Annotated in this window: 110 protein-coding genes, 2 tRNA genes, 1 other RNA gene and 1 pseudogene (1 of these 114 running past the window's edge); 46 read left to right on the top strand and 68 right to left on the bottom strand. The window is 52.5% G+C overall.

Going from position 1 to position 115,343, the window contains the following annotated elements; all coding sequences use genetic code 11:
• Together yqjG and OGY71_RS05015 are read left to right on the top strand one after the other, a co-directional pair.
• Positions 1–100, top strand: the final stretch of a protein-coding gene (gene yqjG, locus OGY71_RS05020; RefSeq protein WP_197385482.1) for a glutathionyl-hydroquinone reductase YqjG. The gene continues 887 nt to the left of window position 1, outside the view; 100 of the gene's 987 nt are visible here — the last part of the coding sequence; the start codon falls outside the window, past its left edge; it ends in the stop codon at positions 98–100.
• A 125-nt stretch (positions 101–225) separates the two neighbouring features.
• Positions 226–591 carry a DUF805 domain-containing protein gene (locus tag OGY71_RS05015; protein WP_003828575.1) on the top strand — a complete coding sequence of 122 codons (366 nt, stop codon included), beginning with the start codon at positions 226–228 and terminating at the stop codon, positions 589–591.
• Positions 592–655: 64 nt separating this feature from the next.
• On the opposite strand, the gene yhaJ is transcribed toward OGY71_RS05015, so the two are convergent.
• Positions 656–1,552 (bottom strand): DNA-binding transcriptional regulator YhaJ, encoded by an 897-nt coding sequence (yhaJ, locus tag OGY71_RS05010; RefSeq protein ID WP_003024855.1) that lies wholly within the window; start codon positions 1,550–1,552, stop codon positions 656–658.
• A 104-nt stretch (positions 1,553–1,656) separates the two neighbouring features.
• Between yhaJ and OGY71_RS05005 the strand changes: the two genes are divergently transcribed.
• Both OGY71_RS05005 and OGY71_RS05000 read left to right on the top strand, forming a co-directional pair.
• Entirely contained in the window at positions 1,657–2,358 is a 702-nt protein-coding gene (locus OGY71_RS05005; RefSeq protein ID WP_003024860.1) for a pirin family protein, read from the top strand.
• A 26-nt stretch (positions 2,359–2,384) separates the two neighbouring features.
• Positions 2,385–2,534 carry a protein YhaL gene (locus OGY71_RS05000; protein ID WP_003828578.1) on the top strand — a complete coding sequence of 50 codons (150 nt, stop codon included), beginning with the start codon at positions 2,385–2,387 and terminating at the stop codon, positions 2,532–2,534.
• A gap of 54 nt (positions 2,535–2,588) precedes the next feature.
• Here OGY71_RS05000 and OGY71_RS04995 read toward each other — a convergent pair whose 3' ends face one another.
• From OGY71_RS04995 to garP, 14 genes are all read right to left on the bottom strand, one after another.
• A complete protein-coding gene (locus tag OGY71_RS04995; protein ID WP_286612926.1) occupies positions 2,589–3,899 on the bottom strand; it encodes an L-cysteine desulfidase family protein in 1,311 nt (436 codons plus the stop codon).
• A gap of 24 nt (positions 3,900–3,923) precedes the next feature.
• On the bottom strand, positions 3,924–5,255 hold the full coding sequence (locus tag OGY71_RS04990) for an SLC5/6 family protein (protein ID WP_003828582.1): 1,332 nt from the start codon (positions 5,253–5,255) through the stop codon (positions 3,924–3,926).
• A gap of 989 nt (positions 5,256–6,244) precedes the next feature.
• Positions 6,245–7,609: an L-serine ammonia-lyase gene (gene tdcG / locus OGY71_RS04985; RefSeq protein ID WP_003828583.1), complete on the bottom strand. Its 1,365-nt coding sequence runs from the start codon at positions 7,607–7,609 to the stop codon at positions 6,245–6,247.
• 87 nt (positions 7,610–7,696) lie between these two features.
• Entirely contained in the window at positions 7,697–8,092 is a 396-nt protein-coding gene (locus OGY71_RS04980) for an enamine/imine deaminase (protein WP_003828585.1), read from the bottom strand.
• A gap of 13 nt (positions 8,093–8,105) precedes the next feature.
• Entirely contained in the window at positions 8,106–10,400 is a 2,295-nt protein-coding gene (gene tdcE / locus OGY71_RS04975; RefSeq protein ID WP_003828587.1) for a 2-ketobutyrate formate-lyase/pyruvate formate-lyase, read from the bottom strand.
• 28 nt (positions 10,401–10,428) lie between these two features.
• Positions 10,429–11,637, bottom strand: a complete 1,209-nt coding sequence (gene tdcD / locus OGY71_RS04970) for a propionate kinase (RefSeq protein ID WP_003828589.1) — start codon at positions 11,635–11,637, stop codon at positions 10,429–10,431.
• Positions 11,638–11,668: 31 nt separating this feature from the next.
• Positions 11,669–13,000, bottom strand: coding sequence for a threonine/serine transporter TdcC (tdcC, locus tag OGY71_RS04965; protein WP_003828591.1), 1,332 nt, complete (start codon positions 12,998–13,000; stop codon positions 11,669–11,671).
• 22 nt (positions 13,001–13,022) lie between these two features.
• A complete protein-coding gene (gene tdcB, locus OGY71_RS04960) occupies positions 13,023–14,012 on the bottom strand; it encodes a bifunctional threonine ammonia-lyase/L-serine ammonia-lyase TdcB (RefSeq protein ID WP_003828594.1) in 990 nt (329 codons plus the stop codon).
• Positions 14,013–14,110: 98 nt separating this feature from the next.
• Complete coding sequence (tdcA, locus tag OGY71_RS04955) at positions 14,111–15,049, bottom strand: transcriptional regulator TdcA (RefSeq protein ID WP_003828596.1); 939 nt, start codon at positions 15,047–15,049, stop codon at positions 14,111–14,113.
• 1,072 nt (positions 15,050–16,121) lie between these two features.
• Positions 16,122–16,498, bottom strand: an RNA gene (rnpB, locus tag OGY71_RS04950) — RNase P RNA component class A.
• Positions 16,499–16,530: 32 nt separating this feature from the next.
• Positions 16,531–17,676, bottom strand: coding sequence for a glycerate 2-kinase (garK, locus tag OGY71_RS04945; RefSeq protein ID WP_032934186.1), 1,146 nt, complete (start codon positions 17,674–17,676; stop codon positions 16,531–16,533).
• 65 nt (positions 17,677–17,741) lie between these two features.
• Entirely contained in the window at positions 17,742–18,632 is an 891-nt protein-coding gene (garR, locus tag OGY71_RS04940) for a 2-hydroxy-3-oxopropionate reductase (protein WP_197385476.1), read from the bottom strand.
• 30 nt (positions 18,633–18,662) lie between these two features.
• On the bottom strand, positions 18,663–19,433 hold the full coding sequence (garL, locus tag OGY71_RS04935) for a 2-dehydro-3-deoxyglucarate aldolase (RefSeq protein WP_008785889.1): 771 nt from the start codon (positions 19,431–19,433) through the stop codon (positions 18,663–18,665).
• 15 nt (positions 19,434–19,448) lie between these two features.
• Positions 19,449–20,783 carry a galactarate/glucarate/glycerate transporter GarP gene (garP, locus tag OGY71_RS04930; protein WP_003828604.1) on the bottom strand — a complete coding sequence of 445 codons (1,335 nt, stop codon included), beginning with the start codon at positions 20,781–20,783 and terminating at the stop codon, positions 19,449–19,451.
• A 405-nt stretch (positions 20,784–21,188) separates the two neighbouring features.
• Here garP and garD point away from each other — a divergent pair, with 405 nt between their 5' ends.
• The 8 genes from garD (at position 21,189) to OGY71_RS04890 (ending at position 29,342) form a co-directional block, all read left to right on the top strand.
• Positions 21,189–22,760 carry a galactarate dehydratase gene (gene garD / locus OGY71_RS04925; protein WP_191222108.1) on the top strand — a complete coding sequence of 524 codons (1,572 nt, stop codon included), beginning with the start codon at positions 21,189–21,191 and terminating at the stop codon, positions 22,758–22,760.
• A 178-nt stretch (positions 22,761–22,938) separates the two neighbouring features.
• Positions 22,939–23,793 carry a tagatose bisphosphate family class II aldolase gene (locus OGY71_RS04920; RefSeq protein WP_063941601.1) on the top strand — a complete coding sequence of 285 codons (855 nt, stop codon included), beginning with the start codon at positions 22,939–22,941 and terminating at the stop codon, positions 23,791–23,793.
• Between the two features lie 133 nt (positions 23,794–23,926).
• The gene (gatZ, locus tag OGY71_RS04915) at positions 23,927–25,198 is read left to right on the top strand and encodes a tagatose-bisphosphate aldolase subunit GatZ (protein ID WP_003828612.1); all 1,272 of its coding nucleotides are present in this window, start codon (positions 23,927–23,929) and stop codon (positions 25,196–25,198) included.
• A 14-nt stretch (positions 25,199–25,212) separates the two neighbouring features.
• Positions 25,213–25,677 (top strand): PTS galactitol transporter subunit IIA, encoded by a 465-nt coding sequence (gatA, locus tag OGY71_RS04910; RefSeq protein WP_003828615.1) that lies wholly within the window; start codon positions 25,213–25,215, stop codon positions 25,675–25,677.
• A gap of 29 nt (positions 25,678–25,706) precedes the next feature.
• Positions 25,707–25,991, top strand: a complete 285-nt coding sequence (gene gatB / locus OGY71_RS04905; RefSeq protein WP_003828616.1) for a PTS galactitol transporter subunit IIB — start codon at positions 25,707–25,709, stop codon at positions 25,989–25,991.
• Between the two features lie 4 nt (positions 25,992–25,995).
• Entirely contained in the window at positions 25,996–27,369 is a 1,374-nt protein-coding gene (locus OGY71_RS04900) for a galactitol-specific PTS transporter subunit IIC (RefSeq protein ID WP_003828618.1), read from the top strand.
• A gap of 44 nt (positions 27,370–27,413) precedes the next feature.
• The gene (gene gatD, locus OGY71_RS04895; RefSeq protein WP_286612924.1) at positions 27,414–28,457 is read left to right on the top strand and encodes a galactitol-1-phosphate 5-dehydrogenase; all 1,044 of its coding nucleotides are present in this window, start codon (positions 27,414–27,416) and stop codon (positions 28,455–28,457) included.
• Between the two features lie 111 nt (positions 28,458–28,568).
• The gene (locus OGY71_RS04890) at positions 28,569–29,342 is read left to right on the top strand and encodes a DeoR/GlpR family DNA-binding transcription regulator (RefSeq protein WP_003828620.1); all 774 of its coding nucleotides are present in this window, start codon (positions 28,569–28,571) and stop codon (positions 29,340–29,342) included.
• Here the strand turns inward: OGY71_RS04890 and OGY71_RS04885 are convergent.
• The 3 genes and pseudogenes from OGY71_RS04885 to rsmI all read right to left on the bottom strand — a co-directional run bounded on the left by OGY71_RS04885 (position 29,339) and on the right by rsmI (position 30,568).
• On the bottom strand, positions 29,339–29,566 hold the full coding sequence (locus tag OGY71_RS04885; protein ID WP_223240832.1) for a winged helix-turn-helix transcriptional regulator: 228 nt from the start codon (positions 29,564–29,566) through the stop codon (positions 29,339–29,341). The genes OGY71_RS04890 and OGY71_RS04885 overlap by 4 nt on opposite strands.
• A gap of 22 nt (positions 29,567–29,588) precedes the next feature.
• Positions 29,589–29,702 (bottom strand): annotated as a pseudogene (locus tag OGY71_RS23270) (Fic family protein); the annotation flags it as partial.
• 2 nt (positions 29,703–29,704) lie between these two features.
• Entirely contained in the window at positions 29,705–30,568 is an 864-nt protein-coding gene (rsmI, locus tag OGY71_RS04880) for a 16S rRNA (cytidine(1402)-2'-O)-methyltransferase (protein WP_003024942.1), read from the bottom strand.
• A 63-nt stretch (positions 30,569–30,631) separates the two neighbouring features.
• On the opposite strand from rsmI, the gene OGY71_RS04875 reads away from it, so the two are divergent.
• From OGY71_RS04875 to dolP, 4 genes are read left to right on the top strand one after another with little or no spacing between them, the layout of a single operon-like run.
• On the top strand, positions 30,632–32,683 hold the full coding sequence (locus OGY71_RS04875) for a penicillin-binding protein activator (RefSeq protein ID WP_197385473.1): 2,052 nt from the start codon (positions 30,632–30,634) through the stop codon (positions 32,681–32,683).
• A complete protein-coding gene (locus tag OGY71_RS04870) occupies positions 32,641–33,036 on the top strand; it encodes a YraN family protein (protein WP_003828625.1) in 396 nt (131 codons plus the stop codon). The genes OGY71_RS04875 and OGY71_RS04870 overlap by 43 nt, the downstream gene beginning before the upstream one ends.
• A gap of 34 nt (positions 33,037–33,070) precedes the next feature.
• Positions 33,071–33,661 (top strand): DnaA initiator-associating protein DiaA, encoded by a 591-nt coding sequence (diaA, locus tag OGY71_RS04865; protein WP_003024948.1) that lies wholly within the window; start codon positions 33,071–33,073, stop codon positions 33,659–33,661.
• A 9-nt stretch (positions 33,662–33,670) separates the two neighbouring features.
• Positions 33,671–34,246, top strand: a complete 576-nt coding sequence (gene dolP / locus OGY71_RS04860) for a division/outer membrane stress-associated lipid-binding lipoprotein (RefSeq protein ID WP_003024954.1) — start codon at positions 33,671–33,673, stop codon at positions 34,244–34,246.
• 79 nt (positions 34,247–34,325) lie between these two features.
• On the opposite strand, the gene OGY71_RS04855 is transcribed toward dolP, so the two are convergent.
• Entirely contained in the window at positions 34,326–34,961 is a 636-nt protein-coding gene (locus OGY71_RS04855) for an NAD(P)H-binding protein (protein WP_003828632.1), read from the bottom strand.
• Positions 34,962–34,998: 37 nt separating this feature from the next.
• Complete coding sequence (locus OGY71_RS04850) at positions 34,999–35,427, bottom strand: YhbP family protein (protein ID WP_003828634.1); 429 nt, start codon at positions 35,425–35,427, stop codon at positions 34,999–35,001.
• Positions 35,428–35,479: 52 nt separating this feature from the next.
• Between OGY71_RS04850 and OGY71_RS04845 the strand changes: the two genes are divergently transcribed.
• The gene (locus OGY71_RS04845) at positions 35,480–35,779 is read left to right on the top strand and encodes a GIY-YIG nuclease family protein (RefSeq protein WP_003828636.1); all 300 of its coding nucleotides are present in this window, start codon (positions 35,480–35,482) and stop codon (positions 35,777–35,779) included.
• Here the strand turns inward: OGY71_RS04845 and OGY71_RS04840 are convergent.
• Both OGY71_RS04840 and ubiT read right to left on the bottom strand, forming a co-directional pair.
• Entirely contained in the window at positions 35,766–36,269 is a 504-nt protein-coding gene (locus OGY71_RS04840; RefSeq protein WP_003024966.1) for a GNAT family N-acetyltransferase, read from the bottom strand. The genes OGY71_RS04845 and OGY71_RS04840 overlap by 14 nt on opposite strands.
• A complete protein-coding gene (gene ubiT, locus OGY71_RS04835) occupies positions 36,263–36,787 on the bottom strand; it encodes a ubiquinone anaerobic biosynthesis accessory factor UbiT (protein ID WP_003828637.1) in 525 nt (174 codons plus the stop codon). The genes OGY71_RS04840 and ubiT overlap by 7 nt, the downstream gene beginning before the upstream one ends.
• A gap of 220 nt (positions 36,788–37,007) precedes the next feature.
• Here ubiT and ubiU point away from each other — a divergent pair, with 220 nt between their 5' ends.
• The 3 genes from ubiU to OGY71_RS04820 all read left to right on the top strand — a co-directional run bounded on the left by ubiU (position 37,008) and on the right by OGY71_RS04820 (position 40,076).
• Complete coding sequence (ubiU, locus tag OGY71_RS04830) at positions 37,008–38,003, top strand: ubiquinone anaerobic biosynthesis protein UbiU (protein WP_003024971.1); 996 nt, start codon at positions 37,008–37,010, stop codon at positions 38,001–38,003.
• Positions 38,004–38,011: 8 nt separating this feature from the next.
• Complete coding sequence (locus tag OGY71_RS04825; protein WP_412098584.1) at positions 38,012–38,890, top strand: U32 family peptidase; 879 nt, start codon at positions 38,012–38,014, stop codon at positions 38,888–38,890.
• Between the two features lie 178 nt (positions 38,891–39,068).
• Entirely contained in the window at positions 39,069–40,076 is a 1,008-nt protein-coding gene (locus tag OGY71_RS04820; protein ID WP_063941606.1) for a luciferase-like monooxygenase, read from the top strand.
• Between the two features lie 87 nt (positions 40,077–40,163).
• On the opposite strand, the gene mtr is transcribed toward OGY71_RS04820, so the two are convergent.
• The 12 genes from mtr to OGY71_RS04760 form a co-directional block, all read right to left on the bottom strand.
• Complete coding sequence (gene mtr / locus OGY71_RS04815; protein WP_003828642.1) at positions 40,164–41,408, bottom strand: tryptophan permease; 1,245 nt, start codon at positions 41,406–41,408, stop codon at positions 40,164–40,166.
• A gap of 146 nt (positions 41,409–41,554) precedes the next feature.
• Positions 41,555–43,483: a DEAD/DEAH family ATP-dependent RNA helicase gene (locus OGY71_RS04810; protein ID WP_003828643.1), complete on the bottom strand. Its 1,929-nt coding sequence runs from the start codon at positions 43,481–43,483 to the stop codon at positions 41,555–41,557.
• The gene (gene yrbN / locus OGY71_RS04805; RefSeq protein ID WP_010723222.1) at positions 43,476–43,556 is read right to left on the bottom strand and encodes a protein YrbN; all 81 of its coding nucleotides are present in this window, start codon (positions 43,554–43,556) and stop codon (positions 43,476–43,478) included. Before yrbN ends, OGY71_RS04810 begins: the two co-directional genes overlap by 8 nt.
• A gap of 106 nt (positions 43,557–43,662) precedes the next feature.
• Positions 43,663–44,547: a lipoprotein NlpI gene (nlpI, locus tag OGY71_RS04800; RefSeq protein WP_003024982.1), complete on the bottom strand. Its 885-nt coding sequence runs from the start codon at positions 44,545–44,547 to the stop codon at positions 43,663–43,665.
• Between the two features lie 109 nt (positions 44,548–44,656).
• A complete protein-coding gene (gene pnp / locus OGY71_RS04795; RefSeq protein WP_008785911.1) occupies positions 44,657–46,789 on the bottom strand; it encodes a polyribonucleotide nucleotidyltransferase in 2,133 nt (710 codons plus the stop codon).
• Between the two features lie 246 nt (positions 46,790–47,035).
• Positions 47,036–47,305, bottom strand: a complete 270-nt coding sequence (rpsO, locus tag OGY71_RS04790) for a 30S ribosomal protein S15 (RefSeq protein WP_000059465.1) — start codon at positions 47,303–47,305, stop codon at positions 47,036–47,038.
• Between the two features lie 273 nt (positions 47,306–47,578).
• Entirely contained in the window at positions 47,579–48,523 is a 945-nt protein-coding gene (truB, locus tag OGY71_RS04785; RefSeq protein ID WP_003828704.1) for a tRNA pseudouridine(55) synthase TruB, read from the bottom strand.
• Positions 48,523–48,927, bottom strand: a complete 405-nt coding sequence (rbfA, locus tag OGY71_RS04780) for a 30S ribosome-binding factor RbfA (RefSeq protein WP_003024988.1) — start codon at positions 48,925–48,927, stop codon at positions 48,523–48,525. The genes truB and rbfA overlap by 1 nt, the downstream gene beginning before the upstream one ends.
• Before the next feature lie 149 nt (positions 48,928–49,076).
• Positions 49,077–51,767, bottom strand: coding sequence for a translation initiation factor IF-2 (gene infB, locus OGY71_RS04775; RefSeq protein ID WP_003828710.1), 2,691 nt, complete (start codon positions 51,765–51,767; stop codon positions 49,077–49,079).
• Between the two features lie 24 nt (positions 51,768–51,791).
• On the bottom strand, positions 51,792–53,279 hold the full coding sequence (gene nusA / locus OGY71_RS04770; RefSeq protein WP_003024992.1) for a transcription termination factor NusA: 1,488 nt from the start codon (positions 53,277–53,279) through the stop codon (positions 51,792–51,794).
• Positions 53,280–53,307: 28 nt separating this feature from the next.
• Positions 53,308–53,760, bottom strand: a complete 453-nt coding sequence (gene rimP, locus OGY71_RS04765) for a ribosome maturation factor RimP (protein ID WP_003024996.1) — start codon at positions 53,758–53,760, stop codon at positions 53,308–53,310.
• A gap of 207 nt (positions 53,761–53,967) precedes the next feature.
• Positions 53,968–54,044: transfer RNA gene (locus OGY71_RS04760), tRNA-Met, on the bottom strand.
• A 333-nt stretch (positions 54,045–54,377) separates the two neighbouring features.
• Between OGY71_RS04760 and argG the strand changes: the two genes are divergently transcribed.
• On the top strand, positions 54,378–55,721 hold the full coding sequence (argG, locus tag OGY71_RS04755) for an argininosuccinate synthase (protein WP_005131837.1): 1,344 nt from the start codon (positions 54,378–54,380) through the stop codon (positions 55,719–55,721).
• A gap of 196 nt (positions 55,722–55,917) precedes the next feature.
• Here argG and OGY71_RS04750 read toward each other — a convergent pair.
• The 3 genes from OGY71_RS04750 to OGY71_RS04740 form a co-directional block, all read right to left on the bottom strand.
• Positions 55,918–56,004: transfer RNA gene (locus OGY71_RS04750), tRNA-Leu, on the bottom strand.
• Between the two features lie 9 nt (positions 56,005–56,013).
• Positions 56,014–56,346 carry a preprotein translocase subunit SecG gene (secG, locus tag OGY71_RS04745; RefSeq protein ID WP_003025000.1) on the bottom strand — a complete coding sequence of 111 codons (333 nt, stop codon included), beginning with the start codon at positions 56,344–56,346 and terminating at the stop codon, positions 56,014–56,016.
• Positions 56,347–56,513: 167 nt separating this feature from the next.
• Positions 56,514–57,407 carry a LysR family transcriptional regulator gene (locus OGY71_RS04740; RefSeq protein WP_286612922.1) on the bottom strand — a complete coding sequence of 298 codons (894 nt, stop codon included), beginning with the start codon at positions 57,405–57,407 and terminating at the stop codon, positions 56,514–56,516.
• A 148-nt stretch (positions 57,408–57,555) separates the two neighbouring features.
• Between OGY71_RS04740 and iadA the strand changes: the two genes are divergently transcribed.
• Positions 57,556–58,689, top strand: coding sequence for a beta-aspartyl-peptidase (iadA, locus tag OGY71_RS04735; protein WP_193134755.1), 1,134 nt, complete (start codon positions 57,556–57,558; stop codon positions 58,687–58,689).
• Between the two features lie 10 nt (positions 58,690–58,699).
• Positions 58,700–60,166, top strand: a complete 1,467-nt coding sequence (dcuC, locus tag OGY71_RS04730; protein WP_149335563.1) for a C4-dicarboxylate transporter DcuC — start codon at positions 58,700–58,702, stop codon at positions 60,164–60,166.
• Between the two features lie 45 nt (positions 60,167–60,211).
• On the opposite strand, the gene glmM is transcribed toward dcuC (OGY71_RS04730), so the two are convergent.
• The 4 genes from glmM to rlmE form a co-directional block, all read right to left on the bottom strand.
• Positions 60,212–61,549 carry a phosphoglucosamine mutase gene (glmM, locus tag OGY71_RS04725; RefSeq protein ID WP_008785919.1) on the bottom strand — a complete coding sequence of 446 codons (1,338 nt, stop codon included), beginning with the start codon at positions 61,547–61,549 and terminating at the stop codon, positions 60,212–60,214.
• Positions 61,542–62,390: a dihydropteroate synthase gene (gene folP, locus OGY71_RS04720; RefSeq protein ID WP_048225717.1), complete on the bottom strand. Its 849-nt coding sequence runs from the start codon at positions 62,388–62,390 to the stop codon at positions 61,542–61,544. Before folP ends, glmM begins: the two co-directional genes overlap by 8 nt.
• Positions 62,391–62,488: 98 nt before the next feature.
• The gene (ftsH, locus tag OGY71_RS04715) at positions 62,489–64,423 is read right to left on the bottom strand and encodes an ATP-dependent zinc metalloprotease FtsH (RefSeq protein WP_003025013.1); all 1,935 of its coding nucleotides are present in this window, start codon (positions 64,421–64,423) and stop codon (positions 62,489–62,491) included.
• Between the two features lie 99 nt (positions 64,424–64,522).
• Entirely contained in the window at positions 64,523–65,152 is a 630-nt protein-coding gene (gene rlmE, locus OGY71_RS04710; RefSeq protein WP_003025015.1) for a 23S rRNA (uridine(2552)-2'-O)-methyltransferase RlmE, read from the bottom strand.
• Positions 65,153–65,277: 125 nt separating this feature from the next.
• Here rlmE and yhbY point away from each other — a divergent pair, with 125 nt between their 5' ends.
• Positions 65,278–65,571 (top strand): ribosome assembly RNA-binding protein YhbY, encoded by a 294-nt coding sequence (gene yhbY, locus OGY71_RS04705; RefSeq protein ID WP_003025016.1) that lies wholly within the window; start codon positions 65,278–65,280, stop codon positions 65,569–65,571.
• Positions 65,572–65,724: 153 nt separating this feature from the next.
• Here the strand turns inward: yhbY and greA are convergent, their stop codons facing one another.
• A complete protein-coding gene (gene greA, locus OGY71_RS04700) occupies positions 65,725–66,201 on the bottom strand; it encodes a transcription elongation factor GreA (protein WP_003025019.1) in 477 nt (158 codons plus the stop codon).
• Positions 66,202–66,449: 248 nt separating this feature from the next.
• Between greA and dacB the strand changes: the two genes are divergently transcribed.
• On the top strand, positions 66,450–67,883 hold the full coding sequence (dacB, locus tag OGY71_RS04695) for a serine-type D-Ala-D-Ala carboxypeptidase (RefSeq protein ID WP_032945109.1): 1,434 nt from the start codon (positions 66,450–66,452) through the stop codon (positions 67,881–67,883).
• A 105-nt stretch (positions 67,884–67,988) separates the two neighbouring features.
• Here dacB and cgtA read toward each other — a convergent pair whose 3' ends face one another.
• From cgtA to rplU, 4 genes are all read right to left on the bottom strand, one after another.
• Positions 67,989–69,161: an Obg family GTPase CgtA gene (cgtA, locus tag OGY71_RS04690; protein WP_003828732.1), complete on the bottom strand. Its 1,173-nt coding sequence runs from the start codon at positions 69,159–69,161 to the stop codon at positions 67,989–67,991.
• 15 nt (positions 69,162–69,176) lie between these two features.
• On the bottom strand, positions 69,177–70,142 hold the full coding sequence (locus OGY71_RS04685; RefSeq protein WP_032945110.1) for a DMT family transporter: 966 nt from the start codon (positions 70,140–70,142) through the stop codon (positions 69,177–69,179).
• Positions 70,143–70,267: 125 nt separating this feature from the next.
• On the bottom strand, positions 70,268–70,525 hold the full coding sequence (gene rpmA, locus OGY71_RS04680) for a 50S ribosomal protein L27 (protein WP_003025030.1): 258 nt from the start codon (positions 70,523–70,525) through the stop codon (positions 70,268–70,270).
• A gap of 19 nt (positions 70,526–70,544) precedes the next feature.
• Entirely contained in the window at positions 70,545–70,856 is a 312-nt protein-coding gene (gene rplU / locus OGY71_RS04675; RefSeq protein WP_003025032.1) for a 50S ribosomal protein L21, read from the bottom strand.
• Between the two features lie 258 nt (positions 70,857–71,114).
• Here rplU and ispB point away from each other — a divergent pair, with 258 nt between their 5' ends.
• On the top strand, positions 71,115–72,086 hold the full coding sequence (ispB, locus tag OGY71_RS04670; RefSeq protein ID WP_079938266.1) for an octaprenyl diphosphate synthase: 972 nt from the start codon (positions 71,115–71,117) through the stop codon (positions 72,084–72,086).
• A gap of 221 nt (positions 72,087–72,307) precedes the next feature.
• The gene (gene sfsB / locus OGY71_RS04665) at positions 72,308–72,592 is read left to right on the top strand and encodes a DNA-binding transcriptional regulator SfsB (RefSeq protein WP_003025035.1); all 285 of its coding nucleotides are present in this window, start codon (positions 72,308–72,310) and stop codon (positions 72,590–72,592) included.
• Positions 72,593–72,648: 56 nt separating this feature from the next.
• On the opposite strand, the gene murA is transcribed toward sfsB, so the two are convergent.
• From murA to mlaF, 7 genes are all read right to left on the bottom strand, one after another.
• Entirely contained in the window at positions 72,649–73,908 is a 1,260-nt protein-coding gene (murA, locus tag OGY71_RS04660) for a UDP-N-acetylglucosamine 1-carboxyvinyltransferase (RefSeq protein ID WP_003828741.1), read from the bottom strand.
• A 53-nt stretch (positions 73,909–73,961) separates the two neighbouring features.
• The gene (gene ibaG, locus OGY71_RS04655; protein ID WP_003025040.1) at positions 73,962–74,216 is read right to left on the bottom strand and encodes a BolA family iron metabolism protein IbaG; all 255 of its coding nucleotides are present in this window, start codon (positions 74,214–74,216) and stop codon (positions 73,962–73,964) included.
• Between the two features lie 169 nt (positions 74,217–74,385).
• Positions 74,386–74,679: a lipid asymmetry maintenance protein MlaB gene (gene mlaB, locus OGY71_RS04650; protein ID WP_003828745.1), complete on the bottom strand. Its 294-nt coding sequence runs from the start codon at positions 74,677–74,679 to the stop codon at positions 74,386–74,388.
• Positions 74,679–75,314, bottom strand: coding sequence for a phospholipid-binding protein MlaC (mlaC, locus tag OGY71_RS04645; protein ID WP_003025047.1), 636 nt, complete (start codon positions 75,312–75,314; stop codon positions 74,679–74,681). The genes mlaB and mlaC overlap by 1 nt, the downstream gene beginning before the upstream one ends.
• 18 nt (positions 75,315–75,332) lie before the next feature.
• A complete protein-coding gene (gene mlaD / locus OGY71_RS04640) occupies positions 75,333–75,890 on the bottom strand; it encodes an outer membrane lipid asymmetry maintenance protein MlaD (RefSeq protein ID WP_286612920.1) in 558 nt (185 codons plus the stop codon).
• A 4-nt stretch (positions 75,891–75,894) separates the two neighbouring features.
• A complete protein-coding gene (gene mlaE / locus OGY71_RS04635) occupies positions 75,895–76,677 on the bottom strand; it encodes a lipid asymmetry maintenance ABC transporter permease subunit MlaE (RefSeq protein ID WP_003025053.1) in 783 nt (260 codons plus the stop codon).
• A 7-nt stretch (positions 76,678–76,684) separates the two neighbouring features.
• Positions 76,685–77,497 (bottom strand): phospholipid ABC transporter ATP-binding protein MlaF, encoded by an 813-nt coding sequence (gene mlaF / locus OGY71_RS04630; protein WP_003828749.1) that lies wholly within the window; start codon positions 77,495–77,497, stop codon positions 76,685–76,687.
• A gap of 215 nt (positions 77,498–77,712) precedes the next feature.
• On the opposite strand from mlaF, the gene OGY71_RS04625 reads away from it, so the two are divergent.
• The 11 genes from OGY71_RS04625 (at position 77,713) to npr (ending at position 85,632) form a co-directional block, all read left to right on the top strand.
• Entirely contained in the window at positions 77,713–78,690 is a 978-nt protein-coding gene (locus tag OGY71_RS04625; RefSeq protein WP_003828751.1) for a calcium/sodium antiporter, read from the top strand.
• Positions 78,691–78,703: 13 nt separating this feature from the next.
• Positions 78,704–79,690, top strand: coding sequence for an arabinose-5-phosphate isomerase KdsD (kdsD, locus tag OGY71_RS04620; RefSeq protein WP_003828753.1), 987 nt, complete (start codon positions 78,704–78,706; stop codon positions 79,688–79,690).
• A 20-nt stretch (positions 79,691–79,710) separates the two neighbouring features.
• On the top strand, positions 79,711–80,277 hold the full coding sequence (gene kdsC, locus OGY71_RS04615; protein WP_003828755.1) for a 3-deoxy-manno-octulosonate-8-phosphatase KdsC: 567 nt from the start codon (positions 79,711–79,713) through the stop codon (positions 80,275–80,277).
• On the top strand, positions 80,274–80,849 hold the full coding sequence (lptC, locus tag OGY71_RS04610) for an LPS export ABC transporter periplasmic protein LptC (RefSeq protein WP_003828757.1): 576 nt from the start codon (positions 80,274–80,276) through the stop codon (positions 80,847–80,849). The genes kdsC and lptC overlap by 4 nt, the downstream gene beginning before the upstream one ends.
• Positions 80,818–81,366 (top strand): lipopolysaccharide ABC transporter substrate-binding protein LptA, encoded by a 549-nt coding sequence (lptA, locus tag OGY71_RS04605; RefSeq protein WP_003828759.1) that lies wholly within the window; start codon positions 80,818–80,820, stop codon positions 81,364–81,366. The genes lptC and lptA overlap by 32 nt, the downstream gene beginning before the upstream one ends.
• A gap of 6 nt (positions 81,367–81,372) precedes the next feature.
• Complete coding sequence (gene lptB / locus OGY71_RS04600) at positions 81,373–82,098, top strand: LPS export ABC transporter ATP-binding protein (RefSeq protein ID WP_003828761.1); 726 nt, start codon at positions 81,373–81,375, stop codon at positions 82,096–82,098.
• A gap of 46 nt (positions 82,099–82,144) precedes the next feature.
• Positions 82,145–83,578, top strand: coding sequence for an RNA polymerase factor sigma-54 (gene rpoN, locus OGY71_RS04595; RefSeq protein WP_032934192.1), 1,434 nt, complete (start codon positions 82,145–82,147; stop codon positions 83,576–83,578).
• A gap of 22 nt (positions 83,579–83,600) precedes the next feature.
• Positions 83,601–83,888, top strand: a complete 288-nt coding sequence (hpf, locus tag OGY71_RS04590; protein ID WP_003025078.1) for a ribosome hibernation promoting factor — start codon at positions 83,601–83,603, stop codon at positions 83,886–83,888.
• Between the two features lie 83 nt (positions 83,889–83,971).
• Positions 83,972–84,463 (top strand): PTS IIA-like nitrogen regulatory protein PtsN, encoded by a 492-nt coding sequence (ptsN, locus tag OGY71_RS04585; RefSeq protein ID WP_193134757.1) that lies wholly within the window; start codon positions 83,972–83,974, stop codon positions 84,461–84,463.
• A 45-nt stretch (positions 84,464–84,508) separates the two neighbouring features.
• Positions 84,509–85,363: an RNase adapter RapZ gene (rapZ, locus tag OGY71_RS04580; RefSeq protein WP_003025085.1), complete on the top strand. Its 855-nt coding sequence runs from the start codon at positions 84,509–84,511 to the stop codon at positions 85,361–85,363.
• On the top strand, positions 85,360–85,632 hold the full coding sequence (npr, locus tag OGY71_RS04575; RefSeq protein WP_003828770.1) for a PTS phosphocarrier protein NPr: 273 nt from the start codon (positions 85,360–85,362) through the stop codon (positions 85,630–85,632). Before rapZ ends, npr begins: the two co-directional genes overlap by 4 nt.
• 66 nt (positions 85,633–85,698) lie before the next feature.
• Here the strand turns inward: npr and mtgA are convergent, their stop codons facing one another.
• The 4 genes from mtgA to mnmL form a co-directional block, all read right to left on the bottom strand.
• On the bottom strand, positions 85,699–86,418 hold the full coding sequence (gene mtgA, locus OGY71_RS04570; RefSeq protein ID WP_003828772.1) for a monofunctional biosynthetic peptidoglycan transglycosylase: 720 nt from the start codon (positions 86,416–86,418) through the stop codon (positions 85,699–85,701).
• On the bottom strand, positions 86,415–87,068 hold the full coding sequence (elbB, locus tag OGY71_RS04565) for an isoprenoid biosynthesis glyoxalase ElbB (RefSeq protein ID WP_003828774.1): 654 nt from the start codon (positions 87,066–87,068) through the stop codon (positions 86,415–86,417). Before elbB ends, mtgA begins: the two co-directional genes overlap by 4 nt.
• Before the next feature lie 229 nt (positions 87,069–87,297).
• Positions 87,298–89,634 (bottom strand): aerobic respiration two-component sensor histidine kinase ArcB, encoded by a 2,337-nt coding sequence (gene arcB / locus OGY71_RS04560; protein ID WP_003828775.1) that lies wholly within the window; start codon positions 89,632–89,634, stop codon positions 87,298–87,300.
• A gap of 195 nt (positions 89,635–89,829) precedes the next feature.
• Complete coding sequence (gene mnmL / locus OGY71_RS04555; protein ID WP_008785937.1) at positions 89,830–90,759, bottom strand: tRNA modification radical SAM protein MnmL/YtqA; 930 nt, start codon at positions 90,757–90,759, stop codon at positions 89,830–89,832.
• Positions 90,760–91,443: 684 nt separating this feature from the next.
• Here mnmL and gltB point away from each other — a divergent pair.
• From gltB to OGY71_RS04535, 4 genes are all read left to right on the top strand, one after another.
• A complete protein-coding gene (gltB, locus tag OGY71_RS04550) occupies positions 91,444–95,904 on the top strand; it encodes a glutamate synthase large subunit (protein WP_164562453.1) in 4,461 nt (1,486 codons plus the stop codon).
• A gap of 12 nt (positions 95,905–95,916) precedes the next feature.
• The gene (locus OGY71_RS04545) at positions 95,917–97,335 is read left to right on the top strand and encodes a glutamate synthase small subunit (RefSeq protein WP_286612917.1); all 1,419 of its coding nucleotides are present in this window, start codon (positions 95,917–95,919) and stop codon (positions 97,333–97,335) included.
• A 247-nt stretch (positions 97,336–97,582) separates the two neighbouring features.
• Positions 97,583–98,833 carry a cytosine permease gene (codB, locus tag OGY71_RS04540; RefSeq protein WP_063941617.1) on the top strand — a complete coding sequence of 417 codons (1,251 nt, stop codon included), beginning with the start codon at positions 97,583–97,585 and terminating at the stop codon, positions 98,831–98,833.
• Complete coding sequence (locus tag OGY71_RS04535; RefSeq protein WP_063941618.1) at positions 98,823–100,103, top strand: cytosine deaminase; 1,281 nt, start codon at positions 98,823–98,825, stop codon at positions 100,101–100,103. The genes codB and OGY71_RS04535 overlap by 11 nt, the downstream gene beginning before the upstream one ends.
• A 58-nt stretch (positions 100,104–100,161) precedes the next feature.
• On the opposite strand, the gene nanQ is transcribed toward OGY71_RS04535, so the two are convergent.
• The 5 genes from nanQ to nanR all read right to left on the bottom strand — a co-directional run bounded on the left by nanQ (position 100,162) and on the right by nanR (position 105,143).
• Entirely contained in the window at positions 100,162–100,629 is a 468-nt protein-coding gene (gene nanQ / locus OGY71_RS04530) for an N-acetylneuraminate anomerase (protein WP_063941630.1), read from the bottom strand.
• Between the two features lie 2 nt (positions 100,630–100,631).
• Positions 100,632–101,501, bottom strand: coding sequence for an N-acetylmannosamine kinase (gene nanK, locus OGY71_RS04525; protein WP_164562451.1), 870 nt, complete (start codon positions 101,499–101,501; stop codon positions 100,632–100,634).
• A gap of 97 nt (positions 101,502–101,598) precedes the next feature.
• On the bottom strand, positions 101,599–103,089 hold the full coding sequence (gene nanT / locus OGY71_RS04520) for a sialic acid transporter NanT (protein WP_003828791.1): 1,491 nt from the start codon (positions 103,087–103,089) through the stop codon (positions 101,599–101,601).
• 109 nt (positions 103,090–103,198) lie between these two features.
• Positions 103,199–104,092 (bottom strand): N-acetylneuraminate lyase, encoded by an 894-nt coding sequence (gene nanA, locus OGY71_RS04515; RefSeq protein ID WP_286612914.1) that lies wholly within the window; start codon positions 104,090–104,092, stop codon positions 103,199–103,201.
• A 259-nt stretch (positions 104,093–104,351) separates the two neighbouring features.
• On the bottom strand, positions 104,352–105,143 hold the full coding sequence (gene nanR / locus OGY71_RS04510; protein WP_126317335.1) for a transcriptional regulator NanR: 792 nt from the start codon (positions 105,141–105,143) through the stop codon (positions 104,352–104,354).
• 359 nt (positions 105,144–105,502) lie between these two features.
• Here nanR and dcuC (OGY71_RS04505) point away from each other — a divergent pair, with 359 nt between their 5' ends.
• Positions 105,503–106,870 (top strand): anaerobic C4-dicarboxylate transporter DcuC, encoded by a 1,368-nt coding sequence (gene dcuC / locus OGY71_RS04505; protein WP_003828798.1) that lies wholly within the window; start codon positions 105,503–105,505, stop codon positions 106,868–106,870.
• Positions 106,871–106,925: 55 nt separating this feature from the next.
• On the opposite strand, the gene sspB is transcribed toward dcuC (OGY71_RS04505), so the two are convergent.
• From sspB to zapE, 5 genes are all read right to left on the bottom strand, one after another.
• Positions 106,926–107,429 (bottom strand): ClpXP protease specificity-enhancing factor, encoded by a 504-nt coding sequence (sspB, locus tag OGY71_RS04500; RefSeq protein ID WP_003025130.1) that lies wholly within the window; start codon positions 107,427–107,429, stop codon positions 106,926–106,928.
• A gap of 5 nt (positions 107,430–107,434) precedes the next feature.
• The gene (sspA, locus tag OGY71_RS04495) at positions 107,435–108,073 is read right to left on the bottom strand and encodes a stringent starvation protein SspA (protein WP_003025132.1); all 639 of its coding nucleotides are present in this window, start codon (positions 108,071–108,073) and stop codon (positions 107,435–107,437) included.
• A 316-nt stretch (positions 108,074–108,389) separates the two neighbouring features.
• Entirely contained in the window at positions 108,390–108,782 is a 393-nt protein-coding gene (gene rpsI / locus OGY71_RS04490) for a 30S ribosomal protein S9 (RefSeq protein ID WP_003025138.1), read from the bottom strand.
• Positions 108,783–108,797: 15 nt separating this feature from the next.
• A complete protein-coding gene (gene rplM, locus OGY71_RS04485) occupies positions 108,798–109,226 on the bottom strand; it encodes a 50S ribosomal protein L13 (protein WP_003025141.1) in 429 nt (142 codons plus the stop codon).
• A 218-nt stretch (positions 109,227–109,444) separates the two neighbouring features.
• The gene (gene zapE / locus OGY71_RS04480) at positions 109,445–110,572 is read right to left on the bottom strand and encodes a cell division protein ZapE (protein ID WP_063941620.1); all 1,128 of its coding nucleotides are present in this window, start codon (positions 110,570–110,572) and stop codon (positions 109,445–109,447) included.
• 192 nt (positions 110,573–110,764) lie between these two features.
• Between zapE and zapG the strand changes: the two genes are divergently transcribed.
• From zapG to degS, 3 genes are all read left to right on the top strand, one after another.
• Complete coding sequence (gene zapG / locus OGY71_RS04475; RefSeq protein WP_003025147.1) at positions 110,765–111,163, top strand: Z-ring associated protein ZapG; 399 nt, start codon at positions 110,765–110,767, stop codon at positions 111,161–111,163.
• A 168-nt stretch (positions 111,164–111,331) separates the two neighbouring features.
• The gene (gene degQ, locus OGY71_RS04470) at positions 111,332–112,699 is read left to right on the top strand and encodes a serine endoprotease DegQ (RefSeq protein ID WP_003828805.1); all 1,368 of its coding nucleotides are present in this window, start codon (positions 111,332–111,334) and stop codon (positions 112,697–112,699) included.
• An 89-nt stretch (positions 112,700–112,788) separates the two neighbouring features.
• Entirely contained in the window at positions 112,789–113,856 is a 1,068-nt protein-coding gene (gene degS / locus OGY71_RS04465; RefSeq protein WP_003025154.1) for an outer membrane-stress sensor serine endopeptidase DegS, read from the top strand.
• A 78-nt stretch (positions 113,857–113,934) separates the two neighbouring features.
• Here degS and OGY71_RS04460 read toward each other — a convergent pair.
• A protein-coding gene (locus OGY71_RS04460; RefSeq protein ID WP_286612912.1) for an IS3 family transposase occupies positions 113,935–115,292 on the bottom strand; the annotation gives its coding sequence in 2 pieces (ribosomal slippage) (positions 113,935–114,830 and positions 114,830–115,292; 1,359 coding nt in all).
• Positions 115,293–115,343 lie beyond the last annotated feature (51 nt).

The raw sequence follows: 115,343 nt of genomic DNA, 5'->3' as shown, positions 1-115,343 counted from the left end.
CTTCCGTAGCCACAAAACCATTAACCCAACCGGCATTATTTCTGTTGGGCCGTGGCAGGACCTCAACGAACCCCACGGGCGTGACGAGCGTTTCGCCTGATTTACACTGGCCCCCATCTGGGGGCTAAATAATTAATACCGCAAATATTTACCATCATTTCATTCACAGCTATTCTTAATTTGATTGCTTTAAAAACAAGTAATTGAATGCAGAACGAGGCAAAAATGGATTGGTATTTAAACGTATTAAAGAATTACTTTGGTTTTGGTGGCCGCGCGCGTCGTAAAGAATACTGGATGTTTGTGCTGGTCAACATCATCTTCACGTTCGTGCTGGGTATTCTGGACAGAATGTTTGGCTGGGAGCGCGCCGGTGGAGAAGGCATATTAACGACGATTTACGGGGTTCTGGTCTTTATTCCGTGGTGGGCGGTACAGTTCCGGCGTTTACATGACACCGATCGTTCAGCCTGGTGGCTACTGGTGCTGCTGATCCCGATCGTAGGCTGGCTGGTGATCATCATTTTCAACTGCCAAAACGGGACTCAAGGGAGCAACCGCTTCGGCGCTGACCCTAAACAACCATCCTGACGTCATACACCCTTTTGTAGGCCGGATAAGGTGCAATTGCACCGCATCCGGCGGAACAGTCAGACTATTTACCCGCAAACAGCTTGGGGATTTCCCGCAGACACCAGGATTTCGCCTCGCCCATGCTGTCACGACGCCAGGCCATAATAATATCTATCTCGCTTGTCGATTCCGGACTAACGACCCGCAGCCGACCAGCCGCAATATCCTCTTCCACCAGCGGGTACGGCATCGTCGCCACGCCCAATCCGGCCAACAGCGCCTGACGTTTATCTTCTATCGTACTCACCGTCAGACGCGGCTGCTTATCCAGCAGTTGAACCGTCAGCACCGGACGTTCACGGGCGGTATCCGCCACCGCGATCCCACGGTATTTAACGCGGGTGACTTCCGATAACGGTTCCGGCTCCTGATGGATGGGATGATCCGGGGCCGCTACATAGACGTTCATCAGCGAGTACAGCTTGCGCGAGTTGATTTCTGAGGATGAGCGAAAATGCATATCCGGCGCAATCACGATATCCGCCCGCCCCTGCTCAAGACGCTCCCACGCCCCGGCCAGAACTTCGGTAATAACGGAAAGCTGGGTATTGGCCTTCCCGGCAAGCCTGTCGATCAGCGGGAAAAACGCCGCCGTCGGCACCAGCGCTTCGGTTACGATGGTCAGATGCGTTTCCCAACCGCGAGCCAATGCTTCGGCATCGGTGGTCAGTTTATCCGCAGCTTCCAGCAGTACGCGCCCACGCTCCAGCAGCATACGCCCAACGTTAGTGAATTTTGTGCGGTGGCCTGAACGGTCAAACAGCACCACGTCCAGCTCTTCCTCCAGCTTCTGCATGGTATAGCTAAGTGCGGAAGGAACGCGTCCCAGTTCATCTGCCGCAGCAGCAAAACTACCGCGCCTGTCTATTGCGTCCATGACGCGTAACGCTTCAAGCGTTAAAGCCCTTTCTTTGGCCATCTCGTTCTCATTCAGGAAATTTGAACATACCGGGCAGAATATCTGGCTAACAATGCAGCGTCTAGCCATTTAACATAAAAGGAAGTAAAGAGAGGTCAAGAACTATGATTACTACCCGTACAGCCAAACAATGCGGGCAAGCAGACTACGGCTGGCTGCAGGCCCGTTATACCTTCTCCTTTGGACACTATTTTGATCCTAAACTGCTGGGTTATGCCTCGCTGCGTGTTCTGAACCAGGAAGTTCTGGCACCGGGGGCCTCTTTCCAGCCACGGACCTATCCGAAGGTGGATATCGTCAATCTGATCCTCGAAGGGGAAGCGGAGTACCGAGACAGCGAAGGCAACCATATCAAGGCCAAAGCAGGTGAAGTTTTGCTGCTCGCGACACAGCCCGGGATTAGCTATAGCGAACACAATATCAGCAAAGACAAACCGTTAACCCGGATGCAGCTCTGGCTGGACGCCTGCCCGCAGCGTGAAAACGCCTGTGTACAGAAAGCCACGCTGGGCACCGGTAAGCATCAGTTGCTGGCCTCGCCGGACGGTGAACAAGGCAGCCTGCATCTGCGCCAACAGGTATGGGTGCACCACGTTGAGCTGCAGCAAGGTGAATCGTTGAGTTTTCAGTTACATGGGCCACGTGCTTATTTACAGTCGATTCACGGCAGATTCCATGCGGTGACGTCTGGCGCCGAAAAAGAAGCACTCACCTGTGGCGATGGGGCATTTATTCGTGACGAAACTAACATAACGTTAGTCGCCGATACCCCGCTGCGCGCTTTGCTGATAGATTTGCCCGTATAGTCAGGGAAAACAATGGAGTACGACTATTGAGCAAGAAATCATCAAAAAAACGCCAGCCTCAGGTTGAGCCGAAAAAACAGGAAACAGTTACCTTCGGCTATGAAGAAATGCTGACAGAGCTGGAAGCGATTGTGGCCGATGCCGAACTACGGCTGGAAGACGAAGAAGCCGCCTGAACAGGCGGCTTAGACTTATGCCGGGTGGCGGCAACGCCTTACCCGGCCTATAGATTAATGTGCCTTACTGGCCATGATCTCAATAATCTGCTTGTCGGTTTCCTGCATTGAACGACACGCCAGCGCACACAGGTTAGCGATAGATTGTTCCACGTTATGCGCCACAATCCCTTCGTTGCCGGTTACAGCAGTATCATCCAGCGCCATCAGCACCGCTTTCCACGCCGCGGAAGCACTGGTTGAGACTTTCATCGCGCAGCTGTTTGAAGCGCCATCGCATATCATTCCGCTCACGTCGCCAATCATGCTGCTGATCGCCATCGCGATGGTGTTGTAGCGACCATCTACGATCCATGCCATCCCCGCTGCTGCCCCCATCGCCGCCGTGGTTGCTGCACACAGTGCAGACAAACGCGGAAGTTGATGATGGATGTAGATAGCGCTCAGATGAGACAACATTAGCGCACGCGCCAGTTTCTCCTCATCCGCGCCAAAGTGCTCGGCCACCACCATCACTGGAACAGTCGCGGTAATGCCCTGATTACCGGAGCCGGAGTTGCTCATGGCCGGCAGAGTCGCCCCGCCCATTCGCGCATCCGATGCCGCACTGGTGCGGATTAGAATAGAGGTGGAGAGATCGTTCGCCAGCAGGCCACGCGCACACTGCTTCTCAAGCGTGGTTCCGATGTGCAATCCCCAGTTACCGCGCAGTCCTTCCTGAGACAGCGCACCGTTCAGTTTTGCCGCATCGAGGATAAAGCGGATCGACTCAAACGGTACCGCGTTCACGAACGCCAGAATATCTTCCAGCGAGCTGTGAGACAACACCGCCAGCGGCGACTCCTGTTCCTCTTCCTGAGCATTCTGTTCTGTGGTGAACACCACGCCTTTGTTGCTCTCAATGTGAACTATGTTGGTATGACCGCCCACAATCGTCACGCACGCCCATCCTTCAGCGCTGTAAACCTTCGCGCGGGAAAAGAGGATATCCTCGCAAGGCTCCTGCAGCATCACCGCAACCTTGCCAGCGCTCAGCATCGCTTTCGCATCGGCGATCGCTTGTGGCGACGCATCTTTCAGTACCTCTAAACCGGCACGGGCATTTCCCCCCAGCGCACCCAGCGCCGCCGCGACAGGTAACCCGACCATTCCGGTACCCGGCACGGTAACGCCCATGCCGTTTTTCATCAGGTTCGGTGAGACCCACGCGTCAATGCGTTCAACCGCGCCGTCCAGCTCAGAGGATGCAACCGCCGCCGCCAGAGCCAGAGAGATAGGTTCTGTGCAGCCCAACGCAGGCTTAACTTCTTCCTGCACTGCGCGGATAAAACTATCCCATAATGGATTCAATGTAGTCTCAAACATAACAACAACCTTTGCTCAAATATCTCAGGAAAATGCCAGGAACGGAGAAACGCACAACAGCAGGCCCGTGAAAATAATCAGATACAGGGAAGCGCCTTTGTATTTGTGCAGTGCAGGAACTTTGTAGACCAGCCAGGCCGGGATCAGACAACCCACCATGCCGAAGATAGGGCTACAAATAGAGGTGAAGCTCAGTACCGGCGCGTTGAGCACAATTGCGCTCCAGGCCAGCAGGATGGCAAAAATCATAATGCCGCGCTGAACAAAGGTTTCGTTGATTTTCTCAGCCGGCATATAGCGGCGCAGAATGTTCATCACGATCCCTTGAGTCGCTTCACGGAAACCTAAGTAGACGCCGAAGAAAGCGGTCATAACGGCGAAAATGTTCAGAATAACGCTGACGATTTTCACCCAGCCAGCACCCGCACCATTGATAAATTGCGCGGCAATCGCCAGAGCGGAAATGTTCTGCTCATAAGCTTTAACCGCTTCGTCGTGGCCCATCGCCAATGTGAAGGAAACGGCGTAGAAAAAGACGGTAACAAACAGAATACCGAACGCGATGTTCATGGCACGCAGAGCTTTATGGCGCGCCACTTCGATGGATTTGTTGCGTGAACGGTATGAGATAACCATCGGGCTTAAGGTCTGAATAAACAGAATCGAGGTCAGCGTAAACGGCAGAGTGATGATCGCATTTTTGATCAGCAGCGCCATCGGCGGCAGTGAACCTGCGTTATGCAGATGCCACATCCCTACCATCGACACGCCAAGCGCTGCCACAACCAGCAGCTTGGTCAGTACCATACCGGTGGAGATTTTAAACAGCATTTGTTCCCCGCGTGACGAGATAGCCACCAGGATGCAAATCAGTACCAGGCCATAGAACGGGCTGTCGGACAGTAAACCTTCCGTCACGCCAAACGTGTGCAGATAAGAGGCGCTGTCATTGGTGATGGCGGTGGAATAAACGAACATCCAGATAACCAGCATCACAAAATACAACGCACCTAACAGGATGCCCCAGTTCTTACCCAGATAGCCGCTGATCACGCTAGGGTAGTCTTTACACTCTGGGGACTCAGCCAGCGTGTTGATAAACAGGCGCTGGAACAGGTACATGGCTGGGTAACCGATGATAGAGGAGAGCAAGAACACCCACAGCCCCATCAATCCTACCTGGACAGGAAGAAAAACAATCCCCGCGCCAATTGCCATACCGATACTCATAATGACCCAGCCGGTATCCGTGCTGTCGAATTTAATAGCTTCGCGCCATTCGCTTTCGGTCATTCCCGCCCGACGTGCCGGAGCAGATGCGTCGAGTATTACGCTACTATTCGTTGCCGTTTCCATAATTTTCCGCTCAATTTGTAGGTAGAGGTTTTTATATTTTTTTCGTACTGCATCAATGCGATACGCAGTACTTAGGTGCAGGTGAGCTATTGGAGTAATGAAGAAATCATACGCGCAGGATCAGAGAAAAACTTCACAAACAAACCCCTGTAATTTCTAAAAGTTAAGAAATATTTTCTCTTTAAATACCGATAAATGTATTAAATTTCTGTTTTTGAAGCGGATCACAACAAAAAAAGGTGCGCTAAAGTGCTAATGTTTGTCAGTTAAGCATTATCGAGAACATGCGATTCTAGTTCAGGATTCCGTTCACCTCAGCGGTGTCATTTCTCTGAAACGCCGTTACCCGTGAACGTGCAAGGGAGGCTCATCGCCGCCTCCCTTGCAACCTAGGCTCCCGGCGGGAAAATCGTCGCTGCGCGATTCATTCGTCTTATGCCGTCTGCCTGTCGGGTCGGGGCCGAGCCTGCATCCCTGCAGGCCATCCCCTCTGCCCGCATCCCTGCGGGCAGCCCCGGTCAGCCGTCAACGCCTCATCGATTTTCAGCCGGACCGGGGTCATCGCTTCAATGCTCTGACTTCCAGTGAAACCCGTTTTGCTGTTTAAACAAAAAAACGCAGATGGTCAGGTGTGGGCTGGTCCGGCTGAAAATTGCCGACGTGTTTCCGTAAGGCAGGGAGAGCCAGCATGGATGCTGGCTCAGGGCGCGCTTTGCATGGATGCTACCTCGCGCCCGGCCCGGTAGCCTGAAGGAATAAGCGGAGAGTATTGCGCAGCAACAATTTTCCTGCCGGGAGCCGGGATTGTAAAGGGTGCGGCGATAGCACCCTTTACACGTTCACAGGAACCGGTACATAAGAGAAGCAATGAACATAAGGTGAACGGAACAATGCCTCAGATTCATCATCCTGGTCAGTGGATGTTGATTGATTCATTGCCGGATGGCGGCGCTTACGCCTTATCCGGCCTACAAACGCACCCTTTCATCTCAGGTACAAACCACTTTAATCGCCAGGCCACCGCGTGACGTTTCGCGGTATTTGTCGTTCATATCTTTGCCCGTTTCATACATGGTCTCGATCACTTTATCGAGCGAAACGCGTGGCTCAGATGTGCGACGTAGCGCCATACGTGCGGCGTTGACGGCTTTTACCGCGTTGATCGCATTGCGTTCAATACACGGTATTTGCACCTGTCCAGCAACCGGATCGCAGGTCAGCCCCAGGTTATGCTCCATGGCGATTTCCGCCGCAATACAAACCTGCGACGGGCTACCGCCGAGCAACTCGGTCAGCCCGGCAGCCGCCATTGAACAGGCTACGCCAATTTCACCCTGGCAGCCGACTTCAGCACCAGAAATAGAGGCGTTCATCTTATACAGCGCCCCTATCGCCCCCGCGGCCAGCAAGTAGCGGGCAATGGAGTTTGCATTCACCGGACGGCGGAACTTGTCGTAATAGGCCAGGACCGCAGGGATAATTCCACATGCGCCGTTGGTCGGTGCCGTCACAACCCGGCATCCGGCGGCGTTTTCTTCGCTCACGGCCAGCGCGAACATGTTGATCCAGTCGATAACGTTCATCGGGTCGCTGGACAGATTATCGCTGGAAACCAGCAACCGGCGTAATGCCACGGCGCGGCGCGGAACGTTCAATGGACCCGGCAGGACGCCTTCGGTGTTCATGCCGCGCTCGATTCCGGCGTGCATGACGTCCCAGATGGCGGCAAAACCAGCATCGATTTCTTCTTTGCTACGCATCGCCAGTTCGTTCTGCATCATCAGGCCGGAAACGGATAGCCCGTTGCGCTCGCACAATTTCAGCAGTTCGCTGGCGGAATGAAAATTGTAGGGCACGTGTGCTTCAACATCATGCGCCTGACCAAATTGCTCCTCTTCAACGATAAAACCACCGCCGACGGAGTAATAGGTTTTGCTTAATAGCGTCTCGGTGTCGTTCCATGCGGTGATACGCATGCCATTTTCATGGCGCGGCAGCGTTTCGGCGTGAAAGAGGATATTTTTGTCTGGGGAGAAATCGACAATATGCGTGCCCTCTGCAACCGGTAAACGTCCGGTACGGGCCACTTCCTGAGTAAAACCAGCGATAGAATCTATATTAACGTTTTGCGGACTGTTACCGGCCAGTCCCATCATGATGGCGACATCTGTCGCATGACCTTTTCCGGTCAGGGAAAGCGATCCATAAAGATCGACCACAATATGCGTAGCTTTGGGAAGTTCCCCGCTGCTGACCAACAGATCGATAAAGCTTTTACCTGCGTTCATTGGCCCCACGGTATGGGAGCTGGAAGGTCCAATGCCAATCTTAAAAATATCGAATGCGCTAATCATATCCACACCCTCGGATTGCCGTTCAGTGAAGACCAGGTTTCACACTCATTAAGGATCGGGGCGATCCTGAGATCGCCCCGCAAGGGATTACAGCGTGTCGCCACGTACGGCGATGGCTTCAATCTCCAGCTTCACATCCTTGGGTAAGCGGGCGACCTGCACGCAACTGCGCGTGGGGTAGATTGCCTTATGCTCATCAAAGAACTGCTGGTACACCTGATTAATGGTGGCGAAGTCGTTCAGGTCAGAAACGAAAACGGTCGTCTTCACGATATCGCTCACTTTCAAACCTGCAGACTCGACGATCGCTTTCACGTTCTCCAGGCTTTGACGTGCCTGATCCGCCACGTTTTCAGCCACTTCACCGGTCTGTGGACACACCGGGATTTGACCTGACGTCAACACCATGCTGCCCAGATCCACACCCTGTACGTAAGGCCCAATCGCCCCTGGCGCACATTCGGTTGCAATTACTTTTCTCATAGCCCCTCCGGCGTCAAAGCGCCTGGGTGAAAGTACGTGAAATAACATCCTGCTGCTGTTCGCGGGTCAGCGCGTTGAAGCGCACCGCATAGCCAGACACGCGGATCGTCAGGTTCGGATAGTTTTCCGGGTGCTCAATGGCATCCATCAACATTTCACGGTTCATAACGTTAACGTTCAGATGCTGGCCACCTTCCACATGTGCTTCATGGTGGAAGTAACCGTCCAGCAGACCGACCAGGTTGGTTTTACGCACTCCATCCTCTTTGCCCAGCGCTGCCGGCACAATGGAGAAGGTGTACGAGATACCGTCTTTGGCATAGGTGAACGGCAGTTTGGCAACCGAGGTTAACGACGCTACCGCACCTTTGCGATCGCGGCCGTGCATCGGGTTCGCCCCTGGCGCAAACGGCGTACCTGCGCGACGTCCATCCGGCGTGTTACCGGTTTTCTGTCCGTACACCACGTTGGAGGTAATGGTCAGAATGGACTGCGTCGGCACCGCGTTACGGTAGGTTGGCAACACCTTAATTTTCTTCATAAAGCGTTCGACCAGGTCGCAGGCAATGCTGTCTACGCGCTCGTCGTTGTTACCGTATTGCGGATAGTCGCCTTCGATTTCGAAATCAACCGCCAGACCATTTTCATCGCGAATCGGTTTCACGCGAGCGTATTTGATAGCCGACAGAGAATCCGCCGCCACGGACAGACCCGCCATACCACAGGCCATCGTGCGATAGACATCACGATCGTGCAGCGCCATCAGCGAAGCTTCGTAGCTGTACTTGTCGTGCATATAGTGGATGATGTTCAGCGCGCTGATGTACTGCACCGCCAGCCAGTCCATAAAGTGGTCCAGGCTCTCCATCACCGTGTCGTAGTCCAACACGTCATCCATCAGCGGTGCCGTTTTCGGCCCGACCTGGATTTTCAGCTTCTCATCCACGCCGCCGTTGATTGCATACAGCAACGTTTTGGCGAGGTTGGCACGCGCCCCGAAGAACTGCATTTGCTTGCCGATAACCATCGGGCTGACGCAGCAGGCAATGGCATAGTCATCGCTGTCAAAGTCGGCACGCATCAGATCGTCGTTTTCATACTGCAAAGACGAAGTGATGATAGACACCTGGGCGGCGTACTTTTTGAAGGCAATCGGTAGCTGCTCAGACCAAAGCACCGTCAGGTTCGGCTCAGGTGCCGGGCCCATGGTGTGCAGCGTATGCAGATAGCGGAACGAGTTTTTCGTCACCAGCGTGCGGCCATCCAGCCCCATACCGCCGATAACTTCAGTCGCCCAGATTGGGTCGCCTGAGAACAGGGTGTCGAATTCCGGCGTACGCAGGAAGCGCACCATACGGATCTTCATAATGAAGTGGTCGATCAGCTCCTGCGCCTGCTGCTCATTTAACACGCCCGCTTTGAAATCGCGCTCAATATAAATATCGAGGAACGATGCGGTACGGCCCAGCGACATAGCGCCACCGTTCTGAGATTTCACCGCAGCCAGGTAAGCAAAGTACACCCACTGCACCGCTTCCTGCGCATTACGCGCCGGACGGGAGATATCGCAGCCGTATTTCGCCGCCATTTCCTGCATTTGCAGCAGGGCGCGACGGTGTTCAGACAGCTCTTCGCGCAGACGAATCGTGGCTTCAAGATTCTGGCCCCACTCCAGGTTCGACTGGAGATCGGCAAACTGCAGTTCACGCTCACGCACCAGATAGCGGATACCGTACAGCGCGACGCGGCGATAGTCACCGATGATACGACCACGACCGTAACCATCCGGCAGGCCGGTCAGCACCCCGGATTTACGGCAGCGCAGCATATCCGGAGAGTAGGCGTCGAATACGCCCTGGTTATGGGTTTTACGCAGTTCAGTAAACTGGTATTCAAAATCAGCATCCATCTCACGACCATAAGCATCAAAAGAGCTTTTGATCATGTTGATGCCGCCAAAAGGATGCAGAGCGCGCTTGAGCGGCTTATCCGTTTGCAGACCGACGATTTTTTCCAGTTCTTGTTCAATATAACCCGCATCATGCGCGGTTATCGTGGTAGCAATATTGGTATCGAAATCAACCGGCGCGTGCGTCGAGTTTTCAATACGGATGCCCGCCATAACTTTTTCCCACAATGCAGTGGTCGCAGGCGTTGCTTCGGCGAGGAAAGATTCATCCCCTTCATAAGGCGTATAGTTGTGCTGAATAAAATCACGGACATTAATTTCTTCTTTCCAGTCCGTACCTTTAAAGCCATTCCAGGCCTCGGCATACAGCATATCGCTGGTATCGATATTTACCTTCATGAAAAATAATCTCTCTGCTGAAAATTAATTATGCAAATTCTACTGGTGTATTAATTTTGCCTAAGGCAATGGCATCACGTGCAATCATTTTCTCTTCATTTGTGGGAATTACCGCACAAATAACACGAGCATCTTTATTAGAGATAATTCTTTCGCCATGGGAATTTGGCAGGCTATTCATCTCGCTGTCGATATTCACACCTAAAACGGCAAGGTGTTCAATAACCAGACGACGAATTAATACCGAGTTCTCACCTATTCCACCGGTGAAAATAATCCCATCAAGACGATGCAGCGATGCGGCATGTCCGGCGATATGGCGTGAAATACGATGCACAAACGTTTTAATCGCCAGCTGCGCACGCTCATGTCCCTCGTGCCAGGCTTTTTCTAACGTACGTAAGTCAGAGGACAAACCGGAAATACCCAGTAAACCGGACTCTTTATTCACTACGCGCTCAAGGTCGCTCAGCGTCTGGTTGGTTTCGCTGGCAATCCACGCCATGGCGCCGAAATCGACGTCGCCGCTGCGTGTGCCCATCATCAGCCCTTCCAGCGGCGTCATGCCCATTGAGGTATCAACGCTCTGTCCATTACGTACCGCACAGATTGACGCGCCGTTGCCCAGGTGCGCCACAACCAGACCGGAGTCATCACTCTGCAGGTCGAGAAGCTCATGCGCTCGCTGAGAAACATAGCGATGCGACGTGCCGTGGAAGCCATAACGACGAACGCCCAACTCCTCAAAATATTTCCACGGTAAACCGTACAGATAGGCCTCAGGAGCCATCGTCTGGTGGAAGCTGGTATCAAATACCGCAACCTGCTGCACACCCGGGAAAAGGTGCTGAGCGGATTCGATCCCACTCAGGTTCGCATAATTATGTAGCGGTGCTAATGGTGATACCCGGCGAATATTATCGATAACTTCGTCAGTAATAATTGCTGATTCGGTAAAGATATTTCCGCCGTGGGCAATGCGGTGGCCAATTAAGGCCACGCTGTCCATTAAATTACGTTTCTCCAGTTCAACGGCAATTGCTTTTAATGCGTCTTCGTAGCTGTGGTGAGCCAGCTTAGCTGGCTCTCCTCCATTAATTGCTATGAACGCATTTTCAGAGTTAATACCGTCTGCAATTCCCGCCATTAAAACTTCACAGTTTGCTGCATCCAGCACTGAGAATTTAATGGAAGACGAACCACAGTTAATAACCAGTACTACCGGAAACTCATTCATTTCACTACTCCGCTCATCCTGAGCTTAAGGATTAAAACAGTTTGTAGACGATGTTCAGGATGGTCAGCAGACCAATCACGGTAACAAACACGTTATCCAGACGGCCACGGTATTTCGCCAGTGATGGCGCTTTACGGATGGCATACATCGGCAGCAGGCAGAGCAGAGAGGCAATAATCGGCGCGCCCATTGCTTCAATCAGGTCCAGGATGTTCGGGTTGGCGTAAGCCACAACCCAGGTGGAGCCCATGATGAAGATCATGCTGATGGTATTAAGTTTGCCGGCAGAAACTTTCGTTTTATCGCCTTTATAACCAAACTTCAGCACCAGACCGTTCAGACCTTCCAGCGTGCCCAGATAGTGGCCGAAGAAAGATTTGAAGATAGCAACCAGGGCGATGATTGAAGCACCGTACTCCAGAACGGTCGCGAAGGTGGACTTCGTACCGGACAGTGAAGCGAAGTGGTTTGCCAGGTAAGACAGTACTGGAATGTTCTGTGCTTTCGCATCCGCCATGTTTGCCGGAGACAGCGTGAACAGGCAGCTAAAGGCGAAGAACATAACCACGGCAACCATCAGCATACTGGCGCGAGAGATGATTTTAGAACACTTCTGCTCGGTGAACTCGCGACCAAAATCTTTCTCATACTCTTCACGTTTGGAGACCACGAAGGAAGAAACAATCGGTGAGAAGTTGAAAGAGAACACCATGATGGAAATACCCAGCCACACGGTTACCAGGATGCCGTCATGGCCGGTCAGTGCGATATTGCTGAGATCAACCTGATCGATAACCGCAGAGTTCCAGTATGGGATCAGGGACAGAGAAATAAGCACCAGGCTGGCAATGAACGGCCATACCAGGTAGCTCATCACTTTAACCATCAGATCTTTACCAAACCAGATGACGAATGCCATCAACAGCAGCAGGAAGAGTGCCACGAAGCCACGGTTTAACGCTGGCATCTGCAGCTGGTTTTCCCAGAAGGTCATAAAGGTGTTGGTAATGGTGACGCCATAAATCCACAGCAGCGGACAAATCGCAAAGAAGTAGAGGAACGTGATAACCACGCCACCCGTTTTACCAAAATGCTCTTCAACCGTTTCTGTGATGTTGCCGGAAGGGTTAGAACCGGAAAGACACAGGCGTGCCAGCGCACGGTGGCAATAGAAGGCGATGGGGTATGCTAGCACCAGCATGATCAGAATGGGGATCAGTCCGCCAAAACCTGCGCGGATAGGGAAGAACAGCACCCCAGCGCCGATGGCTGTACCAAATAAACCCAGTGTCCAGGTGGTGTCCGATTTGCGCCAGGACGACTGTTTTGTCTGGCTGGATACAATGCTATCAGTAGTACTCATATCCTATCCTCAACGAAGTATATTAAGCGTCAACTAAACCAGTAATTTGAGATACACGAGAAAGGTCGATATTACCGCCAGAAATAATGCTGACTGTTTTTCTGTTCTGGATATAGCTATCTAATTTCCCGCTTAATAATGCTGCGCATGCCAGCGCGCCGGCACCTTCAGTCACAACTTTATTTCGCTGAATTAATGCCACCATGCTGTTGCGAATTTCGTCTTCGCTGACCAGGACAATGTCATCCACCAACTCACGAACAATTTCATACGTTAAAGTACCCGGGCGGGAAACGTCACAACCATCCGCCAGGGTGCCGGTCGTTCGGTGCGTGGTTATTTCTCCAGCGTGGAAAGAAGCCGCCATGCCGTGAACGTTTTCAGACTGCACGCCAATAATTTTAATGGTCGGGTTAATAGATTTAATTGCCACCGCAATACCAGCAATCAGTCCGCCACCGCCAATTGGCACAATCACGTTATCGACATCGTACAGATCTTCCAGAATTTCCAGACCAATAGTGCCCTGACCAGCAATAACTTTCGGGTCATCATAGGGTGGAATAAAGATACGGCCTTCAGTTTCCACAATCTCGCTAACCTTAGCGATGGTGTCGTTGAAGTTGTCGCCGTGCAGTACAACTTCTGCAGAATAATCGCAGGTTGCCGCTACTTTAGACTTCGGTGCGCCTTTCGGCATCACCACTTTGCCGTCGATTCCGAGCATAGCGCAGGAGAGAGAAACGCCTTGCGCATGGTTACCTGCAGAGCAAGCCACCACGCCCTTACATCTTTCAGCTTCGGTTAATGAACTGAGCTTGTTAAAAGCACCACGGATTTTAAATGAACCGGTACGCTGCATGTTTTCAAATTTGAGGAAAATTTCCCCTTTGCAACGTTCACTAAAATAGTTAGAGCGAGGCATTCCCGTTTTATAAATTTTCCCCGCAAGTCTTTTTTTCGCTTCGAGGATATCTTCAATTGCAACTGGGAGATCGTATGTAATGTGCATTAGAACCTCTTACCTGGGTATTAAAGTAAATAGATAGCCGTGACCATTGTCAGATATAGACAGATGGCGTTTATTTCGTGTTAAAACAAATTCAATTTTTAATCAATTTCAATTAATTGCCTTCGTCTCCGACAATTATATGATGAATACTCTTTGGCTAATTCCACCAAAATAGATGCTGCTTTTTTAATTCGATAATTTTTCGACCACACGGCGGCATAACGCGCGACGGGTAAAGTTTCTTCTACCGGGATAGTAATAAACTGGTTTGAGCCAAACGGTGTGGTCATATCGCAGGGAATTACTGTTAAGAAATCAGCATTGAGAACAAGATTATAAATCGTAACGACAGAGTCTGTTTTAACGATGTTTTCACTGCTGATGCCATTATTCTGTAACGTGGTAAGAAGTTCGCTGTAGTACCCCATATTCGTTTGTGGCAACACCCACTGTTCGTTTTTCAACGCGCTCAGCGAGGTGATGCCGGTGCATGTTCGGGACTTGCTGGCAACCAGGATAAAGTCTGACTCAAAGAGCGGCTCAACGTGCAGATCATGCAGTTTCATCTCATCACTCAGCGTACCGATGGCGAAATCCAGACGTCCGTCACGAATCGCCGGTAAGAAGGAGGAGAGCTGAGCTTCATACATAGAAACCTGCGCCTTCGGGAACACTTCTTTGAATTTTTTAATCATGCCGGACATGATGGTGAAGGCAATCAGTGAAGGAAAGCCAAACGACACATCAACGACCGCGTTGCTCGTCATGCTGTTCATCTCATCAACCATGTTTTTCATTTCACGGGTAATAGATTCAGACCATGAGAGCATCACCTGACCTGCCTGAGTCAATGTCACACCAGTATTTTTACGTACTACCAACTCAATACCAAAATAAGCCTCAACATCATTGATGATTTTACTGACAGCGGGTTGAGTTAAACCTAATTCTTTTGCAGCTGAGCCGATAGAACCGCTTCTAATGACTTCCTGAAAGACCACTAAGTGCTGTGTTTTAGGGAGTGTAATAGTATTCATATCGACCTGCGTTAATTACTTTGTTGACGGCAGGAAGTGTACCAAATTAAGCGAACAAGGATATGTGCTACCCCTCACAAATCCCCTTGACTTACATTTTGTAAGACTATCGTTAAAATTTAAATCACTTAATAATCATATAGATATGAATTATCGATCTCGCTTTATCCTGACTTTAATCAAAAAAAGATGGGGGGATAACGATTTTTTATGGCTATAACACCTCCATTTTTTCCACTATTTTTTAAAACCATGAAAGGCTATATTTCAATCAATTACAGAACAATTATCAGGCAAGATGGCGCTTAAATTTAATAAACAACTTATCAAATTTAATTATATTTTAATGATTATGGCGATTAAATAACGTTATGCATCACATTTTTTCGCCATATTTGTTTGTAAAGAAACATTACATTTATTAAAATTCAATCTAAAAAATACAAATAATTATCATATGCAACATTATATTAACACTGATTTTGTGCAATTTATTAGCAAGTAATTTTGTGATGGAGATCGATTGCGTTCGATTATTCTCGATAAAAACGTATCGCGCAGCGTTTTGTGTTGGTCGTCACAAAATTAGAAATATCCACCGACACATTCCCCTCAGATAAAAGAAATTCGGTGCATAAATAATAGGGATATAAAAATTAGATAAGAAGGAAATAAGCGCCTGCATCCTCGAAAACCAATCTCAATGCTCGCTGTAAAACCTCTGCCGGATGGCGGTGTAAACACCTTATCCGGCCTACAAAACCAGTCTCTCCCCCAGTAGGCCTGATAAGCACAGCGCCATCAGGCATGGCACCCGCCCAGAAAGCAAAAACCTCACCGAAGTGAGGTTTTATAACGAGTGAAGCTGAACGATAAGCCGCGTTCTTTTGAGCATAGCGTCGTGGACAGTCATTCATCTGGCTTACCCTGAAAGCAAACCCCCACCGAAGTGAGATTTTATAACGAGTGAAGCTGACCGATAAGCCGCGTTCTTTTGAGCATAGCGTCGTGGACAGTCATTCATCTGGCTTACCCTGAAAGCAAAAACCCCGCCGAAGCGGGGTTTTATAAAGAGTGAAGCTGACCGATAAGCCGGGTTCTGTCGTGGACAGTCATTCATCTAGGCCAGCAATCGCTCACTGGCTCAAGCAGCCTACCCGGGTTCAGTACGGGCCGTACCTTGTGAACCCCTATTTGGCCTTGCTCCGGGTGGAGTTTACCGTGCCACGGACTGTTACCAGCCGCGCGGTGCGCTCTTACCGCACCCTTTCACCCTTACCTGATCCCACTTGCGTGGGCCATCGGCGGTTTGCTCTCTGTTGCACTGGTCGTGGGTTTCCCCCCCAGGCGTTACCTGGCACCCTGCCCTATGGAGCCCGGACTTTCCTCCCCTCCGCCCGTCTCCCCCGAAGAGGACGACGACGAAGCGGCGACTGTCTGGTCAGCTTCGGCGCGCAGTATAGAGGGTTTGCGGGGCAATGTCACCCCGCACTGCGCATTCCTATCGCTAACGTGGCAGCGATGTTTCTTGAGGCGCGATAAATATTATCAAATGCCCCACGGAAGGCCTCTTCCAGCGTGCTGATGCTGGTCAATACGCTAAACACCGCATCGATACCATATTGATGCACTACCTCCACATCGCGCGTCAGGCTGCCGCCAATACCAATGACCGGCTTGTGGTACTTCTTCGCGACATTCGCCACGCCGACCGGCACTTTGCCGTGAATGCTCTGGCTGTCGATCCGCCCTTCTCCGGTCACCACCAACGTACAGTCATGAATATGCTCTTCCAGATTGAGCGCCTGGGTCACAATCTCGATACCGCTGCGCAGCTCGGCGCCTAAAAAAGCCATTAACGCCGCGCCCATTCCGCCTGCCGCACCGGAGCCTGGCACATCTTTCACATCGACCCGCAGCGATTTTTTAATGATGTCGGCATAATGAGACAGATTACGGTCCAGTTCGAGAATGCGTTCTTCCGTCGCCCCTTTCTGCGGGCCAAAAATGCGCGAAGCGCCAGAATCGCCGATGAGAGGATTAGTCACATCGCAGGCCACGCGAATGGAACAGGTTTTTAAGCGCGGATCCAGACCCGAGATATCGATGGAGTTCAGACTCATCAGGCTTCCACCACCGTAGCCAATCTCTGTCCCGTTGGCGTCGCAAAGTTTTGCCCCCAGTGCCTGCACCATACCCGCGCCACCGTCGTTGGTCGCACTGCCGCCGATGCCAATAATGATGCTCTGCGCACCGCTATCCAGCGCCTGCAAAATCAGCTCTCCGGTACCGCGTGACGTAGTGACTAAAGGGTTGCGCTTTTCAGGAGGCACCAACGCCAGACCGCTGGCTGCCGCCATTTCGATAAACGCGGTTTTACCATCTCCAGACATGCCCCAGCAGGCATTCACTTTTTCGCCCAGCGGCCCCGTTACTTGCGCTGAATGTTCACTCCCTTGCGTCGCGGCAATCATGGCTTCGACCGTTCCTTCGCCGCCATCGGCAACCGGAACAGAAACATATTGCGCATCGGGGAAAATTTCCCGAAATCCTTTTTCTATTGCCTGAGCTACCTCGGTGGCAGAAAGGCTTTCTTTATAAGAGTCTGGGGCAATTACGATTTTCATAGTTATGTAGCCTGACAGTGCCGCGCAAGGCAAGAAATACAGGGCGCGCATCCGCGCCCTTCTTGTTAGCGAGTGACTTCCACTTTCGCCAGTTTTTCGTAGTAGCATGCGAGCGCACTGTGATCGGCTGTACCCAATCCATCTGCACGTAGCGCCTGCATCATCTCCATGACTGCAGCAGTCAGCGGCAACTGAGCGCCAACGCCATGAGAGGTATCCAGCGCGTTCGCCAGGTCTTTGATATGCAGGTCAATACGGAAACCTGGTTTAAAGTTGCGATCCATCACCATCGGCGCTTTCGCATCCAGCACGGTGCTGCCTGCCAGCCCGCCACGGATCGCCTGATACACCAGGTCCGGATTCACACCCGCTTTGGTCGCCAGCGTCAGCGCTTCAGACATCGCGGCAATGTTCAGCGCCACAATCACCTGATTCGCCAGCTTGGTGACATTACCCGCGCCAATTTCACCGGTATGCACCACGGAGCCTGCCATCGCTTTCAGCAGATCGTAGTACTTGTCGAAAATCGCTTTATCACCGCCGACCATCACCGACAACGTGCCGTCAATCGCTTTTGGCTCGCCGCCGCTGACCGGCGCATCCAGCATATCCACGCCTTTCGCTTTCAGCGCATCGCTAATTTCACGGCTGGCTAACGGCGCGATGGAGCTCATGTCGATAAGCACTGTGCCCGGTTTCGCCCCTTCAATAATGCCGCCTTCACCCAGTGCCACTTCCTTAACATGCGGAGAGTTCGGCAGCATGGTGATGATCACATCACACTGCTCAGCGATATCTTTCGCCGTGGAGGCGGTTTCAGCGCCTGCGGCAATTACTTCCGCAATGGATTCCGGGTTACGGTCAGCAACCACCAGCGAGTAACCTGCCTTGAGGAGGTTTTTACTCATTGGTTTACCCATAATACCGAGTCCAATAAAACCAACTTTCATTGTCATGTCTTTATCTCTCTCTACTGTCGATGGTGGTTATTTCTTAAAAGAATCAGCCAGTTTCTGCGTGGCTGAACGGAACACGCCAAGGTCGCTGCCAACGGCAACAAACGTCGCGCCCCACTCCAGATAACGACGCGCATCCGCCTCTACCGGGGCCAGAATGCCGCTTGGTTTGCCGTGTGCTTTCGCGCGGGCAAAAATGTGCTGGATAGCTTTCTGCACATCAGGATGTGACGCATTGCCGAGGTGGCCTAGCGCCGCGGCCAGATCGCTTGGTCCGACGAAGACACCGTCAACGCCTTCTGTCGCCGCGATTGCGTCAACGTTATCAACGCCCTGCTGACTTTCGATCTGCACGATGATGGTGATGTTCTTATTCGACTGCGCAAAGTAGTCCGGTACGGTGCCAAACATATTGGCGCGATGGGATACGGACACGCCACGAATACCTTCCGGCGGATAGCGGGTCGACGCCACAGCGTTAACCGCTTCTTCTTCCGTCTCAACGAACGGGATCAGGAAGTTGTAAAACCCGATATCCAGCAGGCGCTTGATAATCACTGGCTCGTTGGTTGGTACACGCACTACCGCCGCGCTGTCGCTGCCTTTCAGCGCCATTAATTGCGGAATAAACGTCGAGATATCATTCGGCGCATGTTCGCCATCCAGTACCAGCCAGTCAAAACCTGCCAGACCTAAAACTTCGGTACTGATTGGGCTGGCCAATGCAGACCAGCAGCCAATCTGAATTTGTTGCGCCGCGAGGGCCGCTTTAAACTTATTCGGGAAAATCGTGTTATTCATCGCCTATACCTTTGTTTATTTCTGCAATTCCATACGTTTAATGTCACCGACAATAAACAGGTAGCAAACCATTGCCATCAGCGCCGAGCACCCTACAAACATCAGCGCAGCATTAAATGAGTGCAGCTCGCTCACCAGATACCCAATCACCAGCGGGGTGACGATGGAAGCCACGTTGCCAAATACGTTAAATACCCCACCGCACAGACCGACAATCTCTTTCGGCGCGGTATCGGAAATCACCGGCCAACCCAGCGCGCCGAAACCTTTACCGAAGAAAGCCAGCGCCATCAGCGCCACCACAAGAGCGGTATTATCGGTGTAGTTACACAGAATAATGGTCGATGCGAGCAACATGCCGAGCACTATCGGCAGCTTACGCGCCAGGGTAATGCTGAAACCACGTTTAATCAGATAATCAGAGAACACGCCGCCGAGCACGCCACCGAAAAACCCGCACAGTGCCGGAATCGAAGCCACCATGCCCACTTTCAGGATCGACATACCTTTTTCCTGAACCAGGTAAATCGGGAACCAGGTGAGAAAAAACCAGGTAATTGTGTTGATAAAATACTGGCCAAAGAACACACCAAGCATCATACGGTTCGTGAGCAACTGCTTGATATAATGCAGTTTAGGACCACCTGACTTCACATCGCCCGGCTTTTTATGGTCCATATCCACGACCGCGCCGTTTTCAGAGATAAACTTCAACTCTTCTTGCGACATGCGCGGGTGATCGGTTGGGTTATGAATAAACTTTACCCACAGTCCGGTAAGCACAAAACCAATCACGCCCATTACGGTAAAGACGTGCTCCCAGCCCCAGGCGAAGGTCAGCCAGCCCAGCAGCGGGGAAAACAGCGCCAGGGAGAAATACTGTGCAGAGTTAAAAATCGCAGATGCCGTACCGCGCTCTTTCGTTGGGAACCAGGCCGCCACGATACGGGCATTAGCCGGGAAGGATGGCGCTTCCGAGAAGCCCAGCATAAAGCGCATGATGAACATTGAAATACCCGCCCAGGCCAGCGGGAACATGTCCACAAAGCCCTGCAGGAAGGTAAACAGTGACCAGAAGAACAAACTGTAGGTGTAGACTTTCTTAGAGCCGAATTTATCCAGCAGCCAGCCGCCGGGGATTTGCATCAACAGGTAAGCCCAGCCGAAGGCGGAGAAAATGTAACCCATTGAGATGGCGCTGAGATGTAACTCTTTCGCCACTTCAGTTCCGGCAATAGACAGCGTCGCACGGTCCGCATAGTTAACGGCTGTAACAATAAATATTATCAGCAATATTAAATAACGGGTGTGCGTACCTTTCTTTTTCTCGACAACTGTATCCAATATCATTCTATTTACCTCGGGCACATAAAAGGTTTTTATTATTATTTTGTGGGTATTTCTCGTGATAAATTACCGATAATAGAAATAGATAATAATTTATCAGGCGTTATGAAACCGTGATTTAGTATAATCATCAACACAACGTTAATCATTATTCAAACGCTCATTAAACTAGCGTTATTTAATTAATGTTTTGGGCATATGCACACATGCCTGGGCGCTAATGCACACATTTACGTATTGCTACCCTCGGCGACGCGGCCTTGCTGAGTTTAAGTGATCATCATCACATTCTTCACGTTAAACTCCTGACATTCTTATTTCACGATACCGAATCTTTATTACTTACAATTAGATTCAAAATATAAATATCCACACTATTATCACCACCTTGTTGGAGAATACTGGACAATGGCCGACATCGAAATCAGACAAGAATCGCCAACGGCGTTTTATATTAAAGTTCACGAAACAGATAATGTGGCGATAATTGTCAATGACAATGGTCTGAAAGCCGGAACGCGTTTTCCGGACGGACTGGAACTCATTGAACATATTCCCCAGGGTCATAAAGTGGCGCTATTGGATATTCCTGTTCATGGCGAAATCGTGCGCTATGGCGAAGTGATAGGCTATGCCGTTCGCCATATCCCACGTGGCAGCTGGATTGATGAATCAATGGTTGAGCTGCCCAAAGCCCCGCCGCTGGAGACGCTGCCGCTGGCAACTAAAGTGCCAGAGCCGCTGCCGCCTCTTGAGGGTTATACCTTTGAAGGTTACCGCAATGCTGACGGTAGCGTAGGTACCAAAAATCTACTCGGCATTTCCACCAGTGTGCACTGCGTGGCGGGTGTGGTGGATTATGTGGTGAAAATCATTGAGCGCGATCTGCTGCCTAAATACCCGAACGTTGACGGCGTGGTGGGGCTCAATCATCTGTACGGCTGCGGCGTGGCGATCAATGCTCCAGCCGCCATCGTGCCGATTCGCACCATTCACAATATTGCGCTTAACCCGAATTTTGGCGGTGAAGTGATGGTCATCGGCCTCGGTTGCGAAAAACTGCAGCCTGAGCGGCTGCTGGAAGGCACGCACGATGTGAAAAGTATTCCAGTCGACAGCGCCAGTATCGTCAGCCTGCAGGATGAAAAGCACGTCGGCTTTCAATCGATGGTCACCGATATTCTGCAAGTGGCCGAACATCATCTGGCAAAGCTCAATCAGCGCCAACGTGAAACTTGCCCGGCTTCAGAACTGGTGGTCGGCATGCAGTGCGGCGGTAGCGATGCGTTTTCCGGCGTGACGGCCAACCCGGCGGTGGGCTATGCCTCCGACCTGTTAGTACGCTGCGGCGCGACCGTAATGTTCTCTGAAGTAACAGAAGTGCGCGATGCCATCCACCTTCTGACCCCACGTGCGATTAACGAAGAAGTCGGTAAACGCCTGCTCGAAGAGATGGCCTGGTACGATAACTACCTTGATATGGGCAAAACGGATCGCAGTGCCAACCCTTCTCCGGGCAACAAGAAAGGCGGTCTGGCAAACGTGGTGGAAAAGGCGCTAGGTTCGATTGCCAAGTCTGGCAAGAGCGCGATTGTCGAAGTATTGTCGCCGGGTCAGCGTCCAACCAAACGTGGCCTGATTTACGCTGCAACCCCCGCCAGTGATTTTGTTTGCGGTACACAGCAGGTCGCTTCCGGGATCACCGTGCAGGTGTTCACCACTGGTCGCGGTACGCCGTATGGCCTGATGGCCGTGCCGGTGATTAAAATGGCGACACGCACCGAGCTGGCCAACCGTTGGTTTGACCTGATGGACATTAACGCAGGTACCATCGCCACCGGAGAAGAAACCATTGAAGATGTGGGTCTGAAACTGTTCGAATTTATTCTCGACGTCGCCAGCGGGCGTAAGAAAACCTTCTCGGACCAGTGGGGACTGCATAACCAGCTGGCGGTGTTTAACCCGGCGCCAGTGACCTGATTATCTACCGTATTTTCTTAATGAGCATGCCTTCGGGCATGCTTTTTTTTCGCCGCAACCTTTCGTAAACCTCCCATTTCTTTCGAAACTTTCATTTATCAGATCGAAATCACAAAAAAACGTTACGAAACCCTATACTTTATTTCGAAGAAAGAAATCGAAAGACTTCGGAGGAAGTATGTTTATCATCTCAAGCAAAATGATGCTGAAGAAGGCGCAGCAAGAAGGCTATGCCGTACCGGCGTTTAACATTCACAACCTGGAGACCTTACAGGTTGTCGTGGAAACAGCAGCCGAACTACGCTCTCCGTTGATCGTCGCCGGCACACCTGGCACTTTTAGTTATGCCGGGGTCGGTAACATCGTTGCAATCGCCAGTGAACTGGCAAGAAGCTGGAACCATCCTCTCGCCGTCCATCTCGATCACCATGAAAGCGCCACCGATATTGAAGCGAAAGTCACTACAGGCATTCGCTCCGTGATGATCGATGGTTCCCATCTGCCGTTTGCCGACAACATTGCATTAGTTAAACATGTAACAGACTACTGCCACCGCTATGACGTTAGCGTTGAAGCTGAGCTGGGACGGCTGGGTGGGCAAGAAGATGACCTAATCGTGGACGGAAAAGACGCGCTATATACCCACCCAGAACAGGCTCGGGAGTTCGTGGAAAAAACGGGTATCGACTCACTGGCTGTCGCGATTGGCACAGCTCATGGTCTGTATAACGCTGAACCTAAACTGGATTTCGATCGACTAGCCGAGATTCGTCAGCACGTTGATATCCCACTGGTTTTACATGGCGCATCTGGCCTGCCTACACATGATATTAAGCGCGCAATCTCCTTAGGGGTCTGCAAAGTTAACGTCGCTACCGAACTTAAAATCGCCTTTGCTGGCGCACTCAAAACCTACCTGAGCGCACATACCGATGCGAACGACCCACGGCATTACATGATGCCAGCAAAAGCGGCCATGAAAGAGGTAGTACGTAAGGTGATTGCCGACTGCGGCTGCGAAGGAAAGTTGTAATTGATTAATTAATTCGAATTGTACGGGTTCTGACAAAGGTCTGTTTTTAAAGCTGGATCACGAAAGATGCTTTTACCCTTTGCCTTCAATCCAAAAATATTATGAAGATAAACAAAAGATATCGGAGATAGAAGTGAAAGAAATAATCTCTCGTCATAAAGCAGGTGAGCATTTAGGTATTTGTTCTGTTTGTTCAGCCCATCCGCTGGTTATTGAATCTGCATTACGTTTTGATCTCAATACGAACACGAAAGTTCTAATCGAAGCGACCTCTAATCAGGTTAATCAGTTTGGTGGTTATACCGGGATGAAACCCGCTGATTTCCGTGACTTTGTCTATAGCATCGCACAAGCGGTTGGTTTTCCTCGCGAAAGGCTGATTCTGGGTGGCGATCATCTCGGCCCTAACTGCTGGCAAAACGAACCTGCGGCAGAAGCGATGGAAAAATCCGTAGCCTTAATCAAAGCTTACGTTGCCGCAGGGTTCAGCAAAATCCATCTTGATGCTTCGATGTCCTGTGCTGACGACCCAACGCCGTTAGATCCAATGGTTGTTGCCCAGCGAGCAGCCGTACTTTGCCAGGCCGCAGAAACAACGGCAACCGAAGAACAGAAACACCATCTGACTTACGTTATTGGAACAGAAGTTCCCGTACCAGGCGGAGAAGCCAGCACCATTGGCACCGTTCATGTCACACGCGAAGAAGATGCCGCCCGGACACTGGAAACCCATCAGGTTGCCTTCCGCGCATTAGGGCTTGAAGAGGCGTTAACTCGTGTAATCGCCATTGTGGTTCAACCCGGCGTCGAGTTCGATCACACCCAAATCATTCACTACCAACCACAAGCAGCAGAAGCGCTATCCGCCTGGATAAAAGAGACACCAATGGTCTACGAAGCGCATTCTACCGATTATCAAACCCGCCAGGCATACCGTGCTCTGGTACGCGATCACTATGCAATATTGAAAGTGGGTCCGGCACTCACCTTTGCCCTGCGCGAAGCTATTTTTGCTCTTGCGCAAATGGAAAATGAACTGATCTCCCCAGAACAACGGAGCCGGGTTCTGGAAGTAATTGACGAAGTAATGTTGAATGAACCGGACTACTGGAAAAAATATTATCGCCCAACCTGGAGCCAGGCGATGGTCGATATTCACTTCAGCCTCTCCGACCGTATTCGTTACTACTGGCCGCATCCCCGCATTCGTCAAAGTGTAGAGAAATTAATCACCAACCTTAATGACATCGCTTTACCACTGGGACTCATTAGCCAGTTTATGCCCGTGCAATTTGAACGCCTGACTGAAGGGACGTTAACCGCCACACCACACAATCTGATTATCGACAAAATCCAGGACGTTCTGCGCGCCTATCGCTTTGGTTGCGCACCAGTAATTGCCTGAAATCTGGAGAATATATGAGCCAACTTTTTGTTCGAACAGGAATTAACTTTAGCTCGTGTCAGCATGCGCTGACACATATTGGGGAGGAGATGCTGGCCAAAGGGGTCGTGTATGAAAGCTATCCGCAGGCCCTGATTGAGCGTGAAGCAACTTTTCCAACCGGAATAGCGCTGGAACGTCATGCCGTTGCGATTCCACATTGTGAAGCTGTGCATGCGATATCCCCTGCTATCTATCTGATTCGCCCGGATACACCGGTCAACTTTCAACAAGCAGATGATGACGAAGAGATAGCCGTCTCTTTAATTATCGCCTTAATCGTTGAGAACCCGACTGCGCAGCTGAAGCTCCTGCGTCGTCTGTTTAGTGAGCTACAAAACCCGAACACCATTGAAGCATTGCTGAATGCGCCTGATGCAGAACTGGCCATGCTCTTTCGGGAAAAAATCCTTGAGTCTGAGCCCTGCGCACAGGCTTGATAAAAAACTGATAATAAAAGGAATACCCTATGAAACGTAAAGTAATTGTGGCCTGTGGCGGTGCTGTAGCAACTTCAACAATGGCGGCAGAAGAAATTAAAGAACTCTGTGAAGCCAACAATATCCAACTCGACCTGGTTCAATGTCGGGTAACAGAAATCGAAACCTATATGGATGGAGCGGATCTTATCTGTACCACCGCCCGCGTTGACCGTACGTTTGGCGATATCCCAGTGGTCCACGGCATGCCTTTTGTTTCAGGTGTGGGTATCGAAGCATTACAGCAAAAAATACTGACTATCCTCGTGGGGTAACGCCATGTTTAGCGAAATAATGCGTTATATCCTCGACTTAGGTCCAACGGTTATGCTGCCGTTAGTGATCATCATCTTCTCAAAATTGCTGGGAATGAAGCTCGGGGATTGTTTTAAATCAGGTTTGCATATCGGGATTGGCTTCGTCGGTATCGGTCTGGTGATCGGCCTGATGCTGGACTCTATTGGCCCTGCCGCAAAAGCAATGGCAGAACAATTTCAAATCAACCTGCATGTCATCGATGTCGGTTGGCCAGGCTCATCACCAATGACCTGGGCTTCGCAAATTGCGTTAATTGCGATTCCAGTCGCCATTGGGGTGAATATCCTGATGCTGGTTACCCGCATGACCCGTGTGGTGAACGTCGACATCTGGAATATCTGGCATATGACGTTTACCGGTGCCATGTTGCATCTGGCGACCGGCTCATACTGGCTGGGCATTCTCGGCGTGGTTGTTCATGCCGCCTTCGTCTATAAACTGGGTGACTGGTTTGCCAAAGACACGCGCGACTTTTTTGGCCTGGAAGGCATTGCCATTCCACACGGTTCCTCGGCATACCTGGGCCCGATAGCTGTCCTGGTTGATACGATCATTGAAAAAATCCCCGGACTGAACCGCATTCATTTCAGCGCGGATGATGTCCAAAAACGCTTCGGACCCTTCGGCGAACCTGTAACCGTCGGTTTTGTGATGGGATTAGTGATCGGCATGCTGGCTGGATATGACGTTAAAGCTGTGCTGCAACTGGCGGTGAAAACGGCTGCCGTTATGTTGCTCATGCCGCGTGTCATTAAACCGATTATGGATGGCCTGACTCCGATTGCTAAACATGCCCGTAAACGCCTGCAGGCAAAATTTGGCGGACAGGAGTTCTTAATCGGTCTGGATCCTGCACTACTGCTCGGCCATACGTCGGTGGTTTCCGCCAGTCTAATCTTTATCCCGCTGACCATTCTGATTGCTGTTCTGGTACCCGGAAACCAGGTTCTGCCATTCGGCGATCTCGCGACCATTGGTTTCTTTGTCGCCATGGCGGTAGCCGTTCATCAGGGGAACCTATTCCGCACGCTGATCTCTGGCGTCATCATTATGGGTATCACCCTGTGGATAGCCACACAAACTATTGGTTTACATACCCAGCTTGCCGCTAATGCAGGCGCATTGAAAGCCGGTGGCATGGTGGCCTCAATGGATCAGGGCGGCTCCCCAATCACCTGGCTGCTAATCCAGCTCTTCACCTGGCAGAACGTGGTGGGCTTCATCATCATCGCTGCTATATACCTGTTGGGTGTATTACTGACCTGGCGTCGGGCACGTAATTTCGTGGCGGCTGAAAAAGCGGCAGCCATAACGGAAAGCCAGACCGCATCTTAATTTCTGGGGAGCATTTGCTCCCCTTCACATTTCTGGAGACACTTATGAAATCAGTGGTTATTCACGCTGAGGGCGACGTACGCGTTGAAGAACGTCCCATACCACAACTGCAAACTGATGAAGATGTATTGGTCAAAGTGGTCAGTTCAGGGCTTTGCGGCTCAGACATTCCCCGTATCTTCAATCATGGTGCGCACTATTATCCAATCACGCTCGGGCATGAGTTCAGTGGTTATGTTGAGTCCTACGGCGCAAGCGTAACCGACTTACAACCCGGTGATGCCGTGGCCTGCGTACCGCTGCTTCCCTGCTTTCATTGCCCTCAGTGCGAGCGGGGATACTTCTCGTTATGTAAACAATATCAGTTTGTCGGTTCACGAAGCGAAGGCGGGAACGCAGAATATGTGGTTGTAAAACGCGCCAACCTGTTCCGCCTGCCTTCAGATATGCCGATTGATGATGGCGCATTCATTGAACCGATTACCGTCGGTCTGCATGCTTTTCATCTGGCTCAGGGATGCGAAGGGAAAAATGTGATTATCGTTGGTGCTGGCACTATCGGTTTGCTGGCAATGCAATGTGCCCGTGAACTCGGTGCAAAAAGTATCACGGCGATTGATATCAACCCGCAAAAGCTGGCATTAGCAAAAGAACTGGGGGCAACCCATGTGTTTAATAGTCGGGAGATGAGTGCGGCTGAGATCCACGCGGGCCTGGAAAATATTCAGTTTGACCAACTCGTGCTGGAAACAGCGGGAACCCCGCAAACTGTGACGCTGTCGATTGAGATTGCAGGCCCTCGTGCTCAACTAGCGTTAGTCGGCACATTGCATCACGATCTGACGCTTGCTTCAGGTGTCTTTGGGCAAATATTACGTAAAGAATTAACCATTCTTGGCAGTTGGATGAACTATTCCAGCCCATGGCCTGGAGAAGAGTGGGAAACCGCTGCCCGTTTATTGACGGAAAAACGCTTACAGCTTGAGCCGTTAATTGCTCACACTGGCGATGCCGAAAGCTTTGCCAGCGCCGTCAAGTCACTCCACCGCGCGCCGATGCAAGGAAAAATTCTACTCAAACTATCCTGAACCCATGAGCCAGCAACCTGCGCTGGCTCACATTTACTTTCGAAATTTAGCGTTCACCTTTCGCAATCCTTCGATTAAACTAGTGATAATTAAATTATCAGGCAAATCAATATGAACTCATTTGAGAGAAGGAATAAAATTGTCGACCTGATTAACACGCAAGGCAGCGTACTGGTAATGGACCTTTCGAATACCTTTGGTATTTCTGAAGTAACCATTCGCGCCGACCTACGGTTATTAGAAGAGAAGGGTCTGGTCACCCGTTTTCACGGCGGTGCGGCAAAACCAGGAAGCCATCTGGCTGAAGGTGACAATCAGGAAGTGTTATTAGAAGATCGGTATCAGCTTGCCAGTGATCCCAAAAAACGGATTGCCCAGGCCGCAACGGCAATGGTTGAGGAAGGAATGACCGTAATTCTGGATAGCGGAAGCACCACTTTATTGATTGCTGAAGCGCTAAACCGAAAAAGTAATATCACCGTTATTACCAATAGCCTGCCTGCCGCGTTCACGTTATCGGAAAACAAAGACATTACGCTGGTCGTCTGCGGCGGCACTGTGCGCCACAAAACGCATTCAATGCATGGCACTATCGCTGAACGTTCCCTACAAGGAATAAGCGCTGACCTGATGTTCGTGGGCGCTGACGGGATTGATGCTACTAACGGTATTACGACCTTCAACGAAGGTTATTCGATTAGTAGCGTGATGGCGGCGGCAGCACATAAGGTCATTGCCGTACTGGACGCGACAAAATTTAATCGACGTGGTTTTAATCAGGTGCTGCCAATGGAAAAGATTAACTGCGTAATAACCGACGACAGTATCAGCAAACAGGATAAATCAGCGCTGGCCAAAACAGGCGTTGAACTGCTGGTCGTTTAAATTACCCGCCACATCTCTCCTTTTGTCGCGCCAACGCGTTGCAGTTTACCTTTTAGCTGCAACGCTTTCAGATAGCGTTCTACGGTCCGGACTGAGATTTCACACTCATTAGCGATACCTTTGGCGGATCTGCTCGGCTGATTCGACAATATTTGTAGAATGCGTTTGTCTATATCCAGTAAATCAGCCGACATTTCTTCCGACAAGGCTGATGGTTTTCCCAATCCCTCCTGCAAAGCAGAGATAAAGAGGAGATGCCCTACCAGCCATCGCAGCCCAATGCCCCATCAACTCACCAATTTCAATAACCTGGTTGAGGATCAATGGGGTAACCACGAAAGGTGGTTGGTAGATGCTCACTTTTACTCTCCCTGTTGTTCCAGCGCGTGCTTATACAACGCATTTTTTTTCACGCCATGGATTTCAGCAGCCAGCGCGGCGGCCTTTTTCAGCGGCAGTTCTGCCTGCAATAAGGCCAACGTACGCAGCGCATCGGCAGGAAGGTCGTCTTCCTGCGCTTTATGCCCTTCGACAATCAGCACCATTTCACCTTTACGACGGTTTTCATCTTCCTTGACCCACGCCAGCAATTCACCGACCGGTGCACCGTGAATAGTTTCCCAGGTTTTGGTCAGCTCGCGCGCCAGCACCACGTAACGGGATTCGCCCCACACGGCAACCATGTCTTCCAGGCTATCCAGCAAGCGGTGGGTAGATTCATAAAAAATAAGCGTACGCGGCTCGGCCTCAATGGCTTTCATCGCATCACGACGCCCTTTCGATTTGGCAGGCAGAAATCCTTCATAGCAAAAACGGTCTGAAGGCAGGCCTGCAGCGCTCAGGGCAGCAATCGCCGCACAAGGACCTGGCAGAGGAACAACGCGGATCCCCGCTTCGCGACAGGTACGCACCAGATGGTAGCCAGGATCGTTAATCAGCGGCGTTCCGGCATCGGAAACCAGCGCAATGTTTTGTCCTTCCTTGAGCTTCGCGACCAGCGTTTCGGCCTTTTGCTGCTCGTTGTGGTCATGTAGCGCGAACAGACGCGCGTTAATCGCGAAGTGTTGTAACAATAATCCTGTATGACGAGTGTCTTCAGCGGCAATCAAATCAACGGCTTGTAAAACTTCGAGCGCTCGTTGGGTAATATCAGCCAAATTTCCTATAGGAGTAGGTACAATAAAGAGTTGGCCTTGAGAATTATCCGCCGATTCGTGTTGTTTCATTGTGTCGTCCGTATTGCCGATTTAATATTGAGCATTGAGTAAAAAAATATCACTGGATACAGTATGGTACCCTCAACATTTTCTCGTTTGAAAGCCGCACGCGCGCTACCAGTCATTCTGGCAGCACTGATTTTCGCAGGCTGTGGCACCCAGGCGCCAGACCAGAGTGCAGCCCATATGCAGGGCACTGCGCAGGCTGATTCCGGCTTTTATCTGCAACAAATGCAGCAAAGCTCAGATGATAGCAAGACCAACTGGCAATTACTCGCCATTCGTGCACTGCTGAAAGAAGGCAAGAGCCAGCAGGCAATCGAACTGTTTAACCAGCTACCGCAGAAGCTAAGCGATACCCAGCAGCGTGAGCAGTCACTGCTGGCCGTCGAGATTAAGCTCGCGCAGAAAGATGTCGCTGGCGCACAGGCCCTGCTGGATAAGTTAACTCCCGCCGATTTCGATCAAAACCAACAGGCACGCTACTGGCAGGCGCAAATCGACGTCAACCAGGGTCGCCCATCTCTGACGCTGCTGCGCGCCCTGATCGCCCAGGAACCGCTGCTGGCCGCGAATGCTAAGCAGAAAAATATGGACGCCACCTGGCAGGCGCTGTCGTCCATGACCCAGGAGCAAGCGCAGGCGCTGGTCATCAATGCTGATGAAAATGTGCTGCAAGGCTGGCTGGATCTTCAGCGCGTCTGGTTCGATAACCGTAACGATCCGGACATGATGAAAGCCGGTATTGCGGACTGGCAGAAACGTTATCCGCAAAACCCAGGGGCAAAACTGTTACCAACACAGTTGGTTAACGTGCAGAGCTTTAAGCCCGCCTCCACCAGCAAAATCGCCCTGCTGTTACCACTGAACGGTCAGGCCGCTGTATTTGGCCGTACTATTCAGCAAGGCTTTGAAGCTGCGAAAAACATGGGCACTCAACCTGTCGCAGCCCCTGTTGCTGTCGCACCTGCCGCAGTTCCAGCTGCTACGACTACTACGGAACAGCCGCAAACGACTGACGGCGTTGCCAGCCCGTCTCAGGCGTCAGTAAGCGATCTGACCAACGAGACGCCGGCTCAGCCAGAAACACCTGCTGTGCAGCCCGCAGCACCCGCTCAGCCAACAACCGCCAGCGCACCGGCGAATCCGTCCGCTGAGCTGAAAATCTACGACACTTCATCACAGCCGCTGAACCAGATCCTGACTCAGGTTCAGCAGGATGGCGCCAGCATCGTGGTTGGCCCACTGTTGAAGAACAATGTTGAAGAGCTGATGAAAAGCAACACGCCATTGAACGTCCTGGCGCTTAACCAGCCGGAGTCGGTGAAAAATCTGCCGAACGTCTGCTACTTCGCCCTGTCGCCAGAAGATGAAGCGCGCGACGCCGCACGCCACATCCGCGATCAGGGAAAACAGACGCCGCTGTTGTTGATTCCACGGAGTTCATTAGGCGATCGCGTTGCCAACGCCTTTGCACAGGAATGGCAAAAACTGGGTGGCGGCGTGGTATTGCAGCAGAAGTTCGGCTCCACCGCTGAACTTAAAATGGGCGTCAACGGCGGCTCAGGGATTTCCCTGACAGGCAGCCCGGTGGCCTCCTCTGTGCCAGCCCAACCCGGCGTGACGATTGGCGGTCTGACCATCCCGGCAGCACCTACCGATGCGCAAATCACCGGCGGTAGCGGTCGTGTTGATGCCGTGTATATTCTGGCGACGCCGGAAGAAATTGCATTTATTAAGCCGATGATCGCCATGCGCAACGGCAGCCAGAGCGGAGCAACACTGTACGCCAGCTCTCGTAGTGCGCAGGGCACTGCCGGCCCGGATTTCCGTCTGGAGATGGAAGGCTTGCAGTACAGCGAAATTCCGATGCTGGCAGGCGCTAACGCGCCTCTCATGCAGCAGGCGCTTGGCGCGGTTCGTAACGACTACTCGCTGGCGCGTATGTATGCCATGGGTGTCGATGCCTGGTCGCTTGCCAACCACTTCTCGCAAATGCGTCAGGTGCAGGGTTTCGAAATTAACGGTAATACCGGGGCCTTAACCGCAACGCAGGATTGTGTGATTAACAGGAAGTTATCATGGCTCAAATACCAGCAAGGACAAGTCGTCCCCGCCAGTTAACGAGTAAACAGACCGGTGACGCGTGGGAATCCACCGCGCGTGACTGGCTGCTGAGCAAGGGACTGCATTTTATCGCCGCCAACGTGCGTGAACGTGGCGGCGAAATCGACTTGATAATGCGTGAAGGCAACACCACCGTATTTGTTGAGGTTCGCTACCGACGCTCAGCACAGTTCGGCGGTGCGGCGGCGAGTGTGACCCGGAGCAAACAACACAAATTATTACAGACCGCCCGCTTGTGGCTTGCGCGCCACAATGGGAGTTTTGATACTGTGGATTGCCGGTTCGATGTGTTAGCCTTCACCGGAAATGATGTTGAGTGGTTTAAGGACGCGTTCAACGACCGCTCATAGTTGAAGATTCAGAGCCTGGTTCTTAAGGATTAGCGTGTTAGATAGAATTAAAGTCTGCTTTACAGAAAGCATTCAAACTCAGATAGCTGCGGCTGAAGCACTTCCGGATGCAATCTCCCGTGCCGCCATGACGCTGGTTCAGTCCCTGCTCAATGGCAACAAAATTCTCTGTTGTGGTAATGGGACGTCCGCTGCCAACGCACAGCATTTTGCTGCCAGCATGATCAATCGTTTTGAAACAGAACGCCCAAGTTTACCTGCGATTGCACTAAATACTGATAATGTGGTCTTAACTGCGATTGCCAACGATCGCCTGCACGACGAAGTTTATGCAAAACAAGTCCGTGCGCTGGGACATGCAGGTGATGTTCTGCTGGCAATCTCTACGCGTGGTAATAGCCGCGATATCGTAAAAGCCGTTGAAGCCGCCGTGACACGCGACATGACAATCGTCGCGCTGACCGGGTATGACGGAGGGGAACTGGCCGGATTACTGGGGCCACAGGATGTTGAAATCCGTATTCCCTCACACCACAGCGCCCGCGTTCAGGAAATGCACATGCTGACGGTCAACTGCCTTTGCGATCTTATCGATAACACGCTTTTCCCTCACCAGGATGATTAAGGAGTACACATGAAGGCATTTTCGCCGCTTGCTGTGATTATCGCTGCACTGCTGCTGCAAGGCTGTGTCGCTGCTGCCGTTGTCGGAACTGCTGCTGTCGGCACCAAAGCCGCGACGGATCCTCGCAGCGTCGGCACTCAGGTAGATGACGGAACCCTGGAATTACGCGTCAATACGGCGTTGTCGAAAGATGCCCAAATCAAGAAAGAAGCGCGAATCAACGTGAGCGCTTATCAGGGTAAAGTGCTGCTGGTCGGCCAGTCGCCGAATAGCGAACTGTCTGCACGTGCAAAACAGATTGCGATGGGCGTAGAAGGTACGACTGAGGTCTTTAATGAGATCCGTCAGGGCCAGCCAATTGGTCTGGGCGATGCGTCCAACGATACCTGGATAACCACCAAAGTACGTTCCCAGTTACTGACCAGCGATCAGGTGAAATCCTCTAACGTGAAAGTAACGACTGAGAACGGGGAAGTGTTCCTGTTAGGTCTGGTGACCGAGCGTGAAGCGAAGGCGGCGGCGGATATCGCCAGCCGGGTAAGCGGCGTGAAACGCGTCACGACAGCCTTTACGTTTATTAAGTAACACGCCTGTAGATGGCATCTTATCCGGCCTATAGAACGTAATCGTTTGTAGGCCGGATAAGATGCCATCCGGCATTTTTTTATTTAGCCCTTTCGCGTAGCTCAGAAGAGGTCAGGATCGAAACCCCTTCATGCCCAGGCGCCAGCGCTTCTGCCAGCATTGCCCGAGCAACATCGCGCGCTTCAATCGACTTCCAGTTACCCGGCAGCAGCCTGAACAACGGCGCTAAAAACATCTCATTCGTCCGCTGCTTGTCCCTATCACCCAGGAGCATTGAAGGCCGGACAATCGTCAGCCGTGGCCAATTCTGCGCGATCAGCGCCTGCTCCATTTCACCTTTCACCCGATTATAAAAAAACGGTGAATTCGCATTGGCACCCATCGAACTCACTACCAGCATATGCTGGGCGCCTAACCTACGTCCCGTCAGGGCCGTATCTACCACCAGCGTATAGTCAGCATGGATAAACGCCTCTTTGCTGCCCGCTTCACGCCGGGTAGTCCCCAAACAACAAAAGACAATATCGACCGGATCGGTGACCTGCGCCAGAGCATCGGTTAGCTGCGGATCATGGGGGTTATAGATACCAACCGTATCAGCCAGCGGTCGACGCGTTGGTGCCGTGATGGCATTGACCCGGGGTTCATTGAGCAGCATACGCAGCAAATGTCCGCCCACCAGCCCCGTGGCTCCCGTTATTAACACCTGACTCATCGCTTATCTTCCCCAGGGTCTTCAATCACTCTTCTAACTATAGATCACGCAGCCAGTGCATCTTTTTACCGAAGCCCAGCGTGTTGTCCGTAAATTTGACTTCATCCAGTCGAATCTCCCATACGGGCGCTGGCAGCATTCTGGCAACGGGGAAACGGCGGTTGTAGGCTTTACGCGCGTCTTCGCTCTCCTGCCCCTCAAGACGCCGGATTTCCCCTTTAAACTGTACGCCACGAATCAGAGCGACGGTTTTAGGCTGACCGTTTACTGTACCGGCAATCGGCGCGCGGGGTCCGGACATCTGCGCATGACGCGTTTTCTCTTCAGTCAGCACATAGAACACCATCTTCTGCGCATCAAACAGGTAAAACGCATTGGCGCACCACAATTCACCTTCATGGTGTACGCACCAGGTCACGACGTGCTGTTTTGCCAGCCAGCGAGACACCGCAGTCAGTGTTTCCATTTCTGTTCTCTTTTATACTGTAGGCCTGAAAATTATCACGTCGATGGTAACAATGACACCCTGGTATCTGTACCTGATCCGTACCGCTGACAACGCCTTATACACCGGAATAACCACCGATGTGCAGCGCCGCTATAAGCAGCATCAAAGTGGGAAAGGCGCGAAGGCGCTACGCGGAAAGGGGGAACTCACGTTGGCATTTGCGGCGCAGGTTGGCGACCGTTCACTGGCCCTGCGCATAGAGTATCGCGTCAAACAGCTCACCAAGCGGCAGAAAGAGCGCCTTGTCGAAGGCGAAGGGCTTGAGGCGCTACTGAGCAGCCTGCAAACCCCGGAGCTTAAAAACGATTGAAGTGGTCGTGGTATTCCACAAGGCCCGTCACGCCTTCCAGCGCATCGTCCGCCAGGCGATGAACCTGGAACGCGCTTTCGGTGCCCGGCCAGCGGCAACGCAGGTCATGATGGGCCGCCAGCTCAAAGCCAAAGCGGCTGTACAGGGCCGGATCCCCCAGCGTAACCACAGCTGCGTAGCCAAACTCGTTCAGTGAATCGAGTCCTTCATAGACCAGCTGACGCGCCAGGCCCTGCCCCCGGTAGTTTTCATCCACCGCGAGCGGCGCCATGCCGACCCATTGCAGATCTTCACCCTGAACATCGACTGGGCTGAACGCGACGTAACCCACTACCTGACCTTCGTCATCGGTAGCAACCAGACCCAGCGTTAAGAAACCATCTTCACGCAGGTCGTGCACTAATTTCGCTTCCGCATCGCTCTCAAATGAACGGCGCAGCAGCGCATCAATACCTGGGGCATCAATGGGAATTTCAACTCGAATCAGCATGGCTCACCTACCGAGGTCTGTTTGGTTTCTGGCGACGTTTTCATCCCCGCCTCAACAAAATCTGCCAACTGCATCAACATGACGCGCAACGCTTTAGGCATCTGCTCCAGTTCGATGGCATCCATCAGATTTTTTACGTATAGCCCTAATTCTGTATCACCTTCAATCACCAGACGACGCTGGAAGAAAAGCGTATCCGGATCCTGCTTGCGGGCCACGATCATCAGCAGATCGCTGGCATCGGCGCTAAAACTCACATCCGCATCTGCATTCTGGCTGACGATAAGTTTATCGTTCTCAACAGAGGTATACCATTTGAGGTCAATGTCACGCACATGAATGCTCAGCCAGCGACCTTCGAGAAACTCCAGCTCCCCATCGGCCAGCGCCTGACTAAACTGCCAGCTCAGGACCTGCTCCAGAACCTGGCGCTTCAGCGCAAAGGGCGTCAGTTTAACTGGTACACTCATCAGAGAAGGACCAAATTGTACTAAGCGTGAACGCAGTTTATCCAACACGAGCTTTACTCCCTGTTTCAATAGTCCTGCTATTTTGCCATATCAAATAAACGACATAGCGGCATAAATCAACAATTCGATGCGAAATTGTTACCTCTTTATTGGTGTCACCAATACGACTTTAACTGCCTCAAATCAAAAATTGTCTCAGCAAGGTTAACTAAAATCCCCATTCGTTAACATTTCTGCGCCCATCACGGCGCAACGTTCAGGATAAATTATGGAGCTGCTCTGCCCTGCCGGAAACCTACCGGCGCTTAAGGCGGCCATCGAGAACGGCGCTGATGCTGTCTACATCGGGCTGAAAGATGATACCAACGCCCGTCATTTCGCCGGCCTTAATTTTACCGAGAAAAAATTGCAGGAAGCGGTGAGTTTTGTCCATCAGCACCGCCGTAAGCTGCACATTGCGATTAACACCTTTGCGCACCCGGATGGTTACGCGCGCTGGCAACGTGCCGTGGATATGGCAGCACAACTCGGTGCAGATGCGCTGATCCTTGCCGACCTCGCCATGCTTGAGTATGCCGCAGAGCGCTACCCGCATATTGAGCGCCATGTCTCTGTTCAGGCATCTGCAACCAATGAAGAGGCAATTAATTTCTATCATCGCAACTTTGACGTCGCCCGCGTGGTGCTGCCGCGCGTGCTGTCTATTCATCAGGTGAAGCAGCTCGCTCGCGTCACGCCAGTTCCCCTGGAAGTGTTCGCCTTCGGTAGCCTGTGCATTATGGCGGAAGGCCGTTGCTATCTTTCGTCCTATCTGACGGGTGAGTCTCCTAACACGGTTGGTGCCTGCTCGCCTGCCCGTTTTGTCCGCTGGCAACAGACCCAACAAGGGCTGGAATCCCGTCTTAATGAAGTGCTGATCGACCGCTACCAGGACGGAGAAAACGCCGGTTATCCGACGCTATGTAAAGGTCGCTATCTGGTTGACGGCGAGCGTTATCATGCGCTGGAAGAACCCACCAGCCTGAACACGCTGGAGCTGCTGCCGGAACTGCTGGCAGCCAATATTGCCTCGGTGAAAATCGAAGGACGTCAGCGCAGCCCGGCCTATGTCAGTCAGGTGGCGAAAGTGTGGCGTCAGGCGATCGACCGCTGTATGGCCGACCCGCAAAACTACGTCCCGCAGGCCGCGTGGATGGAAACGCTCGGTTCAATGTCCGAAGGCACACAGACCACGCTTGGCGCGTATCACCGTAAATGGCAGTGAGAGAAGCAATGAAATATTCCTTAGGGCCGGTGCTGTGGTACTGGCCGAAAGAAACGCTGGAAGATTTTTATCAGCAGGCTGCCGTAAGCCAGGCCGACGTTATCTATCTTGGTGAAGCGGTATGCAGTAAACGCCGCGCCACCAAAGTGGGCGACTGGCTCGATATGGCGAAATCGCTCGCTGGCAGCGGTAAACAAGTTGTGCTGTCAACACTGGCGCTGGTGCAGGCCTCTTCTGAACTGGGAGAGCTGAAGCGCTATGTCGAAAACGGTGACTTCCTGCTGGAAGCCAGCGATCTCGGGGTGGTAAACATGTGCGCCGAGCGTAAGCTGCCGTTTGTCGCCGGGCATGCGCTCAACTGCTACAACGCGGTTACCCTGCGTATGCTGCTCAAACAAGGCATGGTGCGCTGGTGTATGCCGGTAGAGCTTTCCCGCGACTGGCTGGCAAACCTGCTCAACCAGTGTGATGAGCTGGGTATTCGCAATCAGTTTGAAGTTGAGGTGCTGAGCTACGGGCATCTGCCGCTGGCGTACTCTGCCCGCTGCTTTACCGCACGCTCTGAAGACCGTCCAAAAGACGAGTGTGAAACCTGCTGCATAAAATACCCGAACGGGCGTAATGTGCTGTCGCAGGAGAATCAGCAGGTCTTTGTCCTCAACGGGATCCAGACCATGAGCGGCTATGTTTACAACCTCGGCAACGAACTGACATCGATGCAGGGGCTGGTTGATATTGTGCGTCTGTCCCCTTCAGGCACTGAAACATTCGCCATGCTCGACGCCTTCCGCGCCAATGAAAATGGCAGTGCCCCATTACCGCTTGCTGCCCACAGTGACTGTAACGGCTACTGGAAGCGACTGGCTGGACTGGAGCTGCAGGACTAGCCGGATACGGCATAAATACCTTATCGGGCCTACAAATAGCGATCCCGTAGGTCCGATAAGCGCAGCGCCATCGGGCATGTTATATTCGGTACCCGCCGTATAAAGCTCACTTTGTTAACAACATTCGCTAATCTTTAATGCAGTATTAAAAGATTAACCGGTAACAAAGTGAGCCGTTATGACTGACAAAACTATTCCGTTCTCGGTGCTGGATCTGGCGCCGATCCCTGAAGGATCCTCGGCAAAAGAGGCCTTCACACACTCGCTTGATCTCGCTCAACTGGCCGAAAAACGCGGTTATCACCGCTATTGGCTGGCGGAACATCACAACATGACCGGCATCGCCAGCGCTGCTACCTCAGTGCTGATTGGTTATCTGGCTGCTAATACCACCACGCTGCATCTCGGGTCTGGCGGCGTGATGCTGCCTAACCATTCGCCGCTGGTGATCGCCGAGCAGTTCGGTACCCTGAATACGCTGTATCCGGGACGAATCGATCTCGGGCTTGGTCGCGCACCGGGCAGCGATCAGCCAACCATGCGCGCACTGCGCCGCCATATGAGCGGTGATATCGATAACTTCCCACGCGACGTCGCTGAACTGGTGGACTGGTTCGACGCCCGCGATCCTAACCCCCATGTACGTCCGGTTCCCGGCTACGGCGAGCAGATCCCCGTCTGGTTATTAGGCTCCAGCCTGTACAGCGCACAACTGGCGGCCCAGCTTGGTCTGCCGTTTGCCTTCGCCTCGCACTTTGCTCCGGATATGCTGCACCAGGCACTGCATCTGTATCGCAGCCAATTCAAGCCCTCAGCGCGGCTGGCAAAACCGTATGCGATGGTGTGCATCAACATTATTGCCGCCGACAGCAATCGCGACGCCGAGTTTCTTTTCACCTCCATGCAGCAGGCATTTGTGAAGCTGCGTCGTGGCGAAACCGGCCAGCTACCGCCGCCGGTAGAGAATATGCATCAGCTGTGGTCCGCTTCTGAGCAGTACGGCGTACAACAGGCGCTGAGCATGTCGCTGGTCGGTGATAAGGTAAAAGTGCGGCATGGTCTCGACGCCATTTTGCGTGAAACCCAGGCTGATGAAATTATGGTTAACGGCCAGATTTTTGATCATCAGGCACGTCTACATTCGTTTGATTTGGCGATGGATGTGAAGCAGGAATTATTGGGATAGTACTATTTGTGCCGGATGGCGGCTACGCCTTATCCGGCCTACACGGTGATGTAGGCCCGGTAAGCGTAGCACCACCGGGCAACGGTTTTACTGATAAACCGGTAACAAATTAACGCTCGACAGAATATGGATAACCGCGTTGCCGATACCGAATACCAGGATCAGCGCAATCATCGGCTTACCGCCCCAGACACGGAATTTCGGGCTACCGAAACGCTCGCGAGATTTACGGGCCAGCAGCGCCGGAACAATGGCGGCCCAGATGGTTGCCGCGAGTCCTGCATAGCCAATGGCGTACAGGAAACCGTTCGGCCATAGCAAGCCACCGATAATTGGCGGGACAAACGTCAGCAATGCCGTTTTGAAACGTCCCATTGCCGAGTCATCAAAGCCAAACAGATCCGCCAGATAGTCAAACAGACCGAGCGTAACACCGAGGAATGAACTCGCCACCGCAAAGTTGGAGAACACCACCAGCAGCAGATCCAGACTGCGGCTATTTAACACACCGCTCAGCGCCTGTACCAGCACATCAATGTTACCGCCTTGCTGTGCAATACCAATAAATTCCGGACGCGGGATATTACCCATCGTCCCCAGTAACCACACGGTATACAGCACCAGCGCCAGCAGCGTGCCGTAAACCAGACACTTAACGATGGTCTTCGGATCTTTGCCGTAGTACTTCATCAGGCTCGGGACATTGCCGTGATAGCCGAATGAGGCCAGACAGAACGGCAGCGTCATCAGCAGGTACGGCGTATACGAAGCGTTGCTTTCCGCCACGTTAAACAACGTTGTGGGCTGAACGTGCCCTAATAAACTGCCGAAAGTCAGGAAAAAGGTAATTACCTTCGCACCCAGCACAATCGCCGTCATGCGGCTCACCGCTTTGGTGCTTAACCACACCACAAACGCCACCAGCAGCGCAAAACCAAGACCTGCCGCACGTGCAGGAACGTTCAACGACATCTCCGAGAAGGTGTGGTGCAGGATTGATCCACTCGCCGAGATATACGCGTAGGTCAGAATATAGAGAACGAAAGCAATCGAGATGCCGTTCACCACGTTCCAGCCTTTGCCCAGCAGATCTTTCGTGATGGTGTCAAAACTGGAGCCAATGCGGTAATTGAGGTTAGCTTCAAGGATCATCAGTCCGGAGTGCAGCATGCAGAACCAGGTAAAGATCAGCGCCGCCATTGACCAGAAGAACCACGCCCCGGACATGACCACTGGCAGAGAAAACATCCCCGCGCCAATAATGGTGCCGCCGATGATCACCACGCCGCCGAGCAGCGAAGGTGACGTTTGGGTGGTGGTTAGTGTTGCCATTTAGCCATCTCTCCAGTCATTTATCTTGTGACTACATCTCAATGTGCTGCACTGTACCAGTACACGAGTACAATTGAAATAAAAAAAGCCCCGATTGTTGAGATCGGGGCCGTATATTTTACTTTACAGCTATAAAGCTAAAAGGCTTATGCATCACCGCCGAAACGACGACGACCAGCAGAGTCATCACGGCGCGGAGCAGAAGAATCGTCACGACGCGGACCACGGTTGCCTTCACGACGTTCGCCGCTGAAACGACGACCATCGCCACGACCGCCTTCACGACGTTCACCGCTAAAGTTACGACCTTCACCGCGACCGCCTTCACGACGCTCACCGCTGAAACGACCACCGCCACGACGCTCACCACCGGTGTGCGGAACTGCATCGCCAACCAGCTGCATGTTCATCGGCTTGTTCAGGATGCGAGTACGGGTAAAGTGCTGCAGCACGTCGCCCGGCATACCTTTCGGCAGTTCGATGGTGGAGTGGGAAGCAAACAGCTTGATGTTACCGATGTAACGGCTGCTGATATCACCTTCGTTAGCAATCGCACCAACGATATGACGAACTTCAACACCGTCATCACGGCCCACTTCAATGCGGTACAGCTGCATGTCACCAACGTCACGACGTTCACGACGCGGACGGTCTTCACCACCACGGTCATTACGGTCACGAGGGCCACGATCGTTGCGGTCACGCGGACCACGGTCATCACGGTCGCGGAATTCGCGTTTCGGACGCATCGGCGCATCTGGCGGCAGGATCAGAGGACGTTCGCCCTGAGCCATTTTCAGCAGTGCAGCTGCCAGCGTTTCGATATCCAGCTCTTCTTCCGGCTGCATTTTCGCCAGCAGAGCACGGTACTGATCCAGATCGCTACTTTCCAGCTGCTGCTGTACTTTAGCGGCGAATTTTTCCAGACGGCGTTTGCCCAGCAGATCTGCGTTCGGCAGTTCTACTTCCGGAATAGTCAGCTTCATGGTGCGTTCGATGTTACGCAGCAGACGACGCTCGCGGTTCTCAACGAACAGCAGCGCACGACCCGCACGACCCGCACGACCGGTACGACCGATACGGTGAACGTAAGACTCGGAATCCATCGGGATGTCGTAGTTGACAACCAGGCTGATACGCTCAACGTCCAGGCCACGGGCCGCAACGTCGGTGGCAATCAGAATATCCAGACGACCATCTTTCAGACGCTCCAGAGTCTGCTCACGCAGGGACTGGTTCATGTCGCCGTTCAGTGCAGCGCTGCTATAACCGCTACGCTCCAGCGCTTCTGCTACTTCCAGGGTCGCATTTTTGGTACGAACGAAGATAATCGCCGCATCAAAGTCTTCTGCTTCCAGGAAACGCACCAGCGCTTCATTTTTACGCATGCCCCACACAGTCCAGTAGCTCTGGCTGATGTCAGGACGGGTAGTGACGCTGGACTGAATGCGTACTTCCTGCGGCTCTTTCATAAAGCGGCGGGTAATACGACGAATCGCTTCCGGCATGGTTGCAGAGAACAGAGCGGTCTGATGACCTTCCGGGATCTGCGCCATGATGGTTTCAACGTCTTCGATGAAGCCCATACGCAGCATTTCGTCAGCTTCGTCCAGTACCAGACCGCTCAGTTTGGAGAGGTCCAGAGTACCGCGCTTCAGGTGATCCAGCAGACGACCCGGCGTACCGACGACGATCTGTGGCCCCTGACGCAGGGCACGTAATTGCACGTCATAACGCTGGCCGCCGTACAGGGCAACCACGTTCACGCCGCGCATGTGTTTAGAGAAATCCGTCATGGCTTCTGCAACCTGAACCGCCAGTTCGCGGGTCGGTGCCAGCACCAGAATCTGAGGTGCCTTCAGCTCAGGATCAAGATTGTTGAGCAGCGGTAAAGAGAACGCTGCAGTTTTGCCGCTACCTGTCTGGGCCATACCCAGAACATCGCGGCCGCCCAGCAGATGCGGAATGCACTCTGCCTGGATTGGAGATGGTTTTTCGTAACCCAGATCGTTAAGGGCTTCAAGGATAGGAGCCTTCAGGCCCAGATCTGCAAAAGTGGTTTCGAATTCAGCCATGTAGTACGTGTGCCTCAAAATTAATGGCGGCCAGTCTACATAACTCATCATGAAATTGATCTGCAATTTTCATTGAAAAGTGTGAACCGGCTCAAAGTAGGTGTATTAACGAACAACAACGCCCTCACCCGTGAAGGTGATGGCAATCAAAAAAGATTACGGGCTGATGTGTACGTCAGCTATTGCTGGTCCGATTCTGCCAGGTCATCTTGGTCCTGGCCCAGGAGCGATAATTCCAACAATGCGTATCGGTGCTCAACAAAGTTATGAACGTTGTTAGCCACCGCCAGTTTGAACAATGCCGTAGCGTTGTCCAAATCCCCCAGACTTAGGTAGTACTTACCTAAATAGAAGTTGGTTTCACTGAGATGCTCAGCGAGCGAGGTGTTATCCGTTGCGTCCGCCTTCAGGCGTTCCATCAGCGTTGCTTCGCTAATGTTGCCCAGGTAGAACTCGACAATGTTCCATCCCCATTGCTCTTTATCCGATTTCTCAAAGCGTTGCTTCAACGCTTCTTTAGCCTGCTTCTCATCGAGCTTCTGCTCGGCAAGATAAAGCCACAGACTACGGAAAGGATCATTGGGATCGTCTTGATAAAACGCTAGCAGATCATCTTGCGCTAACTTGTCGCGACCGCCGTAATACAATGCGATACCGCGATTTAAGTGCGCGTAGTTGTAAGTTGGATCAAGCTCAAGTACAGAATCAAACGCTTCATAGGCAGCATCAAAATTGCCTGCCTGCGTTAAATATATACCTAAGTAATTGAATACTTCAGGCATATCTGGTCGGATTGCCAGCGCTTGTGAAAAATCATTTCGCGCCAGTGCCCTCAGACCGAGACTATCATACAACACTCCGCGCTCATATAAAAGCTGTGCGCGTTCGTCATCGGTTAAAGCCCGACTGGCAAGAATTTGTTCCATACGTGCCAGAATCACTTCCTGCTGCAAAGTCGGTTGCAATGGTACTGCGAGGACTTCACTCTTTCGCCAGGCGGAATTACTGCATCCAGCCAGCGTGAGTGCTGTCGCAACGAAACACCAGCGCAAAAAAGGCTTCATTTCCCACTCCCGAAGACAACGATTGAATGAACGTCCAGGTTCCCCGGTTGCTAACAAGGCATCCTGCCGGGTTAAAGGCCCTCCGCTTTCACGGAGGGCAATGGCAACCTTACTCGCCCTGGCTTGCCGGAGCTTCCGGTTCGCCTGCAGGCTGAGACTGCTCAGTTGCTTCTTTAATGCTCAGACGTACACGGCCCTGGCGATCAACTTCCAGAACTTTGACCGGTACTTCCTGGCCCATCTGCAGGTAGTCGGTCACTTTCTCTACGCGCTTGTCAGCGATCTGAGAGATGTGTACCAGACCTTCTTTACCGCCACCGATGGCAACGAATGCGCCAAAGTCAACGATACGGGTCACTTTACCATTGTAGATACGGCCAACTTCGATCTCTGCGGTGATCTCTTCGATACGACGGATAGCATATTTCGCTTTCTCACCGTCGGTCGCAGCAATCTTCACGGTACCATCATCTTCGATTTCAATGGTGGTGCCGGTTTCTTCGGTCAGAGCACGGATAACAGAACCGCCTTTACCGATAACATCTTTGATCTTGTCCGGGCTGATCTTGATGGTGTGGATACGCGGAGCGAACTGAGAAATGTCGCCGCGCGGAGCGTTGATCGCTTGTTCCATCACACCCAGGATGTGCAGACGCGCACCTTTAGCCTGGTTCAGAGCAACCTGCATGATTTCTTTGGTGATACCTTCAATTTTGATATCCATCTGCAGTGCAGAGATACCGTCGCGGGAACCCGCCACTTTGAAGTCCATATCGCCCAGGTGGTCTTCGTCGCCCAGGATGTCAGACAGAACAACAAAGTTGTCGCCTTCTTTCACCAGACCCATCGCGATACCCGCAACGGCGGCTTTGATCGGCACACCTGCGTCCATCAGCGCCAGGGAAGCACCACATACGGAAGCCATGGAAGAAGAACCGTTAGATTCGGTGATTTCAGAAACCACACGCACGGTGTACGGGAATTTATCCAGTTCCGGCATTACTGCCAGTACGCCACGCTTCGCCAGACGGCCGTGACCAATCTCACGACGCTTCGGAGAACCGACCATACCGGTTTCACCTACGCAGTACGGAGGGAAGTTGTAGTGGAACAGGAAGTTGTCAGTACGCTCGCCCATCAGTTCGTCGAGGTTCTGCGCATCACGCGTGGTGCCCAGGGTCGCAGTAACCAGCGCCTGAGTTTCGCCACGGGTGAACAGTGCGGAACCGTGGGTACGCGGCAGAACGCCAGTACGCACGTCCAGGCCACGGATCATGTCTTTTTCACGGCCATCGATGCGCGGCTCGCCTGCCAGTACGCGGCTACGAACAACGTTTTTCTCGATAGCGTGCAGGATTTCACCCAGTTCGTTAGCGTCCAGGGTTTCGTCTTCAGCCACCAGAGTCGCGATGGTTTCAGATTTGATCACGTCAACCTGAGCATAACGCTCTTGTTTGTCAGTGATACGGTAAGCATCGCTCAGACGAGCTTCTGCCAGTGCGGCAACGCGCGCGTTCAGCGCTTCGTTGACGGCTTCTGGCTGCCAGTCCCAACGCGGTTTGCCAGCTTCTTTCGCCAGCTCGTTGATCGCCTGAATCACAACCTGCTGCTGTTCGTGACCGAACACAACAGCGCCCAGCATCTGATCTTCGCTCAGCAGTTCAGCTTCGGATTCAACCATCAGTACGGCTGCTTCAGTACCTGCAACAACCAGGTCCAGCTTGCTTTCTTTCAGTTCGTCCTGAGTCGGGTTCAGTACGTACTGGTCATTGATGTAACCAACACGTGCAGCACCGATCGGGCCGTTGAATGGGATACCAGACAGCGTCAGCGCAGCAGATGCACCAATCATTGCCACGATGTCCGGGTTAACCTGCGGGTTAACGGAAACAACGGTCGCGATAACCTGAACTTCGTTAACGAAGCCTTCCGGGAACAGCGGGCGAACCGGGCGGTCAATCAGACGCGCGATCAGGGTTTCGCCTTCGCTCGGACGGCCTTCACGACGGAAGAAGCTACCCGGGATACGTCCAGCAGCGTAGGTACGCTCCTGATAGTTAACGGTCAGCGGGAAAAAGTCCTGGCCTGGTTTCGCTTTTTTCTGACCAACAACGGTAACGAATACCGCGGTGTCATCCATGCTAACCATAACAGCGGCAGTCGCCTGACGCGCCATCATGCCGGTTTCCAGCGTAACGGTATGCTGACCGTACTGGAATTTACGAACGATCGGATTAAGCAAAATAATATCCTTTCTCTATTTTTTGACGGCACATTTTTGCGCCATCGTTAATACCCGATCTTCTGCGCATCCTCGCGACTAATGACAACCCTAACCCATAAGCATGAGTAAAGCCTCTCATTAGCCGCGCGAACCTCTGCAACGGAAGATCATTCATAGCAACAATACATTAGTTTCCAGCGAATTGCTGCCATCTGCTGGAAAAAAGGGGCCATGAAGGCCCCCTCTTTCTGAAACTCGAAAGAATTAGCGACGCAGGCCCAGACGCTCGATCAGCGCGGTGTAACGTGCAACATCTTTACGTTTCAGGTAGTCGAGCAGTTTACGACGCTGAGAAACCATGCGCAGCAGACCACGACGGCTGTGGTGATCTTTTTTGTGCTCTGCAAAGTGGCCCTGCAGGTGGTTAATCTGTGCAGTCAACAGAGCAACCTGAACATCGGTAGAACCGGTGTCGTTTGCATCACGACCAAACTCAGAAACGATTTTAGCGGTAGCTTCAGTACTTAGAGACATTTTAAAACTCCAAAGTGATAAGAATGAAAGGATGCCGATCTCTAATTCAGCTATCCCAGTGTATACACTTTATCCTTCAAACTGACTCTGCGTTGGCTGCGTCCGCTCACCTCAGTCACTTACCTAAGTAAGCTCCTGAGGATTCTCAGACTTGCCGCCTTGATGCAGCTCGAATGATTTTGTGTATACGCCACGCAGATTGTTAAACAATTTACGCGACGTTAAGCGGCAGTATTCTACTCGCAGCGCCCTTTTATCGCAAGACAGAGAGCGCTATGCAGGATACTCAACCACCAAGCGGCGGGGGGCGACACGACCTTCATCGTCCATCTCCCCCATGCCAATAAACTTGCCGTCATCGCCTTCCGTCACGCGTACCAGCCCTTCCAGCGGGGCGCCTGTCGTCCGTACCGGATTACCATTTTTAAAGTAAACCGACGATGTTAAAGGCAAATTAACAACAGGATAGTCCGATGCCGGACTGTCCATTGGCATCAGCAAAGGATCAAGCAGCTGAGCCGCCGGAATGTTCTGCTGTTCTGCCTGTTCGACCAGCTCACGCAGGTGTTCCAGCGTGACCATACGATCCACCGGATATTTGCTGACCGTCAGACGACGCAGATACGTTACATGCGCGCCGCAGCCCAGCTTCTCACCGAGATCGTCAACGATGGTGCGAATATAGGTGCCTTTGGAGCAGTGAACTTCCAGCTCCAGTTCGTTACCCTCGTGACGGATAAACAGCAGCTCATAGACGGTAATCGGGCGCGCTTCACGCGGCACTTCAATGCCCTGACGCGCATATTCGTACAGCTTCTTACCCTGATACTTCAGCGCCGAATACATCGACGGAATCTGCTCGATATCGCCGCGGAAAGTCTCCAGCGCGCTCGCCAGTTGTTCTGCGGTGAAGGTTACCGGACGCTCCTGCACGATCTGCCCATCGGCATCGGAAGTGTCAGTACGCTGGCCCAGACGGGCAACCACGCGATAGCGTTTGTCAGAATCCAGCAAATACTGTGAAAACTTTGTCGCTTCACCGAGGCAGATAGGCAGCATACCTGTCGCCAGCGGATCCAACGCGCCGGTATGTCCCGCGCGGTTGGCATTGTAGATGCGCTTTACTTTTTGCAGCACGTCATTGCTGGACATGCCCTGCGGCTTATCCAGCAGCAGGACACCGTGAATATCGCGACCACGACGACGAGGACGACTCATCAGTCCTCCTTGCTGTCGTCCGCTGGGTTCACACGACGCTCATCGTCATGTTTCACCACGCTGGTCACCAGGTTGGACATGCGCATCCCTTCGACCAGTGAGTTGTCGTAGAAGAAGGTCAGCTCAGGCACGATGCGCAGACGCATTGCTTTACCCAGCAGAGAACGGATAAAACCAGAGGCTTCCTGCAGTGCCTTAATGCCGTTTTTCACAGCAGCTTCGTCCTGATCGTTGAGGAAAGTCACGAATACTTTGGCATATGCCAGATCACGGGACATCTCAACACCCGATACGGTGGTCATCATGCCAACACGCGGGTCTTTGATTTCGCGTTGCAGGATGAGTGCGATTTCTTTCTGCATCTCCTGCGCGACACGCTGTGGGCGACCAAATTCTTTCGCCATAATAAATTCTCCAGACAAAAAAGGGGCATTCAGCCCCTTTTGAAAATAATTCGGTGATTAGGCTGTAGGCCTGATAAGCTTAGAGCCATCAGGCATTACATTGCCGGATGTCGGCGTAAACGCCTTATCCGGCCTACACCCGAACAACCTTAAGCAATTGTACGTTTGATCTCGATGATCTCGAACACTTCGATCATATCGCCTACGCGAACGTCGTTGTAGTTCTTAACGCCGATACCACATTCCATACCGTTACGGACTTCGTTAACGTCATCTTTGAAGCGGCGCAGGGATTCCAGCTCGCCTTCATAGATAACCACGTTGTCACGCAGTACGCGGATTGGGTTGTGACGTTTAATCGTGCCTTCGGTAACCATACAGCCTGCGATAGCGCCGAATTTCGGTGATTTGAACACATCACGAACTTCAGCCAGACCAATGATCTGCTGTTTCAGCTCCGGAGACAGCATGCCGCTCATCGCAGCTTTCACTTCGTCGATCAGATGATAGATGACGGAGTAGTAACGCAGATCCAGGCTTTCTGATTCGATAACTTTACGTGCAGAGGCATCAGCACGTACGTTGAAGCCAACCAGAATCGCGTTGGATGCCGCAGCCAGGGTCGCGTCGGTTTCGGTGATACCACCTACGCCAGAACCGATGATCTTCACTTTTACTTCGTCGGTAGACAGTTTCAGTAAAGAGTCGGAAATCGCTTCTACAGAACCCTGTACGTCAGCCTTCAGCACGATGTTCACTTCGTGAACTTCGCCTTCGGTCATGTTGGCGAACATGTTCTCAAGTTTAGATTTCTGCTGACGAGCCAGTTTAACTTCACGGAATTTGCCCTGACGGTACAGTGCAACTTCACGCGCTTTCTTCTCGTCACGAACAACAGTAACTTCGTCACCCGCAGCCGGAACACCGGACAGACCGAGGATTTCCACCGGAATGGACGGACCTGCTTCCAGTACTTCCTGACCCAGTTCGTTACGCATCGCACGAACGCGGCCGTATTCGAAACCACACAGAACGATATCGCCCTTGTTCAGGGTACCTTCGCGAACCAGGACGGTAGCAACCGGGCCACGACCTTTATCCAGGAAGGATTCGATAACCGCACCGCTCGCCATACCTTTACGCACAGCTTTCAGTTCCAGTACTTCGGCCTGCAGCAGGATAGCATCCAGCAGTTCGTCGATACCGGTACCCGCTTTCGCAGAAACGTGAACGAACTGGCTCTCGCCGCCCCACTCTTCCGGCATGATGCCGTACTGGGACAGTTCGTTTTTAACGCGATCTGGATCCGCTTCCGGTTTATCGATTTTGTTGACTGCAACAACTACCGGCACACCTGCCGCTTTCGCGTGCTGGATAGCTTCGATAGTCTGCGGCATCACGCCGTCGTCTGCTGCAACAACCAGAACAACGATATCCGTTGCCTGAGCACCACGAGCACGCATGGAGGTAAACGCGGCGTGACCCGGGGTGTCCAGGAAGGTGATCATACCGTTGTCAGTTTCAACGTGGTACGCACCGATGTGCTGAGTAATGCCGCCCGCTTCGCCAGAGGCCACTTTCGTTGAACGAATGTAGTCCAGCAGAGACGTTTTACCGTGGTCAACGTGACCCATGATGGTCACTACCGGTGCGCGCGGTTCAGCCGCAGCGCCGGTGTCACGGTCGCTCATTACTGCTTCTTCCAGCTCGTTTTCACGACGCAGGATAACTTTGTGGCCCATCTCTTCGGCAACCAGCTGTGCGGTTTCCTGGTCGATGACCTGGTTGATGGTCGCCATTGCGCCCAGTTTCATCATCGCTTTGATGACCTGAGAGCCTTTGACCGCCATCTTGTTCGCCAGATCGCCAACGGTGATGGTTTCGCCGATCACAACGTCACGGTTAACGGCCTGAGCTGGCTTCTGGAAGCCCTGCTGCAGAGCGGAACCTTTACGCTGCTTACCGCCTTTACCGCCGCGAACCGCTGCACGTGCTTCTTCACGGTCAGCTTTAGATTCAGCGTGTTTGTTACCTTTTTTCGCCGGACGCGCTGCTTTAGTGCTGCGAGTACGACCACGACCGCCTTCAACTTCACGATCGTTCTCGTCTTCAGCCTGGCGAGCATGCTGAGAGGTGGTGACGTGATAATCACTGGTGTCTTCGACAGGTTCAGCGTTATTCACACCATTTTTCTCGTTTTCTTCCGCCATACGGCGAGCTTCTTCCGCTACGCGGCGCGCTTCTTCTTCAAGCTTGCGACGTGCTTCTTCTTCCGCTTTACGCTTCAGTTCTGCGGCTTCATTTTCACGGCGGGCTTTTTCGGCCTGGGCGGTTTTAGTCATATCGTCGGTCTGTTGATTGCTCACTTTGTCTTTTTCCGCAGCTTCACGTTTCGCTTTATCAGCGGCTTCACGCTTAGCTTGTTCTGCGGCCTCACGTTCGGCTTTTTGTTGCGCCTCGCGTTTGGCAGCTTCTTCTGCCTCACGACGGGCTTGCTCTTCCGCTTCACGCTGCGCCTGCTCTTCCGCGGCAAGGCGTTCAGCCTCTTGCGGATCGCGTTTCACAAAGGTGCGTGTCTTGCGGACTTCGATTTGTACCGATTTGCTTTTTCCACCGGTACCTGGAATATTGAGAGTACTGCGCGTTTTACGCTGCAATGTCAACTTATCCGGCGCTGAGCCGTTTTCACGGTTCAAATGCGCCAGTAAGGTTTGTTTCTCTTGTGCGGACACAGAGTCGTCAGCAGACTTCGGAATACCGGCATCAGCAAATTGCTGTACCAGGCGATCTACGGAAGTCTGTATCTCTGCAGCCAGCGTTTTTACGGTTACATCTGTCATACTGTTCCTTCCTGCTACAGTTTATTACGCTTCGTCGCCGAACCAGCAAATATTACGGGCAGCCATAATCAGCTCACCGGCTTTTTCGTCGGTCAACCCTTCGATATCAGCCAGATCATCAATGCCCTGTTCAGCGAGATCTTCCAGCGTACAAACACCACGGGCCGCCAGTTTGAAGGCCATCTCACGATCCAATCCTTCCAGATTCAGCAGATCGTCAGCCGGTTTGTTATCACCGAGGCTTTCTTCCTGGGCCAGTGCCAGAGTGGTCAGTGCGTTTTTAGCACGCTCGCGCAGCGCTTCAACGGTCTGTTCATCCAGGCCGTCAATTTCCAGCAGTTCTTTCATTGGCACGTAGGCCAGTTCTTCCAGCGTCGCAAAACCTTCTTCCACCAGAACGGTCGCGAAATCTTCATCGATATCGAGATATTTGGTGAAGGTATCGATGGCTGCATGTGCTTCAGCCTGATGCTTCGCTTGCAGGTCATCAACGGTCATCACGTTGAGTTCCCAACCGCTCAGTTGTGAAGCCAGGCGGACGTTCTGACCATTACGTCCAATCGCCTGAGCCAGGTTACCGGCTTCAACCGCGATATCCATGGTGTGTTTGTCTTCATCCACCACGATAGAAGCGACGTCTGCTGGCGCCATTGCGTTAATCACGAACTGCGCCGGGTTATCATCCCACAGGACGATATCGATACGCTCGCCGCCCAGTTCGGTAGAAACTGCCTGAACGCGCGCACCGCGCATACCAACACAGGCGCCGACCGGATCAATACGCTTGTCGTTGGTCTTAACGGCGATTTTCGCACGCGATCCCGGATCGCGAGCAGCCGCTTTAATTTCGATAACTTCTTCGCCGATTTCCGGCACTTCAATGCGGAACAGCTCAATCAGCATTTCCGGCTTGGAACGGGTTACGAACAGCTGTGCACCGCGCGCTTCCGGGCGAACTGAGTACAGAACGCCACGAATACGGTCACCAGGGCGGAAGTTTTCACGCGGCAGCATGTCTTCACGCAGGATCACAGCTTCAGCATTACTGCCCAGATCCAGAGAAATGTTGTCGCGGTTTACTTTCTTCACCACACCGGTGACGATTTCGCCTTCGTGTTCGCGGAACTGATCAACAACCATTGCGCGTTCAGCTTCACGTACTTTCTGTACGATAACCTGCTTCGCGGTCTGGGTAGTGATACGGTCAAAGGTGACAGATTCAATCTGATCTTCAACATATTCGCCCACGTTCAGACTTTCGTCTTCGAAGCGTGCCGCTTCCAACGTAATTTCTTTGGTCGGCTGAGTAACTTCTTCTACGATTACCCAACGACGGAAGGTATCGAAATCACCGCTTTTACGATCGATTTCTACGCGAACGTCGATCTCTTGCTCATATTTTTTCTTTGTTGCTGTAGCCAGCGCACTTTCCAGCGCTTCAAAAATTTTCTCGCGTGGCAGCGCTTTTTCGTTGGATACGGCTTCAACAACAGCCAAAATTTCTTTGTTCATCGCGGGCTTTTCACCTCAATCCAGACTGTTAAAAGTGGGGAACCAGGTTCGCCTTCTGGATATTACTCAGCGCGAACACTTCATCTTTGCCTTCGACTGTGACCGTGATCATCTCACCGTCCACCGCTTTGATAACGCCCTGCCATTTACGACGGTTTTGTACCGCCATACGAAGAACCAGCGTGACTTCTTCACCCAGGAAACGCACGTAGTGTTCAGCTGTGAACAGAGGACGGTCGAGACCCGGAGAGGAGACTTCAAGGTTATAGGCAACGGTGATTGGGTCTTCGACATCCATCACGGCGCTTACCTGATGGCTCACATCAGCACAATCATCAACATTGATGCCATCTTCACTATCAATATAGATGCGCAGTGTGGATGTGCGACCACGAATAAATTCGATGCCGACCAGTTCGTAGCCCAGGGCTTCAACTGGCGCTGTAATCATCTCTGTTAATTTTTGCTCTAATGTGGACAAGCCCACCCCCAAGACATAAAAAAAGGGCCTAAAGCCCAGTTATTCTGTAGTCAGATAACAAAAAACCCCGATAAATCGGGGCTTTAGATAACTGAACCCTATAACCGCACCTGCGGTTCGGAGAACCTTCCGAAAGAATTTTTTTCAAATCCAGCTACGAAGGCCTAAGTCTTCACAGTATATTTGAAAAAGAACTCTAAGGGAAAGTGGTTGCGGGGGCCGGATTTGAACCGACGACCTTCGGGTTATGAGCCCGACGAGCTACCAGGCTGCTCCACCCCGCGCCTGAAACGTGGCAAATTTTACTCGTTTTGGGTAAAAAATGCAAATACTGCTGGGATTTGGTACCGAGACGGGACGTAAAATCTGCGCACAGTATATTGATTCACTATGCGTTATGTCAACCTTGTTACGACTATGCAAATCAATGAATGCTGCCCAGCGCTAGCCCAGCAAGATAAATATGCCGCCCACGCCGTTATTTAACGAAATTATCACTAAACTCTTCCTGTCATCCAGAAAAGATGATTAAATGAAAACTCATTTATTTTGCATAAAAATGCAATTAGTATAATAAGCCGACCTCTTCACCAGTCTATCAAGCAGGGTTTTATTTTATGACGACGATTCTCAAGCATCTCCCGGTAGGTCAACGTATTGGTATCGCTTTTTCCGGCGGCCTGGACACCAGCGCAGCACTGCTGTGGATGCGACAAAAAGGGGCTGTCCCATATGCATATACTGCGAATTTGGGTCAGCCGGATGAGGATGACTATGACGCCATTCCTCGCCGTGCAATGGAATATGGTGCTGAGAATGCTCGCCTGGTAGATTGCCGTAAGCAGCTGGTTGCCGAAGGGATCGCTGCCATTCAGTGCGGTGCATTCCACAACACCACTGGCGGACTGACCTATTTCAATACCACCCCGCTGGGCCGTGCCGTGACCGGCACCATGCTGGTTGCCGCAATGAAAGAAGATGGTGTAAACATCTGGGGCGACGGTAGCACCTATAAAGGTAACGATATTGAACGTTTCTATCGTTACGGTCTGCTGACCAACGCCGAACTGCAGATTTACAAACCATGGCTGGATACCGATTTTATCGATGAACTCGGCGGTCGCCATGAGATGTCCGAATTTATGATTGCCTGTGGTTTCGACTACAAAATGTCCGTTGAGAAAGCCTACTCCACTGACTCCAACATGCTCGGTGCGACCCACGAAGCTAAAGACCTTGAGTTCCTGAACTCCAGCGTCAAAATCGTCAACCCGATTATGGGCGTGAAGTTCTGGGATGAGAGCGTGAAGATCCCGGCAGAAGAAGTGACCGTGCGCTTTGAACAGGGTCATCCGGTTGCTCTGAACGGTAAAACCTTCAGCGACGACGTTGAGATGATGCTGGAAGCCAACCGTATCGGCGGGCGTCACGGTCTGGGTATGAGTGACCAGATTGAAAACCGCATCATTGAAGCGAAGAGCCGTGGCATCTACGAAGCCCCGGGGATGGCATTGCTGCATATCGCCTACGAGCGTCTGCTGACCGGTATTCACAACGAGGATACCATCGAGCAGTATCACGCGCACGGTCGCCAGCTTGGTCGTCTGCTGTATCAGGGCCGCTGGTTCGACTCTCAGGCGCTGATGCTGCGTGACGGTCTGCAGCGTTGGGTTGCCAGCCAGATTACCGGTGAAGTCACGCTGGAACTGCGTCGTGGTAATGACTACTCAATCCTCAACACCGTGTCTGACAATCTGACGTACAAACCAGAACGTCTGACGATGGAAAAAGGCGACTCCGTATTCTCTCCGGACGATCGTATCGGTCAGTTGACCATGCGTAATCTGGATATCACCGATACCCGCGAGAAGCTGTTTGGTTATGCACAATCTGGCTTGCTGACCGCCTCTTCCGCAACCGGCCTGCCGCAGGTTGAGAATCTGGAAAATAAGGCGAAGTAAAGATTCACTATCTTAAGGCCGCGCAAGCGGCCTTTTTTATGCGCGGAATATAGGATGTCTGTAGGTCGGATAAGGCGTTTACGCCGCCATCCGACATTATTACAACGCCTGATGATGCTACGCTTATCCGACCTACAGACAGCCATAAATAACAGACGAAAAAAAAGACGCTTTGCAGCGTCTTTTTTTTGGAATTTGGTACCGAGGATGGGACTCGAACCCACAAGCCCGTTAGGGCACTACCACCTCAAGGTAGCGTGTCTACCAATTCCACCACCTCGGTACAGAATACTTAGCGTGGGATATCGCTGGTCGGCTGAGCCGGAGCAGCTGGCTGAGTTTGCTCGGTTTTCGCCGGTGCGCTCAGATTTTCCCACTCACTTCCTTTATTGGTCTTATTGCTGTTCATGTTACCCAGCACCAGACTGATGATGAAGAACAAGGTTCCCAATACAGCTGTCATACGGGTCATGAAGTTACCAGAACCACTTGAACCAAACAGAGTACCAGAAGCGCCTGCGCCAAAAGAGGCTCCCATATCAGCGCCTTTGCCTTGCTGCAGCATGATCAAGCCTACCAGGCCAATTGCCACAATAAGGAAAACTACTAAAAGAGCTTCGTGCATAATCAACCTGTTCCTTGCGGAGTTGCCGCGTACAATGCTTCGACCATTAAAGCGGGAATATTTACTGTTTCCCACTGAAGCGGGTGTGAATACTAACCAAAGCGAATAACCTTCGCAAGGGCAATTTGTTAGCATTGTATCAACTGCGGAAAAAATCGCCATATCAATCAAAAACGCAGCAACTTCTCCCAGCATCTCTGCATAACAGCACGTTGATCTTCAAGATTCGCCCATACCACAACGGGGATTTCACAAATCAGGTCTGTATTTTCTGGCCAGCAGTGAATAATTTGCTGATTCACCAACTCTTCCGCCACCATCGATTCAGGTAACCAGGCCATTCCCATATGGCGCAGTACCATTTCTCGTATCGTTTCGCTTAAACCACTCTCAAATACTTTTTTTAGCCGTGGGCGGACGCGTTGTTCTGCCGACTCAATAATACGTCTGACAAAGGTGTAGTCGCTGTAGCATAGCCACGGAATCGGAGCATGCGGATCATTAAGCCCATCAGCCAACTGGGCTGAAATAACCGGTATAAATCGCTCATACCGCCATAGGGAACGTTTTAACCCTCCAGCGATCTCCAGCCCCGGCTGGGCAGACGGTAAATCGTAGGTCACCAGCAAATCAATTTGCCGGTTCATCAGGGCATTGAAGTGGTTGTCTATCCCCTGGATACTGGCGTTTACCGTAAAGTTTAACTGCGGCTCACTCTGTCGCAGGTAGTTGATCATATCCGGCAGGATATTCACCGACAGCGTATGCAGGCTGACCATCACCAGCGTGTTATCCGTTGCTGGCGTCATCGCCGACAGCTCATGACGTGCCTCTGTTAACGTGCTGAGGACATGCCGGGCATAAGGCTCAAAGCGTTCACCATAGCGCGTCAGCGTGACAGGGGTCGTTGTCCGGTCAAACAAAGGCACGCCCAGCACCTCTTCCAGCGCCTTTATACGCCGACTCAACGCAGGTTGAGTAATATGCCGCTGCGCCGCGGCCTGAGAGTAGTTTCCATGCTGGCTCAAGGCCAGAAAATCTTCCAGCCACTTACAATCCACGTTGTGCTCTCCGCCATGCCATAACCGCATCCTCCAATAACAAATCGGTAATAGTCATAGTTATAGTAATGGCTTTATGGTGGGCATCATAACAACAATATTTCGTTTCACCTGCCGACTCTCACCCTCGACGTTTGACAGGACCGCTATGTTTACTTTATTGACCAATGCCCGTGTTTTTTCTCCTGAGAATTTAGGCCTCTGCTCCCTGCTCATTCATGCCGACCGAATTGTGGCGGTAGAAAAAGATATTTCATTGTTTGATGGCATCAACGAGGTCATCGATTGTCGGGGTAAATGGGTTATCCCTGGTATCATCGATCAGCATGTTCATCTTACCGGTGGCGGTGGTGAAGCCGGATTTGCCAGTCGGACGCCCGCCGTCAAGCTGCGCGATCTGATTCAGGCAGGTATTACCACGGTGGTTGGCGTGTTAGGCACCGATGCCATTTCTCGTTCACCCAAAGACCTCTACGCTAAAATGCAGTCTCTCAACCTTGAGGGATTACGCGCGTTTATGCACACGGGAGCCTACGCCGTTCCCAGCCCAACTATTACGCGATCCATCCGCGATGATATGGCCTTCATTCCGGCAATTCTTGGTGTAAAAATCGCCCTCGCCGATCACCGTGGCTCTTACCCCTCTTTCCAGGAGTTGCTGAGGATAGTGAGCGATATTCGCGTCGCTTCCCTGCTGGCAGGGAAAAAAGGCTTGCTGCATGTGCACCTGGGGAATCTGCCGGAAGGGATGTCGCAACTTATTGAGCTGTGTGATGCGGGTATTCCGATTCACCATATTTCACCGACGCATGTTGCGAGAACTGAGCCCTTGTTCGAACAGGCAATTGCTTTTGCCCATCGCGGCGGCCATATCGATGTTACGTCAGGTGGCAGTCGTTTTATGCCTCAGGAGCAAGCGATTCTCCACGCACTCGAAGCACAGGTTCCGGCGGAGCGCATCACGATCAGTTCTGACGGCAATGGCAGCGTTCCACGCTTTAACGCTCAGGGTATCGTTGAAGGTTTAAGCGCAGCACCGGTCGCAGGCAATCTTAACCTGCTTCCTCGCCTGATTGATGTCGGGATTCCGGTGCCACAGGCCATCGCGATGCTGACGGCAAACGTTGCGCGCTCGCTGGGTATTTCCGGGGGCGTGCTCTGCGCCGGAGAACGTGCTGATATCTGTGTACTCAATGATGACCTCTCGCTGGCCCATCTGTTTGCCGCGGGTAAACCGTTGCTGCGGGATGGCGAGTGCCTGGTTACCGGCAACTTCGAGTAAGGGGGCAAGAATGTCGTTACTACTGGCGCTAATCGCCATCATTTTTGCCGGACGTCTAATCCTCAAAAAATATCACCCCCAGTCGGTACTGTTATTGACCGGGATTGTGCTGTTGCTTATCGCGCATTTTAGCGGAATGACCTCACTCAGTGGCCTGGTGAAAAAGAGCACTGGATTTGGCCCCTTTGACGCCTTTGAGTTTATTCGCGATACCCTGAGCGTGCGTCTCGGCGGCCTCGGTCTGCAAATTATGCTGATTGGTGGTTTTGCCACCTATATGTCGGCCATTGGCGCAAGCCAGGTACTGGTTCGGGTGACATCTCGTCCTTTGCAACGCCTGAACTCGCCTTATCTGCTGCTGGGGCTGGCACTGCTACTGGGTCAATTCCTGTCGCTGTTTATCAGCAGCGCCACCGGATTGGGTCTGCTGTTGATGGCGACGCTTTACCCATTGCTTACCCGTCTTGGCTGTAGCCGCGCCGCGGTTGCCGCCGTTATCGCCAGTACCTGTGCGGTTGAGTTTGGCCCCGGTTCCGGCAACTCTGTTCTCGCCGCCAAAACTGCAGGCATCGAGGTCGTGAACTATTTCGTGCAGGATCAGTTGCCGATCGTTGTACCCGTCATTCTTTTCATCGCCCTACTGCATATTGTTGTGCAACGCTTTTTTGACCGTCGGGAAAGTGGCGACAATGCAACTCAGCAAATGCAGACATTAACGGCGACTGATGAAGCCGACGCACCTATCGCCTGGCTGTTTCTGCCCATGCTGCCGCTGGTATTGATGCTGGTGTGCAGCGATTTAGTATTCAGCTCACTCAAGATCACCCTGGATACCGCCGTACTGATAAGCCTCGCTATTACGCTGGTTTGTGAGTACTGCCGTCATCGCAAGGCGCGCGAGGTGATGGCTGGCGTACAAAAGGTTTTCGACAGCATGGGCAGCGTTTTTGCCACCGTCGTGACACTGATTATCGCCGGTGAAGTCTTTTCCGCCGGACTGAAAGCCATTGGTGCCGTTGACGCACTGTTGTCGCTTTCCGGTGAATTTGGCCTCAGCGCCGCCTCTATTATCCTGCTGATGACCCTGATCACCTTCGCAATTTCAGCGCTGATGGGCTCCGGGAATGCGGCATTTTTCTCCTTCGCACCCATGGTGCCGGACATCAGCCGTCATATCGGCAGCGATATCGCTGTCATGATGTTGCCTATCCAGATCTCTGCGGGTATTGGTCGTACGTTATCGCCCATCGCCGGCGTAATCATTGCTATCGCAGGGATTGCAGGTGTCTCGCCTGTGGATATTGTTAAGCGTACCGCGATTCCGATGCTGGGCGGTTGGCTACTGATGATTGCGCTAACCTTTGCCCGGTCCGGGCATCTGCTGGCGGTTCTGCCGTGGCTGGCAGCCCTTGTGCTACTGATGGTCGGTGGTTACTTCTGGCAGCGCCGACGTAAACAGCCGCTTGCCGTACAGTAAAAAAAAAGCCGGAGTCTCAGACTCCGGCTTTCACTTTCTTCGGAATTACGCCGCTTTCACAGCATCGGCAATACGGTGGGCGAATTCAGTCACCTGCGCTTCGTCTTCACCTTCAACCATCACACGAATTAACGGTTCGGTACCAGACTTACGCAGCAGGACGCGTCCACGGTTACCCAGCGCCGCTTCCACTTCCGCCATCACCGCTTTCACGTTTTCATGTTCCAGCGGATCGCCGCTACCTGCTGTATATCGTACGTTAACCAGCAGCTGTGGGAACATTTTCATGCCGCTGCACAGGTCGTGCAAGCTCATATGGTTGCGCACCATCGCCGCCAGCACCTGCAGGCCCGCCACGATGCCGTCACCAGTGGTGGTTTTGTCCAGCAGGATCACATGACCAGAGTTTTCGGCACCGATACGCCAGCCTTTTTCCTGCATTTTTTCCAGCACATAACGGTCGCCAACTTTTGCACGGGCAAACGGAATACCCAGCTGTTTCAGCGCCAGCTCGAGGCCCATGTTGCTCATCAGCGTACCTACCGCGCCACCGCGCAGCTGACCCTGACGCAGGGCTTCACGGGCGATGATGTACATGATCTGATCGCCATCGACCTTATTACCTTCGTGGTCAACCATAATGACGCGGTCGCCATCGCCATCCAGCGCAATACCCAGATCGGCTTTTTCCGCAATCACGCGCGCCTGCAGGGCACGGACGTCGGTGGCACCGACTTCTTCATTGATATTCACACCGTTTGGCTCACAGCCAATGGCAATCACGTTTGCACCCAGTTCACGCAGTACATTTGGCGCAATGTGGTACGTCGCACCGTTAGCGCAATCCACCACAATTTTAAGCTCATTCAGGCTCAATTCGTTCGGGAAGGTGCCTTTGCAAAACTCGATATAGCGACCGGCAGCATCAACGATACGTGTGGCTTTACCCAGTTCAGCGGAATCCACGCAGGTGATCGCTTTTTCCATCTCGGCTTCAATGGCTTCTTCCACTGCATCCGGCAGTTTAGTCCCGTCGGTAGAGAAGAATTTAATCCCGTTGTCATAGTACGGATTGTGCGAAGCGGAGATAACAATCCCGGCCTCAGCACGGAAGGCGCGCGTCAGATACGCAACGGCGGGTGTTGGCATTGGCCCTGTGAATGAGGCTGAGAGTCCGGCGGCAGCCAGACCGGCTTCCAGCGCAGACTCCAGCATATAGCCGGAAATACGCGTATCTTTACCGATAATAATTTTACGTGAACCATGACGAGCAAGCACTTTCCCTGCAGCCCAGCCCAGCTTGAGCACAAAGTCAGGAGTAATTGGGGCATCGCCTACGCGGCCGCGGATCCCATCAGTGCCAAAATATTTACGATTACTCATAGCGTTTTTTTTCCTTTGCAGACAATGTGGCTTCCACCACACGCATCGCTTCTACGGTTTCTTTGACGTCATGGACACGAACGATCTGCGCCCCCTGCATTGCGGCAATCACCGCGCACGCAAGGCTACCGCTCAGGCGTTCAGATGGCCCCACATTCAGTAACTGGCCAACCATTGATTTTCGTGACATCCCAACCAGCAATGGCAGATTAAAATGATGAAACTCAGACAAACGTGCCAGTAATGTGTAGTTGTGAGTGAGATTTTTACCGAATCCGAATCCGGGGTCGAGCAACAATTTATCTTTTGTGATTCCAGCCCGCTCGCAACGTGCTATTTGCTCAACAAAGTAACGGTTTACCTCAGCAAAAACATCCTCATACTTTGGCGCTTCCTGCATGGTTTTCGGCTGCCCCTGCATATGCATCAGGCAAACCGGCAATCCGGTCTCCGCTGCGGCTTCCAGCGCTCCAGGCTCCGAGAGCGAGCGAATATCATTGATGATATGCGCGCCAACTCTGGCGCATTCGCGAATCACTTCGGGTTTTGAGGTATCGACCGAAATCCACACTTCAAAACGCTGAGCAATCGCCTCGACCACTGGGATCACTCGCTGCAACTCTTCTTCCACACTCACATCAGCCGCGCCCGGACGCGTGGACTCACCGCCCACATCAATGATAGTCGCCCCGGCGTTAATCATCAGGTTTGCGTGTTTTACCGCCTCAACCAGAGAGTTGTGCGCTCCGCCATCGGAAAATGAGTCTGGCGTGACGTTCAAAATCCCCATGACGTGCGGATGGCTGAGATCCAGTGAAGAACCCTGAGCAAAGAGTTTCATAGTTTTATCCCTGGTAAAATCTTGAATATGCAGATAAGAAAAACCCCGGAGCAAGCCCCAGGGTTTTCAATTAAAACACGGTCATCATCAACGATAACTTATTTGTCGCCCAGTTGCTCTGACATAGTGCCAGAGTCCGGCGCACGCGGTTCATCAACCGGACGCGGTGCACTCGGCTTGCCGGTGCTGCCAGAGTTGTTATTAGAAGAACCCGGTTCTTCCCAACCCGCTGGCGGACGCACATCGCGGCGAGCCATCAGATCGTCAATCTGCGGCGCATCGATGGTCTCATATTTCATGAGCGCATCTTTCATCGAGTGCAGAATGTCCATGTTTTCGTTAAGCAAACGACGTGCACGGTCATAGTTACGCTCAATCAGCAGTTTAACTTCCTGATCGATAATGCGAGCGGTTTCATCGGACATGTGTTTCGCTTTCGCCACAGAACGTCCCAGGAACACTTCGCCTTCTTCTTCAGCGTACAGCAACGGACCGAGTTTATCGGAGAAGCCCCACTGAGTAACCATGTTACGCGCCAGGTTAGTCGCGACTTTAATGTCGTTCGACGCACCGGTAGAAACATGTTCAGCACCGTAGATGATCTCTTCCGCCAGACGGCCACCGTACAGTGTGGAGATCTGACTTTCCAGTTTCTGACGGCTGGCGCTGATTGCGTCGCCTTCAGGCAGGAAGAAGGTCACACCCAGCGCACGACCGCGCGGGATAATCGTTACTTTGTGCACCGGATCGTGTTCCGGTACCAGGCGACCGATAATCGCGTGGCCAGCTTCGTGATATGCGGTAGATTCTTTCTGCGCTTCCGTCATCACCATGGAGCGACGTTCTGCACCCATCATGATTTTGTCTTTCGCTTTTTCGAACTCAACCATCGACACTACGCGCTTGTTGCCACGAGCAGCAAACAGCGCCGCTTCGTTCACCAGGTTCGCGAGGTCCGCACCGGAGAAGCCAGGCGTGCCACGTGCAATGATTGCCGCATCGATATCCGGAGACAGCGGTACGCGACGCATATGCACTTTCAGGATCTGTTCACGACCGCGAACGTCTGGCAGACCAACCACAACCTGACGGTCGAAACGGCCTGGACGCAGCAGCGCAGGGTCAAGAACGTCCGGACGGTTAGTTGCTGCGATAACGATAATACCTTCGTTACCTTCGAAGCCGTCCATCTCAACCAGCATCTGGTTCAGCGTCTGTTCACGTTCATCGTGACCACCGCCCAGACCTGCGCCACGCTGGCGACCTACGGCGTCGATTTCATCGATGAAGATGATGCACGGTGCCGCTTTCTTGGCTTGTTCGAACATGTCACGCACACGAGATGCACCGACACCCACGAACATTTCCACGAAATCAGAACCGGAAATTGTGAAGAATGGAACCTTCGCTTCACCTGCGATAGCTTTCGCCAGCAGGGTTTTACCCGTACCCGGAGGACCAACCATCAGGACGCCTTTCGGGATTTTACCGCCCAGTTTCTGGAAACGGCTCGGTTCGCGCAGATACTCAACCAGCTCAGCGACTTCTTCTTTTGCTTCGTCACAACCCGCAACGTCAGCAAAAGTCGTTTTGATCTGATCTTCCGTCAGCATGCGCGCTTTGCTCTTGCCGAACGACATGGCACCTTTGCCACCACCGCCCTGCATCTGACGCATGAAGAAGATCCAGACACCAATCAGCAGCAGCATTGGGAACCAGGAAATGAAGATAGAAGCCAGCAGGCTCGGCTCTTCAGGTGGTTCGCCAACAACCTTGACGTTTTTGGTCAGCAGGTTATCAAGCAGCTTCGGATCGTTAACCGGGATGTAGGTCGTGTAACGGTTACTATCTTTCTTGGTAACGTTAATCTCACGTCCGTTGATCTTCGCTTCACGAACCTGGTCCTGATTGACCTCTTGCAGGAAGGTAGAGTAATCAACCTTACGGCCATTAGACTCGCTGGGCCCAAAGCTCTGGAATACTGACATCAGCACAACGGCAATGACCAGCCAGAGAATTAGGTTTTTCGCCATGTCACTCAAGGGATTAACCTCATATTACAACTGTGTTAAAAACAGCGTCAGGATACTCTATATCCAGTTTCTTTCAAACTTTCGTTTGAAATCTGCCGGTTATGGTTTACGCCCGGTCGCTACAATATACACTTCACGCGAACGGGCGCGAGAAGAGTCCGGCTTACGAACTTTGACCTTCGTAAACAGGGAGCGAATCTCTCTTAGATACTCATCGAAGCCTTCGCCCTGGAACACCTTCACTACAAAACTACCACCTGGCGCTAATACATCACGAGCCATTCCAAGCGCCAGCTCTACCAGATACATGGCCCGGGGAATATCCACCGCCGGTGTTCCACACATATTTGGCGCCATATCAGACATGACAACTTGTACTTTACTGTCACCTACGCGTTCAAGTAACGCTTTCAGGACTAATTCATCACGAAAGTCGCCCTGAAGGAAGTCCACACCAACGATTGGATCCATAGGTAAAAGATCGCAAGCGATAATGCGGCCGGTGTTGCCGATCTGCGTAACTGCATATTGCGACCAGCCACCGGGTGCAGCACCGAGATCAACTATCGTCATCCCCGGTTTAAAAATTTTGTCACTTTGCTGTATTTCATCAAGTTTAAACCAGGCACGGGAACGTAACCCCTTTTTCTGTGCCTGTTGAACATATTTATCGCTAAAGTGTTCCTGAAGCCAGCGACTCGAGCTGGCAGAACGCTTTTTACCTGTCATTTCACATTCCCAAAGGGCAGTTCATCGTAACCAATGGTGTAAATTTCTACACAGCTATTTGGTGATATATGGGAGATGGCGGTAGAATGACCCGTTTTCAATCCCAACGTAAGCAAAAATATACGATGAATCTGAGTACTAAACAAAAACAGCACCTGAAAGGTCTGGCACATCCGCTCAAGCCTGTAGTTATGCTTGGCAACAATGGTTTGACCGAAGGGGTACTGGCCGAGATTGAACAAGCGTTAGAGCACCATGAACTTATCAAGGTGAAAATCGCCTCGGAAGATCGCGATACTAAAACCTTGATCGTGGAAGCTATCGTACGCGAAACCGGCGCCTGCAATGTACAGGTCATCGGCAAAACGCTGGTACTGTATCGCCCGACTAAAGAACGTAAAATCTCGCTGCCACGCTAAGAATATCCCAAAGTTGCACACGAAGTTTGTGTAAAACGCGGGGTTTTCCGCTAGCAGGAGAGCAAAATGCCACGCTCTCTTCGTTGATAAAAGGCCGCTATGCGGCCTTTTTCCTTTCTTTACAATGTATCAACATCTTAACCAAGATGCGAATTACAGGTATTCTACCTTCGTCACTTCATATTCCACTTCGCCGCCCGGCGTTTTGATAACCACGACGTCATCCTGCTCTTTACCGATAAGGCCACGAGCGATAGGCGAGTTCACTGAAATCAGGTTCTGTTTAAAATCGGCTTCATCATCGCCGACAATACGCCATGTCTGCTCTTCATCGTTATCGAGATTCAAAACGGTAACCGTCGCACCGAAAACAACGCGGCCATTGTTCGGCATTTTAGTAACGTCGATTACCTGCGCGTTGGACAGTTTAGCTTCGATATCTTTAATGCGTCCTTCGCAGAAACCCTGCTGTTCGCGCGCCGCGTGATACTCCGCGTTCTCTTTCAGGTCACCGTGCTCACGCGCTTCAGCGATAGCGGCAATAATTTCAGGACGGCGCACAGATTTCAGAAAATCCAGCTCTTCGCGCAGTTTTTCAGCACCACGTAAGGTCATCGGGATAGCTTGCATTTGTTATACCTCTTGAACATTCCTGTAGGGGGTAGTTGCTCTCACCCCGGCTGCTAAGCCCACCCTGGCGTGTGTCATGCCAGAGTCAGAAGCAAAAAAATACCGACCCGGGGCTCAAGGTCCCAGGTCAGCTACAATTCTCTATTTGATGATCATTTTACCCTGGAGTTCCTTATGGGTCATCGTTTACTTTTTGGGGCGTTGCGCCGTAGTATGACGGCCTGTTTCCAGGTTGTTAGCGCGAGATTATGCGATTTTCCAGATTTACCATCGGATTGACTGCCAGTATAGCGTTCAGCGTTCAGGCTGCGAACGTCGACGAGTATATCAATCAGCTCCCTGCCGGGGCCAACCTCGCCCTTATGGTACAGAAGGTTGGCGCACCTGCACCCGCTATTGATTTTCATAGCCAGCAGATGGCGCTGCCCGCCAGCACCCAGAAAGTAATCACCGCGCTGGCGGCATTGATTCAGCTCGGGCCTGACTTTCGTTTTACCACCACGCTTGAGACCAAAGGCAGCGTGGAAGGCGGCGTATTGAAAGGTGACTTAGTGGCACGATTTGGTGCCGATCCGACGCTAAAACGCCAGGATATTCGCAATATGGTGGCAACCCTGAAAAAATCAGGTGTGACGCAAATTGCCGGAAATGTCCTGATCGACACCTCTATTTTTGCCAGTCATGATAAAGCGCCCGGTTGGCCCTGGAACGATATGACGCAGTGTTTTAGCGCACCGCCCGCAGCGGCTATTGTCGATAGAAACTGTTTCTCGGTTTCACTCTACAGCGCGCAAAAACCCAACGATCTCGCCTTTATTCGCGTGGCATCTTATTACCCGGTCACCATGTTCAGTCAGGTGCGTACCCTCGCCCGAGGTTCTGCGGAAGCGCAATATTGTGAACTGGATGTGGTTCCCGGCGATCTCAACCGCTATACGCTGACCGGATGCCTGCCACAACGAGCCGATCCGCTGCCGCTGGCGTTCGCCATTCAGGACGGTGCCAGCTATGCCGGGGCAATTATCAAAGATGAGCTAAAACAAGCAGGTATCACCTACAGCGGTACGCTGCTGCGCCAGACGTTGGTCAACGAACCGGGAACGGTGGTCGCCAGTAAACAGTCTGCGCCGCTACATGACCTGCTTAAGATTATGCTGAAAAAATCGGACAACATGATTGCCGATACCGTTTTCCGTATGATTGGTCATGCCCGGTTTAACGTGCCGGGCACCTGGCGGGCGGGTTCTGATGCCGTGCGCCAGATTTTACGTCAGCAGGCAGGCGTTGATATCGGCAACACCATTATTGCCGACGGTTCTGGCCTCTCCCGCCATAACCTGATTGCCCCAGCGACCATGATGCAGGTGCTGCAATATATCGCTCAACACGATAACGAGCTGAACTTTATCACTATGCTGCCGCTGGCGGGCCACGACGGCTCCTTGCAATACCGTGCGGGTCTGCATCAGGCTGGTGTGGATGGCAAAGTATCGGCGAAGACTGGCTCGCTGCAGGGGGTTTATAACCTCGCAGGTTTCATCACCACGGCAAGTGGCCAACGCATGGCATTCGTGCAGTATTTATCTGGTTATGCGGTAGAGCCAGCTGACCAGCGTAATCGCCGTATTCCGTTGGTGCGCTTCGAGAGCCGGTTGTACAAGGATATTTATCAGAACAACTAAATGGGTAATTTGATTGTCGGATGGCGGCATTAACGTGCCTTATCCGGCCTACAGAGAGGCCTGGAAACAAAAACCCCGGCAACATGGCCGGGGTTTTTAATGCGATTAACGCTTGTAGATGAACTCAACGCCTTCTTCGTCGTCTTCGTCCCAATCGTCATCCCAGTCATCTTCCGCTTCGTCTTCGACTTCAGCGAGCTGCTGGCGGTGATAATCATCCCACATGAACTCAACTTTCTCTGGCTGTTTCGCTTCTTCAGCCTGAACAATCGGGTTCTCAATGATAAAGGTCATCACATCCCAGCAGAGATCTTTCACGCCCAGCTGGCTGGCGGCAGAGATCAGGTAATATTTACCTTCCCAACCCAACGCTTCGGCGATCGCTTTCGCTTTCTCTTCCGCTTCAGCCTTGTCCATCAAATCAATTTTGTTGAACACTAACCAGCGTGGTTTAGATGCCAAATCCTGACTGTATTTTTCCAGTTCGCCAATAATGATACGGGCGTTTTCAACTGGATCAGAGCCATCAATCGGATCGATATCGATGAGGTGAAGCAGTACACGGCAACGTTCCAGGTGTTTCAGGAAGCGGATACCCAGGCCTGCGCCTTCAGCCGCGCCTTCAATCAGTCCCGGAATGTCGGCAACCACGAAGCTCTTTTCGTTGTCCATACGAACCACGCCCAGGCTCGGCACCAGGGTGGTAAACGGATAATCAGCGACTTTCGGCTTCGCCGCGGACACCGCACGGATAAACGTCGATTTCCCGGCGTTTGGCATGCCCAGCATACCCACGTCCGCCAGCAGCATCAGCTCCAGCATCAGATCGCGCTTATCACCCGGCGTACCCATTGTTTTCTGACGCGGAGTACGGTTAACCGAGGATTTGAAACGGGTGTTGCCCAGACCGTGCCAGCCACCTTTAGCGACCATCAGACGCTGACCGTGTTTGGTCATATCGCCCATGGTTTCGCCCGTGCCCTGATCGATAACACGCGTACCAACAGGTACTTTAATCGTAACGTCTTTGCCACGCTTACCGGTGCAATCACGGCTCGCGCCATTCTGACCACGTTCCGCACGGAATGATTTTTCAAAACGGTAATCGATCAGCGTGTTCAGGTTTTCGTCGGCTTCCAGCCAAACGTCACCACCGTCACCACCATCACCACCGTCCGGACCGCCTTTTGGGATGTACTTTTCGCGGCGGAAGCTGACGCAACCATTACCGCCATCACCTGCAACGACCAGAATCGATGCTTCATCAACAAACTTCATTTTACTCTCCGTAAATCATTCGCCTGAGCGGGGTTGCGAAACCACCGTTTCATGCTTACGTAAACCGCCCCAAATTCGATGACCAATGGCGGAATACATCGCGCCCGCAACCACGATAAACGCACCGAGATAACCTAATAGGTTTAGCATCGGTCTGGCGAAGAAATCGGGCCAGGCCAGTGATAATAAATCTGAAAATAACAACGTAAACAGAGGTGTGAGCGTGATAAGAGCGCTCACCTGCGCCGCCTGCCAACGCGCCATCGCTTCCGCGAGAGCGCCATATCCTACCAGCGTATTCAGGCCGCAGAATACCAGGCATGCCAGCTGCCAGTCGCTGAGTTGCGTGATGACACCAGGTTTAGCCAGCGGCAACAACGCAATCGTACATAAAGTGTACAGTAAAAACAGGATCTGCGGTGATGCCAGGCGGCGCAATAACACCTTTTGCGCGACCCCATAGCTCACCCAGACCATCGCCGCACCGACACCAAAGATAACGCCCCAGGTGTAATCGGTGAGTCGGGTAAAAATTTCGATCAGACTGGTATTAAAAAACAGAACCAGGCCGCTCAGAAGCATAATGGCGCCAATAACCTGCGTGCCGCGCATCTTTTCTTTCAGGATAAAGACGCTGGCGATCATCATACCAACCGGTGACAGCTGGCCGATAACCTGCGAAGCCGTTGGGCTCAAATACTGCAAGGATGAACTAAACAGAATGAAGTTACCGAACAGCCCACCGGTTGCGATAGCCAGCAACACCAGCCAGCGCGCTTTGCGAAAAATACGCAGCGGAGGGAGCTTTTTTTTAACCGCAAGAATAGCGCCAAGGCCAACGCTTGCCATTAAAAAACGGTAGAACACCACGGTAGGAGGCTCCATCACCTCCAGCACTTGCTTCATTGCTATTGGCAAAGCGCCCCAACATACTGCCGTTGTGAGTGCTAACAGAATACCAATGCCTGCCTGCTGCTTCATGCCGTATTCCCTGCAAGGGCTCGTTTCCGGGTTGTCGGCGCGACGAGCGTATTTACCGGCCGTCGAATGTAAAAAGCCCCGCAACGTGTTGCGGGGCTTTTATCCGTTACCGGGACGCGAAAAACTTATTCAGCAACGATGCTGATGAATTTACGGTTTTTCGGGCCTTTCACTTCAAATTTCACTTTACCGTCTGCTTTAGCAAACAGAGTGTGGTCTTTGCCGCAACCAACGTTGGAGCCAGCGTGGAATTTAGTACCACGTTGACGAACGATGATGCTACCAGCCAGAACTGTTTCACCGCCGAAGCGTTTTACGCCCAGACGTTTAGCTTCTGAATCGCGACCGTTACGAGTCGAGCCGCCAGCCTTTTTATGTGCCATTTAATCTGCTCCCCTTAACTTAAGCGCTGATGCCAGTGATTTTCACATCAGTGAACCACTGACGATGGCCCTGCTGCTTACGGTAGTGTTTACGACGACGAAACTTAACAATTTTAACTTTCTCGCCACGACCGTGAGCAACGACTTCAGCTTTGATAACGCCGCCATCAACGAAAGGAACGCCGATTTTGACTTCTTCACCGTTTGCGATCATCAGAACTTCTGCGAATTCAACAGATTCGCCAGTTGCGATGTCCAGCTTTTCCAGGCGAACGGTCTGACCTTCGCTTACTCGGTGTTGTTTACCACCACTTTGGAAAACCGCGTACATAAAAAACTCCGCTTCCGCGCACACCTTTTTGATGATTCAGAGTGCGCTATAAATATTCACAATAGGGCGCGAATATTACGCAAAACGCGAGCCTTTGACAAGTGCTACCGTCAATACATGAAGAAAAAAAACACAACACGTACGGTAACGTTTATCTACGGCGTTTTTTCAGTACAATCAGCATATATTTATAACCCTAAACCCGACGTTACCTTCCCACACAGTAAGGTAATCGGGGCGAGAAGCCCGGCTTTTGCGATGAATTTAGAAAAAATCAATGAGTTAACCGCGCAAGATATGGCGGGGGTCAATGCGACAATCCTTGAACAGCTCAATTCCGACGTTCAGCTGATCAATCAACTGGGGTACTACATCGTTAGCGGCGGCGGAAAACGCATTCGCCCAATGATCGCCGTCCTCGCCGCGCGGGCCGTTGGTTACCAGGAAAATGCGCACGTTACGATTGCGGCCCTCATCGAGTTTATCCACACAGCGACCCTGCTGCACGACGATGTTGTGGATGAGTCAGACATGCGCCGTGGGAAAGCCACAGCAAATGCGGCGTTTGGTAATGCGGCCAGCGTACTGGTTGGCGATTTTATCTATACCCGAGCATTTCAGATGATGACCAGCCTTGGCTCGTTGAAAGTGCTGGAAGTCATGTCGAAAGCAGTCAACGTCATTGCCGAAGGTGAAGTCTTGCAGTTGATGAACGTCAACGACCCGGACATCACCGAAGAAAACTATATGCGCGTCATCTACAGTAAGACCGCGCGTTTGTTTGAAGCGGCAGCCCAATGTTCAGGTATTCTGGCTGGCTGTAGCGAAGAACAAGAAAAAGGGTTGCAGGATTATGGCCGTTATCTCGGTACCGCTTTCCAGTTAATTGACGATTTGCTGGATTACAGCGCAGATGGCGAGCAGCTGGGTAAAAACGTCGGTGATGACCTCAATGAGGGTAAACCAACGCTGCCGCTGCTGCATGCCATGCGCCACGGCACCCCAGAACAAGCGCAAATGATTCGCCACGCCATTGAGCAAGGTAATGGTCGTCACCTTCTGGAGCCGGTTCTGGAAGCGATGAACGCATGTGGTTCTCTGGAATGGACCCGTCAGCGGGCAGAAGAAGAGGCTGATAAGGCTATCGCTGCGCTGCAGGTGCTGCCTGATACACCGTGGAGAGAAGCGCTGATTGGTCTGGCACATATTGCCGTACAGCGCGACCGTTAATTCCCTACTGCATCCTCTCTCATCCCGTGCCCTGCACGGGATTTTCTTATAAGTTCCAATAAGAATTTCCTCCTCTCCAGAAAATCACGCACAACCTTGGCATATTCTGAATATACACACACTTTACATGAACATTTTAGAACATTCACTCTTCGGGCGTTATAGTGTCGCCACAACCGATCGTGGAACCGTAAGTCGTTAACCAAAGGAGAGATGAATTTATGGAAAGCAAGCTGATTGACTGGCATCCGGCCGACATCATCGCCGGACTGCGCAAGAAAGGGACCTCAATGGCCGCTGAATCACGTAAAAATGGATTGAGTTCATCAACGCTGGCCAATGCGTTAACAAGACCATGGCCAAAAGGTGAGTTGATTATCGCCCGGGCACTGGGAACTGACCCCTGGGTGATTTGGCCGTCACGCTATCACGATGCCAAAACGCATGAGTTCATCGACAGAACGCGAATGATGAGGAGTCGCAGAGAGAAAAAGAATCCGGAATGAACATTGAGCTGTAACCCCCGGCCAACTGAACTGGGGGTTACAAGAAACGTTGACGATTACTCGCCTTTCACGCGCTCAATGTTTGCGCCCAGCGCACGCAGTTTATCCTCGATGCGCTCATAGCCGCGATCGATGTGATAAATACGGTCGACTACCGTCGTACCTTCAGCAATACAGCCTGCCAGCACCAGGCTTGCAGATGCGCGCAGATCGGTCGCCATAACCTGTGCGCCAGAGAGCGTTTCCACGCCGTGGCAAATCACGGTATTGCTTTCGATTTCTGCGTGAGCACCCATACGGCTCAGCTCAGGCACGTGCATAAAGCGGTTCTCAAACACGGTTTCCGTGATGAAGCCGGTCCCTTCAGCTACCAGGTTCAGCAACGTGAACTGGGCCTGCATGTCGGTAGGGAACGCCGGATGCGGTGCAGTACGCACATTGACCGCTTTCGGACGTTTACCGTGCATGTCAAGGCTGATCCAATCATCACCCACTTCAATATCCGCACCTGCATCACGCAGCTTCGCCAGAACGGCATCCAGCGTGTCCGGCTGTGCATTACGGCAGATAATTTTGCCGCGAGAAATTGCCGCCGCCACCAGGAAGGTACCGGTTTCGATACGATCTGGCAGAACGCGATAAACACCACCGCCGAGACGCTCAACGCCTTCGATGGTAATACGGTCGGTGCCCTGACCCGTGATCTTCGCGCCCAGCGCAATCAGGAAGTTCGCGGTATCCACAATCTCCGGCTCGCGCGCGGCGTTTTCGATGACGGTGGTGCCTTCGGCAAGCGTTGCTGCGCACATAATGGTGACCGTCGCACCGACGCTCACTTTGTCCATGACGATATGCGCGCCTTTCAGACGGCCATCAACGGACGCCTTCACATAGCCTTCTTCCAGCTTAATAGTCGCGCCTAACTGCTCCAGGCCGGTAATGTGCAGGTCAACCGGACGTGCACCGATGGTGCAGCCGCCCGGCAGTGATACCTGGCCCTGACCAAAGCGGGCAACCAGCGGCCCGAGCGCCCAGATGGATGCACGCATGGTTTTCACCAGATCGTACGGCGCACAGAAGACGTTCACATCACGCGCATCAATGTGCACGGAACCATTACGCTCAACTTTCGCACCCAGCTGGCTCAGCAGCTTCATCGAGGTGTCAACGTCCTTCAGTTTCGGGACGTTTTGGATCTCTACAGGTTCTTCAGCCAGCAGCGCCGCAAACAGGATCGGCAGTGCGGCATTTTTAGCGCCTGAAATTGTGACTTCGCCCTGGAGCTTGGTTGGCCCCTGAACACGAAATTTATCCATTATTCTGTTCTCTGTTAAGAATTTATCTTCGCTACCGGCACATCACCCGTAGCTCAAAAACCGTTAAGTTTGCGATCGCGCGCCCATTCCGCTGGGGTAAACGCCTTAATCGACACGGCATGAATGCGGTTGTCCGCAATGTACTCCATCAACGGGCCATAGACCGATTGCTGCTTCTTGACCCGGCTCATGCCTTCAAACATCTCACCCACGGCAATAACCTGAAAGTGACTGCCGTCGCCAGAAACGTGGACTTCCTGGAGGGAGAGTGCATTCATCAGCACGCTCTGAATTTCATTATTTTCCATGGGCTCTTCATTCGTCAGATAGTGAAAACAGCCCAACATCTTAGAGCAAAGTGGCGCTGTCATAAATAAGCAAAAAGCCTCGCTGATAAATCAGACAAGGCTTTAGTGGCAGATCCCCCTCAGGGGTTTTGCCGGTTAGCGGCACAAGACCTTATCCGGCCTGGAAAAATTAACGCGGAAGGACGTCGTCAGGCAGATTGTAAAGCTGCGCCAGCGTGTACACTTTATCGTTAACGCCAGTGAGCGAAACGCTATTTCCCTGCTGCTTGCCTTGATTAATCAGATGCAACAGTAACGCCAAACCGCCGGTATCTACCCGGGATACCTGGTTCAGGTCGATGCAGGATACCCCTTTCATCGCCTCAATTCGCGCATCCCATAAGGGATTTAACACGTCCTGATCCAGCTCTCCCACCAGCACCAGCTTGTCGCCTTCGCGCGTCCAGGTGAGTGACTGCGCCATTATTTTTTCTCTTCCAGCGTGATTTTCTGCTGAGAAATAGATTTCAGCTGCGCCGTCAGGCCATCAATACCTTTGGTACGCAGCAGGTCGCTCCACTCATTTTGTTTGGTGGTGATCATACTTACGCCTTCGGCGATCATGTCATACGCCTGCCAGTTACCGGTCTGGGAGTTTTTACGCCACTGGAAATCCAGACGTACCGGAGGACGACCGTTTGGATCGATGATGGTTACGCGGATAGGTACGATAGTCGCATCACCCAGCGGTTGTTCAGGGGCAATCTGATAGGTCTGGCCGTGGTACATCGCCAGTGCCTGGCCGTAAGCCTGCTTCAGATATTCACGGAATGCGGCAAAATAGGCTTCACGTTGGGCAGGAGTCGCATCTTTGTAGTAACGGCCCAGCACCAGCGCACCGGCATACTTAACCTGCACATAAGGCAGCAGTTCCTGATCGACGACCTGACGCAGGTAATCGGGGTTGGAACGGATTTTTGGTTGCTCGTTTTTCAGACGGTCAAAGGTCTTCTGCGCCGCCTCATCCATCAGTTTGTACGGGTTAGTCTGGTCTGCTGCGGTTGCCGCGCTAAGTGGAGCAATCACCAGCATAGCCACCATCATCAATCGTTTAAACATACGTCGATTCTCCTGAGATTATTTCGTTGCGCCCGCAGGCGTAGTGGCTTCATTATTGCCGTCAGTTGCGGCTGGCACATCGCCAGAATTCTTATTGTCATCACCTTTACTGTTGCTGTTGTAAAGGAACTGACCAATCATATCTTCCAGCACCATCGCGGATTTCGTGTCCTGAATCGTACCGCCATCTTTGAGGATAGACGTTCCCAGCTCAGGATCTTCAAAACCCACGTTCAATGCCAGATACTGTTCGCCCAGCAGACCGGAAGTACGGATGCTCAGAGAACTGGTGTCAGGAATATGGTTAAAACGCGATTCGATTTCCAGCGTCACGCGCGGCAGGTACGTTTTCGGATCTAACGAGATGTCCGATACGCGTCCAACTACCACCCCGCCAATCCGCACCGGAGAACGCTCTCTCAGGCCGCCGATATTATCAAAGGTCGCATAAATCGTGTAAGTCGGCTCAGTACGCATTGAGGTGACGTTCGCTGCCTTCAGGCACACAAACAGCGCTGCCAGCAGCGCAACCAGCAAGAATAACCCGACCCAAATTTCATTTTTTTTCGTTTGCATGAACTCAATTCCCAAACATCAGTGCGGTCAGCACAAAATCCAGCCCCAGAACGGCAAGAGAGGCGTGCACTACGGTGCGTGTCGTTGCCCGGCTAATCCCGGCAGAGGTCGGGATCGCATCATAACCATTGAACAATGCAATCCATGTGACCGTAATGGCGAATACCACGCTCTTAATCAGACAGTTGACCAGGTCCAGACGCCAGTCGACGGCATTTTGCATAGCCGACCAGAAAAAGCCCGCATCAATACCCTTCCAGCTTACGCCAACCAGTGAACCACCCCAGATCCCGACTGCGACAAAAATAATCGTCAGCAGCGGCAATGAAATAACACCGGCCCAAAAACGTGGGGAAATCACCCGGCGCAGTGGATCGACGGCCATCATTTCCAGACTGGAAAGCTGTTCGGTCGCCCGCATCAGGCCAATTTCTGCGGTTAAGGCCGACCCGGCCCGCCCGGCAAACAGCAGCGCCGCAACAACCGGTCCCAGCTCACGTAACAATGACAGTGCCACCAGCATACCGAGGCTGGTTTCCGCGCTGTAAGTCGTCAGCACCAGGTATCCCTGCAACCCCAGCACCATACCGATGAACACGCCAGAAACAATAATGATCAGCATCGATAAGACACCGACATTATAGAGCTGGCGTATCAGCAGCGGCGCATGTTTGCGAAACTCCGGCTTGCCGACAACCGCATTGAACAACATTAATCCGGCTCGCCCGAACGTCCTGAGGGTTTTTATTCCCCGATGTCCGAGTGATGCCAGCGCATTTAACAACATGGGTGGCTTAACTCCCTGTTTTGAGTAAATCGATGTGGTAGTCGCCCGCCGGGTAACGGAACGGAACCGGTCCATCGGCAATGCCGTCAAGGAACTGGCGTACGCGCGGATCGGCATTTTCTTGTAGCGCCTGAGCACTACCGTAGGCCACTATTTTTTTGTCCGCCATTATATAGGCGTAATCCGCAATACTCAGTACCTCAGGCACATCATGGGATACCACCACACAGGTGACGCCCAGCGCGCTGTTCAGTTCTGAAATTAGCTTCACCAGAACGCCCATGGTGATGGGATCCTGGCCGACGAACGGCTCATCAAACATGATGAGGTCTGGCTCCAGCGCGATAGCACGTGCTAACGCGGCGCGACGCGCCATCCCACCGGATAATTCAGAAGGCATTAATTTGGCCGCACCCCGCAGGCCGACGGCCTCGAGCTTCATCATCACCGTGCTCTTCAGCAACGGCGCTGGCAACGTCGTATGCTCGCGCAGAGGGTACGCGACGTTGTCAAAAACATTCATGTCGGTAAATAGCGCACCAGACTGAAACAGCATACTCATGCGCTTACGCACGGTAAATAAACGCGAACGGGACATGGCCGGGACGTTCTCACCGTCAAACAGGATCTCGCCCTTATCCGGGGGGATCTGTCCGCCAATCAGACGCAACAGCGTCGTTTTGCCGATGCCTGATGGCCCCATGATCGCCGTCACCTTACCGCGCGGTACCGTCAGGGAAATATTATCAAAGATGCAGCGGTCACCCCGGGAAAAGCTGACATCGCGCATATCGACTAGATTCGCCACAGACTGACCCATTGATTCATCCTTTACTATTGCCTCGTTGATCGAAGAGTTTGGCGCTCAATTTAGCCCTGAACCCAACATATTTACAGATTATTGCCTGTCCTGGTTAGCGAAAGCTGGCATTTGTTTTACTTTTTAGCCGCATAAAGTCAAAATTAAGACTTCGTTACGGCTTCCAGAAGATCCTTCAAGTGGACCGGCGAGTATACCTGAAGAAAGGACTTTAGATGCTTTTAGCGACGGCGCTGTTAATAATTGGTTTACTTCTGGTGGTCTACGGTGCCGACCGTCTGGTATTTGCCGCATCCATTTTATGTCGAAATTTCGGTATTCCTCCCATTATCATCGGAATGACCGTGGTCAGCATGGGTACGTCGTTACCCGAAATAATTGTCTCCGTTGCCGCATCGATGAATGGGCAACTCGATCTGGCTGTCGGGACCGCCATAGGTTCTAACATCACCAACATTCTGCTTATTTTAGGCCTGTCGGCGCTGATTCATCCTTTTACCGTGCATTCTGATGTTCTGCGTCGTGAATTACCGCTAATGTTGCTGGTAAGTATTTTAGCTGCATCCGTCCTGTATGACGGACAGTTAAGCCGCAGCGACGGTTTCTTTCTTCTGCTTCTGGCCGTGCTATGGCTGCTATTCATTGTTAAAATCGCCCGTCTGGCCGAGCGACAAGGCAATGACAGCCTGACACGTGAGCAGATAGCTGAGCTACCGCGTGAAGGCGGGTTACCTGTCGCGTTTTTGTGGCTGGGCATTGCGCTGATTATTATGCCAATGGCAACACGTATGGTGGTGGATAACGCTACCGTGCTGGCGAACTATTTCGCCATGAGCGAACTTACTATCGGGCTAACAGTGGTCGCCATTGGTACCAGCCTGCCGGAGCTGGCAACAGCGATTGCGGGTCTGCGTAAAGGTGAAAACGATATTGCCGTCGGTAACATTATCGGCGCAAACATTTTTAATATCGTTATCGTCCTCGGGCTACCGGCGCTGATTACGCCGGGTGAAGTCAATCCAATGGCCTTCACCCGTGACTATAGCGTCATGCTGCTGGTGAGCGTGATTTTTGCACTACTCTGCTGGCGACGTCCGCGCCAGATTGGTCGCGGCGCAGGTGCGCTGCTGACCGGCGGTTTTATCATATGGCTGGCGATGCTGTATTGGTTATCGCCACTTCTCGTTGGATAACTGGAAACGCATTATGTCGCACTTAGAGTTGCAACCGGGTTTTGACTTTCAGAAAGCAGGCAAGGAAGTCCTGGCAATTGAACGTGAAGGCCTGGCGGAGCTTGATCAGTACATCAACCAAAATTTTACCCTCGCATGCGAGAAAATATTCAGCTGCCCGGGCAAAGTGGTGGTGATGGGAATGGGGAAATCTGGCCATATCGGGCGGAAAATGGCAGCCACATTTGCCAGCACCGGCACCCCCTCATTTTTTGTACATCCAGGCGAAGCCGCACATGGCGATCTGGGTATGGTCTCGCCGCAGGATGTGGTCATCGCCATCTCTAACTCCGGTGAATCCAATGAGATAGCGGCGCTGATCCCGGTATTAAAACGTCTTCATGTACCGCTTATCTGCATGACCGGTCGTCCTGAAAGCAGTATGGCGCGTGCGGCAGATGTGCATCTGTGTGTTAAAGTGCCCAAGGAAGCTTGTCCGTTAGGCCTGGCGCCGACCAGCAGTACGACAGCAACATTGGTGATGGGCGATGCCCTGGCGGTGGCGTTATTAAAAGCGCGCGGCTTTACCGCGGAAGATTTTGCGTTGTCTCATCCCGGTGGCGCACTGGGCCGTAAGCTTTTACTGCGCGTTAACGATATTATGCATACGGGCGACGAGATCCCGCATGTGACCAAAAACGCCAGCCTGCGTGACGCCTTACTTGAGATCACGCGTAAAAATCTCGGCATGACCGTCATTTGCGATGATGCCATGAAGATTGACGGTATTTTCACCGATGGCGATTTACGTCGTGTCTTCGATATGGGCGTTGATGTACGCCAGTTAGGCATTGCCGATGTGATGACCCCTGGAGGCATTCGCGTGCGTCCGGGCATTCTTGCCGTCGATGCCCTGAACTTAATGCAGTCCCGCCATATCACCTCGGTAATGGTTGCTGATGGCGACCAGTTACTCGGTGTGTTACATATGCATGATCTGCTGCGTGCAGGTGTAGTGTAAGAAACTCAAGGATAACAAAAATGAGTAAAGCAGGTGCGTCGCTTGCGACCTGTTATGGACCCGTCAGCGCAGACGTTATCACCCGGGCAGAAAACATCCGTTTGCTGATCCTGGATGTGGATGGCGTACTGTCTGATGGTCTGATTTATATGGGCAACAACGGTGAAGAGCTGAAGGCTTTTAACGTCCGTGATGGTTACGGAATTCGCTGTGCGCTCACTTCCGGTATTGAGGTTGCCATTATTACCGGACGAAAGGCTAAACTTGTAGAAGATCGCTGTACCACTTTGGGGATCACCCACCTGTATCAGGGGCAGTCAGACAAACTGGTTGCCTTTGGCGATCTCCTTAGCAAACTGGCGATCGCGCCGGAGAATGTCGCCTATGTTGGCGATGACCTGATCGACTGGCCGGTGATGGCTAAAGTGGGATTAAGCGTCGCGGTGGCAGATGCCCACCCTTTGCTGATCCCGCGAGCTGATTATGTCACCCGCATTGATGGGGGACGTGGCGCTGTGCGTGAAGTCTGCGATTTATTACTCCTGGCGCAGGGCAAACTGGACGAGGCCAAAGGGCAATCGATATGAGCAAAACCAGACGTTGGGTTATCATTCTACTGTCGCTGGCTGTCCTTGTGATGATTGGTATTAATCTGGCAGACAAAGATGACACCGCTCAGGTCGTCGTCAATAACAACGAGCCAACCTATAAGAGCGAACATACTGATACCGTCGTGTATAGTCCGGAAGGCGCGCTGAGCTATCACTTGATCGCACAACACGTTGAATATTATTCGGAACAAGCGGTTTCGTGGTTTACTCAACCGGTATTAACCACGTTTGATAAGGATAAAGTACCGACCTGGACGATCAAGGCCGATAAAGCCAAATTGACCAACGATCGGATGCTGTATCTGTACGGCCATGTTGAGGTTAACGCCCTGGTGCCTGACTCTCAACTACGCAGAATTACGACCGATAACGCGCAGATTAACCTGGTGACACAAGACGTCACTTCCGATGATCTGGTGACGTTGTATGGCACAACATTTAACTCCAGCGGACTGAAGATGCGCGGCAACTTACGCAGCAAGAACGCCGAGCTGATTGAAAAGGTTAGAACCTCATATGAAATCCAAAACAAACAAACTCAGCCTTAATCTTGTACTTGCCAGCTCACTTCTGGCCGCCAGCATTCCGGCATTTGCCGTCACCGGCGATACCGAGCAGCCGATTCACATTGAATCGGACCAGCAGTCCCTGGATATGCAGGGCAACGTGGTGACGTTTACTGGCAACGTGATTGTGACTCAGGGCACCATCAAAATTAACGCCGATAAAGTCGTCGTGACCCGTCCTGGCGGTGAAGACGGCAAAGAAGTGATTGATGGCTATGGCAATCCAGCAACGTTTTACCAGATGCAGGACAACGGTAAACCGGTTAAAGGCCACGCCTCTCAGATGCACTATGAACTGGCGAAAGACTTTGTCGTTCTCACCGGCAAGGCGTATCTGGAACAGCTCGATAGCAACATCACGGGCGATAAGATCACTTATCTGGTAAAAGAGCAGAAAATGCAGGCCTTCAGCGATAAAGGCAAACGCGTCACCACCGTTCTGGTTCCGTCGCAGTTGCAGGACAAAAACAAGGCTCCGGCAGAGAAAAAAGGTAACTGATTCGTTATGGCAACATTAACTGCAAAGAACCTTGCAAAAGCCTATAAAGGCCGTCGTGTGGTTGAAGATGTCAGTCTGACCGTCAACTCCGGGGAGATCGTCGGTCTGCTCGGTCCTAACGGTGCAGGCAAGACAACAACCTTTTACATGGTTGTCGGCATTGTCCCGCGCGATGCGGGTAACATTATCATTGATGACGAAGACATCAGTCTGCTGCCTCTGCATGCGCGCGCGCGTCGCGGCATCGGCTACTTACCGCAGGAAGCATCGATTTTCCGTCGCCTGAGCGTGTTTGATAACCTGATGGCGGTGCTGCAAATTCGTGACGATCTGACCAGCGAGCAGCGGGAAGATCGCGCTAACGAGCTGATGGAAGAATTCCACATCGAGCACCTGCGCGACAGCTTAGGTCAGTCGCTCTCCGGTGGTGAACGACGCCGCGTGGAGATCGCTCGCGCACTGGCCGCCAATCCGAAATTTATCCTGCTGGATGAACCGTTTGCCGGTGTTGACCCAATTTCCGTTATTGATATCAAACGGATCATCGAACACCTGCGCGACAGCGGCCTTGGCGTGCTGATTACTGACCACAACGTCCGCGAAACGCTGGCAGTGTGTGAGCGCGCCTATATCGTAAGTCAGGGACACCTGATCGCGCACGGCACGCCAACAGAAATACTGCAGGATGAGCACGTTAAGCGCGTATACCTTGGGGAAGACTTCAGACTCTGATAGGGTAGAAGACTTCACGTCACTGCAGGAGAAAACAACTCTGAACATGAAGCAAGGTTTGCAACTCAGGCTTAGCCAACAACTGGCGATGACGCCTCAGCTACAACAGGCTATCCGTCTGTTGCAGTTGTCCACGCTGGAACTTCAGCAAGAACTTCAGCAAGCGCTGGAAAGTAACCCACTGCTCGAGCAAACCGATCTTCACGACGAAATTGATACCCAGGAAAAACAGGACAGCGAAACCCTCGACACCGCAGATGCACTCGAACAAAAAGAGATGCCTGAGGAGTTGCCGCTTGACGCCAGTTGGGATGAAATTTACACCGCCGGGACGCCTTCGGGCACCAGCGGAGATTACATCGACGACGAACTGCCTGTCTATCAGGGTGAGACCACGCAATCACTACAGGATTACCTGATGTGGCAAGTGGAACTGACCCCGTTCTCGGATACCGATCGCGCCATTGCGACATCCATTGTGGATGCGGTAGACGAAACCGGTTATCTCACCGTGACCCTGGACGATATTCTCGAAAGCATGGGCGATGACGACGTCGGTATGGACGAAATCGAAGCCGTGCTTAAACGCGTTCAGCGCTTTGATCCCGTTGGCGTGGCCGCCAAAGATCTCCGTGACTGCTTACTGATCCAACTTTCGCAGTTTGATAAAGCCACACCGTGGCTGGATGAAGCGCGCCTGATCATCAGCGATCATCTCGATCTGTTAGCCAACCATGACTTCCGCACGCTGATGCGCGTGACCCGACTGAAAGAAGACGTGCTGAAAGAAGCCGTCAACCTCATCCAGTCGCTTGATCCCCGCCCAGGGCAGTCGATCCAGACTGGCGAGCCGGAGTACGTCATTCCGGATGTGCTGGTGCGTAAGCATAACGATCGCTGGGTGGTCGAACTCAACGGCGACAGCATTCCGCGCTTACAGATTAACCAGCACTACGCCGCGATGTGCAATAGCGCGCGCAACGATGCCGACAGCCAGTTTATTCGTAGCAATCTGCAAGATGCGAAGTGGCTGATTAAAAGCCTGGAAAGCCGCAATGATACGTTGCTGCGCGTCAGCCGCTGCATCGTTGAGCAGCAGCAAGCTTTCTTTGAACAAGGCGAAGAGTATATGAAACCGATGGTACTGGCGGATATCGCCCAGGCCGTCGAGATGCACGAATCGACCATTTCCCGTGTGACCACGCAAAAGTATCTGCACAGTCCGCGCGGCATTTTTGAATTGAAGTATTTCTTTTCCAGTCACGTTAACACTGAAGGCGGAGGCGAAGCCTCGTCCACAGCTATCCGTGCGCTGGTGAAGAAATTAATTGCTGCGGAAAACCCCGCGAAACCGCTGAGTGACAGCAAGTTAACCTCTATGCTGTCAGAACAGGGTATCATGGTAGCACGCCGCACCGTTGCGAAGTACCGAGAGTCTTTATCCATTCCGCCGTCTAACCAGCGCAAACAACTGGTGTGACCCAACCGATAAGGAAGACACTATGCAGCTCAACATCACTGGAAACAACGTCGAAATCACCGAAGCCCTGCGCGATTTTGTGAATACAAAATTTGCCAAGCTCGAACAATATTTCGACCGGATTAATCAGGTCTATATTGTGTTGAAAGTGGAGAAGGTTACACATATCTCGGATGCAACACTGCATGTGAACGGTGGCGAAATTCATGCCAGCGCGGAAGGTCAGGATATGTACGCCGCCATTGACGGTTTAATTGATAAACTGGCTCGGCAGTTAACAAAACATAAAGATAAACTGAAACAGCACTAACTTGTCCGGGCAGTTAGCGGGTGCAGGACGGCCTGTTGTGTAGCACAACGGGCCATTTGTACAGTTAGCGCTTAGGTGAAATTATGACAAATAACGATACGACTCTACAACTGAGCACTGTTCTTAACCAGGAATGTACACGCGCAGGCGTTCACTGCCAAAGCAAGAAACGCGCACTGGAAATCATCAGCGAACTTGCGGCAAAACAGCTTAGCTTGCCTTCTCAGGTGGTATTTGAAGCCATTCTGACGCGTGAAAAAATGGGCAGTACCGGCATCGGTAATGGTATTGCTATCCCGCACGGAAAGCTGGAAGAAGACACGATGCGCGCGGTTGGTGTGTTTGTTCAACTCGAAACACCCATCGCCTTCGACGCCATTGATAATCAACCTGTCGATCTGCTTTTCGCCCTGCTGGTCCCGGCAGACCAAACCAAGACGCATTTGCATACGTTGTCACTGGTCGCAAAACGTCTGGCAGATAAAACCATCTGTCGTCGTCTGCGCGCCGCGCAGAGTGACCAGGAGTTGTATCAAATCATCACGGACACCGAAGGTGGACAGGATGAAGTATAACAACCCAATGGCATCCTTTTTTGTCGTTGTGAGGAGAAACAGTACATGGTACTGATGATCGTCAGCGGCCGTTCAGGGTCAGGTAAATCTGTCGCCCTGCGTGCGCTGGAAGATATGGGTTTTTACTGCGTGGATAACCTTCCCGTAGTGCTGTTGCCCGATCTGGCTCGTACACTGGCCGATCGCCAGATTTCTGCGGCCGTCAGCATTGATGTGCGCAACATGCCTGAGTCCCCGGAAATTTTCGAGCAGGCAATGAATAATCTGCCCGAGGGTTTCTCACCACAGCTGCTGTTCCTTGATGCAGACCGTAACACGCTGATTCGTCGCTACAGCGACACGCGCCGTTTACACCCGCTCTCCAGCAAGAACTTGTCTCTGGAAAGCGCTATCGATAAGGAAAGCGATTTGCTGGAGCCTCTGCGCTCTCGCGCTGACCTGATCGTTGATACCTCCGAAATGTCCGTACACGAACTGGCGGAAATGTTACGTACCCGACTGCTGGGTAAACGTGAACGTGAATTGACGATGGTATTCGAATCCTTTGGTTTCAAACACGGTATCCCGATTGATGCGGATTACGTCTTTGACGTGCGCTTCCTGCCTAACCCACACTGGGATCCGAAGCTGCGCCCAATGACCGGTCTTGACCGCCCTGTCGCCGCATTCCTCGACAGGCACACAGAAGTACACAATTTTATCTACCAGACTCGCAGCTATCTCGAGCTATGGTTACCCATGCTGGAGACCAACAACCGTAGCTACCTTACCGTAGCCATCGGCTGTACCGGCGGGAAACACCGTTCGGTGTATATTGCAGAGCAGCTGGCAGACTACTTCCGCTCACGCGGTAAAAACGTGCAGTCACGCCATCGTACGCTGGAAAAACGTAAATCATGACCGTGAAGCAAACCGTTGAAATCACCAATAAGCTGGGCATGCATGCCCGCCCAGCGATGAAACTGTTTGAATTGATGCAGGGTTTCGAAGCAGAAGTTTTGCTGCGTAATGATGAAGGAACGGAGGCCGAGGCCAACAGCGTTATCGCCCTGCTGATGCTGGATTCAGCCAAAGGGCGTCAGATAGAAGTCGAAGCCACGGGACCACAGGAAGTAGAAGCCCTGGCCGCAGTGATTGCCCTGTTTAATTCAGGGTTTGATGAAGATTAATCGAGTACACAGAACGTAGCCAGTAGGCCGGATAAGGCGTTTACGCCGCATCCGGCAATAACTACGCTAATACAGCTTATTTTCCCGCATAAACGACTCACCACCTAACTGACGCATTTGGCGCATAATCCAAGCCTGGCGGTTACGCACATAACCAGAAGGCGCATTCGCCTTAAAACGCAAAGGATTGGGCAATACTGCCGCCAGCAAGGCCGCTTCAGACAGGCTCAACCGACTGGCCGGTTTATGAAAATACCGTTGCGCCGCCGCCTCCACGCCAAATATCCCATCGCCAAACTCGGCGATATTCAAATAGACGGTCAGAATACGTTTCTTACTCCAGACGGTTTCCATACCCAGCGTTAGCCCGGCTTCGAGACCTTTACGCACCCAGCTGCGTCCATCCCATAAAAACAGGTTTTTCGCCGTCTGTTGCGATAACGTCGACGCCCCGCGAATGCGGTTTTCATTGCGTTCATTGTGCGCCAGCGCTTTCTCTATGGCGGTGACGTCAAACCCCCAGTGGTCGGGAAACTTCTGATCCTCCGCAGCAATCACCGCCAGTCCCATCCACGGTGAGATCTCATCCATACTCACCCAGTCCGAGTGCGCCACATAGCCGAAATCACCGGACAGCCATGCGCCCAGCTGTCGCTCGACCATCACCGCCGAGAAAGGCACAGGCATCACGCTGAAAAGTGCGATACCTCCGCCCCAGAATACGGCGAGGACAACCACCACCCGCAGAAAAATACGTCGCAGAAAGGCGGTTACTCCTTTTCTCATTCAGTCAGCACCAACACACGCGATACCAGTTTATCGATGCCACTCGCAGCCTGAGCGATGTCCTGCGCCAGCATATAGGCAGGCGTGGTGACGATTTTGTTGTCTTCATCGACGACAATGTCATCAACCGGACAAGGCACATGCTCAGCGCCCATCTCTTCCAGCACCTCTGCCGTGTCGATATCAGTGCCGATGGTCAGACGCAGCGGGAAGTCAAAAATTTTAGGTAACATGGCAGGCGCAATGCACATAAATCCCAACGGCTTACCCGCCTGATGCATGGCCACCGCCAGCGCGGCTAAATCGCTGTCAACCCGGCATTCGCTGCCCTGACTGGCAAAATTGCTCAGATTTTTGGCCGCACCAAACCCACCCGGCACGATCAACGCATCCAGTTCCGATGAGACTGCCTGCGCAAGTGGGCGAATATCGCCACGTGTGATGCGCGCGGCTTCAATCAGCACATTGCGAGTTTCCAGCATCGGCTCGCCGGTCAGATGATTAATCACATCCGCCTGTTGTTTATCTGGTGCGAAACAGACAGCCTGAGCGCCGTTGCGGGCAATGGCCAGAAGCGTGAGAACAGTTTCATGGATCTCTGCACCGTCATACACGCCGCATCCGCTGAGCACTACACCCACTTTTTTCATCGTGATACTCCTTTCTCAACTGGCTGAAACATATTAGTTATTATGATTTAAATGCTACGCTTCACACATTTAACTGATTCATGTAACAAATTATTTAAGATTTGCTATCTTAACTGCGTGCGGCCTGAAAATTAGGGCTGCGCCCTTGTAAACAATGATAATAATTTACGGCGCAGCCACGATTTCCCTGGTGTTGGCGCAGTATTCGCGCACCCCGGTCAAGCCGGGGTCATTTTTTTTCCACGCTCGCCACCCAGGCTTTTAATACTGCCACGTCGTGCTGCCACTCCTGCTTCATCTCTTCAATCCATTCAGCAACGTTATCTTCCCAGGCAGGAAGATCCGGCGACTGGATTTGCTGACCTAGCTGTTGCAGGTGACGCAGCCCCACTGAACCTGCTGCGCCTTTAATTTTATGGCCTTCCTCAACAACACCTTTTTTATCCCGTGCCGTCAGGTTGGACTCCAGCACGCTCAAATATCCCGGCATCATCTTCTCAAACACCGCCAGCCCGTCGGTAATTAACTTCGGTCCCACCAGCTCGAGGTATTGTTCCAACATAGGAATATCTAACAGCGCTTGCGATTTACTGCTTTCTTCAGATGTCACAGTGCTCTCCTCTTCGTTTCGGGTATCCCAGTATTTTTTGATCATGGCGGTTAGCGCCGGAACCGACAGCGGCTTACTCAGCACGTCGTCCATGCCTGCGTCCAGATACTCTTTTTTATCTTTCAGTACGTTGGCGGTGAGTGCGACCAGCGGTGGCAGATCTTCACGGGCGTATTTTTGCGTGAGCTCCCGCGAGATATCCAGACCGGTCATATCCGGTAGCTGAATATCCAACAACACCAGGTCATATTCACCCGGCGTAAACATTTCCAGCGCGGCTTTCCCGGTCATCGCGACATCCACGCTGTTGCCTAATTTTTCCAGCACGGAGCGCGCAACAATAACGTTCAGCTCAATGTCTTCCACCAGCAGCACATTCAGGGCTGGCAGCGGCAGTTCATCGTCTTCAAACGCGTCTTCAATCTCTTCCGCTACCGCAGGGGCATGCACGGTCAGCGTAAAGATAGACCCTTTTCCTGCCTGGCTGGAAACCGTAATATCACCGCCCATGTTTTTCGCCAGACGCTTCGACACGGCCAAACCAATCCCTGTCCCCGTTGCCGGTTTACCACCGTTGCTGTCCTTCACCTGATAATACATAGCGAAGATTTTATCCTGCTCATCCTGCGGAATGCCGATGCCGGAATCTTCAACTTCGAAATGCAGCATATTTCCCTGGTCATAGCGCGCCCGCACGGTCACCTGCCCCTGCTGGGTAAACTTCACTGCGTTGCTGATCAGATTCCACAGGATCTGACGCAGACGCGTTCCGTCGGTAATGACCTTATGCGGCAGGGGTAACGTCGGCTCAAGCACAAAACGCAGACCCTTTTGCTGCGCCTGTAGGCCAGAGAGGTTTTCCAGATCCGCCATAAAACTGGTGAAATCGATCGGCTGGTTATCGAGCTGGACTTTACGTCGCTCCATCTTATCCATGTCGATAATATCGTTGAATATATTCCCCAGCGTCACAGCAGAGACGTGGATTGTTTTCAGGTATTTTTCCTGCTCCGCGGTTAGATCCGTATCCAGCAGGATCCGGCTTAAGCCGACAATGCCGTTAAGCGGGGTGCGCAGCTCGTGGCTGATGGTAGAAATAAAGGTGGTCTTATCGCGGCTGGCGCGCTCAAGCGCATCCTGATAACGCTTACGCTCGGTAATATCGCGTCCAAAGCCCATCAGACCATGTCGCTTACCTACGCGGTCATAGTAAGGCACTTTGCGAATTTCAAAGCAGGCTTTGCGCCCATCCGGGTAGTCCAGCCACTGTTCGTAGGTGAGCGAAACATTATGACGGAACACCTTCTCGTCGGTCTCAATCACCTTTTCAGCCGCTTCAGGAGAGTAAACGTCAGCCGGTTTTAAGTTCACCAGCTGCTTTTCGCTTTTGCCAGTCAGCAGCTCCATGGCACGGTTACAGCCGGAAAACTCCTTATCTTCATTGCGATAAAAAACCAGATCCGGCGAGGCATCAAGGAAAGAGCGTAAAAAGGAAGACTGTTGCTCAAGCTGGATCTGCGCCTCTTCGCGCTCTTTGATTTCAACCTTCAGTTGCTCGAATGTTTCCTGGCGCTCTGCTTCAGCTTTTTCACGCTCAACAATTTCCTGATTGAGCTGGGCAATATTATCTTTCAGCTGCACATTGAGCTTGAGATCGCGCTCGCGCATCTCTTCCAGCTTTTGTACCAGTCGTGACAGGCGCTGCCGGGACTCCTCAAGTTGCTCCACCACCACGGACAAGAAATAGACGGCCCAGGGGGTAATTAACAGACCAAAAAAGATAGAGCGGATGACATCAATGCTTTCTACCTGGCCATGCAGCACCATGGTGACAGCCATCTGCACCACAATTGCCAACACGACCAGAGCCAGCGCCAACAGCAGCGAAAAGCGCACCAGACCTAACTTCATCATCAGGTCGACGTAATATTGCGCCAGCATACGGATTTGCTTCATAGAGGGTTCCTTCACGACAACTTGGCACAATAATACTCAATTCTCAGCGTGACGTTGAAGATTGTGCAAGAAATGCGGAGGTTATCGGTGAAATGACCGCGGAGAGGCCATCGTACGCCTGATAAGCAAAGCGCCATCAGGCAAGCAGGCGCAGATTTCCGGATGTCGGCTTTACCTTATCCGGCCTACGGAGAGTTAGTTCTCAGGCAGCACCCATGGCGTACCGAGCGCCGAGCCTTGCACACCGTACTTGTTAAGGTACTTATCCAGTTCGACCATGCCGGTCCAGCGGTTTTCACACCATAGAGGTGCCAACAGCGTTGGGCGGCGCGCGCTGGCGGAAATTCGATGATAAATCACCTCTGGCGGCGTATGACGGATCATCTCCCCGGCGGTAACCGTATAGTCGTCCAGTTCAATTCCGTTCAGCCGCCCGGCTTCCCAGGCTTTCGCCATCGTACTGCCTTTCACAATATGCAGCGGGTGCAGCTTAATACCGTCAACACCCGTCTCCACCACACGTTCCATGGTTTGCAGGCATTCTGCCTGCCCTTCTCCCGGCAGACCGACAATCAGGTGTGAGCACACTTTCAGCCCGCGCTCGCGTGCCAGTCGCGTAGTGCGTTGGTAACAGGCAAAATCATGGCCGCGGTTAATACGGTGCAAGGTTTTGTCATGCGCAGTTTGCAAACCGAGTTCCAGCCATACCTCATAGCCGAGGTCTTTATACTCGCAAAGCAGATCAAGTACCGCATCCGGCACGCAGTCGGGGCGCGTCCCAACGCATAACCCGACGATACTGGCCTGGCTGACCGCCTGCTGATACATCGAACGCAGCACCTGCACTTCAGCAAAGGTGCTGGTATAGGCCTGGAAATAGGCCAGATAGCGTTTCGCGCGATTGACCAGATGCGCCTGATGCTCAAGCTGCTCGGCAATAGAATGGTGCTGCTGTGCTTCATCGGCAAACGAGGCGACATTGCAGAAAGTACATCCACCACGTCCGATGGTGCCATCACGATTTGGACAGCTAAAGCCGCCGTGAAGCGTGAGTTTATGAACCTTTTGCCCGTAACGGCGAGAAAGATCCCCACCAAACATATTGACTAATTTCTGTAACTGCATAATCTGGTAGACCGCGCCTTGAAAAGAGGCCAAAGCCTGCCATTTTTTGCCCCAGTCGGCGATGACCTGGATCAATCGCCCTGGCGTGCCTTTATTTATTGCATAACAAATCAAAATAATCGAAATTTCATTCATTCAAAATGAAATTACTTTTCCTTATATCCGACTGTTTTTTTTATCTTCTTATACTCTCAGCATAAAAACAGTATCTTTAAGACGCCAAAACTCTAAAAACCAGCATAAAATGCCAAGCATAGCGATAAACAAAGGGAGGACGGGGGATATACAGCCTTTCTGACAGTGAGACAGATCACACTTCGCACTCCATTCCCCTTGCGTTAAATCAATGTAAAAAAGCCTTAAATTTCAACATATTCATAAAGTTAATCGCCCTATAGCACATTTTTGCATAAATAAGATTGCCATTTGACCTGTGTGTGGATTCCCGATAACGTGGAAATCCGCTGGAAGCTTTCTGGATGAGCAGTCTGCTCATCATATTTATGCAGTAATTGAGATTCCCTCTGAAGCAAGTCCTCAAACTTGTTTGACCTATGCGAAAAGGATAAAGAGGGCGAATGCGAGGTAAGCGTATGACACGCAAACCCCGTCGCCATGCTCTTGGTGTGCCCGTGCGCAACGGTCCAGATGGGAATCCCGCAGAGCCTGGGGAGGTTCACTGATATGTTGTACGATAAATCCCTTGAGAGGGATAACTGTGGTTTCGGCCTGATCGCCCACATAGAAGGCGAACCTAGCCACAAGGTAGTGCGTACCGCCATACACGCACTGGCCCGCATGCAGCACCGTGGCGCAATTCTTGCCGATGGTAAAACCGGCGATGGTTGCGGTTTGCTGTTACAAAAACCTGACCGCTTTTTCCGCATCGTGGCGCAAGAGCGCGGCTGGCGTTTAGCTAAAAACTACGCCGTCGGCATGATCTTTTTAAATAAAGACGCTGAACTGGCTGCGGCTTCTCGTCGCATTGTCGAAGAAGAATTACAGCAGGAGACCCTGTCGATTGTCGGCTGGCGCGACGTGCCGACCAACGAAGGTGTTCTCGGTGAAATCGCCCTATCCTCCCTGCCTCGTATCGAGCAAATTTTTGTCAACGCCCCTGCGGGCTGGCGTCCGCGTGATATGGAGCGTCGCCTGTTCATCGCGCGCCGTCGTATCGAAAAACGCCTCCAGGACGATAAAGACTTCTACGTCTGTAGCTTGTCGAACCTGGTCAATATCTATAAAGGTCTGTGTATGCCGGCGGATCTGCCGCGCTTTTACCTGGACCTGGCGGATCTGCGTCTGGAATCGGCCATCTGCCTGTTCCACCAGCGCTTCTCCACTAATACCGTACCGCGCTGGCCGCTGGCGCAACCGTTCCGCTACCTGGCGCATAACGGTGAAATTAACACCATCACCGGCAACCGCCAGTGGGCACGCGCACGTACCTATAAATTCCAGACACCGCTGATCCCTGACCTGCACGACGCCGCACCGTTCGTTAACGAAACCGGCTCCGACTCCAGCTCAATGGATAACATGCTGGAACTGCTGCTGGCTGGCGGGATGGACATTATCCGCGCCATGCGTTTACTGGTGCCGCCGGCCTGGCAGAACAACCCGGATATGGACCCGGAGCTGCGCGCGTTCTTTGACTTTAACTCCATGCACATGGAGCCGTGGGATGGCCCGGCGGGCATTGTTATGTCCGACGGCCGCTTTGCCGCCTGTAACCTTGACCGTAACGGCCTGCGTCCGGCGCGCTACGTCATCACCAAAGACAAGCTGATTACCTGCGCCTCTGAAGTCGGGATCTGGGATTATCAGCCGGATGAAGTCGTCGAGAAAGGTCGCGTCGGCCCAGGCGAGCTGATGGTTATCGATACCCGCAGCGGGCGCATTCTGCACTCCGCCGAAACCGATGACGATCTGAAAAGCCGCCATCCGTACAAAGAGTGGATGGAGAAGAACGTCCGCCGTCTGGTGCCGTTCGAAGACCTCGCAGACGATCAGGTCGGCAGCCGCGAACTGGACGATGACACGCTCGCCAGCTATCAGAAACAGTTTAACTACAGCGCCGAAGAGCTGGATTCCGTGATCCGCGTGCTCGGTGAAAACGGTCAGGAAGCGGTCGGCTCAATGGGTGATGATACCCCGTTTGCGGTGCTCTCAAGCCAGCCACGCATCATTTATGACTACTTCCGCCAGCAGTTCGCGCAGGTGACTAACCCACCGATCGACCCGCTGCGTGAAGCGCACGTTATGTCGCTGGCCACCAGCATCGGTCGTGAGATGAACGTCTTCTGCGAAGCCGAAGGTCAGGCACACCGCCTGAGCTTTAAATCGCCGATCCTGCTGTACTCCGATTTCACCCAGCTCACCACCATGAAAGAGGAACATTACCGCGCCGATCGCCTGGATATCACCTTCGACGTGACCGAAACCACGCTCGAAGAGACCGTCAAAGCATTGTGCGATAAAGCCGAACAGATGGTGCGTAACGGTACGGTGCTGCTGGTGCTCTCTGACCGTAACATCGCGAAAAACCGTTTGCCGGTTCCGGCACCGATGGCCGTGGGCGCAGTGCAAACGCGTCTGGTAGAACAAAGTCTGCGTTGCGACGCCAACATCATCGTTGAAACCGCCAGCGCCCGTGACCCGCACCATTTTGCTGTCCTGCTCGGCTTTGGCGCGACGGCCATTTATCCGTATCTTGCGTATGAAACGCTGGGACGATTGATCGACACTCAGGCGATTGCCAAAGATTACCGGACCGTGATGCTGAACTACCGTAACGGCATCAACAAAGGTCTGTACAAAATCATGTCCAAAATGGGCATCTCGACCATCGCCTCTTACCGCTGCTCGAAGCTGTTTGAAGCGGTTGGTCTGCATGATGATGTCGTGGCGCTGTGCTTCCAGGGCGTAGTCAGCCGCATCAGTGGCGCAGGGTTTACCGACTTCCAGCAGGATCTGCTGAACCTCTCCAAACATGCATGGCTGGCACGTAAGCCTATCAGTCAGGGCGGTTTGCTCAAATACGTCCACGGCGGCGAATACCACGCCTACAACCCGGACGTGGTGCGCACGCTGCAACAGGCGGTACAAAGCGGTGAGTACAGCGACTATCAGGAATATGCCAAGCTGGTCAATGAGCGTCCGGCGGCCACGCTGCGCGATCTGCTGGCGATCACGCCTGGCGACGAAGCCGTAAGCATTAGCGAAGTAGAACCCGCAACCGAACTGTTTAAACGCTTTGATACCGCGGCGATGTCCATCGGTGCATTAAGCCCCGAAGCACACGAAGCGCTGGCCGAAGCCATGAACAGCATCGGTGGCAACTCGAACTCCGGTGAAGGCGGCGAAGACCCGACGCGCTACGGCACTAACAAGGTGTCGCGCATTAAGCAGGTTGCCTCCGGTCGCTTTGGCGTAACCCCGGCGTATCTGGTCAATGCCGATGTCATTCAGATTAAAGTCGCTCAGGGCGCGAAGCCTGGCGAAGGCGGTCAGTTGCCGGGTGATAAAGTCACCCCGTACATCGCTAAACTGCGCTATTCGGTACCGGGCGTGACGTTGATCTCCCCGCCGCCGCACCACGATATTTACTCTATCGAAGACTTAGCACAGCTGATTTTCGACCTCAAACAGGTCAACCCGAAAGCGATGATCTCCGTGAAGCTGGTTTCCGAACCGGGTGTCGGCACTATCGCCACAGGCGTGGCAAAAGCCTATGCGGATCTGATCACCATTGCTGGCTACGATGGCGGTACCGGCGCAAGCCCGCTCTCCTCGGTGAAATATGCGGGCTGCCCGTGGGAACTCGGTCTGGTGGAAACCCAGCAGGCGCTGGTCGCTAACGGCCTGCGTCACAAGATCCGTTTGCAGGTGGACGGCGGACTGAAAACCGGCCTCGACATCATCAAAGCGGCGATTCTGGGAGCGGAAAGCTTCGGCTTTGGTACCGGCCCAATGGTTGCGCTCGGCTGTAAATACCTGCGTATTTGCCACCTGAACAACTGCGCAACCGGCGTGGCGACTCAGGATGACAAACTGCGTAAGAACCACTATCACGGCCTGCCGTTCAAAGTGACTAACTACTTTGAATTTATCGCCCGCGAAGTCCGTGAGCTGATGGCGCAACTGGGTGTGAAGCGTCTGGTGGATCTGATTGGTCGTACCGACCTGCTCAAAGAGCTGGAAGGGTTTACCGCTAAGCAACAGAAACTGGAACTGTCTCGTCTGCTGGAAACCGCCGAACCGCATCCGGGTAAAGCGCTGCATTGCACCGAGAACAACCCGCCGTTTGATAACGGCGTGCTGAACGCTCAGTTGTTACAGCAAGCGAAACCGTTTGTCGACGAGCGCCAGAGCAAAACCTTCTGGTTCGATATCCGCAACACCGACCGTTCTGTTGGCGCGTCGCTGTCGGGCTATATCGCGCAAACACATGGCGATCAGGGGCTGGCGTCTGACCCAATCAAAGCGCACTTCAGCGGTACCGCAGGCCAGAGCTTCGGCGTGTGGAACGCGGGCGGCGTGGAGTTGTATCTGACCGGTGATGCCAACGACTATGTCGGTAAAGGCATGGCGGGCGGTCTGCTGGCAGTGCGTCCTCCGGTTGGCTCTGCTTTCCGTAGCCATGAGGCGAGCATCATTGGTAACACCTGTCTGTATGGCGCCACCGGTGGCCGCCTGTTTGCCGCGGGTCGTGCGGGTGAGCGCTTTGCAGTACGTAACTCCGGCGCAATCACCGTGGTTGAAGGTATTGGCGACAACGGCTGCGAATATATGACCGGCGGCATCGTCTGTATTCTCGGAAAAACGGGCGTCAACTTCGGAGCGGGTATGACGGGCGGATTTGCCTACGTGCTCGACGAAGACGGTGAGTTCCGCAAACGCGTGAACCCGGAACTGGTAGAAGTGCTGAGCGTGGACTCGCTGGCTATCCACGAGGAACACCTGCGCGGTTTGATTACCGAGCACGTACAGCATACCGGCTCTTCACACGGCGAAGAGATCCTGGCTAACTGGCCAGCATTCTCGGCGAAATTCGCGCTGGTAAAACCAAAATCCAGTGATGTGAAAGCACTGTTGGGTCACCGTAGTCGTAGCGCAGCAGAGCTGCGTGTGCAGGCGCAGTAAGGGGTAGCAGCAATGAGTCAGAACGTATACCAATTTATCGACCTGCAGCGCGTTGATCCGCCTAAGAAGCCGCTGAAGATCCGTAAGATCGAGTTTATCGAGATCTACGAGCCGTTTTCCGAAGGCCAGGCCAAAGCACAGGCAGACCGTTGCCTGTCCTGCGGTAACCCGTACTGCGAGTGGAAGTGCCCGGTGCATAACTACATCCCGAACTGGCTGAAACTGGCGAACGAGGGGCGTATTTTTGAAGCAGCAGAACTGTCACACCAGACCAACACTCTGCCGGAAGTCTGTGGCCGCGTGTGCCCGCAGGATCGTCTGTGTGAAGGATCCTGTACGCTGAACGATGAGTTCGGCGCGGTGACTATCGGCAACATCGAGCGCTATATCAACGATAAAGCATTCGAAATGGGCTGGCGCCCGGATATGACCGGCGTGCGCCAAACCGACAAGCGCGTGGCGATCATCGGTGCCGGTCCGGCAGGCCTGGCCTGTGCTGATGTGCTGACCCGCAACGGCGTGAAGGCGGTGGTATTTGACCGCCACCCAGAAATCGGCGGTCTGCTGACCTTCGGTATTCCAGCCTTCAAACTGGAAAAAGAGGTGATGACCCGCCGTCGTGAAATCTTCACCGGTATGGGCATTGAGTTCAAATTGAACGTGGAAGTGGGCCGCGATGTACAGCTTGACGATCTGCTGAAAGATTATGACGCCGTGTTCCTTGGCGTAGGTACCTATCAGTCTATGCGCGGTGGGCTGGAAAACGAAGACGCTTCCGGCGTATTTGATGCCCTGCCGTTCCTGATCGCCAATACCAAACAGTTGATGGGCTTTGGCGAAAACAGCGACGAGCCGTACATCAGCATGGAAGGCAAACGCGTCGTCGTTCTCGGCGGCGGCGATACCGCGATGGACTGCGTGCGGACCTCGGTTCGCCAGAACGCAGCACACGTTATCTGTGCTTATCGTCGTGACGAAGAGAACATGCCGGGTTCCAAACGCGAAGTGAAAAATGCGCGTGAAGAAGGCGTCGAATTCCAGTTCAACGTCCAGCCTTTAGGCGTGGAAGTGAACGCCAACGGTAAGGTATGCGGTGTGAAAATGGCGCGTACCGAAATGGGAGAACCGGATGCGAAGGGCCGTCGCCGTGCGGAGATCGTCGCCGGTTCCGAACACGTTGTTCCGGCAGATGCGGTGGTACTGGCGTTTGGCTTCCGTCCGCACAGTATGGAGTGGCTGGCAAAACACAGCGTCGAACTGGATTCTCAGGGCCGAATTATTGCTCCAGAGCGCAGCGACAACGCCTTCCAGACTAGCAACCCGAAAATCTTCGCCGGTGGTGACATCGTGCGCGGTTCGGATCTGGTTGTCACCGCGATTGCCGAAGGTCGTAAAGCGGCGGACGGCATCCTGAACTACATGGAAGTGTAATACAGCCTCTTAAGGCATCTCATCTGCCCTAGTGGGTGAGATGCCAAATTCCTGCCGCAATACCGCCAAACCTGCCGATTAAGCCAGTCTGACAACACCTTTAGTAAACAGGGCAAATAACCTTAACACCCCAAACACATCAACATCATGAATAATAACCATGTAAAAATCAGACGAAAACGTTTGCTTTACGTTGAGAACTGTATATTATGCGGCGGATTTTTTGGGCAAAATTCATGGAGGCGTTGTGTCGCAAGACAACAATTATAGCCAGGGCCCCGTCCCTCTGGCGGCGCGAAAAGGCGTAGTTCCACTAACATTTGTGATGTTGGGGCTCACATTTTTTTCCGCCAGTATGTGGACCGGTGGCACACTCGGTACCGGTCTTTCTTATAATGATTTCTTCCTGGCAGTTCTCTTCGGTAATCTTCTCCTCGGTATTTACACTGCATTTCTCGGTTTTATCGGCGCAAAAACAGGGCTCTCAACCCACCTTCTGGCGCGTTACTCATTTGGTGTGAAAGGTTCATGGCTTCCCTCTCTGCTGTTAGGCGGCACACAGGTAGGCTGGTTTGGCGTTGGTGTGGCCATGTTTGCTATCCCGGTTGGCAAAGCGACGGGAATTGACGTCAATATCCTGATTGCGGTTTCCGGTCTGCTGATGACCCTGACCATCTTTTTTGGCATCTCAGCGCTGACCATTTTATCTATCATCGCCGTACCTGCCATCGTCATTCTTGGCAGCTACTCCGTCTGGCTGGCAGTGAGCGATGTCGGCGGTTTGGAGCATTTAAAAGCGATAGTGCCGCAAACGCCGCTGGATTTCTCCACCGCACTGGCGCTGGTGGTCGGTTCGTTTGTCAGCGCAGGAACGTTAACCGCTGACTTCGTCCGTTTTGGCCGCAACGCCAAAGGCGCGGTGCTGATCGCCATGGTGGCGTTTTTCCTTGGCAACTCCTTGATGTTCATCTTCGGCGCTGCGGGCGCGGCTGCGGTTGGGCAGGCGGATATCTCTGACGTGATGATTGCCCAGGGACTGCTGCTGCCCGCAATCATCGTTCTCGGCCTGAATATCTGGACCACCAACGATAATGCGTTGTATGCATCGGGCCTGGGATTTGCCAATATTACCGGCCTTTCCAGCCGTACGCTGTCAGTGGCTAACGGTATTATCGGCACACTGTGCGCGCTATGGCTTTACAATAACTTTGTCGGCTGGCTGACATTTCTGTCGGCAGCGATTCCCCCGATTGGCGGGGTGATCATCGCCGACTATCTGCTGAACCATCGCCGCTATGCCGACTTCAGCAAAGCGCAATTTATTTCCGTAAACTGGATAGCGCTCCTGTCCGTTGCACTGGGCATTGCCGCAGGTCACTATATTCCAGGCATCGTGCCCGTCAATGCCGTACTCGGCGGCGTATTCAGCTATATCCTGCTGAATCCACTTTTCAATCGCAGCCTTGCTAAATCCCCGGAGGTCAGCCATGCAGAATAATAACATCACCATTCATCAGGCGCGTTTACAGGGACGTGAAGGGTTATGGCAAATCACGATTGAAAACGGGCGCTTTAGCCGTATTGAGCCTCAAGACGCAGCGACGATACCACAGGGTGAAGTGCTTGATGCTGAAGGCGGTCTGGCAATCCCACCGTTCGTTGAGCCACATATCCATCTGGACACTACGCAAACCGCGGGCGAGCCGAGCTGGAATCAGTCTGGTACGCTGTTTGAGGGCATTGAGCGCTGGGCTGAACGTAAGGCAATGCTCACTCACGAAGACGTCAAAGCGCGCGCCATGCAGACCCTGAAGTGGCAGATGGCCAACGGCATCCAGTATGTCCGTACTCACGTTGACGTTTCCGACCCTACGTTGACGGCGCTAAAAGCCATGCTGGAGGTGAAGCAAGAAGTCGCTCCATGGGTAGAGCTACAGATTGTCGCGTTCCCGCAAGAAGGCATTCTTTCTTATCCCAACGGTGAAGCGCTCCTGGAGGAAGCCGTGCGTCTGGGCGCCGACGTCATTGGCGCGATCCCGCACTTTGAATTCACGCGTGAATATGGCGTAGAGTCGCTGCATAAGATTTTCGCTCTGGCGCAAAAATACGACAGACTTATCGACGTGCACTGTGACGAAATCGATGATGAGCAATCCCGCTTTGTTGAAACCGTTGCGGCCCTGGCGCATCGCTACAATATGGGCGAACGCGTGACCGCCAGCCATACCACGGCAATGCATTCCTATAACGGCGCGTATGCTTCCCGTCTTTTCCGTCTGTTGAAAATGTCCGGTATTAACTTTGTCGCAAATCCACTGGTGAATATTCACCTGCAAGGGCGCTTCGACACGTACCCTAAGCGTCGTGGTGTTACGCGCGTCAAAGAGATGCTGGAGGCGGAGATCAACGTCTGCTTCGGTCATGATGACGTCTTCGATCCGTGGTACCCGCTGGGCACTGCGAATATGCTGCAGGTGCTGCATATGGGATTACACGTGTGCCAGTTGATGGGATACGGACAAATTAACGATGGGTTGAACCTGGTCACCACCCACAGCGCGAAAACCCTGCACCTGCAGGACTACGGTCTGAACGTGGGGAATTCTGCGAATCTGGTGATTTTGCCTGCAGAAAATGGGTTTGACGCGGTTCGTCGCCAGACGCCTGCCCGTTATTCCATTCGTCATGGTCGAGTCATTGCCGAGACGGTCCCAAGCCAAACCACACTGCATCTGACGCAGCCAGAAACGGTGACGTTTAAGCGCTAGGTCGTTACATCCCATGTCGGATGGCGTAAGCCTTGCCATCCGACACAGTCTCTCATTCTCAAGCTTGTAATAAACTGGCGCGGACTTTGATCACCACCTTTTTGATGTCCATCGGGGCCTGCACCACACAACCCGGTTTATGCGGCTCGCCCGGCATAAAAATCACAAATTTTCCCGGCTTCAGTACCATAGCCTGCTCATCGGCAATCTGACTGCACAGCTGATAATCATCCTCAACGTGCATCTCTTCGCAGTGACGAGCAGAATCGGTCATCCCAAACAGAATACGTTCTTCGCCGGACAACAGCATCTGAATATCAATGTACTGCTGATGCAGCTCCGCTTTCTTTTGCTCTGGGCTCTGCGTTGTAAATTGCATGACATTCATAAAAATATTCTCGCCCTGCAACGTGTAGCGCCCAGGCATCTTCTCCTGCGGATTCGCCGCAATGGCAAGCGTTAACGCCTGCTGCAAGACCGGATGTAATCCGGCAGAAGGCAGTGAATTCAACGCATCTGATATCATCATCATTCTCCCTGGGCCAACAGCGCGGCCCCCAGTAATCCAGCGTCATGACGGTAATGCGCCGCCAGCAATTCCACGTGATAGGCCAAAGGCTCTTGTGCCAGATAATGTTCCACCAGCGCCAGATACCCTTCAGCCAGCCCAACGCTGCCGCCAATCACCACAATCTGGCAATCGGTCGTGGCCTTCACATCGGCAACAAGCCTTGCCAATGTTCGCGCTGAGCGATGGATCAACCGACTTGCCTGCTCATCCCCCTGCCCGGCACAGCTAAAAATAGTTTTGGCGTCGCATCCGGCAAGCGCGCCTTCGGCTGCCGCCGCTATTCCACGACCGGATGCGATCGCCTCAACGCAGCCCACACGCCCGCAGCCGCACATGGGCCCATGCGGGTCAGCCAGCGTATGTCCCAGATGCCCAGCCAAACCGCCGACTCCAGTCAGCAGTTTCCCACCGCTGACGACTCCCCCGCCAACGCCTGTGGAGACGGTAATAAACACCAGATCGCGGTACTCACCACCAAGCGCATGGTACTCAGCCCACGCCGCTGCCTGTGCGTCATTGACGGCCAGGGTCGGCAGGTCGGTGATTTGTTCTAGCGCTTGTGTCAGCGGAAAATGCATCAATCCGCCGAGGTTATGCGGATTCAGCGCCAGTAAAGCCCCCTCACGGATAATCCCCGTCGAGGCGATCGCCACCCGATTAGCACGCCCCTGTAGCGGGGCAACCAGTGTTTGTAACGCAGTGCGCAGCGCTTGCGGCGTTTTACTGACAGGCGTCGGCAGTTCACGCCGCTCGCGGACTTGCAGATTGTTGTCTATCAGCGCGGCAGCCAATTTGGTGCCGCCAATATCAATCGCCAGTGTGGTCATGGCGCAGCCTCATGCATCGTGGTGGCGCTCTGTAGCTCGAAGAACGACATATTTCTTCCCTTACGGCTATTGCCCGGTTCAGCACCGGGCAATTGGATTAACTTTTGGATTTCACCATGGTGCTTTTGTCACCGCCGAACGGCACGGCACCGCTAAACGGTCGACCATCAATGGCATCATGCGTACGCAACGCTTCAGGACGCAGCCAGCGCTGTACACGGGACGGCATATCAAGACCAATCAGCAGGATCACTACAAATGTCAGGCCGAAAGAGAGCGATCCCAGCGCGGTACCCAGATCAAGACGTTGGGCAATCAGCGCGCCGATGATCGGTGCCAAAGCCCCGCCCAGTGCGCCCACGTTATAGGTGAAGCCCAATCCCGCCGCACGCTGATCGGTATCGAAATAGCCGCCAATCAGTTTTGGTAAGATCCCGGAGATCCCCTGGCCGAGCATTTGTTGGAAAAACAGCAGCAAACCCAGTACCCAAACGTTTGAACCGCCTATCGCAAATACCGGAATAATCAGCAACTGCGAGGCCAGCAGACTGCAGACATAGGCTTTACGCGTGCCCAGCCAGTCACCAAGAAAACCGCCGACGCAACAACCAACCGCCGCACCAAAGCCGCTAAAGAAGAGCACTCTGGCCACCGTGGAAGGATCGTACAGCAGTTCCGTTTTCAGATAGGTTGGCAACAGCGCCTGAATCGGCCACGAGTACAGGAAGGCAAATAGCACGACCACCATCAGCATCACGCCCGTCGGCCAGCGTTTCCCGCTGCTTTGCACCATAAAGCTAATGAAGATAAAGGCGCATATCAGTCCCAGGACCGCCACGATAGCCGCATTTTGCAGGTTGCCAGCAAAGCAGAACCACAGCGCGGTTGCAGCGGCGAGCGTCATCAGAATATTAATTACCCGATGCTCGCCCCGGTAGAGAATGTCCACCATCGTGCGTACCGGCGCTTTGCCTTCGTGTTTCTCTTTCCAGTCTTCCGCTTCCGGAATATTTTTACGCAGCCAGAGGGCGAAGATAATTGGCAGGATGCCGATGAAAAACAGCGCACGCCATCCCCAGACCGGGACCACCAGGCTGTAAACCTGGGCGGCGATCACGGCACCAACGGAAAAGCCGGAAATCAGGAAACCACTGGCTTTGTTTCGCAGGTGTTTAGGCCAACTTTCAATAACATAGGTTGCGCTGGAGCCATACTCACCGGCCATTCCCATACCGATAACCAGGCGGGCGATAAACATGGTGGTGTAGCCCGGCGCGAAACCGCAGGCCAGCGTTCCCACAGAGAACAGAATGATGCTGGTGACCATTGCCAGACGGCGTCCGTAGCGGTCGCCCATTGCCCCCAGCATTAACCCGCCAAACCAACGGGAGATAAAGGCGGCCGAGATCAGGCTGGCGGCCTGCACCGTCGTCAGTCCGAATTCGCCCTGCACTTCTGTCAGCACCAGGGCGATTAACACAAAATCGAAACCATCAAGCAAATATCCCAGCCAGGCGGCGGAAAATGCCCGCCATTGAGCCCGATTGAGATGGCGATACCACGGGATGTTCTGGGTAGAAGTACTCATTTTACTCTCCCGACGATTTTTGTTGTTGTGCCGGGTGGTGACTTTGCCTTACCCGGCCTACGGTCGAAAATCCAGGCCGGGCAAGCGAAGCGCCCCCGGCGACCCGCGATTACGCCTTTTCCGCCAGCAGTTGGTTTGCCAGCGCTTTCAGTTCCGGCAGATAGTGTTCATCTACCGGGGCAAAGGGTTTACGGCACAGTGGGACAGAAACCACATCCATATAGTGCAGTACTGTTTTCAGGCCGCGGAACACGCCAACCTTAATAAGCAGATCGATAACCTTATTGCACTCGGTTTGCAGCTTTTGCGCCGTGCGAATGTCACCTTCTTTGAGCGCTTTCACAATTCCCTGATAGCGCCACCCCATGATGTTGTAAGTGCTACCGATACCGCCATCTGCGCCCGCGAGCAGTCCGGAAGCGAAGATTTCGTCATAGCCGTTATAAAGCACCAGATCGGGATGAGCGCGGCGGATCTGTTCCATCTGATAGAGATCGCCTGAAGTTTGCTTCAGAGCACCAACGCCCGGCAGCGTCACCAGCGTGTTGATCTGATCCAGCGTCAGTTTTACGCCGCTCAGCGCCGGAATGTTATAGACCACCATCGGTAAACCATCAGCGGAATCAATAATTGCGTGGTAGTGATCGCAATGTTCTTCAAAGCTGAACGGATAGTAAAACGGTGTAACGGCCGAAACGGCATCAAAGCCGTAACGATGTGCCGCGCTCGCCAGCTGTTGGCTCTCTTCAGTACTCACCGTGCCAACGTGGGCGATCAGCGTCACCTTACCTTTCGCCTCTTCGGCAACAATTTCCAGTACCTGCTCTCTTTCAACGCGGTTTTGGACAAAGGCCTCACCCGTTGAGCCACCGACATAGAGCCCGTCTACACCCTGACCAATGTTGAAACGCACCAGGCGGCGCAAACTCTCGATGTCCAGTCTCTGTTGGTTATCGAATGGGGTTAACAACGCTGGCATTACGCCTTTTAAATCTCTTGCCATAACGACCTCTGACGATGATTAGTGTTATCTGACTGCATACCTTTATACCTGTTATACCAGATCAAATAAGCAGCAATACAATAGAGAACGCTTATAGTGCGATCTACTTCACTAAACACGTCATCCTTCGAGCCGCCTCTGCGTTAGCTGCGTTCGCTCACCCCTGTCACATAGTTATCTATGCTCCAGGGAACTCGCTCTCCTGCCGCCTTGATGCAACTTGAATGATTTTGTGTTTAAACGATCGTCAGGATCGCGATCACTTACGCAATTTTTTACTTTTGCTGAAGGCGTGCCAGGTCGCGGAAACGCTGTTGAGGTGTTCTTGCAGTGCGCGGTCAGCTTCCTCAGGATCGCGCTGACGAATAGCTTCTACAATCGCGATATGCTGCTGATAACTCACGTTGTTGTGCTCATACAACTCTTGATCGGCAACGGTCGGACGGGCGGCAATCAGCCAGTCTAACAGCGCAACATGGATAGCCATAAAGATAGGATTACCCGGGATCTCAGCCAGTACACGGTGAAAATCAACGTCCGAGCGGATGAACAACGTATTGTCATCGAGCGACTGGCTGTTGATCTCCAGTGCTTTAGCCAGTCTGTCGATTTGCTCATCTGTCGCATGTTCGGCGGCGTATCGTACCAGGCTGGATTCAAAGAACAGTCGCAACTGCTCGAAGTGGGCAATGCCGCCGGGATGTGCGAGGAAATCTTTCGCCATACCAGATAGCTCGCTAATGATGGTATCAGCTGAAGGACGCGAAACGCGGGCGCGCTCGCCGTTGTTGATTTGTACCAGACCTTTGCGTTTTAACGCGGCCAGCGCTTCTCGTACAGAAGGACGGCCCACGTTAAAGAAGGCCATCAGCTCCCGCTCAGACGGCAACTGTTCGCCCTCGCCAAATTCCCGACGACGAATCATCTGCTCCAGTTCTTCTTCAACCATTTCAGACAGTTTTTTACGCGCCAACGGGCGATTGCGTAAGCTACGGCCAATGGTGGATGGAGAGTCTTCAGCTTGCGAATCAAATGCGTTCATAGGGTCCATTCAGCTAAGTCGTGGTGACAAACAACAGCGGGTTTATCCTAACACAGGATCGAAAGCAGGGTGAAATGATGGACGATCTGATCCGGCTGGCTTATTGATAATATACGTAACAGCAATATTATTTTAAGCGAGTATCTTCTGCCTCATTTTAATTGAATGGAGTTAAATAGCTTCATGAAAATTATGAACATGAACGTGATAATTTATCATAACATTCTATTTTATAACGATAAATAATTACATCATTGAATTAAAAATAAGATATTCACTCCATAAAAAATGCCCAGAAAAATATAACATCCGTTTTGACAACAGCGTTATTACCGGATTTATCTTCTTCTCTGGCATGGAGTGAAACAATGTTCGGCATCATTATCTCTGTCATCGTTTTATTAACGATGGGTTACCTGATCCTCAAAAACTACAAACCGCAGGTCGTGCTGGCCGCCGCCGGGATCTTTCTGATGATCTGCGGCGTCTGGCTGGGCTACGGCGCGTTGGTCGCTGACGACAAAAGCAGTGGCTATCTACTGGTCGATATTTACAACGAAATTTTGCGTATGCTCTCCAACCGTGCGGCCGGACTGGGGTTATCAATCATGGCGGTGGGCGGTTATGCCCGTTATATGGACAGAATGGGGGCCAGCAGAGCGATGGTTAGCCTGTTAAGTCGCCCGCTCAAGCTAATCCGTTCCCCCTATGTAGTTCTTGCCGCCACCTATGTGATTGGTCAGATCATGGCGCAGTTCATTACCAGCGCATCCGGGTTAGGTATGTTGCTGATGGTGACGCTGTTCCCAACACTGGTTAGTCTTGGCGTGAGCCGTTTATCCGCTGTTGCGGTCATTGCCACTTCGATGTCGATTGAATGGGGCATTCTGGAAACCAACTCTATTTTTGCCGCGCAGGTCGCGGGCATGAAAATCGCCACCTATTTTTTTCAATACCAGTTGCCCGTCGCGTCGTGTGTCATTGTCGCCGTCGCCATTGCGCATTTTTTCGTTCAGCGTCAATTTGATAAAAAAGCCGCACCGGAAAGTAACGGATTTGCGGAACAAAAGACGCTGGAAAACGTACCTCCGCTCTATTACGCCATTCTACCTGTCATGCCGCTGATCCTGATGCTGGGCTCGCTTGCCCTTGCACAAATGGGACTAATGAAAGCAGAGTTGAATCTGGTGGTGGTGATGTTGATGAGCATGACGCTGACTATGTTTGTTGAATTCCTGCATAAACATAATCTGCGCGAAACGATGGATGATGTGCAGGCTTTTTTTGACGGCATGGGGACGCAGTTTGCCAACGTTGTCACGCTGGTGGTCGCCGGTGAAATCTTTGCGAAAGGGTTGACGACTATCGGGACTGTCGACGCCGTCATAAAAGGCGCAGAGCATTCCGGTCTTGGCGGCATCGGCGTGATGATCATCATGGCTGTAGTCATTGCCGCCTGTGCGATCGTCATGGGGTCAGGCAACGCGCCGTTTATGTCTTTTGCCAGCCTCATTCCGGATATTGCCGCCGGGCTGCATATTCCTGCCGTAGTAATGATTATGCCGATGCATTTTGCCACTACGCTGGCCCGGGCGGTGTCACCCATTACCGCGGTCATTGTCGTGACATCGGGTATTGCCGGCGTATCGCCCTTTGAAGTGGTAAAACGAACAGCAATCCCGATGGCAGTAGGATTTGTGGTGAATATGGTAGCCACCATCGCGCTGTTTTATTGATGCCAAAGCCAGAAAACAGAACAGGCCCCAAAGGGCCTGTTTTTTATTTCACTATTTATTTCACTACGCGCAGCGCTGGACGCCCACCGCGAGGCGGTGGCGGAGTATCATCCGGATCGTTGTCGTCGCCATTATCAGGCTTATCGCCATCAATGACCGACATGACCGTTTCACTCTCAAAACCAGACGCGTCGTTGTCGTCATCATTTAAGCTGGCAACATCTTCGTCGTAGGCGGCTTCCGGTTCGAACATCGTACCGGCGCCATTTTCACGTGCATAAATTGCCAGAACGGCAGCCAACGGCACAGACACCTGACGCGGCACACCACCGAAGCGCGCGTTAAAGCGCACTTCATCGTTAGCCAGTTCCAGGTTGCCCACCGCACGCGGTGCAATATTCAGAACAATTTGCCCGTCACGCGCATATTCCATTGGAACCTGCACGTCCTGGAGCGTCACATCCACCACCAGATGCGGCGTGAGCTGGTTGTCCAGCAACCACTCATAGAACGCGCGCAGCAGATACGGACGGCGTGGTGTTAGCTGTGGCAAATCCATACAGATTAACCCCGGCCCAGACGCATTTCACGTTCAGGCTCAGTCAGAGAAGCCAGGAAAGAGTCACGTTCGAAGACGCGAGTCATGTACCCTTTCAGTTCTTTCGAACCTGCACCGTTGAATTCAATACCCAGCTGCGGTAAACGCCACAGCAGCGGCGCCAGGTAGCAGTCTACCAGGCTGAACTCATCGCTCAGGAAGTAAGGTTTCTGGCCAAATACTGGCGCGATTGCCAGCAGTTCTTCGCGCAGACGCTTACGCGCGACTTCGGCTTCAGATGCAGAACCGTTCACGATGACATTCATCAGCGTGTACCAGTCTTTTTCAATACGCTGCATGTACAGGCGGCTTTCACCACGCGCAACCGGGTAAACCGGCATCAGCGGCGGATGCGGGAAGCGCTCATCCAGGTATTCCATAATGATGCGAGATTCCCACAGGGTCAGCTCACGATCCACCAGTGTCGGTACGCTCTGATTCGGGTTGAGGTCGATCAGATCCTGAGGTGGATTGTCCTTCTCCACATGCTCAATCTCGAAACTAACACCTTTCTCAGCCAGCACAATGCGGACCTGATGGCTATAGATGTCAGTAGGACCAGAAAACAGCGTCATTACCGAACGTTTGTTGGCAGCGACAGCCATGAAAACCTCCAGGTATATTCAGAATTTTTACTGCTACCAGCCACTCAGTGGCCAGCCAGAAGTGATGTCACCCAGGCTCGGGAAAGTCATTGCTGTTCAAAATACAAACAAAAAATGAACGATACCGGACATTTGGGCAGAAAATTGGATGATAGTTTACCAGATTTTGTGACCTTTGTGGTGAGTCGATTCTTGAAATGGGGAAAAAGAGGTGGCAATCAGCGGATTAGCGTGGATCTGAGGCGAGAAATAACGATAAAAAAACCCGCCGAAGCGGGTTTTTTCGCAAATTGTCGTCTGCCGAAGCAGAGTACAATTAACGTTTGGAGAACTGAGGACGACGACGTGCTTTACGCAGACCGACTTTCTTACGTTCAACCTGACGAGCATCACGAGTAACGAAGCCAGCTTTACGCAGTTCGCCACGCAAGGATTCGTCGTACTCCATCAGAGCGCGGGTGATACCGTGACGGATCGCACCAGCCTGACCAGAGATACCACCACCTTTAACAGTGATGTACAGATCCAGTTTCTCAACCATGTCGACCAGTTCCAGCGGCTGACGAACTACCATGCGGGCAGTTTCACGACCGAAGTACTGTTCCAGAGAACGTTGGTTGATTACGATTTTACCACTGCCCGGTTTGATGAAAACGCGAGCTGCGGAACTTTTGCGGCGACCAGTGCCGTAGTATTGATTTTCAGCCATTGCCTATAATCCCGATTAGATGTCAAGAACTTGCGGTTGCTGTGCCGCGTGGTTGTGCTCGTTGCCAGCGTAAACTTTCAGTTTACGGAACATAGCACGACCCAGCGGGCCTTTTGGCAGCATGCCTTTAACCGCGATTTCAAGCACACGCTCAGGACGGCGAGCAATCATCTCTTCAAAGGTCGCTTGTTTGATACCACCGATGTGGCCGGTGTGGTGATAGTACACTTTGTCAGTACGCTTGTTGCCGGTTACAGCAACTTTGTCAGCGTTCAGAACGATGATGTAATCACCGGTATCTACGTGCGGAGTATATTCCGCTTTGTGCTTACCGCGCAGGCGCAGAGCCAGTTCGGAAGCCAGACGGCCCAGAGTTTTACCGGTCGCGTCAACAACATACCAGTCGCGTTTTACGGTTTCTGGTTTAGCTGTAAAAGTTTTCATTAAAAGCTTACCCAAATAAATAAGTTACACGTTGGTGAACACCCAAACGTTTTGTCAGTTGAGGTTCACACGACATTGTCCAGCAAACCTACCCCTTCGAATAGCCTATGCCGGCGCATAGAAAGTTTTGGGAAAAAAACTCTCTCGTAACGTGGGGTCGCAAGATTATAGAGAAGTCAGGGTCAAAGATCGACCCCTTTATGTGATTTGCGGCAGGTTTAACCGGCTAAATGTTCCCGCTTCAGATACTCTTCGCTTTGCATCTCCTGCAAACGCGACAAACAACGCTGAAATTCAAACTTCAGACGCTCGCCCTGATAAATTTCATAGAGGGGTGATGCCGCACTGACCACCAGCTTGACGTGGCGTTCATAGAACTCATCCACCAATGCGATAAAGCGTCGCGCTTCACTCTCCATCAGCGGGGTCATGACCGGCACATCAGACAACAGCACCGTGTGAAACAGACGCGACAACGCAATGTAGTCATGCTGACTCCGGGCATCGACACAGAGCGTGGTAAACGACACCGCCAGCGTCTGATTTTCTACAGCCAGGGTTTGCATAGGACGATGGTTAATCTCCAGCGTTGGCGCATGTTCACCTTTGGTTCCCGCTAATGCCAGCCAGAGCTTATCCATCTGCTGGCGGGTTTCCTCATTCAATGGCGACAACCACAAATGCGCCTGCGTTAAGGTACGCAGACGATAATCGACGCCGGCATCGACATTCATGATGTCACAATGCTGTTTGATGGCATCAATGGCAGGAAGAAAACGCGTGCGTTGCAAACCGTTGCGATATAGCTCATCTGGCGGAATATTGGAGGTCGCCACCAGCGTAATGCCACGGGCAAACAGCGCCTTCATCAGGCCGCCAAGCAGCATGGCGTCGGTGATATCAGAAACAAAAAATTCGTCGAAGCACAGCACGTCCGTTTCGGCCTTAAAGCGGTCGGCGATGATTTCCAGCGGATCGCTCTGCCCTTGTAAGGCAGTAAGCTCTTCATGCACGCGCAGCATAAAACGGTGAAAGTGCAAACGCTGTTTACGTTCGCCCGGCAGGCTATGGTAAAACAGATCCATCAGCCAGGTTTTTCCACGCCCAACTCCGCCCCACATATACAAGCCACGCACCGATGCGTTGATCGGCGACTCACGCTTGCCCAGCAATTTACCAAAACGCGCCATCAGTCCGCTCTCCTGCGGTGCAGGACGTGCTGGTGTCGTAAGCGCCTGGAAAATTGTTTCCAGTCGATTCACAGCTTCGAGTTGTACGTTGTCGGGCTGATGACTGCCGTCGCTGAGGGCTTGCTGGTAACGCGATATCGGGGAAAGGCTTTGCATGATGTTATTGTTATTCCTTGAGAATCGATGTGCCGTCGCTCACGGTTGACGAAAAAAAGGCCGTTCTACATTACGTGATATAAACACGGGATTCCACTTCTACGGGATTAGCGGTTATAGTGGCATAATCAGGCGCAGGCATGGAGCCTAAAGCCAACACCCTACGGAAACACAAGACAACGGGAGATGTTCATGACCTGGGAATATGCGCTAATTGGGTTAGTCGTCGGTATCATTATTGGTGCTGTAGCCATGCGTTTTGGTAATCGTAAATTACGCCAACAGCAGGCATTGCAGTACGAACTGGAAAAAAATAAAGCTGAGCTGGAAGAGTACCGCGAAGAGCTGGTGAGCCACTTTGCCCGCAGCGCTGAATTGCTGGATAACATGGCGGACGATTATCGTCAGATTTACCAACACATGGCGAAAAGCTCCAGCAACCTGCTGCCGGGTATGTCGCCGGAAAACAACCCGTTCCGTAACCGTCTGGCAGAGTCTGAAGCAGGCAACGATCAGGCGCCGGTTCAGATGCCACGTGACTATTCTGAAGGGGCATCCGGCCTGCTGCGTAGCGGCGCAAAGCGCGACTAACCGCACATCGTTAAGAAATTTATTGGGCGCAGCAATTGCGCCCTCCGCTTCTCTTCCTGTCCCAGCTATTATTTAGTCGTTAGCCGCATTGTGACCTAACCGAAAATTCAATAACATCAACCTGTTTTGAATCATCTTCCGTTTACTCAAGGTACGAGAGCAGGATCCATGAAAAAACAAACCCAGCTGTTGAGTGCATTAGCGTTAAGTGTCGGGTTAACTCTCTCGGCGCCATTCCCGGCCATTGCGTCGATTCCCGGCCAGGTTCCCGGTCAGGCAGCGCTTCCCAGCCTCGCTCCGATGCTGGAGAAAGTGTTACCAGCAGTGGTGAGCGTAAGGGTCGAAGGCACCGCCACTCAGGGGCAGAAAGTCCCGGAAGAGTTCAAAAAGTTTTTTGGTGATGAACTTCCCGATCAACCTTCACAACCTTTTGAAGGGCTGGGTTCAGGGGTCATTATTGATGCCGCCAAAGGCTACGTCCTGACCAATAACCACGTCATTAACCAGGCGCAAAAAATCAGCGTTCAGCTTAATGATGGCCGTGAGTTCGACGCTAAGCTTATCGGCAGCGACGATCAGAGCGATATCGCACTGCTACAAATTCAGCACCCCAGCAACCTGACACAAATTGCTATTGCCGACTCAGACAAACTCCGCGTAGGTGATTTCGCGGTGGCTGTGGGTAACCCGTTCGGTTTGGGTCAAACGGCCACCTCCGGCATTGTATCGGCTTTAGGTCGCAGTGGGTTGAACCTGGAAGGTCTGGAAAACTTTATTCAGACTGACGCCTCTATCAACCGCGGTAACTCAGGCGGCGCATTGCTCAACCTGAACGGTGAGCTGATCGGTATTAACACCGCGATTCTGGCCCCCGGCGGCGGCAGCATCGGGATTGGTTTTGCAATCCCGAGCAACATGGCGCGCACGCTGGCACAGCAGCTGATGCAGTTTGGTGAAATCAAACGCGGTCTGTTGGGTATCAAAGGCACCGAAATGACCTCGGATATCGCCAAAGCGTTCAAACTGGACGTACAGCGTGGCGCGTTTGTCAGTGAGGTTCTGCCTAACTCCGGCTCCGCAAAAGCGGGAGTGAAATCTGGTGACGTCATTACCAGCCTCAACGGTAAACCTCTCAACAGCTTCGCCGAACTGCGTTCACGCATTGCGACAACCGAACCTGGGACCAAGGTCAAACTGGGCCTGCTGCGTAACGGTAAACCGCTGGAGGTTGAAGTCACCCTCGATACCAGCACATCTTCGTCCGCCAGCGCAGAGATGATTGCGCCTGCGTTGCAAGGGGCCACGCTCAGCGACGGTCAGTTAAAAGACGGCACCAAAGGCATCAGAATTGATAACGTAGAAAAAAGCAGCCCTGCCGCACAGGCCGGTCTGCATAAAGATGACGTTATCATTGGTGTTAACCGCGATCGCGTAAACTCAATCGCCGAAATGCGCAAAGTGCTGGAAGCGAAACCGTCGATCATTGCTCTGCAGGTGGTGCGCGGTAACGAGAGTATTTACCTGCTCCTGCGTTAACGCATGCAACCGGACATCAGCCCCTCGTGTGATGTCCGGTAAACTCGTGATATGCTGCTGCCGTTCCCTTTATTAATGACGCCGCCATCATGTTTGTGAAGCTTTTACGTTCGGTCGCGATTGGTTTAATCGTCGGCGCCATCCTGCTGGCCGCGATGCCCTCTCTGCGAAAAATTAATACGCTTACCGCACCGCAGTTCGACAGTGCAGATGAAACGCCCGCTAGCTATAACCCGGCGGTTCGCCGCGCAGCGCCTGCCGTCGTGAACGTTTATAACCGCAGTATGAACAGTACCGCGCACAACCAGCTTGAGATCCGCACGCTCGGCTCAGGCGTTATCATGGATCAGCGCGGCTATATCATTACCAATAAGCACGTCATTAACGATGCCGACCAAATCATCGTCGCATTGCAGGACGGTCGCGTATTTGAAGCGCTGCTTGTGGGGTCTGATACGTTAACCGACCTTGCGGTGCTGAAAATCAACGCCACTGGCGGGCTGCCAACAATCCCAATTAATAACAAACGCGTGCCGCACATTGGTGACGTGGTACTCGCCATCGGTAACCCGTACAACCTTGGGCAAACCATCACTCAGGGGATCATCAGCGCCACCGGTCGAATTGGCCTGAACCCAACAGGACGGCAAAACTTCCTGCAAACAGATGCTTCCATCAACCACGGAAACTCCGGCGGTGCGCTGGTCAACTCACTGGGTGAATTGATGGGGATTAACACGCTGTCATTTGATAAGAGCAACGATGGCGAAACCCCGGAAGGGATCGGCTTTGCCATTCCGTTTCAGTTGGCGACTAAAATCATGGATAAGCTGATTCGTGACGGGCGCGTGATTCGTGGCTACATCGGCATCAGCGGTCGCGAAATTGCACCACTGCACGCTCAGGGCGGCGGGATGGATCAAATTCAGGGGATTGTGGTTAACGAAGTAGCCCCGGACGGTCCGGCTGCGCAGGCAGGCATTCAGGTTAACGATCTGATTATCTCGGTCAATAACAAACCGGCAGTGTCTGCACTGGAAACGATGGACCAGGTGGCAGAGATTCGACCAGGTTCAGTTATCTCCGTTGTCGTGATGCGTGATGACAAACAGTTGACGCTGCAGGTAACGATCCAGGAATACCCAGCCACCAATTAACGTCACGTCTGGCGGCCTACTGACCATAAAAAAACCGGAGCATGTTTGAACTGACCCCATAATGTTGGACAGTTTATTTTAAGCGGTTATCTGGGCCTGGGTTCGGTACTCTACCGGACTCAGGCCTTTCAGTTTCTGTTTTATTCTTTCATGGTTGTAATAGTGGATGTAGTCATCGATAGCCATGCGCAACTCGCTGATATTCTTGTGTTCCGTGAGGTAAAAACACTCAGATTTCAGTGTGCCGAAGAAGCTCTCCATCACTGCATTGTCATGACAGTTTCCCTTTCTTGACATGCTCTGTTTTAGACCCGCCTCCTTTAGCCGGTTCTGATAATGCGCCATCTGATATTGCCAGCCCTGATCTGAGTGGAGCAGCGGGTATTCGTTTTTGCCCAGTACAGATATAGCCTTCGACAGCATGTTATCCACCATCGACAGAAGAGGACGGGACTCCATCTGATACGCTACTATTTCTCCGTTATACAGATCCAGAACCGGGGACAGATACAGCTTTTCTCCGCTTATTTTAAATTCCGTGACATCTGTTACCCACTTCTGGTTGGGTTTATCCACACTGAACTGCCGGTTCAGTACATTACCCGCAACTTTCCCATGCCGGCCTTTGTAAGAGTTATATTTCTTCCTTCTGATACAACAGGTTAAATCTAACACCTTCATTAACCTCTGAACCGTTTTATGGTTCAGTAAGCTTCCTTCCCGGCGGCCAGCCAGCGTGATTCGCCTGTATCCATACCGTCCTTTATGTTTATGGAACAGCGTTAAAATATGCTGCTTATCATCGGCATATTTGTCTGGTTTTTTACCGTTGGCCAGTTGCCAGTAGAACGTGCTTCTTGCCAGCCCTGCAGCTTTTAATAAGCGTGCAAGAGGGAACTTCAGCCTTAACTCATTCACGACCTGCGCTTTATCCCGCGTCCTGACGTGCTTCTTTCCCTGAGTAAGGCCTGCAGCTTTTTTAGATATGCCACTTCAGCACGCAGTTGTTCAAGTTCCTCACGTTCATCCGGAGCAAGAGGGGTCTGCAAAGGAGGGACGGGGTGATTCTCAGGGCGTTCTGGCATCGTTTTTTTCCTGCGTCGACTGTCTGTAAGGGCTTCTAATCCCCCTTCATCATACAGTCGTTCCCACTGACTAACAGTGGAAAAGGCAGGGATAGTGAATTTTGCACAGACTTCGCGAACAGACAGCTGGTGTTCACGCATATGCAGGATAACGGACTCTTTAAAAGCAGGAGAATAGGTGAAATGCCGGGTTGTAAGCCCGGCTTCGCCATGGAGCTTCCAGGTAGCAGACCATTTACGAACGGCACTGTGATCGATACCAAAACGTTTTGCAGTCGCCTCCTGTCCTTCCAGCCCGGAAAGATAGTGCTGCACAACCTCAAGCTTGAAGCTGAGAGAATACTTGCTCATAAAAAACTGCACCTTACTTCGTTGGGTGTCCAACTTTTTGGGTGCAGTTCA

Source organism: Citrobacter sp. Cpo109 (assembly GCF_030332565.1).
Taxonomy (GTDB): Bacteria; Pseudomonadota; Gammaproteobacteria; order Enterobacterales; family Enterobacteriaceae; genus Citrobacter; species Citrobacter portucalensis.
Note: the sequence above shows the minus strand (reverse complement) of the source record. Positions and strands in the feature narration are given on the sequence as shown.

Excerpts from the sequence above, each read along its gene's own strand:
- OGY71_RS05015 (WP_003828575.1), top strand. The coding sequence starts at position 226 with ATGGATTGGTATTTAAACGTATTAAAGAATTACTTTGGTTTTGGTGGC.
- yhaJ (WP_003024855.1), bottom strand. The coding sequence starts at position 1,552 with ATGGCCAAAGAAAGGGCTTTAACGCTTGAAGCGTTACGCGTCATGGAC.
- OGY71_RS05005 (WP_003024860.1), top strand. The coding sequence starts at position 1,657 with ATGATTACTACCCGTACAGCCAAACAATGCGGGCAAGCAGACTACGGC.
- OGY71_RS04995 (WP_286612926.1), bottom strand. The coding sequence starts at position 3,899 with ATGTTTGAGACTACATTGAATCCATTATGGGATAGTTTTATCCGCGCA.
- OGY71_RS04990 (WP_003828582.1), bottom strand. The coding sequence starts at position 5,255 with ATGGAAACGGCAACGAATAGTAGCGTAATACTCGACGCATCTGCTCCG.
- tdcG (WP_003828583.1), bottom strand. The coding sequence starts at position 7,609 with ATGATTAGCGCATTCGATATTTTTAAGATTGGCATTGGACCTTCCAGC.
- OGY71_RS04980 (WP_003828585.1), bottom strand. The coding sequence starts at position 8,092 with ATGAGAAAAGTAATTGCAACCGAATGTGCGCCAGGGGCGATTGGGCCT.
- tdcE (WP_003828587.1), bottom strand. The coding sequence starts at position 10,400 with ATGAAGGTAAATATCGATACCAGCGATATGCTGTATGCCGAGGCCTGG.
- tdcD (WP_003828589.1), bottom strand. The coding sequence starts at position 11,637 with ATGAATGAGTTTCCGGTAGTACTGGTTATTAACTGTGGTTCGTCTTCC.
- tdcC (WP_003828591.1), bottom strand. The coding sequence starts at position 13,000 with ATGAGTACTACTGATAGCATTGTATCCAGCCAGACAAAACAGTCGTCC.
- tdcB (WP_003828594.1), bottom strand. The coding sequence starts at position 14,012 with ATGCACATTACATACGATCTCCCAGTTGCAATTGAAGATATCCTCGAA.
- tdcA (WP_003828596.1), bottom strand. The coding sequence starts at position 15,049 with ATGAATACTATTACACTCCCTAAAACACAGCACTTAGTGGTCTTTCAG.
- garK (WP_032934186.1), bottom strand. The coding sequence starts at position 17,676 with ATGAAAATCGTAATTGCCCCAGACTCTTATAAAGAAAGCCTTTCTGCC.
- garR (WP_197385476.1), bottom strand. The coding sequence starts at position 18,632 with ATGACAATGAAAGTTGGTTTTATTGGACTCGGTATTATGGGTAAACCA.
- garL (WP_008785889.1), bottom strand. The coding sequence starts at position 19,433 with ATGAATAACACGATTTTCCCGAATAAGTTTAAAGCGGCCCTCGCGGCG.
- garP (WP_003828604.1), bottom strand. The coding sequence starts at position 20,783 with ATGATATTGGATACAGTTGTCGAGAAAAAGAAAGGTACGCACACCCGT.
- garD (WP_191222108.1), top strand. The coding sequence starts at position 21,189 with ATGGCCGACATCGAAATCAGACAAGAATCGCCAACGGCGTTTTATATT.
- OGY71_RS04920 (WP_063941601.1), top strand. The coding sequence starts at position 22,939 with ATGTTTATCATCTCAAGCAAAATGATGCTGAAGAAGGCGCAGCAAGAA.
- gatA (WP_003828615.1), top strand. The coding sequence starts at position 25,213 with ATGAGCCAACTTTTTGTTCGAACAGGAATTAACTTTAGCTCGTGTCAG.
- gatB (WP_003828616.1), top strand. The coding sequence starts at position 25,707 with ATGAAACGTAAAGTAATTGTGGCCTGTGGCGGTGCTGTAGCAACTTCA.
- OGY71_RS04900 (WP_003828618.1), top strand. The coding sequence starts at position 25,996 with ATGTTTAGCGAAATAATGCGTTATATCCTCGACTTAGGTCCAACGGTT.
- gatD (WP_286612924.1), top strand. The coding sequence starts at position 27,414 with ATGAAATCAGTGGTTATTCACGCTGAGGGCGACGTACGCGTTGAAGAA.
- OGY71_RS04890 (WP_003828620.1), top strand. The coding sequence starts at position 28,569 with ATGAACTCATTTGAGAGAAGGAATAAAATTGTCGACCTGATTAACACG.
- rsmI (WP_003024942.1), bottom strand. The coding sequence starts at position 30,568 with ATGAAACAACACGAATCGGCGGATAATTCTCAAGGCCAACTCTTTATT.
- OGY71_RS04875 (WP_197385473.1), top strand. The coding sequence starts at position 30,632 with ATGGTACCCTCAACATTTTCTCGTTTGAAAGCCGCACGCGCGCTACCA.
- OGY71_RS04870 (WP_003828625.1), top strand. The coding sequence starts at position 32,641 with ATGGCTCAAATACCAGCAAGGACAAGTCGTCCCCGCCAGTTAACGAGT.
- dolP (WP_003024954.1), top strand. The coding sequence starts at position 33,671 with ATGAAGGCATTTTCGCCGCTTGCTGTGATTATCGCTGCACTGCTGCTG.
- OGY71_RS04855 (WP_003828632.1), bottom strand. The coding sequence starts at position 34,961 with ATGAGTCAGGTGTTAATAACGGGAGCCACGGGGCTGGTGGGCGGACAT.
- OGY71_RS04850 (WP_003828634.1), bottom strand. The coding sequence starts at position 35,427 with ATGGAAACACTGACTGCGGTGTCTCGCTGGCTGGCAAAACAGCACGTC.
- OGY71_RS04845 (WP_003828636.1), top strand. The coding sequence starts at position 35,480 with ATGACACCCTGGTATCTGTACCTGATCCGTACCGCTGACAACGCCTTA.
- OGY71_RS04840 (WP_003024966.1), bottom strand. The coding sequence starts at position 36,269 with ATGCTGATTCGAGTTGAAATTCCCATTGATGCCCCAGGTATTGATGCG.
- ubiU (WP_003024971.1), top strand. The coding sequence starts at position 37,008 with ATGGAGCTGCTCTGCCCTGCCGGAAACCTACCGGCGCTTAAGGCGGCC.
- OGY71_RS04825 (WP_412098584.1), top strand. The coding sequence starts at position 38,012 with ATGAAATATTCCTTAGGGCCGGTGCTGTGGTACTGGCCGAAAGAAACG.
- OGY71_RS04820 (WP_063941606.1), top strand. The coding sequence starts at position 39,069 with ATGACTGACAAAACTATTCCGTTCTCGGTGCTGGATCTGGCGCCGATC.
- mtr (WP_003828642.1), bottom strand. The coding sequence starts at position 41,408 with ATGGCAACACTAACCACCACCCAAACGTCACCTTCGCTGCTCGGCGGC.
- OGY71_RS04810 (WP_003828643.1), bottom strand. The coding sequence starts at position 43,483 with ATGGCTGAATTCGAAACCACTTTTGCAGATCTGGGCCTGAAGGCTCCT.
- yrbN (WP_010723222.1), bottom strand. The coding sequence starts at position 43,556 with ATGAAAATTGCAGATCAATTTCATGATGAGTTATGTAGACTGGCCGCC.
- nlpI (WP_003024982.1), bottom strand. The coding sequence starts at position 44,547 with ATGAAGCCTTTTTTGCGCTGGTGTTTCGTTGCGACAGCACTCACGCTG.
- rpsO (WP_000059465.1), bottom strand. The coding sequence starts at position 47,305 with ATGTCTCTAAGTACTGAAGCTACCGCTAAAATCGTTTCTGAGTTTGGT.
- truB (WP_003828704.1), bottom strand. The coding sequence starts at position 48,523 with ATGAGTCGTCCTCGTCGTCGTGGTCGCGATATTCACGGTGTCCTGCTG.
- rbfA (WP_003024988.1), bottom strand. The coding sequence starts at position 48,927 with ATGGCGAAAGAATTTGGTCGCCCACAGCGTGTCGCGCAGGAGATGCAG.
- infB (WP_003828710.1), bottom strand. The coding sequence starts at position 51,767 with ATGACAGATGTAACCGTAAAAACGCTGGCTGCAGAGATACAGACTTCC.
- nusA (WP_003024992.1), bottom strand. The coding sequence starts at position 53,279 with ATGAACAAAGAAATTTTGGCTGTTGTTGAAGCCGTATCCAACGAAAAA.
- argG (WP_005131837.1), top strand. The coding sequence starts at position 54,378 with ATGACGACGATTCTCAAGCATCTCCCGGTAGGTCAACGTATTGGTATC.
- secG (WP_003025000.1), bottom strand. The coding sequence starts at position 56,346 with ATGCACGAAGCTCTTTTAGTAGTTTTCCTTATTGTGGCAATTGGCCTG.
- iadA (WP_193134755.1), top strand. The coding sequence starts at position 57,556 with ATGTTTACTTTATTGACCAATGCCCGTGTTTTTTCTCCTGAGAATTTA.
- dcuC (WP_149335563.1), top strand. The coding sequence starts at position 58,700 with ATGTCGTTACTACTGGCGCTAATCGCCATCATTTTTGCCGGACGTCTA.
- glmM (WP_008785919.1), bottom strand. The coding sequence starts at position 61,549 with ATGAGTAATCGTAAATATTTTGGCACTGATGGGATCCGCGGCCGCGTA.
- folP (WP_048225717.1), bottom strand. The coding sequence starts at position 62,390 with ATGAAACTCTTTGCTCAGGGTTCTTCACTGGATCTCAGCCATCCGCAC.
- ftsH (WP_003025013.1), bottom strand. The coding sequence starts at position 64,423 with ATGGCGAAAAACCTAATTCTCTGGCTGGTCATTGCCGTTGTGCTGATG.
- rlmE (WP_003025015.1), bottom strand. The coding sequence starts at position 65,152 with ATGACAGGTAAAAAGCGTTCTGCCAGCTCGAGTCGCTGGCTTCAGGAA.
- yhbY (WP_003025016.1), top strand. The coding sequence starts at position 65,278 with ATGAATCTGAGTACTAAACAAAAACAGCACCTGAAAGGTCTGGCACAT.
- greA (WP_003025019.1), bottom strand. The coding sequence starts at position 66,201 with ATGCAAGCTATCCCGATGACCTTACGTGGTGCTGAAAAACTGCGCGAA.
- dacB (WP_032945109.1), top strand. The coding sequence starts at position 66,450 with ATGCGATTTTCCAGATTTACCATCGGATTGACTGCCAGTATAGCGTTC.
- cgtA (WP_003828732.1), bottom strand. The coding sequence starts at position 69,161 with ATGAAGTTTGTTGATGAAGCATCGATTCTGGTCGTTGCAGGTGATGGC.
- OGY71_RS04685 (WP_032945110.1), bottom strand. The coding sequence starts at position 70,142 with ATGAAGCAGCAGGCAGGCATTGGTATTCTGTTAGCACTCACAACGGCA.
- rpmA (WP_003025030.1), bottom strand. The coding sequence starts at position 70,525 with ATGGCACATAAAAAGGCTGGCGGCTCGACTCGTAACGGTCGCGATTCA.
- rplU (WP_003025032.1), bottom strand. The coding sequence starts at position 70,856 with ATGTACGCGGTTTTCCAAAGTGGTGGTAAACAACACCGAGTAAGCGAA.
- ispB (WP_079938266.1), top strand. The coding sequence starts at position 71,115 with ATGAATTTAGAAAAAATCAATGAGTTAACCGCGCAAGATATGGCGGGG.
- sfsB (WP_003025035.1), top strand. The coding sequence starts at position 72,308 with ATGGAAAGCAAGCTGATTGACTGGCATCCGGCCGACATCATCGCCGGA.
- murA (WP_003828741.1), bottom strand. The coding sequence starts at position 73,908 with ATGGATAAATTTCGTGTTCAGGGGCCAACCAAGCTCCAGGGCGAAGTC.
- ibaG (WP_003025040.1), bottom strand. The coding sequence starts at position 74,216 with ATGGAAAATAATGAAATTCAGAGCGTGCTGATGAATGCACTCTCCCTC.
- mlaB (WP_003828745.1), bottom strand. The coding sequence starts at position 74,679 with ATGGCGCAGTCACTCACCTGGACGCGCGAAGGCGACAAGCTGGTGCTG.
- mlaC (WP_003025047.1), bottom strand. The coding sequence starts at position 75,314 with ATGTTTAAACGATTGATGATGGTGGCTATGCTGGTGATTGCTCCACTT.
- mlaD (WP_286612920.1), bottom strand. The coding sequence starts at position 75,890 with ATGCAAACGAAAAAAAATGAAATTTGGGTCGGGTTATTCTTGCTGGTT.
- mlaE (WP_003025053.1), bottom strand. The coding sequence starts at position 76,677 with ATGTTGTTAAATGCGCTGGCATCACTCGGACATCGGGGAATAAAAACC.
- mlaF (WP_003828749.1), bottom strand. The coding sequence starts at position 77,497 with ATGGGTCAGTCTGTGGCGAATCTAGTCGATATGCGCGATGTCAGCTTT.
- OGY71_RS04625 (WP_003828751.1), top strand. The coding sequence starts at position 77,713 with ATGCTTTTAGCGACGGCGCTGTTAATAATTGGTTTACTTCTGGTGGTC.
- kdsD (WP_003828753.1), top strand. The coding sequence starts at position 78,704 with ATGTCGCACTTAGAGTTGCAACCGGGTTTTGACTTTCAGAAAGCAGGC.
- kdsC (WP_003828755.1), top strand. The coding sequence starts at position 79,711 with ATGAGTAAAGCAGGTGCGTCGCTTGCGACCTGTTATGGACCCGTCAGC.
- lptC (WP_003828757.1), top strand. The coding sequence starts at position 80,274 with ATGAGCAAAACCAGACGTTGGGTTATCATTCTACTGTCGCTGGCTGTC.
- lptA (WP_003828759.1), top strand. The coding sequence starts at position 80,818 with ATGAAATCCAAAACAAACAAACTCAGCCTTAATCTTGTACTTGCCAGC.
- lptB (WP_003828761.1), top strand. The coding sequence starts at position 81,373 with ATGGCAACATTAACTGCAAAGAACCTTGCAAAAGCCTATAAAGGCCGT.
- rpoN (WP_032934192.1), top strand. The coding sequence starts at position 82,145 with ATGAAGCAAGGTTTGCAACTCAGGCTTAGCCAACAACTGGCGATGACG.
- hpf (WP_003025078.1), top strand. The coding sequence starts at position 83,601 with ATGCAGCTCAACATCACTGGAAACAACGTCGAAATCACCGAAGCCCTG.
- ptsN (WP_193134757.1), top strand. The coding sequence starts at position 83,972 with ATGACAAATAACGATACGACTCTACAACTGAGCACTGTTCTTAACCAG.
- rapZ (WP_003025085.1), top strand. The coding sequence starts at position 84,509 with ATGGTACTGATGATCGTCAGCGGCCGTTCAGGGTCAGGTAAATCTGTC.
- npr (WP_003828770.1), top strand. The coding sequence starts at position 85,360 with ATGACCGTGAAGCAAACCGTTGAAATCACCAATAAGCTGGGCATGCAT.
- mtgA (WP_003828772.1), bottom strand. The coding sequence starts at position 86,418 with ATGAGAAAAGGAGTAACCGCCTTTCTGCGACGTATTTTTCTGCGGGTG.
- elbB (WP_003828774.1), bottom strand. The coding sequence starts at position 87,068 with ATGAAAAAAGTGGGTGTAGTGCTCAGCGGATGCGGCGTGTATGACGGT.
- arcB (WP_003828775.1), bottom strand. The coding sequence starts at position 89,634 with ATGAAGCAAATCCGTATGCTGGCGCAATATTACGTCGACCTGATGATG.
- mnmL (WP_008785937.1), bottom strand. The coding sequence starts at position 90,759 with ATGCAGTTACAGAAATTAGTCAATATGTTTGGTGGGGATCTTTCTCGC.
- gltB (WP_164562453.1), top strand. The coding sequence starts at position 91,444 with ATGTTGTACGATAAATCCCTTGAGAGGGATAACTGTGGTTTCGGCCTG.
- OGY71_RS04545 (WP_286612917.1), top strand. The coding sequence starts at position 95,917 with ATGAGTCAGAACGTATACCAATTTATCGACCTGCAGCGCGTTGATCCG.
- OGY71_RS04535 (WP_063941618.1), top strand. The coding sequence starts at position 98,823 with ATGCAGAATAATAACATCACCATTCATCAGGCGCGTTTACAGGGACGT.
- nanQ (WP_063941630.1), bottom strand. The coding sequence starts at position 100,629 with ATGATATCAGATGCGTTGAATTCACTGCCTTCTGCCGGATTACATCCG.
- nanK (WP_164562451.1), bottom strand. The coding sequence starts at position 101,501 with ATGACCACACTGGCGATTGATATTGGCGGCACCAAATTGGCTGCCGCG.
- nanT (WP_003828791.1), bottom strand. The coding sequence starts at position 103,089 with ATGAGTACTTCTACCCAGAACATCCCGTGGTATCGCCATCTCAATCGG.
- nanA (WP_286612914.1), bottom strand. The coding sequence starts at position 104,092 with ATGGCAAGAGATTTAAAAGGCGTAATGCCAGCGTTGTTAACCCCATTC.
- nanR (WP_126317335.1), bottom strand. The coding sequence starts at position 105,143 with ATGGACCCTATGAACGCATTTGATTCGCAAGCTGAAGACTCTCCATCC.
- dcuC (WP_003828798.1), top strand. The coding sequence starts at position 105,503 with ATGTTCGGCATCATTATCTCTGTCATCGTTTTATTAACGATGGGTTAC.
- sspB (WP_003025130.1), bottom strand. The coding sequence starts at position 107,429 with ATGGATTTGCCACAGCTAACACCACGCCGTCCGTATCTGCTGCGCGCG.
- sspA (WP_003025132.1), bottom strand. The coding sequence starts at position 108,073 with ATGGCTGTCGCTGCCAACAAACGTTCGGTAATGACGCTGTTTTCTGGT.
- rpsI (WP_003025138.1), bottom strand. The coding sequence starts at position 108,782 with ATGGCTGAAAATCAATACTACGGCACTGGTCGCCGCAAAAGTTCCGCA.
- rplM (WP_003025141.1), bottom strand. The coding sequence starts at position 109,226 with ATGAAAACTTTTACAGCTAAACCAGAAACCGTAAAACGCGACTGGTAT.
- zapE (WP_063941620.1), bottom strand. The coding sequence starts at position 110,572 with ATGCAAAGCCTTTCCCCGATATCGCGTTACCAGCAAGCCCTCAGCGAC.
- zapG (WP_003025147.1), top strand. The coding sequence starts at position 110,765 with ATGACCTGGGAATATGCGCTAATTGGGTTAGTCGTCGGTATCATTATT.
- degQ (WP_003828805.1), top strand. The coding sequence starts at position 111,332 with ATGAAAAAACAAACCCAGCTGTTGAGTGCATTAGCGTTAAGTGTCGGG.
- degS (WP_003025154.1), top strand. The coding sequence starts at position 112,789 with ATGTTTGTGAAGCTTTTACGTTCGGTCGCGATTGGTTTAATCGTCGGC.